This window comes from Blautia sp. HCP3S3_C12, from assembly GCF_052064155.1.
Lineage (GTDB): Bacteria > Bacillota > Clostridia > Lachnospirales > Lachnospiraceae > Blautia_A.
On record NZ_JBQHWC010000012.1, the window covers coordinates 1 to 107,710 of the forward strand.

At 42.5% G+C, this 107,710-nt stretch carries 90 protein-coding genes, 1 tRNA gene, 1 other RNA gene, 4 pseudogenes and 2 other annotated features; of the genes and pseudogenes, 85 read left to right on the forward strand and 11 right to left on the reverse strand.

The annotated features are described in order from the left end of the window. Nucleotides 1-367, reverse strand: a 367-nt coding sequence (locus ACTNDS_RS10340) for a transposase (protein WP_441035527.1), incomplete at its 3' end; no start/stop codon positions are given. A gap of 480 nt (nucleotides 368-847) precedes the next feature. Here ACTNDS_RS10340 and ACTNDS_RS10345 point away from each other — a divergent pair. The 4 genes from ACTNDS_RS10345 (at nucleotide 848) to ACTNDS_RS10360 (ending at nucleotide 2,730) form a co-directional block, all read left to right on the forward strand. Further along, nucleotides 848-1,069: a hypothetical protein gene (locus ACTNDS_RS10345; protein ID WP_303242499.1), complete on the forward strand. Its 222-nt coding sequence runs from the start codon at nucleotides 848-850 to the stop codon at nucleotides 1,067-1,069. Nucleotides 1,070-1,206: 137 nt separating this feature from the next. Continuing rightward, complete coding sequence (locus tag ACTNDS_RS10350) at nucleotides 1,207-1,632, forward strand: hypothetical protein (protein WP_441035529.1); 426 nt, start codon at nucleotides 1,207-1,209, stop codon at nucleotides 1,630-1,632. A gap of 566 nt (nucleotides 1,633-2,198) precedes the next feature. Continuing rightward, complete coding sequence (locus ACTNDS_RS10355; protein ID WP_441035531.1) at nucleotides 2,199-2,471, forward strand: type II toxin-antitoxin system RelB/DinJ family antitoxin; 273 nt, start codon at nucleotides 2,199-2,201, stop codon at nucleotides 2,469-2,471. Then, on the forward strand, nucleotides 2,464-2,730 hold the full coding sequence (locus ACTNDS_RS10360; protein ID WP_441035533.1) for a Txe/YoeB family addiction module toxin: 267 nt from the start codon (nucleotides 2,464-2,466) through the stop codon (nucleotides 2,728-2,730). The genes ACTNDS_RS10355 and ACTNDS_RS10360 overlap by 8 nt, the downstream gene beginning before the upstream one ends. A 316-nt stretch (nucleotides 2,731-3,046) precedes the next feature. On the opposite strand, the gene ACTNDS_RS10365 is transcribed toward ACTNDS_RS10360, so the two are convergent. After that, a complete protein-coding gene (locus ACTNDS_RS10365; protein WP_186994288.1) occupies nucleotides 3,047-3,712 on the reverse strand; it encodes an energy-coupled thiamine transporter ThiT in 666 nt (221 codons plus the stop codon). A gap of 763 nt (nucleotides 3,713-4,475) precedes the next feature. On the opposite strand from ACTNDS_RS10365, the gene ACTNDS_RS10370 reads away from it, so the two are divergent. From ACTNDS_RS10370 to ACTNDS_RS10405, 8 genes and pseudogenes are all read left to right on the forward strand, one after another. Beyond that, nucleotides 4,476-4,934: a hypothetical protein gene (locus ACTNDS_RS10370; RefSeq protein WP_441035535.1), complete on the forward strand. Its 459-nt coding sequence runs from the start codon at nucleotides 4,476-4,478 to the stop codon at nucleotides 4,932-4,934. A gap of 45 nt (nucleotides 4,935-4,979) precedes the next feature. After that, a pseudogene (locus ACTNDS_RS10375) lies at nucleotides 4,980-5,372 on the forward strand (RNA-guided endonuclease InsQ/TnpB family protein); the annotation flags it as partial. Between the two features lie 183 nt (nucleotides 5,373-5,555). Further along, nucleotides 5,556-5,882: a nucleotidyltransferase family protein gene (locus tag ACTNDS_RS10380; RefSeq protein ID WP_441035661.1), complete on the forward strand. Its 327-nt coding sequence runs from the start codon at nucleotides 5,556-5,558 to the stop codon at nucleotides 5,880-5,882. Continuing rightward, nucleotides 5,869-6,267 (forward strand): HI0074 family nucleotidyltransferase substrate-binding subunit, encoded by a 399-nt coding sequence (locus ACTNDS_RS10385; RefSeq protein ID WP_441035537.1) that lies wholly within the window; start codon nucleotides 5,869-5,871, stop codon nucleotides 6,265-6,267. Before ACTNDS_RS10380 ends, ACTNDS_RS10385 begins: the two co-directional genes overlap by 14 nt. Before the next feature lie 97 nt (nucleotides 6,268-6,364). Continuing rightward, a complete protein-coding gene (locus tag ACTNDS_RS10390) occupies nucleotides 6,365-6,943 on the forward strand; it encodes a TetR/AcrR family transcriptional regulator (protein ID WP_441035539.1) in 579 nt (192 codons plus the stop codon). A 205-nt stretch (nucleotides 6,944-7,148) separates the two neighbouring features. After that, on the forward strand, nucleotides 7,149-8,294 hold the full coding sequence (gene fucO / locus ACTNDS_RS10395) for a lactaldehyde reductase (RefSeq protein WP_441035541.1): 1,146 nt from the start codon (nucleotides 7,149-7,151) through the stop codon (nucleotides 8,292-8,294). A gap of 272 nt (nucleotides 8,295-8,566) precedes the next feature. Beyond that, complete coding sequence (locus tag ACTNDS_RS10400) at nucleotides 8,567-8,788, forward strand: hypothetical protein (protein ID WP_441035543.1); 222 nt, start codon at nucleotides 8,567-8,569, stop codon at nucleotides 8,786-8,788. Between the two features lie 137 nt (nucleotides 8,789-8,925). After that, entirely contained in the window at nucleotides 8,926-9,384 is a 459-nt protein-coding gene (locus tag ACTNDS_RS10405) for a hypothetical protein (RefSeq protein WP_441035545.1), read from the forward strand. Nucleotides 9,385-9,500: 116 nt separating this feature from the next. Here the strand turns inward: ACTNDS_RS10405 and ACTNDS_RS10410 are convergent, their stop codons facing one another. Continuing rightward, nucleotides 9,501-11,171 (reverse strand): flavodoxin family protein, encoded by a 1,671-nt coding sequence (locus ACTNDS_RS10410; protein WP_441035547.1) that lies wholly within the window; start codon nucleotides 11,169-11,171, stop codon nucleotides 9,501-9,503. A gap of 416 nt (nucleotides 11,172-11,587) precedes the next feature. Here ACTNDS_RS10410 and ACTNDS_RS10415 point away from each other — a divergent pair. The 7 genes and pseudogenes from ACTNDS_RS10415 to ACTNDS_RS10445 all read left to right on the forward strand — a co-directional run. Continuing rightward, nucleotides 11,588-12,008 (forward strand): annotated as a pseudogene (locus ACTNDS_RS10415) (MATE family efflux transporter); the annotation flags it as partial. A gap of 181 nt (nucleotides 12,009-12,189) precedes the next feature. After that, complete coding sequence (locus ACTNDS_RS10420; RefSeq protein ID WP_441035549.1) at nucleotides 12,190-12,432, forward strand: type II toxin-antitoxin system Phd/YefM family antitoxin; 243 nt, start codon at nucleotides 12,190-12,192, stop codon at nucleotides 12,430-12,432. Beyond that, on the forward strand, nucleotides 12,429-12,809 hold the full coding sequence (locus ACTNDS_RS10425) for a type II toxin-antitoxin system death-on-curing family toxin (protein WP_441035551.1): 381 nt from the start codon (nucleotides 12,429-12,431) through the stop codon (nucleotides 12,807-12,809). The genes ACTNDS_RS10420 and ACTNDS_RS10425 overlap by 4 nt, the downstream gene beginning before the upstream one ends. Nucleotides 12,810-12,872: 63 nt before the next feature. Beyond that, entirely contained in the window at nucleotides 12,873-12,995 is a 123-nt protein-coding gene (locus tag ACTNDS_RS10430) for a hypothetical protein (protein ID WP_441035553.1), read from the forward strand. 299 nt (nucleotides 12,996-13,294) lie between these two features. Further along, the gene (locus ACTNDS_RS10435) at nucleotides 13,295-14,308 is read left to right on the forward strand and encodes a hypothetical protein (protein WP_441035555.1); all 1,014 of its coding nucleotides are present in this window, start codon (nucleotides 13,295-13,297) and stop codon (nucleotides 14,306-14,308) included. A 196-nt stretch (nucleotides 14,309-14,504) separates the two neighbouring features. Further along, nucleotides 14,505-15,560: a hypothetical protein gene (locus tag ACTNDS_RS10440; protein ID WP_441035557.1), complete on the forward strand. Its 1,056-nt coding sequence runs from the start codon at nucleotides 14,505-14,507 to the stop codon at nucleotides 15,558-15,560. Nucleotides 15,561-15,714: 154 nt separating this feature from the next. Further along, nucleotides 15,715-17,139, forward strand: coding sequence for a GGDEF domain-containing protein (locus tag ACTNDS_RS10445; protein ID WP_441035559.1), 1,425 nt, complete (start codon nucleotides 15,715-15,717; stop codon nucleotides 17,137-17,139). Between the two features lie 29 nt (nucleotides 17,140-17,168). On the opposite strand, the gene ACTNDS_RS10450 is transcribed toward ACTNDS_RS10445, so the two are convergent. Further along, nucleotides 17,169-17,675, reverse strand: a complete 507-nt coding sequence (locus ACTNDS_RS10450) for a hypothetical protein (RefSeq protein ID WP_441035561.1) — start codon at nucleotides 17,673-17,675, stop codon at nucleotides 17,169-17,171. Between the two features lie 244 nt (nucleotides 17,676-17,919). On the opposite strand from ACTNDS_RS10450, the gene ACTNDS_RS10455 reads away from it, so the two are divergent. From ACTNDS_RS10455 to ACTNDS_RS10470, 4 genes are all read left to right on the forward strand, one after another. Further along, nucleotides 17,920-19,071 carry an AI-2E family transporter gene (locus ACTNDS_RS10455; protein ID WP_441035563.1) on the forward strand — a complete coding sequence of 384 codons (1,152 nt, stop codon included), beginning with the start codon at nucleotides 17,920-17,922 and terminating at the stop codon, nucleotides 19,069-19,071. Between the two features lie 30 nt (nucleotides 19,072-19,101). Then, entirely contained in the window at nucleotides 19,102-25,833 is a 6,732-nt protein-coding gene (locus ACTNDS_RS10460) for a DUF5057 domain-containing protein (RefSeq protein ID WP_441035565.1), read from the forward strand. Between the two features lie 214 nt (nucleotides 25,834-26,047). After that, nucleotides 26,048-27,226 (forward strand): transglutaminase domain-containing protein, encoded by a 1,179-nt coding sequence (locus tag ACTNDS_RS10465; RefSeq protein WP_441035568.1) that lies wholly within the window; start codon nucleotides 26,048-26,050, stop codon nucleotides 27,224-27,226. 83 nt (nucleotides 27,227-27,309) lie between these two features. Then, entirely contained in the window at nucleotides 27,310-28,044 is a 735-nt protein-coding gene (locus tag ACTNDS_RS10470) for a TM7S3/TM198-like domain-containing protein (RefSeq protein ID WP_441035571.1), read from the forward strand. Here the strand turns inward: ACTNDS_RS10470 and ACTNDS_RS10475 are convergent. Continuing rightward, nucleotides 28,023-28,106, reverse strand: a pseudogene (locus ACTNDS_RS10475) (hypothetical protein); the annotation flags it as partial. The gene ACTNDS_RS10470 and the pseudogene ACTNDS_RS10475 overlap by 22 nt on opposite strands. 19 nt (nucleotides 28,107-28,125) lie before the next feature. Here ACTNDS_RS10475 and ACTNDS_RS10480 point away from each other — a divergent pair. Further along, nucleotides 28,126-31,167: a putative bifunctional diguanylate cyclase/phosphodiesterase gene (locus tag ACTNDS_RS10480; protein ID WP_441035573.1), complete on the forward strand. Its 3,042-nt coding sequence runs from the start codon at nucleotides 28,126-28,128 to the stop codon at nucleotides 31,165-31,167. 78 nt (nucleotides 31,168-31,245) lie between these two features. Further along, on the forward strand, nucleotides 31,246-31,734 hold the full coding sequence (gene ybaK / locus ACTNDS_RS10485) for a Cys-tRNA(Pro) deacylase (RefSeq protein WP_441035575.1): 489 nt from the start codon (nucleotides 31,246-31,248) through the stop codon (nucleotides 31,732-31,734). A gap of 132 nt (nucleotides 31,735-31,866) precedes the next feature. On the opposite strand, the gene ACTNDS_RS10490 is transcribed toward ybaK, so the two are convergent. After that, nucleotides 31,867-33,507, reverse strand: a complete 1,641-nt coding sequence (locus ACTNDS_RS10490; protein ID WP_019161885.1) for an ABC-F family ATP-binding cassette domain-containing protein — start codon at nucleotides 33,505-33,507, stop codon at nucleotides 31,867-31,869. Between the two features lie 222 nt (nucleotides 33,508-33,729). On the opposite strand from ACTNDS_RS10490, the gene ACTNDS_RS10495 reads away from it, so the two are divergent. The 14 genes from ACTNDS_RS10495 to ACTNDS_RS10560 all read left to right on the forward strand — a co-directional run bounded on the left by ACTNDS_RS10495 (nucleotide 33,730) and on the right by ACTNDS_RS10560 (nucleotide 49,187). Then, nucleotides 33,730-34,137, forward strand: a complete 408-nt coding sequence (locus ACTNDS_RS10495; RefSeq protein ID WP_173742428.1) for an RrF2 family transcriptional regulator — start codon at nucleotides 33,730-33,732, stop codon at nucleotides 34,135-34,137. A 200-nt stretch (nucleotides 34,138-34,337) separates the two neighbouring features. Continuing rightward, nucleotides 34,338-37,874 (forward strand): pyruvate:ferredoxin (flavodoxin) oxidoreductase, encoded by a 3,537-nt coding sequence (nifJ, locus tag ACTNDS_RS10500; RefSeq protein WP_441035578.1) that lies wholly within the window; start codon nucleotides 34,338-34,340, stop codon nucleotides 37,872-37,874. 264 nt (nucleotides 37,875-38,138) lie between these two features. Then, a complete protein-coding gene (locus ACTNDS_RS10505; protein WP_441035580.1) occupies nucleotides 38,139-40,889 on the forward strand; it encodes a YfhO family protein in 2,751 nt (916 codons plus the stop codon). Between the two features lie 60 nt (nucleotides 40,890-40,949). Beyond that, nucleotides 40,950-41,897 carry a glycosyltransferase family 2 protein gene (locus ACTNDS_RS10510; RefSeq protein WP_441035582.1) on the forward strand — a complete coding sequence of 316 codons (948 nt, stop codon included), beginning with the start codon at nucleotides 40,950-40,952 and terminating at the stop codon, nucleotides 41,895-41,897. Next, nucleotides 41,898-42,326 (forward strand): GtrA family protein, encoded by a 429-nt coding sequence (locus ACTNDS_RS10515; RefSeq protein ID WP_173742424.1) that lies wholly within the window; start codon nucleotides 41,898-41,900, stop codon nucleotides 42,324-42,326. A gap of 4 nt (nucleotides 42,327-42,330) precedes the next feature. Further along, nucleotides 42,331-43,395: a nicotinate-nucleotide--dimethylbenzimidazole phosphoribosyltransferase gene (cobT, locus tag ACTNDS_RS10520; protein WP_441035585.1), complete on the forward strand. Its 1,065-nt coding sequence runs from the start codon at nucleotides 42,331-42,333 to the stop codon at nucleotides 43,393-43,395. After that, nucleotides 43,395-43,925 (forward strand): bifunctional adenosylcobinamide kinase/adenosylcobinamide-phosphate guanylyltransferase, encoded by a 531-nt coding sequence (locus ACTNDS_RS10525; RefSeq protein WP_441035587.1) that lies wholly within the window; start codon nucleotides 43,395-43,397, stop codon nucleotides 43,923-43,925. The genes cobT and ACTNDS_RS10525 overlap by 1 nt, the downstream gene beginning before the upstream one ends. Nucleotides 43,926-43,946: 21 nt before the next feature. Then, nucleotides 43,947-44,720, forward strand: a complete 774-nt coding sequence (cobS, locus tag ACTNDS_RS10530) for an adenosylcobinamide-GDP ribazoletransferase (protein ID WP_173742421.1) — start codon at nucleotides 43,947-43,949, stop codon at nucleotides 44,718-44,720. Between the two features lie 23 nt (nucleotides 44,721-44,743). Beyond that, complete coding sequence (locus ACTNDS_RS10535; protein ID WP_441035589.1) at nucleotides 44,744-45,124, forward strand: bifunctional adenosylcobinamide kinase/adenosylcobinamide-phosphate guanylyltransferase; 381 nt, start codon at nucleotides 44,744-44,746, stop codon at nucleotides 45,122-45,124. Continuing rightward, a complete protein-coding gene (locus tag ACTNDS_RS10540) occupies nucleotides 45,117-45,716 on the forward strand; it encodes a histidine phosphatase family protein (RefSeq protein ID WP_173742419.1) in 600 nt (199 codons plus the stop codon). Before ACTNDS_RS10535 ends, ACTNDS_RS10540 begins: the two co-directional genes overlap by 8 nt. 1 nt (nucleotide 45,717) lies before the next feature. After that, nucleotides 45,718-46,521 (forward strand): selenium-dependent molybdenum cofactor biosynthesis protein YqeB, encoded by an 804-nt coding sequence (gene yqeB / locus ACTNDS_RS10545; protein ID WP_441035591.1) that lies wholly within the window; start codon nucleotides 45,718-45,720, stop codon nucleotides 46,519-46,521. After that, entirely contained in the window at nucleotides 46,511-47,281 is a 771-nt protein-coding gene (gene yqeC / locus ACTNDS_RS10550; protein WP_441035594.1) for a selenium cofactor biosynthesis protein YqeC, read from the forward strand. Before yqeB ends, yqeC begins: the two co-directional genes overlap by 11 nt. Further along, nucleotides 47,278-47,865 (forward strand): nucleotidyltransferase family protein, encoded by a 588-nt coding sequence (locus ACTNDS_RS10555; RefSeq protein ID WP_441035596.1) that lies wholly within the window; start codon nucleotides 47,278-47,280, stop codon nucleotides 47,863-47,865. The genes yqeC and ACTNDS_RS10555 overlap by 4 nt, the downstream gene beginning before the upstream one ends. Before the next feature lie 77 nt (nucleotides 47,866-47,942). Continuing rightward, nucleotides 47,943-49,187: a DUF1015 domain-containing protein gene (locus tag ACTNDS_RS10560; RefSeq protein ID WP_441035598.1), complete on the forward strand. Its 1,245-nt coding sequence runs from the start codon at nucleotides 47,943-47,945 to the stop codon at nucleotides 49,185-49,187. Nucleotides 49,188-49,303: 116 nt separating this feature from the next. Here the strand turns inward: ACTNDS_RS10560 and ACTNDS_RS10565 are convergent. Next, nucleotides 49,304-49,377 (reverse strand) — tRNA-Pro (locus tag ACTNDS_RS10565). A 146-nt stretch (nucleotides 49,378-49,523) separates the two neighbouring features. Next, nucleotides 49,524-49,782: a binding site (T-box leader), on the forward strand. 90 nt (nucleotides 49,783-49,872) lie between these two features. On the opposite strand from ACTNDS_RS10565, the gene ACTNDS_RS10570 reads away from it, so the two are divergent. From ACTNDS_RS10570 to pgeF, 23 genes and pseudogenes are all read left to right on the forward strand, one after another. Beyond that, the gene (locus ACTNDS_RS10570; protein ID WP_303242467.1) at nucleotides 49,873-51,528 is read left to right on the forward strand and encodes a 2-isopropylmalate synthase; all 1,656 of its coding nucleotides are present in this window, start codon (nucleotides 49,873-49,875) and stop codon (nucleotides 51,526-51,528) included. A gap of 262 nt (nucleotides 51,529-51,790) precedes the next feature. Further along, a pseudogene (pflB, locus tag ACTNDS_RS10575) lies at nucleotides 51,791-54,050 on the forward strand (formate C-acetyltransferase). A 5-nt stretch (nucleotides 54,051-54,055) separates the two neighbouring features. Beyond that, complete coding sequence (gene pflA, locus ACTNDS_RS10580; protein WP_173742413.1) at nucleotides 54,056-54,781, forward strand: pyruvate formate-lyase-activating protein; 726 nt, start codon at nucleotides 54,056-54,058, stop codon at nucleotides 54,779-54,781. A gap of 234 nt (nucleotides 54,782-55,015) precedes the next feature. Next, a complete protein-coding gene (locus tag ACTNDS_RS10585; RefSeq protein ID WP_161278743.1) occupies nucleotides 55,016-55,660 on the forward strand; it encodes an IS607 family transposase in 645 nt (214 codons plus the stop codon). Continuing rightward, the gene (locus ACTNDS_RS10590) at nucleotides 55,623-56,786 is read left to right on the forward strand and encodes an RNA-guided endonuclease InsQ/TnpB family protein (RefSeq protein ID WP_441035601.1); all 1,164 of its coding nucleotides are present in this window, start codon (nucleotides 55,623-55,625) and stop codon (nucleotides 56,784-56,786) included. The genes ACTNDS_RS10585 and ACTNDS_RS10590 overlap by 38 nt, the downstream gene beginning before the upstream one ends. A gap of 177 nt (nucleotides 56,787-56,963) precedes the next feature. Further along, a complete protein-coding gene (locus tag ACTNDS_RS10595; RefSeq protein ID WP_441035603.1) occupies nucleotides 56,964-59,414 on the forward strand; it encodes a methyltransferase domain-containing protein in 2,451 nt (816 codons plus the stop codon). A gap of 303 nt (nucleotides 59,415-59,717) precedes the next feature. Beyond that, nucleotides 59,718-60,626 carry a cell wall hydrolase gene (locus tag ACTNDS_RS10600; RefSeq protein ID WP_441035604.1) on the forward strand — a complete coding sequence of 303 codons (909 nt, stop codon included), beginning with the start codon at nucleotides 59,718-59,720 and terminating at the stop codon, nucleotides 60,624-60,626. Between the two features lie 182 nt (nucleotides 60,627-60,808). Next, nucleotides 60,809-62,299 (forward strand): threonine synthase, encoded by a 1,491-nt coding sequence (thrC, locus tag ACTNDS_RS10605; protein ID WP_173742410.1) that lies wholly within the window; start codon nucleotides 60,809-60,811, stop codon nucleotides 62,297-62,299. Between the two features lie 55 nt (nucleotides 62,300-62,354). Further along, nucleotides 62,355-62,536: non-coding RNA, 6S RNA (ssrS, locus tag ACTNDS_RS10610), on the forward strand. Nucleotides 62,537-62,633: 97 nt separating this feature from the next. Continuing rightward, nucleotides 62,634-63,695: an aldose epimerase family protein gene (locus ACTNDS_RS10615; RefSeq protein ID WP_441035607.1), complete on the forward strand. Its 1,062-nt coding sequence runs from the start codon at nucleotides 62,634-62,636 to the stop codon at nucleotides 63,693-63,695. Nucleotides 63,696-63,761: 66 nt separating this feature from the next. Continuing rightward, nucleotides 63,762-64,703 (forward strand): YihY/virulence factor BrkB family protein, encoded by a 942-nt coding sequence (locus tag ACTNDS_RS10620; protein WP_303242461.1) that lies wholly within the window; start codon nucleotides 63,762-63,764, stop codon nucleotides 64,701-64,703. A gap of 42 nt (nucleotides 64,704-64,745) precedes the next feature. Beyond that, nucleotides 64,746-64,998: a binding site (T-box leader), on the forward strand. A gap of 91 nt (nucleotides 64,999-65,089) precedes the next feature. Beyond that, nucleotides 65,090-66,109 carry a phenylalanine--tRNA ligase subunit alpha gene (gene pheS / locus ACTNDS_RS10625; protein ID WP_441035663.1) on the forward strand — a complete coding sequence of 340 codons (1,020 nt, stop codon included), beginning with the start codon at nucleotides 65,090-65,092 and terminating at the stop codon, nucleotides 66,107-66,109. 99 nt (nucleotides 66,110-66,208) lie between these two features. Further along, complete coding sequence (gene pheT, locus ACTNDS_RS10630; RefSeq protein ID WP_441035611.1) at nucleotides 66,209-68,626, forward strand: phenylalanine--tRNA ligase subunit beta; 2,418 nt, start codon at nucleotides 66,209-66,211, stop codon at nucleotides 68,624-68,626. Then, entirely contained in the window at nucleotides 68,626-69,234 is a 609-nt protein-coding gene (locus ACTNDS_RS10635) for a histidine phosphatase family protein (protein WP_433844494.1), read from the forward strand. Before pheT ends, ACTNDS_RS10635 begins: the two co-directional genes overlap by 1 nt. A gap of 208 nt (nucleotides 69,235-69,442) precedes the next feature. After that, nucleotides 69,443-71,095, forward strand: coding sequence for a MotA/TolQ/ExbB proton channel family protein (locus tag ACTNDS_RS10640; protein ID WP_441035613.1), 1,653 nt, complete (start codon nucleotides 69,443-69,445; stop codon nucleotides 71,093-71,095). Between the two features lie 15 nt (nucleotides 71,096-71,110). Then, a complete protein-coding gene (locus tag ACTNDS_RS10645; RefSeq protein WP_441035614.1) occupies nucleotides 71,111-72,103 on the forward strand; it encodes an OmpA family protein in 993 nt (330 codons plus the stop codon). Between the two features lie 22 nt (nucleotides 72,104-72,125). Next, nucleotides 72,126-73,001 (forward strand): methionyl aminopeptidase, encoded by an 876-nt coding sequence (locus ACTNDS_RS10650; protein WP_019161855.1) that lies wholly within the window; start codon nucleotides 72,126-72,128, stop codon nucleotides 72,999-73,001. 334 nt (nucleotides 73,002-73,335) lie between these two features. After that, nucleotides 73,336-73,683: a 50S ribosomal protein L19 gene (rplS, locus tag ACTNDS_RS10655; protein ID WP_019161854.1), complete on the forward strand. Its 348-nt coding sequence runs from the start codon at nucleotides 73,336-73,338 to the stop codon at nucleotides 73,681-73,683. A 132-nt stretch (nucleotides 73,684-73,815) separates the two neighbouring features. Further along, a complete protein-coding gene (lepB, locus tag ACTNDS_RS10660; RefSeq protein ID WP_441035616.1) occupies nucleotides 73,816-74,418 on the forward strand; it encodes a signal peptidase I in 603 nt (200 codons plus the stop codon). A 7-nt stretch (nucleotides 74,419-74,425) separates the two neighbouring features. Continuing rightward, nucleotides 74,426-75,283, forward strand: coding sequence for a ribosome biogenesis GTPase YlqF (ylqF, locus tag ACTNDS_RS10665; RefSeq protein ID WP_019161852.1), 858 nt, complete (start codon nucleotides 74,426-74,428; stop codon nucleotides 75,281-75,283). After that, on the forward strand, nucleotides 75,267-76,022 hold the full coding sequence (locus ACTNDS_RS10670) for a ribonuclease HII (RefSeq protein WP_441035618.1): 756 nt from the start codon (nucleotides 75,267-75,269) through the stop codon (nucleotides 76,020-76,022). The genes ylqF and ACTNDS_RS10670 overlap by 17 nt, the downstream gene beginning before the upstream one ends. A 49-nt stretch (nucleotides 76,023-76,071) precedes the next feature. Then, entirely contained in the window at nucleotides 76,072-76,428 is a 357-nt protein-coding gene (locus tag ACTNDS_RS10675; RefSeq protein WP_441035620.1) for a YraN family protein, read from the forward strand. Between the two features lie 50 nt (nucleotides 76,429-76,478). Then, nucleotides 76,479-77,342, forward strand: coding sequence for a peptidoglycan editing factor PgeF (gene pgeF / locus ACTNDS_RS10680; RefSeq protein ID WP_441035622.1), 864 nt, complete (start codon nucleotides 76,479-76,481; stop codon nucleotides 77,340-77,342). A 43-nt stretch (nucleotides 77,343-77,385) separates the two neighbouring features. On the opposite strand, the gene ACTNDS_RS10685 is transcribed toward pgeF, so the two are convergent. Next, complete coding sequence (locus tag ACTNDS_RS10685; protein WP_441035624.1) at nucleotides 77,386-78,555, reverse strand: ribose-phosphate pyrophosphokinase; 1,170 nt, start codon at nucleotides 78,553-78,555, stop codon at nucleotides 77,386-77,388. Between the two features lie 176 nt (nucleotides 78,556-78,731). Here ACTNDS_RS10685 and ACTNDS_RS10690 point away from each other — a divergent pair, with 176 nt between their 5' ends. Genes ACTNDS_RS10690 through ACTNDS_RS10705 form a run of 4 tightly spaced genes read left to right on the forward strand, consistent with a single transcriptional unit; the run spans nucleotide 78,732 to nucleotide 83,112 of the window. Continuing rightward, complete coding sequence (locus ACTNDS_RS10690; RefSeq protein WP_303242451.1) at nucleotides 78,732-80,114, forward strand: DUF512 domain-containing protein; 1,383 nt, start codon at nucleotides 78,732-78,734, stop codon at nucleotides 80,112-80,114. After that, the gene (der, locus tag ACTNDS_RS10695; RefSeq protein WP_441035627.1) at nucleotides 80,077-81,402 is read left to right on the forward strand and encodes a ribosome biogenesis GTPase Der; all 1,326 of its coding nucleotides are present in this window, start codon (nucleotides 80,077-80,079) and stop codon (nucleotides 81,400-81,402) included. Before ACTNDS_RS10690 ends, der begins: the two co-directional genes overlap by 38 nt. Nucleotides 81,403-81,404: 2 nt before the next feature. Next, complete coding sequence (gene plsY, locus ACTNDS_RS10700; RefSeq protein ID WP_441035630.1) at nucleotides 81,405-82,055, forward strand: glycerol-3-phosphate 1-O-acyltransferase PlsY; 651 nt, start codon at nucleotides 81,405-81,407, stop codon at nucleotides 82,053-82,055. Nucleotides 82,056-82,089: 34 nt separating this feature from the next. Further along, nucleotides 82,090-83,112 carry an NAD(P)H-dependent glycerol-3-phosphate dehydrogenase gene (locus ACTNDS_RS10705; RefSeq protein ID WP_441035633.1) on the forward strand — a complete coding sequence of 341 codons (1,023 nt, stop codon included), beginning with the start codon at nucleotides 82,090-82,092 and terminating at the stop codon, nucleotides 83,110-83,112. Between the two features lie 73 nt (nucleotides 83,113-83,185). Here the strand turns inward: ACTNDS_RS10705 and ACTNDS_RS10710 are convergent, their stop codons facing one another. After that, nucleotides 83,186-84,013 (reverse strand): aldo/keto reductase, encoded by an 828-nt coding sequence (locus ACTNDS_RS10710; RefSeq protein ID WP_279589607.1) that lies wholly within the window; start codon nucleotides 84,011-84,013, stop codon nucleotides 83,186-83,188. 337 nt (nucleotides 84,014-84,350) lie between these two features. Between ACTNDS_RS10710 and ACTNDS_RS10715 the strand changes: the two genes are divergently transcribed. The 14 genes from ACTNDS_RS10715 to ACTNDS_RS10780 all read left to right on the forward strand — a co-directional run bounded on the left by ACTNDS_RS10715 (nucleotide 84,351) and on the right by ACTNDS_RS10780 (nucleotide 99,726). Further along, entirely contained in the window at nucleotides 84,351-84,746 is a 396-nt protein-coding gene (locus tag ACTNDS_RS10715; RefSeq protein WP_019161842.1) for a hypothetical protein, read from the forward strand. Between the two features lie 13 nt (nucleotides 84,747-84,759). Further along, entirely contained in the window at nucleotides 84,760-84,942 is a 183-nt protein-coding gene (locus ACTNDS_RS10720; RefSeq protein ID WP_019161841.1) for a CooT family nickel-binding protein, read from the forward strand. 117 nt (nucleotides 84,943-85,059) lie between these two features. Then, nucleotides 85,060-85,830, forward strand: a complete 771-nt coding sequence (locus ACTNDS_RS10725; RefSeq protein WP_441035638.1) for a nucleotide-binding protein — start codon at nucleotides 85,060-85,062, stop codon at nucleotides 85,828-85,830. A gap of 176 nt (nucleotides 85,831-86,006) precedes the next feature. Next, nucleotides 86,007-87,899, forward strand: coding sequence for an anaerobic carbon-monoxide dehydrogenase catalytic subunit (gene cooS, locus ACTNDS_RS10730; RefSeq protein ID WP_441035640.1), 1,893 nt, complete (start codon nucleotides 86,007-86,009; stop codon nucleotides 87,897-87,899). A 44-nt stretch (nucleotides 87,900-87,943) separates the two neighbouring features. Continuing rightward, nucleotides 87,944-88,708: a nucleotide-binding protein gene (locus ACTNDS_RS10735; protein WP_441035642.1), complete on the forward strand. Its 765-nt coding sequence runs from the start codon at nucleotides 87,944-87,946 to the stop codon at nucleotides 88,706-88,708. Nucleotides 88,709-88,734: 26 nt separating this feature from the next. Continuing rightward, complete coding sequence (gene acsB / locus ACTNDS_RS10740) at nucleotides 88,735-90,861, forward strand: acetyl-CoA decarbonylase/synthase complex subunit alpha/beta (RefSeq protein ID WP_441035644.1); 2,127 nt, start codon at nucleotides 88,735-88,737, stop codon at nucleotides 90,859-90,861. Nucleotides 90,862-91,269: 408 nt separating this feature from the next. Beyond that, entirely contained in the window at nucleotides 91,270-92,214 is a 945-nt protein-coding gene (acsD, locus tag ACTNDS_RS10745) for an acetyl-CoA decarbonylase/synthase complex subunit delta (RefSeq protein WP_303242445.1), read from the forward strand. Nucleotides 92,215-92,236: 22 nt separating this feature from the next. Beyond that, nucleotides 92,237-93,595, forward strand: a complete 1,359-nt coding sequence (gene acsC / locus ACTNDS_RS10750) for an acetyl-CoA decarbonylase/synthase complex subunit gamma (RefSeq protein WP_441035646.1) — start codon at nucleotides 92,237-92,239, stop codon at nucleotides 93,593-93,595. 100 nt (nucleotides 93,596-93,695) lie between these two features. Then, entirely contained in the window at nucleotides 93,696-94,481 is a 786-nt protein-coding gene (acsE, locus tag ACTNDS_RS10755; protein WP_118331018.1) for a carbon monoxide dehydrogenase/acetyl-CoA synthase methytransferase subunit, read from the forward strand. Nucleotides 94,482-94,599: 118 nt separating this feature from the next. Further along, a complete protein-coding gene (gene acsV / locus ACTNDS_RS10760) occupies nucleotides 94,600-96,540 on the forward strand; it encodes a corrinoid activation/regeneration protein AcsV (RefSeq protein ID WP_441035649.1) in 1,941 nt (646 codons plus the stop codon). Nucleotides 96,541-96,701: 161 nt separating this feature from the next. Beyond that, nucleotides 96,702-97,367 carry a DUF3786 domain-containing protein gene (locus ACTNDS_RS10765; protein WP_441035651.1) on the forward strand — a complete coding sequence of 222 codons (666 nt, stop codon included), beginning with the start codon at nucleotides 96,702-96,704 and terminating at the stop codon, nucleotides 97,365-97,367. Nucleotides 97,368-97,443: 76 nt separating this feature from the next. Continuing rightward, nucleotides 97,444-98,073, forward strand: a complete 630-nt coding sequence (locus ACTNDS_RS10770) for a cyclodeaminase/cyclohydrolase family protein (RefSeq protein ID WP_019161830.1) — start codon at nucleotides 97,444-97,446, stop codon at nucleotides 98,071-98,073. A 41-nt stretch (nucleotides 98,074-98,114) separates the two neighbouring features. Beyond that, nucleotides 98,115-98,969 (forward strand): bifunctional 5,10-methylenetetrahydrofolate dehydrogenase/5,10-methenyltetrahydrofolate cyclohydrolase, encoded by an 855-nt coding sequence (locus ACTNDS_RS10775; RefSeq protein ID WP_008703871.1) that lies wholly within the window; start codon nucleotides 98,115-98,117, stop codon nucleotides 98,967-98,969. 1 nt (nucleotide 98,970) lies between these two features. After that, on the forward strand, nucleotides 98,971-99,726 hold the full coding sequence (locus tag ACTNDS_RS10780; protein WP_433844482.1) for a glucosaminidase domain-containing protein: 756 nt from the start codon (nucleotides 98,971-98,973) through the stop codon (nucleotides 99,724-99,726). A 139-nt stretch (nucleotides 99,727-99,865) separates the two neighbouring features. On the opposite strand, the gene ACTNDS_RS10785 is transcribed toward ACTNDS_RS10780, so the two are convergent. After that, nucleotides 99,866-100,453, reverse strand: a complete 588-nt coding sequence (locus tag ACTNDS_RS10785) for an AAA family ATPase (protein WP_186994234.1) — start codon at nucleotides 100,451-100,453, stop codon at nucleotides 99,866-99,868. 206 nt (nucleotides 100,454-100,659) lie between these two features. Here ACTNDS_RS10785 and ACTNDS_RS10790 point away from each other — a divergent pair, with 206 nt between their 5' ends. The 5 genes from ACTNDS_RS10790 to ACTNDS_RS10810 all read left to right on the forward strand — a co-directional run bounded on the left by ACTNDS_RS10790 (nucleotide 100,660) and on the right by ACTNDS_RS10810 (nucleotide 107,236). Then, complete coding sequence (locus ACTNDS_RS10790) at nucleotides 100,660-101,355, forward strand: DNA alkylation repair protein (protein ID WP_303243577.1); 696 nt, start codon at nucleotides 100,660-100,662, stop codon at nucleotides 101,353-101,355. Between the two features lie 13 nt (nucleotides 101,356-101,368). Beyond that, on the forward strand, nucleotides 101,369-102,046 hold the full coding sequence (gene thiE, locus ACTNDS_RS10795; RefSeq protein WP_173742385.1) for a thiamine phosphate synthase: 678 nt from the start codon (nucleotides 101,369-101,371) through the stop codon (nucleotides 102,044-102,046). Nucleotides 102,047-102,063: 17 nt separating this feature from the next. Then, entirely contained in the window at nucleotides 102,064-102,864 is an 801-nt protein-coding gene (thiD, locus tag ACTNDS_RS10800; protein ID WP_441035655.1) for a bifunctional hydroxymethylpyrimidine kinase/phosphomethylpyrimidine kinase, read from the forward strand. A gap of 211 nt (nucleotides 102,865-103,075) precedes the next feature. After that, complete coding sequence (gene rhaD / locus ACTNDS_RS10805; protein ID WP_173742383.1) at nucleotides 103,076-103,909, forward strand: rhamnulose-1-phosphate aldolase; 834 nt, start codon at nucleotides 103,076-103,078, stop codon at nucleotides 103,907-103,909. 840 nt (nucleotides 103,910-104,749) lie between these two features. Continuing rightward, nucleotides 104,750-107,236 carry a leucine-rich repeat protein gene (locus ACTNDS_RS10810; protein ID WP_441035657.1) on the forward strand — a complete coding sequence of 829 codons (2,487 nt, stop codon included), beginning with the start codon at nucleotides 104,750-104,752 and terminating at the stop codon, nucleotides 107,234-107,236. 25 nt (nucleotides 107,237-107,261) lie between these two features. Here ACTNDS_RS10810 and ACTNDS_RS10815 read toward each other — a convergent pair whose 3' ends face one another. Next, entirely contained in the window at nucleotides 107,262-107,435 is a 174-nt protein-coding gene (locus ACTNDS_RS10815; protein WP_441035659.1) for a hypothetical protein, read from the reverse strand. Between the last annotated feature and the right edge of the window lie 275 nt (nucleotides 107,436-107,710).

Consider the following 107,710-nt stretch of genomic DNA (forward strand, 5'->3'; position numbering starts at 1 on the left):
GGCGGTTGAATTCATAAAAAATCTCTTTCAGGCTGTCTATGTTGTTTTTCCTGAAATCTGCAATGGTGCGAAAATCCGGTTCTACACCGCCGATCATCCATTTCACTTCAAGATTTACTTTACAGCTTTCAGCCAGTTTCCGTGAAGAACGGATACCTTTCCTGCTTCCGTAAATATATATCTTATAAAGGCTCTTAGGATCGTAAGATGGACGGCCTTCTGCTGCCACAGGTTTTACACCGTATTTCCCTATATCAAGATGGTTCACAAACGCATCAATTATCCTTGCAATACTTTCTTTATCTACAAATGCGTCCCATGAACAGCACATCAGCTGGTCACGGTCAAAACCTGAAACATATGGCATCTCAATTCACCTCAGAACAATTTTTCTCTGGTTTCATTATACTATATCTGAAACATAGATGCACGATTTCTGTGTACTTTATTCAGTTTTCAATGTGCAATTTTAATTTATATTGAACGCTCACAAGAGCATATCAATCTTTTTCTCATCAGATTAGATTATCCGAGTTTTCGGACAGTCTCCCCTGTCGGGAAAATAAAGAAACGAAATTTGTTTTAAAAGTTTTCTAAAGAAAGTATAAAAATCTAACTGAGCCACAGACTGGACCCACTCAGCCTGTGGCTTCCTACATTCTCTGGTTGACATGCCAGTCATCATTTGCTACACTGAAATTACATATCTGGGAAAGTTCTAAGGCCGTTCGGTCAATCTGATTCCACATATGAAACTGAAATAAATATGGTGGAAACAGTACAACCGCACATATAAATTCTGTAGAAACGATGCTGTTTCCTCCATCATAAGGAAAGGAGCATGCAGATGCAGAATGAAAGAAAAAAACTGGAAGAGTTGAACCTGCTGGATGATTTTCTCTTCAATGCCATGATGACATATCCTGAAATGGGAGAGAAGTTTACACGAAAGATCCTGAAACTTTTGTTTAATAAGGAATTTCGAAATCTGAAAGTGATTGCACAGAAATCCTATGGGGGATTGAATACGGATTTCCGCAGAGGATCCGCTTTTATCATGCCATCATAGACAGCCGCAGTCTGAAATCAGGAGAGGATTTTGGAAAGTTAAAGAGAGTATACGTGATTTTTATCTGTAATTACGATCCTTTTGGTTACGATAGAGTGAAATACACAATACGAAACATGTGTGTAGAAGAACCGGAAATGCCATACGATGATGGTGCTCAGACAACTATCTTGTACACCAAAGGAACAAAAGACGATAATATTTCCGAAGAACTTCGACAATTCCTAAACTACATGGAGAACACAACCCAGACAAATGCAGTAAACGATACACTAAAAGATATCCAAAAAATGGTGGATATCGTAAAAAGAGACGGGGAGGTGTCACTGAGTTATATGAAAGGTTTTGAGAGAGATACTATGATGTACGAAAAAGGTCAAGAAGCTGAACGTCAAAATACAGAAAGGGAACGACAAAGAGCAGATTCTGCTGAAAAAGCAAGAGATGAAGCTGAGAATGCGCGGATTAGTGCTGAGGAAGAAAAAGCGAAAGCACAAAAAGAAGCAGCAGAGGCATTAAAACGGGTTGAAGAATTAGAAAAAGAGTTAGAACGGACAAAATGAAATGAGAGAAGAGGGACTGGGAATGCCCTGGCGGGGTCGCACCCCCTGTCGGGAAAATAAAGAAACGAAATTTGTTTTAAAAGTTTTCTAAAGAAAGTATAAAAATCTAACTGAGTCACAGACTGGAACGTTTTTTCTGGTTATAATACACCCATTATTTTTGAGTTGACTTTTTGGCACATTGCGCATATACTAACAGTAGCTAAGGAATGTGGTGAGATTCCGTGAAGCAAAGCAAAAGCCCTCAGAGTGCCAGCTCTGAGGGCTTTCTTGCTCGTTGCGGTGAGCTATTCCGTTTAGACTGTTGCTGTCTATCGTCTGCTGTCCAGCCATTTGCATATGTAGTAGCTAACTACGCCTGCTATAACAGAGACAAGAAATGTGGTGAGAATTTCTTCCATGGAATCCACCTCCTTTCTGCTGGAGGTTTGACAGCTTGTTATACTAAAGCCCCCAATACTGTGAATATGGGGAGACTTTTTGAATATATTTTATATTATATGATTGCAAATATATTTTATTTGCAGTAAAATATATTAAAAATAGAATAGAAAAGGAGTGATATCATGACCACCATTAGTTTACGTATGGACGATCAAATGAAAAAAGAGCTTGATGAGATGTGTGAAGCAATGGGAATGAATATTTCTACTTTCTACATGATTTATACTAAAAAAGCTCTGAGAGATCGTAGAATACCATTTGACATTGAAGCTCCGGCAGATCCATTTTATTCCGAACAGAATATGACACAGCTTCACAAATCTGTACAGCAGATAAAGGAAGGGAAAATCGTAACAAAAACAATGGAAGAGTTGGAGGCAATGGCAGGTGAGTAATATTTCATTTTCAGAAGATGCTTGGGAAGATTATCTTTACTGGCAACTTCAAGATAAAAAAACACTAAAGAAGATTAATGAATTGTTAAAAGAAATACAACGAACACCATTCTCAGGAAAAGGTGAACCAGAAAAACTTCGTGGTGATTTAAATGGAAAATGGAGTAGACGAATTAACCTTAAAGACCGTTTAGTTTACGAAATAACAGATGAAACAATTATTGTAATCCAATGTAAAGGGCATTACAGTGATAAATAAGGGCTGCACCAGCTGTGAAGAGGCTTGCTAAGACGGCCAGTCGGGGTTGCACCCCTTGTCGAGAGAATATTACATTCCAATACAGGGGAAGCCTGGCGGGGTCGCATCCTCTGTCGGGAAAATAAAGAAACGAAATTTGTTTTGAAAGTTTTCTAAAGAAAGTATAAAATCCAACTAAGTCACAGACTGGCACCACCCAGCCTGTGGCTTTTTTGCAGTAAAAGACCGATCAGGGGCGCCTCCCGTTGGGAAAGTGTCCGGATGATCTAATGCCGGATTCAGGCAACAATACATCCTCGTTGCCAGGCAAAACAATCTACTGCAATGCGGTCCGCTTTATCTGTGTCAGTGCCTTCGACACTGCAGGTATTGAAATGATGATCACCGTGATAATGCCCTCTGCCAGCAGATAGCTGTAATTGTATAAGATCGGATATACGGCTGTCAACGATTTCGGGAAATTGTCCGGCATATAGCTCATCCAATAAAGATAACCGCCCAGAGAATGAAAAGCTCCTCTGGCAATTACAGCTATTATGTATCCTTTCAGAAGTCCATGACTCTGTTTTGCAAATAATCCTGCCAGTCCAAGTGCTGCAAATGCAAGTATGTAATCACAGCATACCTGAAAAAATGAAAGTATATAAGGCTCCTGAATAAACTGCAGGATTCCGTAAGCAAACCCAGCCATAATACCTGTTCCGACTCCATACCAGTTTGCGATCAGAACAATAAAAAGCATACTGCAAAGAGTGACACTTCCTCCCCACGGCAGTTTGAAGATTTTCAGATAAGACGTAATAAAAGCAAGTGCAATAGCTACGGCACAGAATACCAGTTGTCTTGTGGTAAGCTTTTTCTTGTCTGAATTCTTCCCTGCAAAATAAATCGCCAGGAAAAACAAAATGATTCCGGCAATAATTGTAATTACATATCCGGCAGTTGTAAGTCCGCCATCAGCAGTTACCATAAAACCAAACATAAAATGACCTCCCTCTTTTTATTAAGTTTGTGTAATTGATTTTATCTGTTGTTCAGATACTAATTTATTATAAAGATTTTTTCATTTTTCGTCAATTGTTCCTGTTCTCATCTCAGCACGGGGAACCGGGACCCTGGCGGGGTCGCACCCTCTGTCGGGAAAATAAAGAAACGAAATTTGTTTTAAAAGTTTTCTAAAGAAAGTGTAAAAATCTAACTGAGTCACAGACTGGTTCACCCAGCCTGTGGCTTTTTCATATTCTAAGGTTGACATCCCATCTGCCATTTGCTACACTGAAATTACATATCTGGGAAAGTTCTAAGGCCGTTCGGTCAATCTGATTCCACATATGAAACTGAAATAAATATGGTGGAAACAGTACAACGGCACATATAAATTCTGTAGAAACGATGCTGTTTCCTCCATCATAAGGAAAGGAGCATGCAAATGCAGAATGAAAGAAAAAACTGGAAGAGTTAAACCTGCTGGATGATTTTCTCTTTAATGCCATGATGACATATCCTGAAATGGGAGAGAAGTTTACACGAAAGATTCTGAAACTTCTGTTTAACAAGGAGTTTCGAAATCTGAAAGTGATTGCACAGAAATCCTATGGGGGATTGAATACGGATTTCCGCAGAGGATCCGCTTTTATCATGCCATCATAGACAGCCGCAGTCTGAAATCAGGAGAGGATTTTGGAAAGTTAAAGAGAGTATACGTAATCTTTATCTGTAATTACGATCCTTTTGGTTACGACAGAGTGAAATATACAATACGAAATATGTGCGTAGAAGAACCGGAAATGCCATATGATGATGGTGCACAGACAACCGTACTGTATACTAAGGGAACAAAAGGTGATGACATATCCGAAGAACTCCGGCAGTTCCTAAACTATATGGAGAACACAACCCAGACAAACGCAGTAAATGATACACTGAAAGATATCCAGAAAATGGTGGATATCGTGAAGCGGGACGGGGAGGTGTCATTGAGTTATATGAAGGGATTTGAGAGAGATACGATCATGTATGAAAAAGGTCAGGCAGCTGAACGAAAAAATACAGAAAGAGAACGTCAGAGAGCGGATTCTGCTGAAAAAGCAAGGGATGAAGCCGAAAAAGAAAAAATGAAAGCACAAAAAGAAACCACAGAAGCACTTAAAAGAGTAGCTGAACTGGAGAAACTTCTGCAATGTAAACCGACTGAGACTAAATAGAATTTCTCCAAAAGGACCACATTGGGGTCGCACCCCCTGTCGGGATTAAAACGAAATCACAGATTAACAAATATCCGTAAAAACTATTTGAATCAGACCATATCTGAGATCATAAATCGAAAACCAAGATTTATATGTATTGAAGATCTGAATGTCAGCGGAATGATGAAAAACAGACATTTATCCAAAGCAGTCCAGGAACAGGGATTTTTTTGGTTTAGAAAACAGCTCGAATACAAATGCAGCGATAAAGGGATTCAGCTTATTGTGGCTGATCGGTTTTATCCATCATCAAAGCTTTGCAGCTGTTGTGGAAATATCAAAAAAGCTTTGAAGTTATCTGACAGAGTTTATAGATGTGAGTGTGGGAATATGATTGACAGAGACTTCCAGGCATCTATAAATCTCAAGACTTATGGAGAACAATTTGCAAGCTGACACTGAAACGTTAATGCAAATATGTACGGATACGTTAGTCCGGAATTTACGCCTATGGAGAGTACAAGAACTTGTGAGTAGATTGATATTTATATCATCAAAAGCATACTCGTTGAAGTAGGAATGGAATATAGAAGTTTATAACTTTTTATAAGTTTTTAGTAACGGAGAGGAGTTGTGATGATGGAATTATCTGAAGAAAAGATTTGTGCAAGATGTGAAGATTGCAATCTTCCAGAGAGGGTTTTTCGTGAAATTACTATGTTTGCAAAAAAACATTCTATCCAAAAAGTGATTCTCTTTGGTTCCCGGTCCAGAGGAACGCAGAGAGAGAGAAGCGATATAGATATAGCAGTATATGGTGGGGATTTTGATTCTTTTTATTGGGATATCAAAGAAAATGTACATTCATTGCTGAGATTTGATATTGTTGAGGCAGATGGAGATATTTCGGAAGAGTTAAGGGAAGAAATTGTGAAGGATGGTGTGGTGATTTATGAAAAAGCTTGATAATTTTTCAAATTGTCTGTCCATACTGAAGAACGCAGATTTTGTGCTGGCGGATTCTAACGATATTTACAGAACAGGCGTGATTGGGCAGTTTAACCTGACTTTTGAGTTAGCATGGAAAGCCCTGCAGGAGGTTTTGAGATTGCATGGCGTTCAGGGGGCGGAGACAGGTTCACCCAGAGAAATATTGCAGGTGGGATATCAGTGTGGTTTTGTAAATGATTCAGCAGTATGGCTTCTTATGTTAAAAAAGCGCAATACTTCTGTACACATTTACAATGAAACTCAGGTTGATGAAATGATACTCCTTATACGCGACAGCTTTATTCCGGCATTTATGAAACTGGAAGAGATTCTGCGATGTAAAATTGCTGAGATCCAATAACATAAGGTCACAGACTGGAACCCACCCAGCCTGTGGCTTTTTTTCGGAATGTCTGTTATAATACAGGAAAGTAAAATTACCTGTGAAAGGAAAATCTATGGAACTGACAGCAGAAAATGTTAAAGGGGAAAAAACAAAATATCGTCTTGCGCAGTCGATGAAAGAGTGTATGAAGACAACAACCGTAGACAACATTACGGTAAAACAGATTACAGAAAACTGTGGCCTTACCAGGCAGACTTTTTACCGAAATTTCATGGATAAATTTGACCTGATTAACTGGTATTTTGATAAACTCCTGGCAAAATCCTTTGAGCATATGGGAATGGGAAAAACAGTTTATGATGCACTGGTAAAGAAGTTTACCTATATTCAAGAAGAGCATATTTTCTTTGCAGCAGCCTTTAATTATGACAGCCAGAACAGTCTGCGCCAGCATGATTTTGAACTGATCCTGGCTTTCTATGAAAATCTCATCCATGAGAAAACAGGAAAAATTCCGGATGAGACCATACATTGTATTCTGGAAATGTACTGCCAGAGTTCTATTTATATGACTGTAAAATGGGTGCAGGGAGAGTTGAAATGTGAACCGGAGGGACTGGCGAAAATTTTAGTTGATGGAATGCCTGGGAAACTCTCTCAGCTGTTTGAAGAACTGGAGATATTGTCATAAACATAACAGATTAGTGCACAATTTTACCTGATTATTTTCGTATTTATTGCACAAAGTTAGTGAGAAAGTTACATTTGAGCGAAAGTGTAACTTTCTTTTTTAAATTTACATTGTTAGAATAATAACAAAGATGAGCGTTGCGGAAACTTATCTGTAAAGAATTTTAACCGAACAATGTAAAATACTGAAAGGAATGGAAAACATTATGGCAAACAGAATTAACTTAAATCAGACATCTTATCACGGAGCAGGAGCAATCGAGGAAATCGCAAACGAAGCAAAAGCACATGGCTTTAAGAAAGCTTTCGTTTGCTCTGACCCTGACCTTGTAAAATTCCATGTAACAAGCAAAGTTACAGATATTCTTGAGAAAAACGGACTTGCATATGAACTGTATTCAGATATTAAACCGAACCCGACAATCGAGAACGTACAGCACGGTGTTCAGGCATTCAAGGATTCAGGTGCAGATTATCTAATCGCAATCGGCGGTGGTTCTTCCATGGATACCTCCAAAGCAATCGGTATCATCATTGCAAATCCTGAATTTGAAGATGTAAGAAGTCTGGAAGGAACAGCTCCTACCAAGAAACCTTGCGTACCGATCATTGCAGTTCCCACAACAGCAGGTACAGCAGCAGAGGTAACCATCAACTACGTTATCACTGATGTAGAAAGAAAACGTAAATTCGTATGTGTTGACCCACATGATATGCCGATCATTGCAATCATTGATTCTGAAATGATGTCCTCCATGCCAAAAGGACTGACAGCTTCCACAGGTATGGATGCCCTGACTCATGCAATCGAAGGATATACAACAAAAGCTGCATGGGAAATGACAGATATGTTCCATTTAAAGGCAATTGAGCTGATTTCCAAATCTCTCCGCGGTGCTGTTGAAAACACAAAAGAAGGCCGTGAAGGAATGGCTCTTGGCCAGTACATTGCAGGTATGGGATTCTCTAACGTAGGTCTTGGAATCGCTCATTCCATGGCTCATACACTTGGTGCTGTTTATGACACACCACACGGTGTTGCCTGCGCAATGATGCTTCCGATCGTTATGGAATACAATCAGGAATGCACAGGGGAGAAATATCGTGAGATCGCCAGAGCAATGGGTGTCAAAGGTGTAGATGAAATGTCTCAGGATGAGTACAGAAAAGCAGCAATCGAGGCTGTTAAGAAGCTTTCTGTTGATGTAGGAATCCCGACTAAACTGGAAGCAATCAAAGAAGAAGATCTTCAGTTCCTGGCAGAATCCGCACACGCAGATGCATGCGCACCAGGAAATCCAAAAGATGCAAGCGTAGAAGATCTGAAAGATCTGTTCCGCAAGATTATGTAATGAATCACTTTTGCAAAATAAAAAAGCAAAAAGCAGCTATTAAGGCCACAGACTGGAACCCACCCAGCCTGTGGCTTTCTTCATTCCGTGGTTGACACGCCGGCCATCATTTGCTACACTAAAATCACATATCTGGGAAAGTTCTAAGGCTGTTCGGTCAATCTGATTCCACATATGAAACTGAAATAAATATGGTGGAAACAGTACAACGGCACATATAAATTCTGTAGAAACGATGCTGTTTCCTCCATCATAGGGAAAGGAGCATGCAGATGCAGAATGAAAGAAAAAAACTGGAAGAGTTAAACCTGCTGGATGATTTTCTCTTCAATGCCATGATGACATATCCTGAAATGGGAGAGAAGTTTACACGAAAGATCCTGAAACTATTGTTTAACAGGGACTTTCAAAATCTGAAAGTGATCGCACAGAAATCCTATGGGGGATTGAATACGCATTTCCGCAGAGGATCCGCTTTTATCATGCCATCATAGACAGCCGCAGTCTGAAATCAGGAGAGGATTTTGGAAAGTTAAAGAGAGTATACGTAATCTTTATTTGTAATTACGATCCTTTTGGTTACGACAGAGTGAAATATACAATACGAAATATGTGTGTGGAAGAACCGGAAATGCCATACGATGATGGTGCTCAGACAACCGTATTGTATACTAAGGGTACAAAGGGTGATGACATATCCGAAGAGCTCCGGCAGTTTTTAAAGTATATGGAGAATACAACCCAGACAAATGCCGTAAATGATACACTGAAGGATATCCAGAAAATGGTGGATATCGTGAAGCGGGACGGGGAGGTGTCGTTAAGCTATATGAAGGGATTTGAGAGAGATACAATCATGTATGAAAAAGGTCAGGCAGCTGAACGCAAAAATACAGAAAGAGAACGCCAGAGAGCAGATTCTGCTGAAAAAGCAAGGGATGAAGCTGAAAATGTAAGGGACGAAGCTGAAAAAGCAAGGATGATTGCTGAAGAAGAAAAAATAAAAGCCCAGAAAGAGACGGCAGAAGCACTTAAAAGAGTTGCTGAACTGGAAGCGCTTCTGCAATGTAAACCGACTGAGACTAAATAAAATTTCTCTAATAAAGTCATAGACTGGAGCCTACCCAGCCTGTGACTTTCTGTTAGATTGTACTTTCATTATATATAGTCAAACTGAATCATCTTTCTGATTGACTGCAACAGCGATTATGTTATATAAGAGTTTTCTTCTTTTCTCTTGCCTCTTGCCATCTTTGCGGGATACCATTTTTCGAACCATATTGTAAAAAATCCCATCAAGATTGGAATTAAATTGTTTACAATGATAAGCAGATTTCCAAACCCGGCTCCTCTAAGCAGAAAGGTCCAGACTGCTGTCAGTACATATAACAATCCCCATGCCGCTGCAAGAATATAATTTGTCTTCATGAAGAGAGGGTTTTGATGTGCACTTTCACCACCATAATTGTATTTTACATAGGCAGCGCATAAAGGTTCTTTTGTCAGGCATGAAAGCAGCCAGAACAATCCAAACACAAGATATCCTATATTTGTAGGAATATCTCCATTCCCGGTTACATTTGCTGCTGCGGAAAGTACAGCAACGGCTATCATAGAGAGTTGATCCCAGATCTCAAATTCATGATTTCTCATAATAAACGGTATGGCTGCCACTACGACAAGAGCTATCAAAGCCCCCACTTTAGGAGTGATAGAAACAGCAGTCCAAAAGGCAATCCATGGTATAAGCATTGTCATCATAGAAGGATTTTTCTTCTCAATCATGTTTGGGGATTTTTTCTCAGGATTTTTAACCGCAGATGTGTTTCCAAAGAATTTATCCCAATTGATCATTAAGGAGAAATCGCCGGATACCGTATACATCTGTTTTCCCAATGCTTCTGCGCCACCAATTTCTCCACGAGAAATAGCTGACCATACAGAAAAAGGTGTATCGATGCGAGTAGTTGGAGAAAGGCTTCCATCTGTAAAAATTTGGCTTCCAGTCTGGTTAAGTCGAATCTGATACGTATGATCCAAATCGGTAAAATGTATCTCAAGTACGCGTTCTTTTCCGTCATAGGCATCTTTATTGTAAAGGGCAGCCATTTGCCGGGTAAATACAAGATCCTCAGGTTCTTTCTCGCCGGTCGTTTTGTTAATACCCCAGCTGGCATCTGCCATTTTTTCAAATACATCCCTGGGATATAAAAGTGTATGGAGCACAGCATCTGTTTCTTTCGATATTGCTCCTGCCATTGCATATTCAGTGCCTGCACATTTTACTGCAGCAAGATATTCATTTGTTCTCACTGACAATTCCTTTACACGAAACAATTCTCCCTGACCGCAAAAAATGGTCGTATAATTTCCCTTGCCAAGGAAATGGTCAAACATCCGCAATACACTGTCATAATTTTCGTCGGCAGAATAAAATCCACAGGTAGAGATTAATACATGTCTCTTGCCTTCCATATCATATCTGGCATCATGACTGCCGCTTCCGTATCCGTCCTGCCTTGAACTCATAAAAGGAAGACTCATAGGAAGCTGACGATCGATCAAATTCTTTAACATACCGGGAACATTAAAATAGTACAGTGGAAAAGACCATAAAATTAGATCAGCACGAATCAGTTTTTTAATGACTGTTTGCATATCATCATTTATACAGCATCTCCCGGGTGTTTTCTGCCAGCATGCAAAGCATCCCTTACACGCACCTATATTCATTGAAGCTATATGCAGTTCATCAACAGATAACTCTTCTTTATTACTCGTACATCCGTTTTCTAATCCCTTAATAAAGCTGTATGCAAGCTTTAATGAATTACTTCTTTTGCCTTTTGGGCTTCCGTTGATCAGAAGTATCTTCATCTCTATGCCCTCCATTCCTTTATTCCTGATAATGAAAGTGTACCCTTTCATATGTGGATTGTCAACAAAACCAGAGGGGGTATGAAATAAAGAAAAAATATTAGTTACTGTTCACTGGTAATATCCCGCGAGGTGTTTTTTGCGAACGAAGGTCACAGAAAACCCGAGACATACCGCGCGACTTTATGCGATTAGCATGAAGTCTGTGCATCACGAAGCGTGTTGCTGTGAACAGTAACAAATATTATTATTGTACTGTATGATGAGTAAGTGGTATAATAATACATATTTATATTGCTGGAAAATAGCACGGTTTGCACATTGGGGTCGTGCACATTGGGGTCACAGACTGGAACCCACCCAGCCTGTGGCTTTTTACAGTAAAATGGATAAAAGCCTTGACAGCAGGAAATAAAATTTCTTTCCTGAATCAGATATTGGCTGTTTTCTCCGGAAGCTATGTAGTGGTTCTGGGAATCTATTATAAGCTTCAGACTTTTTTATATCTGCTTTACAGCATCAGAGACATTGATGGGAATGTTTACTGAGAACCCGGAAACTATAAGACTTGGCACTGCTGCATTGCAGGTTATCAGTATTGGATTCATCCCATCTGCCATCTCTGTTACAGCTTCAGGTGCATTAGAAGGACTGGGCAAAGGTACTCAGTCCCTGGTGATTTCACTGTTAAGATATATTATCGTGATTCTTCCGGTAGCTTATCTGCTGTGCTATTTTGCCGGGGCAGGTGCTGTGTGGAATGCGTTCTGGATCTGTGAATATATAACAGCAGTAGCAGTAGGTGTCGGGATAAAGAACAGCTTCGTGATGAATTGAGAGAATATGCCAATATGCTGGTAGAAATTGAGGGCCGTTTTGAACAGTATAATGAAACAGATCGTCAACAGGACAGACGGAAAATTTTAATAAAATAGGTTGTATTCTAGCTAGAATAAGAGTATTCTATAGATAGAAGCTTTAGATAAAATCATATAATGTTTAGAAAGAGGTGTAGATTATGACAATAGATACAAATACAATGGTATCAATTACAGAAGCTAACCAGAATTTTTCAAAGGTCACAAGAGTTGTTGATAAACATGGAACAGCAGTAATCCTAAAGAACAATGTTCCCAGATATCTTGTAATTGATTTTAGTAAAGCAGAAGCACAGAAAATAGCAGATGTAGAAGATGTGGCAACAATTTCGGAACGATTAATAAAACAGAATATGGAAGCATATAAGGAGCTGGCTAAATGATAATTCTCAGCAAAGAACAAGTACTAATGATGCATAGACAGCTAATATCTGTGACTGGTGGAAGTGATGGAATTAGAGATGAAGGAATGCTGGATTCTGCATTGCTGAATCCTTTTCAGTCATTTGGAGGAGAAGAACTTTATCCAAGTATTCAGGCTAAGGCGGCACAATTATGCTTTGGATTAGTGAAAAATCATGCAATGATTGACGGAAACAAGAGATTAGGTGCGCATGTAATGCTTGTATTTTTGATGCTGAATGGATATGAGCTAATTTATATTCAGGAAGAATTGGTTGATATTATTTTAGAATTGGCAGCAGGTAAGAAGAATGTGGATGATATTTTACAATGGATTATCTTACATCAGAAAGAATGATGAAATATTCCGGATGAGACCATACATTGTATTCTGGAAATGTACTGCCAGAGTTCTATTTATATGACTATAAAATGGGTGCTGGGAGAGTTGGAATGTGCACCGGAGGGACTGGCAAAAATTTTAGTTGAGGGGATGCCTGGGAAACTCTCTCAGTTGTTTGAAAAACTGGAAATATTGTCATAAACATAACAGATTAGTGCACAATTTTATCTGATTATTTTCGTATTTATTGCACAAACTTAGTGAGAAAGTTACATTTGAGCGAAAGTGTAACTTTCTTTTTAAATTTACATTGTTAGAATAATAACAAAGATGAGCGCTGCGGAATGAATCACTTTTGCTTTTTTATTTGGGTTGCTGTGACCTTTTGTTCGTGATAAAGTATATTTATATTTAAGCGAATCAAGTAAGTCCTCACTTCCATTGTGAAAAGCAATAAGCAGTGGGCGGTAACTTGCTTGTATCAAAAGGAGGACAAACTAATGAAAAAGAAAAAATTCAGAAAAAAAGGTCTGTTCGCACTTTTACTCCTGTGCCTTTTCATCATGTCTGCCAGTGTGACAGTATCTGCTGCCACCAATCTGCTGACCTCTGTAAAACAGGCAAAAGAAGGAACCTGGAAGAGGGATACCCAAGGACGCAAATATGTCTATACTGACGGCCGCCATCCAAAATCCCGCTGGTTAAAAGTAAAAGGCAAATGCTACAGCTTTGACGCCCATGGCTATGTAGAAACAGGCTGGAAAGACTACAAAGGCGAAAGATATTATCTTTCCGAAGTGAAGGGAAAAGAAGGTCAGCTTCTCACAGGCTTACAGAAGGTCAAAGGTAAAACCTACTACCTTTCCAAAACCAGTGGACAGCTATTGCACGGCTGGCAGATGATTAATGGAAAACGTTACTACTTCGGAAAGAAAACCGGAGCTATGAGTAAGAAGAAATGGATTGGAAGCCGCTATGTATCTGCTGACGGCTCTGTCACCAAGGTAAAACAGACTTCGAAATCCCGCCTGATCATCCTGGGGGACTGTCGTGTAGCTTCTATGCGTGACTGCAGAATCGGAAATGCTATTTATATCGGAAAAGTATCCATGGGATACAACTGGCTCAGATCCACTGCCGGACCAATGCTGGAATCTTATCTGGCCTCTTACCCGGAATCAACGGTTGTATTTGGCTTCGGACTGAACGATTATCTGTATCAGCAGGCAAACTATCTGACATATTATCGTTCCTTTATTGCCAGCCATCCCAGGGCAAATATTTATCTTATGTCCATCAATCCGGTAATCGGTGTGGGTGCTTACAACGTAAGTAATGCTACGATCCGTCCCTTTAATGATGCGCTGAGAAATAATTTCCCGGATAATTATCTGGACTGCTTTAGCCATTTACAGAAAGTAGGCTATTATGCTGCTGACGGACAACACTATAATACGGCTACTTACCGCAAGATCTATGATTATATTGTAAAAGCTACCGGCTGGGTTTCATAATCCCCAAAGGGGCTGTCTGAATAGGCAGCCTTTTTTTGTTCCTCAGTAAAAATATCTTTAAGTAAAGTAGATACTTTACTTTATATTTTATAATATTCATGTTATAATGGTTTTGTAAAGTCATTACTTTCATTTTTGTTAAATATTTCGAAATATTAAGTATAATATATAAATTTAATTAAAGGAGGTTTTTACTATGGAAATTGGAGGTTTTTTCCCCTATCAACCTGTTGGCTCTGAGCCAAACAACTATGTGGAGCATACCTGCCCTGATCCCGGGGACACCGCTCATCTAATGTCCGGCCGTTGTGCCATTTATTACTGTCTGAGGGATCTGATGTTAACAGATCAAAAGCGTGTGGCATATCTGCCTTCCTATGACTGCGAAACAGTTCTGGGCTGCTTTGTAAAAGCAGGATATGAAATTCATTATTATGATTTTGACAAAAATCTTTCCCCTGTATTTGAGGAAGAGATGATTCCTCAGATCAGTGTTCTCCTTGTCTGTGGATACTATGGCTATCCTACCTATAATGAGGATTTTATCAAAAAATGTAAAGCCAGTGGCGTTTCTGTAATAGTGGATACCACCCATACAGCATTTTCTCCGCTGCCGGCCTGTCCGGATGCTGACTATATTGCCGTCAGTCTCCGAAAATGGATGGGTGTTGCCTCCGGTGGTCTTGCCATCAAGCGAAAGGGCACCTTTGGCGTAAAGCCTATTCCAATCAATAAAGAACAGTTTTCCCTTAGAGATCAGGCTCTTCAATCCCGAGAGACCTACGAGCATACCGGAAATGAGGACTATAATAAAGAAGGCAATGATGTTTTCTGGAAAGCGGAATTTATGCTTCGTGAAATTTTCGATATCCAGGAAGGGGATGAAGCTTCCCTTAAAACGATTCTTCATTATCCATTCCGGGATGCGATCCGTAAACGCCAGGAAAATTACCGTTACCTTCTGGAACACCTGCCGGAACGCTCCGATATCCGACCGGTATTTCCTTATCTCTCAGATGATATCTGTCCTATGTTTTTCCCTTTCTTTGTGGAAAACCGGGACAACCTGATCAGGCATCTGGCAGACAGGCACATTCCGCCTAAGGTTTACTGGCCTGTACCACCTTTTGTAAAGGTTGAAGACTATCCGGGAGCCCAATATATTTATTCCCATATCATGTCTGTCAGCTGTGATGAGCGCTTTAACACAGACGATATGCAGAAAATCGTAGAAGCCTTTGAAAACTATTAAAGATCTTAAAGCATTTTGAGAATATCCGTTTGATAAATCTAATCAGGCCACAGACTGGAAATCACCAGTTTGTGGCTTCTTCATCTTCTCAGGTTGACATCCCATCTGTCGTTTGCTACACTAAAACCACATATCTGACAAAGGAATGGGAAGTATGAAGAAGAAAAAAATTATAATTTTATCTATTATGATAATTGTGGTTGCCTTACTCCTTGAAGCGAGTATTCTGAAATATGTTAATGACAGAAATGCCCAGAGAACCTCAAAGGTGCTTCTTGATCGTGTGATTACTGTGCTTGATAAAAATGATGAGAGCAGGAATGAGCTGATCGAATCGTTAAAGGACGATTATATTGTAAGGGCTAAAGCAGTGTCATATATGATTGATGCCTATCCGGCGGTAGAATATGATGTGGATGAGCTGCAGAAAATAGCAAAATTAATGGCCGTTGATGAGATACATCTGTTTGATGATCAGGGAACTATTTACAGTGGTTCTGCACCCAGGTATTTTGGCTATAATTTTGATTCCGGTGCGCAGATGGAGTATTTTAAGCCCATGCTTAAGAATAAATCGCTGACCATGTGCCAGGATGTTACTCCAAATACTGCAGAGGGAATGAAAATGATGTATGCCATCACCTGGAATGAAGACGGAACCAAGATGATCCAGGTGGGAATTGAGCCAAAGAGACTTCTCAATGAAATAAAGCAGAATAACATTTCCAATGTAGTTGCCGGAATGCCGGTATATAAAGGCATTGAAATTATAGTTGCAGATGGGGATAGACAGATAATAGAAGGAGCTACGGACAGTAGCAAATTAGGAAAAAAACTGGAAGATGTGGGGATATCATCGGATTATGTCAGTGATGACGATGCGACTGTAATACAGATCAGAATGGATGGAAAGCGCTGCAGATGCATGGTGCGCCAGAATGATAACTATATTGTTATTGTAACTGTAGAGGATTCGTTTTACCAGCAGGGCGGCATGATTGCTATTTTTATAGTAGGCGCATATTTGGTACTGGCATCCTGCTGTATAACCTATATGTTTTCCAAAGTGATGAAAGAAAGACTGGAAAAAGAAAAACTGATATACACCTCAAATACGGATGAGCTTACCAGATGTTTAAACAGGCATGCATATGAAAATGATATGAAAAAGCTTAATCTTAGTGAGGAATGGGTATACATTTCTGTAGATCTGAACGGATTAAAACGGGCAAATGATTCTTATGGCCATATGGCAGGAGATGAGCTTATATGCGCAGCGGCAGATTGCATGAGAGACAGCTTTCATGAGTATGGAAAGGTATACAGAATCGGTGGAGATGAATTTGCAGTGATCATTACAGAGAATCCAAGCCAGGTGGAAGCGCTGATACATAACTTCGATTCCAATGTGGCAAACTGGCATGGAAAGTTTGTTGATTCAATGACTGTGTCATACGGATGGGTTTTCAGCACAGAGAGAAACTGGGATAGTGCATATGAAATTTCAAAAGCTGCAGATGCAAGAATGTATCAGAGTAAGGAACGCTACTATACGGAAAGCGGTGCAGACAGAAGATAGGCAGAGAACAAAAAAGTCACAGACTGGTGTCAAAACCGGTCTGTGGCTTTTGTAGTTGCGTTGCTATTTGGGAGTGTGTCTTTGTATTTTGGATAGTCTTCGGTAATTACTTTTTCGTATGCATCGTAGGCGGCTTCTAAAGAGTCGTATTTTTTATCGTCAGAAAGATATTTAGCATAATTACGTCCCTGTAGTTCTCTTGGGGCAATTACTACATAGTTTGAGTTGGTTGTCCTTTTTGTGGTTATTGTTTCGGAAATATAAAATTTTCCATCATTAGTGCTGATTATAACCGGGATTTTTTGACCTTCACCAATTGTAGTGGTACTTATTCCCTCCAGAGTGACTTCGGCCACTATTTCATCATATGCTGCACGAACATTTGTCAGATCCACAGACTCACGGCTTCGCTCTACATATTTCGTATAAGCCGGTGCCAGGATTCCGATGAGAACTGCCAGAACCGAATATCCGATTGACCAATATTTCCGAAAAAATTCCTTGTAACGCCTGACAAACCGTGTTAATATAAGCAAAAGCATATTTTCTTATTTCTTCAAATCCAATCCTTTATTTTCTATACAGATTCAAGATCTGTTCTTTCGGAAAAGTCATGCTTTTATTTTCATTATTCATTTTAAGCAGGAGTTTTCTAAAAGACAGAAGCTCCTGTACTTTTTTTATAAGGAAGTTATGGGAGGCTGTATGAGAACTCAGAGAGGGTATGAATCATAAGAAAGAAAAACATATCATTGCGTAATAGAAAGGGAAAAACATAAAATGCAGTTAGACAAGGAAAACATGAAAAAAATACGTTATCTCATTGCCTTTGCCATACTTTTGTATCTGGGTGTCCAGCATCTGGATATTGTGATCGGCACAGCTAAGGTACTTCTGGGCTTCCTCTTTCCGTTTATTCTGGGATGCGGAATCGCCTTTATCCTGAATGTGCCTATGAAATTTATTGAAAAGCATCTCTTTGGCAAGGCTGTAAAGCAGCAGAAAAAGGCAGCCATGAAGCTTGCCAGACCGGTAAGTCTGGTGCTTTCCATCTGTTTCCTGGTCTGTGTGCTTATCATTGTTATGCTGGTGGTAGTGCCGGAGCTGGGTGCAACTCTGGTGAGTGTTGCCAAAAAGATAGAGGAAAATATACCGGTGATCCAGAAGTGGATCGATACTACATTTGAAAATAATCCGGAGATCATAAAGTGGACCCAGTCTCTGGACATTGAGCCGGGAAAGATTATTAATTCTATGCTTGGAGTACTGAAAAGCGGTGTCGATAATTTTGTTTCCTCTACAGTATCCATTACTATAGGACTGCTGAGCACAGCTATGAATATATCCATTGGCTTTGTGTTTGCCTGCTATGTACTTCTTTCCAAGGAAAAGCTCCTTTGTCAGGTGAAAAAGGCCCTGTATGCTCTTTTACCGGAAAAGCCTGTGCGCTACCTGGCACATGTATGGAATCTGTCCAATCGGATTTTCTCCAGCTTTATTACAGGACAGTGTATTGAGGCTGTGATCCTGGGAAGCATGTTTTTTGTTTCTATGTCCATTCTCCGGTTCCCTTATGCCATGCTGGTGGGAGTGCTGATCGGTTTCACAGCCCTGATCCCATTGTTTGGAGGAATTATCGGATGCTGGATTTCCTTTTTTCTGATCCTTATGGTAAGCCCCATGCAGGCGGTGCTGTTCCTGGGACTTTTCCTGATCCTTCAGCAGATTGAGGGAAATCTGATCTATCCTCATGTGGTGGGAGGCTCTGTGGGACTTCCGTCCATATGGGTGCTGGTGGCTGTTACCCTGGGCGGCAGCCTGATGGGACTTGTGGGTATGCTGATCTTTATCCCGACAGTGTCCGTGATCTATACCCTTTTCAGGGAGTGGGTGTATGCCCGCCTGGACAAGAAGCATATGGTAACCTTATAACGTTTACATCAAGAAGTGGAGAATATACAGATGAAGATCAGGCATAAAAAATTAATTGCCTCCGGCATCGCCCTGTCCCTGGCCGGAGTCCTGGGAGCAGGTGCATTGCTGCAGACAAGTGTCTCCGTCCAGGCTTCCTATGCCATGATGCCCGGAATCGAGCAGATTGTAAAGGATACCTCTGAGGAAAAGCCATTTAAGATCCTGGAGATTGTGGACAATACAAATGAGGCGGAGATCGGCTACTATGTGTCAGGACAGGAACCCTATGTGAAATTGTATGAATATAAATATACGGACAGTGATGATCAGGAAAAGACTATGCACTTTCAATCACTGGAAGAGGGATTGTCCAAGCTTCCCAAACAGGAACTTCGCAAAGAATTTGCCATGAATGTGAAATTAGATAAAGATGGCAATATAGATACAAATAACAGTACCGGAATCAGGCAGATTCAAGATGTGTGTTATCAAGATGGTTCAAGTGCAGGAGAATCGAAAGATTATCCTCTTTCCTATAGTACCTATCAGGAGAAATATTTCCTTACCCAGGAAGAAAAGGATTCAAACGCATGGAAAGAAATCAAACAATTTATAAATCCAGCCACTAATGAACCTACAACATATACATATACAATAAAGGGAAACTATCAGGAAAATCCAGCCGGCACCGGTGATTATACTAAGAAAGAACAGCAGTATTATCCGATTCGTGAAAAGGCAAATGACACAGATACAGGAGATGCAGATAATCTAAATGCCAAGTACAGAGAAAATATTCAGAATTTTTACTATGCTGACAGTGACGGGGCAAATGCACCTTATTTTCTGGAATTTTCCGAAGTAGAGAATACTACTGTAAATAATGCACTGAATGAACCTTCAGGCCAGGGAAAGGAAACAATTCTTTCGGAATATAATTATGAAAATGGCAGATATGGATATTATGAAAATGTTTACAGTGACCTGACTACTGAAATTGCAAATAATATTTTCAACAAGAATTATACCTTCCCAGGCGAAAATCCTGCCAGCCCAGATGGAAAAAAGCTTCTTATTCAGGATAATACATCTGCTGCAAATGCTTTCTCGGCAGGTAGTGATGAATTTACATTCTTAGATGAAGGAAATGGGACAGAGCAAAGCAGTGTAGAAGACAATACAACCGGACAAAACCAGCCGGATGTTGCTGAGAGTGAACCTGAGATAGATTCAGGAGCAGCAGACGCGGGATTTTCCGATGGTGAATTTTCTTCTGGAGAATTAAATGCAGGAGAAAGTGATTTAGATTCAACTGATAGTAATAATCAGAACGGTAATGAGACTTCAAATCCGGAAGAGGAAACTGTCACAGATAATGAAGCAACAAAGCAGACAGACAATAATGGCGCAAATAGTATAAAAACACCTTTGATTACATATGCTCCATCATCAGGTGAAAACACTGGTTCTGATACAACGATAGACAAAACAAATACATCAGAAGATCCTCTGGTATATTATGGTATTACCATAGATCAGTACCCGTTTTATCAATACAAATTAATCAGTGATCTGAATACGATTAAAGCTAAGGCAATTAATGTTGATGAAAATCAAGGTCCTTCTTTTAATCTTGAGCAACAGCTTAGTGCGAATCCGATTTCAATAAACAATGGAACTCAATACTGTAATATCACCATTCAGGATGGACAGTACTGGTTCTGGTTATGGAACCAAGATGAAAATGTCAACAATGCTGTTAAATACCCAATATCTATTGTAACCCAGCGTCAGCCGGTAGCATACAGTGATATCCGCCAGCTTCCGGAGAATTTGGGATATAATTACTATTATAAGGTAGATAGAGTATATTTCTGCTGTAAAAAGGATGAAACTGTGGCAGTAGAAGGCCCCCATGCCTATAAATATTATGGCTGGTATTCACCTTCCTATGCTGATGAAAGTAATCCGTATATTCCTGTTAAAGACGGAGAAACACCAACTCATTATATTTCCGATGCCGAATATGAATTAACTCCGGGAACGGGAAATTATGATTTTATACCTGATGATAATGCCACAGAACAGAACGTAGAAGTAGATCATCTGTATTATCAGGGGGGATATACAAACCATGACTGGTTTAAACAGTATGTGTTCCATCTGGAACCGGGTGAAGCGGGAAGTGATGAGCGGAAACAGTTTGATGCCTTTAAAATCGAGGTAACTACCATAACGGCAGATGAGTTTAATGAGGAATATGGAAGTGCTGAGAAAACGGCATCCGCGACATTCGGTGACAGTGAAGTTACGGAAACAACTAATGATGGCGATAGCACTGATTCCGATCTTTCATCAGCAGATGATAGTGTAATCTCAGATGATACACAGGCAGGCAACTCTCAGACCGATGATATCCAGTCAGATGATGTGCAGACAGACAACACCTCTGATAGTCAGAATACCGGCACTCAAGACACAAACGAAGCCCCGACAGAAGATCAGACAGCAGCTCAGAATGAAGGAGATACTTCAGAAGTAGAGCCAATGGTCAGTGAAGCGGGTGTGGAACTGGTGTCTATTGAGAAAGAAATCAGTGATAGTAACAATTCAGATGTCGAATCTGAGTCTGACAATTCAGTTACTGCAGATTTTCAGGATGGATCAGACACAGAAGAACAAAATGCAACAGCCCCGGCAGCAACAGATACCAGTTTGCTTGAGGAAGATAATGCTCAGATATCATCTGATGGATCCGATGAAGAAGAATTTACTGATACAGCAGAGGAACAGACTGTATTTTCAGCCGGAGATACAGACACAGCAGAAACACTCAGCCCATTAGCGGAATATGGACTTATCTATGTGAACGGAAATATCAATACGGTTGGATTTCAGAAAATATATAACAGTGCAAAAATCGACAAAAGTATCCCTTGTATAATCAATGCTGGTAAATTGGTAAAGCCTGGTGAAAGATCGAATTTAAAACAGGCAGTGATAAATGTAGAAAAAACCAATGATACTGATGGACACTATGTAAATACCTGCGTATATTTCTTTAAGAACACCTTAAATGGACAATCGGAGAATTTAATAAATACTTCTTTTCACCAGAAGCTTAATTTGACGGATGGTGGTATCACAGATGGCAGTAATCCGTTAGAAGGATTTGAGGAGATTTCAAATTATATTAAGCTTGAAAATAAATACCGAGGTATTGGCGAAACAGAAAATAATGATTTGAATGAGAATCTGGAAGAGGAAAATACCGAGAAGCTTCTTAGTGAAGATATTTCGCAGGCTCGTGCCATTGAGTATATTATTAACTATAAATATAAAAGAAAAATAAATACTAAAACAAATATAAAGGTATTGGAAATAGAGCCTTTTGCTTGTAGTGCCCAGATTGATCAATCTAAGGTTTTGGATTGGTTAGATGGAAATCTGATTGAAAATGTTACTGCGTGTTGTTGGCATAACGGTGAAGAACCAAAGAAAGCAAAGGATAATGATAAAAACACGAAATGGCACAGCGCATATAAATCTGGCAATAGTGATTTTGGAAAATGTCATTTTCGTGATACGGTTACAGATAATTCCTCTATACAAGAGAAAATGCAACATGCAGAAACTGAGGGGGAAAGTAAACATTGGATAGAGTTTTCATTAAAAACTGCAACAGATATTACCGGGTTTAAATATCAGAGCAGACAAGATGGTAATACCAATGGGACTTTAGTAGAGTATTCAGCTTGTCTGACAAATGAGAGTGGCACCCAAATTACAATCACTGGTTCTGCTGGTGATGTGAGCAATAAAAATCTTCGAGTAATTAATTTCAACAAACCAGTACCAGGTGTGAAAAAAATCAGACTTACATTTGTTGCAACACAAGATAAGAAGTATGCTTCATGTGCTGAGTTTGAGGTGATCGAAGCTGAGGACTCTAATAAAAAAGATTCAAGAAAAGTTACCGTAGATACTATGACAGCTGCGGAGTTTGTTGGTCATATTGATGACATTGCGTCAGAATATGATTTGATTTATATCGGTGATGGAAAGAATGGAAATCCTGATAATGCTCATGGAAATACACTTCTTACCGGACCGAATGGTAAATTATATTCTCATGTTGGAGATATAGTCTCGATTGAAAGTGGATTAAGTGAGAATGAAAATAACAGTAAATTATCTAAGCTTCTTGGACAGCTTGATAATGAATATGATCAGAGCTGGCCGGGAGATACCAATTATAAAAAACGTTTTGCACCCGTTTCTACTTATCGTGAGAATGGCGCAGGATATTTGCGCGGTTCGGGAAACGATATGACCAGACAGGAATGTGAAGAATTAGTTAACTTTGTAAAAAGTGGTTATCCTGTTGTGCTGGGTAATGCACTTGTAAATGATCAAGGTAAGGTTAATGAGAACAAAGTAGATGCTTCTTCCTATTATTATGAATTTATAGAAAAAGCATTGGATTATCCAAATGTAATTACGCGTTCCGAAGCGGCTCAAGAAGGCAAACTCAATTCCTTTTATGTTGATTTGGCAAAACCGGTTATCAAATTTGCTGAGAATGGTGGAAGACCGCCAGAACCAACGAGACTTAATGAAACTGTGCAAAGTGGTCAGGGTGCTATACAGAATCAGAAATTAGAATATACTTTCACAATTGAGAATGATTCGGATTCAGCGCCTGCTACAAGTACATATGATTGTAAACTGTATTTTGACTTGAATTTTGATGGCAACCTGTCTGAAAAGGAAGTGCAGGACAAGTATATGTCGATTACTGATTCAAAAGGAAAAGTACTTTCACAAGTTGCCTACGGAACAGATGATCTCAGATATCAGTTAAAAATTGGAGAACAGTATACAGTAACAAGAAAAATCCCGGCAGATTATTATAAGCTGATCACGTGGAAACTGGTAATTACAAATAACGATAACACGTATATCCATACATCTGAGACAGGGTATTCCAAACAGGATCTTCCGAATGGAACGAAGAAACAGGAAATAAAAGTACTACAGATAATGCCGGATAACGGGGGTAAATGGAATTTAGAGCAGGATGCAAAAAAGATTATAAAGCAGGATGCAAAAGAGATTAAAGGAGTATTAAACGAAGCTCTTAGTCAAATACAGGATTTTGAAATTGAAATTAAAAGTGATACAGTAAGCCAATATGTTCGAAAAAATGGATGTAATACAAAGGAAGACTATCTTAATTATCTAAAAAATTATCAGATTCTTATTATTGGGTTTGATGATGTATATCCTGATATTTCGAATGATAAGGGACAGGTTGATGCAATACGTGAATATATTAAATCAGGACGAAGCGTAATTTTTTCACATGACACAACTTCTTATCTCAGTTATTCGTATGGAACAGTAAAAGGACAGAATAGTCCTGTCGGTACAAGAGTTTCGGATGTTGATCCTAAAATTGCAAAAACTACAGAAAATCCAAATGATTTTTATTCAGTTTTCTATGATCCATTTTTGAGTGCTCAGAATGGTGCAGGGAATTATGTACCTAACTGGCGCTATAATCCCTCATGGGGAATTTCGCTAAACAATGTTTTGCGTTCGATTGTAGGCATGGACCGTTATGGAATTACTCTGACAGATAAAACAATTTCGGATAATTTATCAATATCAACATTGCTGAAACGAGGAGGGGAATTGAAGTCTTCTGTCATTGATTTTCGTACATTATTGAAAAATGCAGGTGATATTGCATATATAAATGGAGATGAAAATAGAGCATCCAGTTATGCACAGACGCAGGCTTTTACCAATGCATTGCTTAGAAAAAAAAATCAGGGCGGAGAGGCAAAAACCACTACGGCAACAAAACTAAATGATGGAGCAATTACTCAATATCCCTATCGGATTGGAGCAAAACAAGATGGAACGGTGTCTGATAGTATAACTATTGCCGAGACACATGGTCAGTATTATCAGCTGGCACTGGAAAAAGATATAGATATTAATGGAAACAGTGACGGGAAAACAGATATTGTTGTGTGGTATTGTCTGTCTGGAAACAATGGAGATGTTTATTCTGCATCTCCCAATGATGCAAGAAATTGTTACTATTATTACAGTAATGGAAATGTTATCTATACTGGAACTGGTCATAGCAGTTTAAAAGAAAATACGGATAAAGATGAAATATATTTATTTGTTAATAGTATTGTTGCGGCGGCAAATGTTACAGCTGTAAATCCCTATGTTGATTTTGTAAAAGAATTAAATCCTTCAGCACAGACAGAGAAAACCAGATATTATGCTACAGACCAGGCAGAATGGACAACTGGTAATGTAAATGTAGTGGATAATAATATGGATTTCTACATTAATATAAAGGATTATAATATGGTCAGTGCCAGTTTAAGTGAAGAAGATCAAAAAAAAGAAGATATGATAGTTAACTTCTATATTGGAGAATCTGAGAATAATAAATCTCCTGTAAACTCTAATATAAACGAAGCAGGTGGAATGACTCCATATGGGGATGGGAAAAGTAATATACATTGTTCAAATGATGGATTTCACCTGGGAAGAACATCTAATAATGCATATAAGATAAAGCTTACGAATATGGAGAACTTCTTAAAATCTTCTTCTGGAAATGGATATACGCAGAATTGTAAGTTATTTGTAGAAGTGACCAGCAAGGTTACATTGTATGGTGAGGTGAAGACAAATACTTCGATTGCTTCTATCAACCTAAAACAACGCCAACTCTTTGATCTGGATTGATAAAAAATGGCTGTAAAGTTTATATAATAAAATTGTAAACTTTACGATACAATGGTTTCATGGATCATAATAGCAATGATACTGTGAAACCATTTGTTGATTTCACCAAAAATCAGCTCCAGGTTCCATAGATAATTTCGAATAAAGATATTTTATTGTAAATTTATGGATTCTGTGTTAAGCTTTAGGAAAGCTGTGAGAAGGGATAAACGAAATGAAGAAACGTCATTTTCCGGTGTTTCGTCTGTTTCTGGCGGTAATTGTGGCGGTTTTTGCCGTCGGTGCTGTAATGACCTGGGAGAGGGCCGTGCGTGATCCTGTGGAGGTGCGTACGCTGAAGAAGCAGGAGGTGGAGACCACAGATCAGGGACACCAGGAATATTATTTTAATCTGCTGGACGATGATGAGAAGCGGGGCTATCGTGAGATCCTGAAGGGGGTCCGGGCCCATGAGGAGAATTTCTACCTGTCTCTGGGCGGAGATGACCAGATCGACAGAGTTTATCACGCAGTGCTGAAAGATCATCCGGAGATTTTCTGGATACATAACAGGGAAAAGGTATTCAAGACCACTTACGATGGCAGGGATTACTGCAGATTTTCCCCGGGCTATACTTATACAGAGGAGCAGTGCCGGGAGATCGCCCAGGCAATGGAGGCTGCTTATCAGGAAATGGCTGCCCAGATCCCGGAGGGGGCGGATGACTACCAGAAGGTAATGACAGCTTATACTTATATTATTGATCATACAGCTTATGAGATTTCAGATGATGACCAGAGCATTGCCGGAGTTTTCTGGAAGAAAAAGGCAGTGTGTGCCGGTTATGCAGGTGCAGTCCAGTATCTGCTGGAGCGTCTGGATATCCCCTGTATCTATGTGGAGGGGGATGCAGCAGGCAGCACCCAGGGACATGCCTGGAATATTGTAGAGCTGGACGGTCAGTACTATTATGTGGATGCCACCAATGGAGACCAGCCGGAATTTCTGGAAGGGGATGCGGTTTCACTGGCTGAGCACAAGACTACGATTTATGATTATCTCTGTCCTTTTCCCCAGGAATATGAGAAGAATTATACACCATCGGAGGAATTTCAGGTTCCGGCCTGTACAGCCTGGGACAAAAATTTCTATGTGATGAACGGTGCCTGCTTTGACAGCTATGACAGAGAATCTGTATATGCTTTGTGCAGGCTCAGGATAGACAACAATGCAGCTGTGGTCAGATTTAAGTTCAGCAATGCAGATGCCTATGAAGCAGCTTATGAGGATCTGATCACAGAGGAGAAGATACAGGAGATTGCCAGGTATTATATGACAGTGCATGGTCTGCAGGAGATTTCTTATCATTACGGTGTCATAGACGGAATGTATACCATGTATTATATGTTCTGACAGATGTTTTGAGAAAGCCCGGGACATGCAGATCAAAAGTTTATTGGCAGTTTCCGGAGATGACTGAAAAGGAGTGACAGAATATGAGTTATTTTACAGATATTTTCGGCAATATGCCCCAGCTTGGCGAAAGGCTGACGGGTTCTGATATGTTTACACAGTTTTATACCATAATTTTCGGAGTACTTCTGGTACTGGGTATTCTGAACTGTGTGTTTGGCTACCGCCTGATCAGGTTCTGGATGATGGTGGGAGGCTTCTTTGTGGGAGCTGTACTGGCCTTTATCTGTGTCAGGTCTATGGACATTCAGGATAAGACTGTCTGGGGAGCGGCAGTTTTGGTAACAGGAATCATATTTGCAGTCATTGCATTTTTGATTTATAAAGCAGGTGTATTCCTGCTGGCAGCCGGTATTGGCTGGGCACTGAGTATTTATTTTATTCATCCTACCAGCTCGGCAGCGTTTTTTGCCTGTATTCTCATCGGGATCGCGCTTGGCACCCTGGCAGTGAAGTACTGCAGGGAGGTGCTGATCGTTGCCACAAGCCTGATCGGTGGTCTGATCGCAGGGGTCTCTCTGGGCAGGTTGGGAGGTCTGTCTGAGTTTCCATATGGGATCGGACTCAGTGCAGGCTTTGCTCTTCTGGGAATGTTGATCCAGTTTGCTATCAATAAACCTCATAGCGAGGATGAGGACGCAGAACCGGAGAACAGTGTAGAGCCGGAATACCCGGAAGAAACCGGAGAACCTGTAGAAGATAAAGTAGAAAAAGCGTACAGCCAGAGACGCAAAAGAAAAAGTACGAGTGACAGATAGTCACAGCCCACTATCGTAGAGATGAGTTTTGAAGAAGGAGGATGCGGATTATTGGGGGGCATAATCCGTACGTTATTTTAGATGACAAATGCAAACGACAGGAAACAGATACAGGATTATTATAAAATGCTGTTGTTCCTGAATGAGTCTACAAGTGATTTTTTCTTTCTGTGGGATATCAGGGAGAAGAAATTTCATTTTGCACGGGAACTGAACATTGCCCGTGAGAGCACTGGAGATGATGTTTGTACATATACCATGGATGATCTGCAGGCTGTGGCTTATCCCGATGACTGCAAGATGATCCTGCGCCAGCTGGGAAATGTTGCAGATGGCAATGAAGAGACTATGGATTTTGATTTCCGCTATCTGGACAGCTATGGCAAAAAGAATTGGATCAATGCCAGAGGTAAGGTGCTGAAGAACCATAAGCATCAGCCCTTTGTAGTGATGGGCTGTCTGTCCAGGCGTGTCCTGGCCGAAAAGGTTGACATGCTTACCGGACTGCTGAATTACAATAAAATGCTGGATAATCTGAACAGCAAGATTGCCCGGGGACACCGTGGACATCTGATAGTTTTGGGGATTGACGGATTCAGGGATGTGAATCAGCGGATGGGTCGTGAGTATGGTAATCATGTTCTGATCCGGAGTGCGGAGATTCTGGAAGGCCTGAAGGGTGAGAAAAACACAGTTTACAGACTGGACGGGGATCATTTTGCAGTGGATCTTGTGGGCTACAACAAGAAGGATGCAGAGGATTTCTATGCTCTGGTGAAGGAGAAAACAGCGGCGCTGTGCAGCTTTTCAGCAGGAATTGTCAGCTATCCTTTTGAAAAGGAAAAAGATGCAAATATATTGATCAGCTATGCGGAAAATGCTCTGGGTCGTGCCAAAGAGACTGGCAGGAACCGTATGGAGTATTTTTCTTCGGAGGATTATAACAAGACCTTGTCCAGGATTGAGCTTCAGCAGGAGATGAAGGAGAGCATCCGAAACAATTTTGAGGGCTTTGAGCTTTATTATCAGCCCCAGGTAACCTCCAATGAATATAAGCTTCACGGTGCGGAGGCATTGTTGCGCTATCGTTCCAGAAAGTTTGGATTTATGTCTCCGGTTGTGTTTATCCCCATTCTGGAGAAGAGCGGCATGATCGTTCCTGTAGGGAAGTGGGTAATGCAGCAGGCATTTGCCCAGTGTGCCAGATGGAGGAAACTGCAGGAGGATTTCAGCATCAGTATCAATGCTTCCTATGTGCAGCTGAGAGAGGCTTCTATTGTAAATGATGTGGTGGAAGCTGCCAGAGAGGCAGGGCTTCCGGGCAGAAATATTACAGTGGAAGTTACGGAGAGCATGCAGCTGCAGGATTATAATTATTTTAATAATATATTCTCTAATTGGCGTAATAAGGAAATTCATGTTTCTATTGATGATTTTGGAACCGGCTATTCTTCCCTGAGCTATCTCAAGGGTCTGGAGGTGGATGAGGTCAAGATTGACCGCTGCTTTATCCGCCAGATCCAGAAGAGCGCTTATAATTACCGGCTTCTCAGCAATATGCTGGAGCTGACCCACAGTGCCCGGATCCGGGTCTGCTGTGAAGGTGTAGAGGACGAGGAGGAGCTTCATTGTCTGGATACGCTCTTTCCGGAACTGATCCAGGGCTTCCTTTTTGGCAGACCTATGCCCGCACAGGAGTTTGAATATACCTGTCTGGTTCCCAACGATGCTTATATGCAGCTGATCCGACGCCTGACAGAGTATAATGAAAAGGAAAGACTGCATAAAGAGTGTACAGGCCAGACTGCAATTTCAGAACAGTTTGAGTACCGCAAAATCCTGGATCAGCTGGAGGAAATTGTGTATCTGGTGGATACGGAAAGTCAGGAAATATATTTCATGAATTCTGCAGCAAAGAAGCTGACCGGCGTTTATAATTATTTTGGAAGTAAATACAGTCAGATATTTGCAGGAGATGTAAGGGAAATTTCAGGCAACAGTATGGAAAAAGAGGAAAACGGCAGTTATCTGACCGAGAAAATGCTGTATGAGAAATACGGCCGTCTCCTCCGTGTGCGTGAAAGGGCGATGACTTATAACGGCAGACCGGCAGTTATGGTAGTTGCCTGGCCTGTAGAAGGGGAAAGCCGGCAGCAGGACCGCAGAGTGAGGGATGAGCTGTACGGCCTGAACCAGACTTTGGAGCTTTATGAGCTGGCTTTCAGAAAGAAACACCAGCCGGAACTGATCCAGGAAATTCTGGATTTTACGGGACATTATTATCAGAGCAGCCGGGTTTGTCTGTTTTTATATGATTCCAGAATGGATATCTGGCAGGATGTTTATTCTTATCTTGAAAAGGGTGTAATGGACAAAAAGCGTTTTCTTAAGCTGACAGCAGGGGATAGTATGCGTCCCTGGGCGAAGCTTCTGGAGGAAAAGCATGCTGTGTTTATCAGAAGTGCAGAGGAACTGAAGGAAAAGGATCAGATCCTCTGGAATGGATTTATGCTTCAGGATATTTATAATTGTATGCTCTGCAGTATCTGTGATCAGAATCATAAGGTTGTAGGGCTGGTCTCTGTGGATAATGCAGATTACTGCCGGGATGATCTGTTTCTGCTGAAAAAAGCAGGAAGGCTTTTGGAGAATGTTTTATTCTGCCAGAATGAAAAAACAGATATGACAGAGAGACTTCACAGGTATGTAGAGAAAACGCTGGATCATAATATTCTTTCCGCTACCCTTATAGGCTTGTGGAGCATCAAGATCAATAAGGATTCCGGCCAGGTTGTTATGCTGGCAGATGACAATATGCACCTCCTTATTGAGGCAGACAAGGATGCATCACCTGTACAGTGCTACAGGAACTGGTTTGAGAATATTCATCCGGATTATATCCATTATATTCATAATGTAATGGATACGATTATTACCACAGGCCAAACTGTGGAGGCTTCCTATCCATGGAGGCATTCGGAGAGAGGCTGGGTAAATGTACGATGTGTGGGAGTTAAAACCTCTGAGACAGATAGGATTATTACCATTGAGGGGTATCATCGTCTGATCGATGACTTGCAGCAGATGAAGGCTGTGCCGGATTCCGGGTACACAACTCAATAAGACAGGGAAGCACCGGATGCGTTTTGCCATATAGGTAAGCGGCAGAGCACGTATGACAACAGAAAGGAATGACAGAGAATGGCAAAGGAAGCTAAGACAAATGCAATGAGAATGCTGGACAGACAGAAGGTGAGGTATGAGACCTTTACTTATGAATGTGATGAATTTATAGATGGACTTCACAGTGCAGATAAGATTGGGGCACCTTATGACCAGTCTTTTAAAACCCTGGTGATGGAGGGCAAAAGCGGCGGTTATTTTGTGTTCGTAGTCCCCATTGAGAAAGAAGTGGACAGAAAGGCTGCTGCCAGAGCTGTAGGTGAGAAGACAGTGGACATGATCCATGTAAAGGACATCACCAAGATTACAGGCTATGTAAGAGGAGGCTGCAGCCCTCTGGGAATGAAGAAGCCATATCCTGTGGTATTTGATGCATCAGCAGGTAATTTCAGTGAGATTTATGTCAGCGGCGGCCGGATCGGACTTACCCTGAAGGTGCCTCTGGAGGATCTTCTGAAGGTTACAGGAGGAAAACTGGCAAATATTACCATGAAGCAGGAGGACTGAGTGCCGGAGGCTGACAGCAGAGCGGGTTTCTGACGGAAACGGTGAAAACAGAAGATATATATAATATAAGAAAAGGTTCGCAGAAGAGCTCATAACTCCGGTGCGAACCTTTTTTTGTGATGTTAGTTATCTTTAGTTATCGGAAGCATCTTCCTCATTGATTTCGAATACGTGACGTTTCTTAGCCATCTCATCACTTGCCAGATATTCATCGTAGGTTGTGATCTTGTCGATCATGGTTCCGTTTGGAAGGATCTCCATAATACGGTTGGCTGTGGTCTGTACAAACTGGTGGTCATGGGAGGTGAAAAGGATCACGCCCGGGAATTTGATCAGTCCGTTGTTCAGTGCGGTAATGCTCTCCATATCCAGATGGTTGGTTGGCTCATCCAGAATCAGGATGTTAGCACCGGAGATCATCATTTTGGAGAGGAGGCAGCGAACCTTCTCGCCACCGGAAAGTACGCGGACACGTTTCACGCCGTCCTCGCCCGGGAAAAGCATACGTCCCAGGAAGCCTCGTACATAGGTGGCATCCTTGATTTCGGAGTACTGAGTCAGCCAGTCTGTGATAGTCAGGTCGTTATCAAACTCTGCAGTGTTGTCTTTGGGGAAATAAGCCTGTGTTGTGGTTACACCCCATTTATAATTACCTTCATCCGGTTCCATTTCGCCGGTAATGATCTTGAAGAAGGTTGTGATAGCCTGTTCGTTGGCACCTACAAAAGCAACCTTATCCTCACGGCCCAGTGTGAAGGAGATATTGTCCAGAACCTTTACTCCGTCGATGGTTTTGGAAAGTCCCTCTACCATAAGTACTTCGTTACCGATCTCGCGGTTTGGACGGAAGTCGATATATGGATACTTACGGCTGGACGGACGCATATCATCCAGCTGGATTTTCTCCAGGGCACGCTTACGGGAGGTAGCCTGTTTGGATTTGGAAGCGTTGGCGCTGAAACGGGAGATGAACTCCTGGAGCTCCTTGATCTTTTCTTCCTTTTTCTTGTTGGCTTCCTTCATCTGTTTTACCAGTAGCTGGCTGGACTCAAACCAGAAGTCATAGTTACCTGCATAGAGCTGGATCTTGCCATAGTCAATGTCAGCGGTATGGGTACAGACTTTATTCAGGAAATAGCGGTCATGGGAAACTACGATGACTGTATTGTCAAAGTTGATCAGGAATTCCTCAAGCCATTCAATAGCAGGCAGATCCAGGTGGTTGGTAGGCTCATCCAGAAGCAGGATATCCGGGTTACCGAAAAGTGCCTGGGCAAGAAGTACCTTTACCTTCTGGCTTCCTGTCAGGTCAGCCATCTGTGAATAATGAAATTCTGTCTCAATACCAAGACCATTCAGGAGAGTAGCTGCATCGGATTCTGCTTCCCATCCGTTCATCTCTGCGAATTCGCCTTCCAGCTCACTGGCACGGATACCGTCCTCGTCTGTAAAGTCTTCTTTTGCATAGATGGCATCCTTTTCCTTCATGATCTCATAAAGTCTCTGGTTACCCATGATAACGGTGTCCAGTACTGTATAAGAATCATATTTGAAGTGGTCCTGCTGCAGGAAGGAGAGACGCTGTCCCGGTGTGATTACGATATCACCTTTGGTAGGCTCCAGCTGTCCGGAGAGGATTTTAAGGAAAGTAGATTTACCTGCTCCGTTGGCTCCGATGAGACCGTAGCAGTTTCCTTCTGTAAATTTGATATTTACGTCTTCAAAAAGGGCTTTCTTGCCCACACGTAAAGTAATATTGTTTGCTGAAATCATAGTTTACCTCTTTTTCATGAAATACTGTGATTGTGTTCTTTTATATAATAAAAATGCCTGCACCTGTTTTACCAGCACAGCCGCTTACCATTTTACATTAAAATAGGAAATTTGCAACAGTTTTTTGATTTTTTGTTTTCTTTTATTTACAAAAAAAATCTGCATTGGTATAATAAGGTTTGAAAATAATGAAATGCTGTGAGCAGAGAGGATATATAAGGAATGTTTATTACCAGAGAATGTGATTATGCAGTACGTGTGATCCGTGCACTGCAGGGGGAGAGCAGGCTCAGTGTGCCTGAGATCTGTGAGAAGGAAGCAATTACAGCCCCCTTTGCTTATAAAATACTTAAGAAATTACAGAAAGCGAAGATTGTGAAAGGCTACCGCGGTGTTCATGGAGGCTATTCCCTGGACAGAGGTGCAGATGAACTGACCTTATATGATGTATATGAGGCCATAGATCCGGGAATGTTTATTATTGAATGCCTGGATCCTCAGTTTGGCTGCGTGCGTGACGGACAGGACGGAATTCCCTGTCTGGTGCACAGAGAGCTGGCAGACATCCAGTCTCAGCTGTTTGCCATGCTTAAGAGAAAAACCTTACTGCAGATTCTGGAGGAGGCGTAAGCCTCTTCTTTTTTTGTTTTATGGGATAGTGTTGTGTGAACAGTAACACAATTGTATCTCATAAGATACAAAAACTTCCAAAACCAATTGCACATTTCGTAAAGATTATGTTATAATTTACTGTGAAATTTAGGGCATAAATTATATTGCCTTAAAAATAATACAATTTTCATCATACCTTTAAGGAGGAAAAACAAACTATGGCAAGAAAGATGAAAACCATGGATGGTAACCATGCAGCTGCTCATGCTTCATATGCATACTCAGATGTAGCCGCTATTTACCCGATCACTCCTTCATCTGTTATGGCGGAAGCAACAGATGAATGGGCAACCCAGGGAAGAAAGAACATTTTCGGACAGGAAGTTCAGGTAACTGAAATGCAGTCTGAGGCTGGTGCAGCAGGTGCTGTACACGGATCTCTGGCAGCAGGTGCTTTAACAACAACTTATACAGCATCTCAGGGTCTGTTACTTATGATCCCGAACCTTTACAAAATCGCTGGTGAGCAGTTACCTGCAGTATTCAACGTATCTGCACGTGCACTTGCTTCCCACGCACTTTCAATCTTCGGTGATCACTCCGACGTTATGGCCTGTCGTCAGACCGGATGTGCAATGCTCTGCGAATCTTCTGTACAGGAAGTTATGGACTTAACACCTGTTGCTCACCTTGCAGCAATCAAAGGTAAAGTTCCGTTCATCAACTTCTTCGATGGATTCCGTACATCTCACGAGATCCAGAAGATCGAGACATGGGATTATGAAGATCTGAAGGATATGGCAGATATGGATGCAATCGCTGCATTCCGTAACCATGCTCTTAATCCAAATCACCCATGTCAGAGAGGTTCTGCTCAGAACCCTGACATCTTCTTCCAGGCAAGAGAAGCATGTAACCCATACTACGATGCTCTTCCGGCAGTAGTACAGGAATACATGGACAAAGTTAACGCTAAGATCGGTACAGATTACAAATTATTCAACTACTACGGAGCTGCTGATGCAGATCACGTAATCGTTGCTATGGGATCTGTAAACGATACAATCGAAGAAACAATCGACTACCTTGCAGCAGCAGGAAAGAAAGTCGGTGTTGTTAAAGTTCGTCTTTACAGACCATTCTGTGCACAGGCACTTATCGATGCAATTCCGGATTCTGTAAAACAGATCACAGTTCTTGACAGAACTAAAGAGCCAGGTGCACTTGGCGAGCCTTTGTACCTTGACGTTGTAGCAGCATTAAAAGGCAGCAAATTCGACGGTGTAAAAGTATTCTCCGGACGTTATGGTTTAGGTTCCAAGGATACTACACCTGCACAGATCGTAGCTGTTTATGAAAACACTGCTAAAGAGAAATTCACAATCGGTATCGTTGATGATGTTACTAACCTTTCCCTTGAGACAGGTGCTCCGATCGTAACAACTCCTGAAGGAACAACAAACTGTAAATTCTGGGGCCTGGGAGCTGATGGTACTGTAGGTGCCAACAAGAACTCCATCAAGATCATCGGTGATAACACAGACATGTACGCACAGGCTTACTTTGATTATGACTCCAAGAAGTCCGGTGGTGTTACAATGTCCCACTTACGTTTCGGTAAAAAACCGATCAAATCCACATACCTGATCCACAAAGCAAACTTCGTAGCATGCCACAATCCATCCTACGTAAACAAATACAACATGGTTCAGGAACTTGTTGATGGCGGTACATTCCTTCTTAACTGTGCATGGGATATGGAAGGTCTTGAGAAACATTTACCAGGACAGGTTAAAGCATTTATCGCTAACCACAATATCAAATTCTACACAATCGACGGTGTTAAGATCGGTATTGAAACTGGCATGGGACCAACACGTATCAACACAATCCTTCAGTCTGCATTCTTCAAACTTACAGGAATCATTCCTGAAGAGCAGGCAATCGACCTTATGAAAGCTGCTGCTAAGGCAACATACGGACGTAAGGGTGATGATGTGGTACAGAAGAACTGGGCAGCTATTGACGCCGGTGCTAAACAGGTTGTTGAGATCCAGGTTCCGGAAAGCTGGAAAGATGCTGAGGACGAAGGTCTTCATATGACTCATGCAACAGAAGGACGTCAGGACGTTGTTGATTTTGTTAACAATATTCAGGCTAAAGTTAATGCTCAGGAAGGTAACTCCTTACCTGTATCTGCATTCAAAGATTATGTAGACGGTACTACACCATCAGGTGCAGCTGCATATGAGAAACGTGGTATCGCTGTAAACGTTCCAGTATGGAACCCAGAGAACTGTATCCAGTGTAACAGATGTTCTTATGTCTGCCCACATGCAGTTATCCGTCCGGTAGCTCTTACAGAAGAAGAAGCTGCTAACGCTCCAGAAGGAATGAAGACATTACCTCTGACAGGTATGAAAGAATACAAATTCACAATGTCCGTATCCGCACTTGACTGTACAGGATGTGGTTCTTGTGTAAACGTTTGCCCAGGTAAGAAAGGTGCGAAAGCACTTGCTATGGAAAACCTTGAAGCATGCGCAGACGAGCAGAAATACTTTGACTACACAGTGAAACTGCCGGTTAAAGAAGATGTTATCGCTAAATTTAAAGAAGCAACTGTTAAAGGCAGCCAGTTCAAACAGCCTCTGCTTGAGTTCTCAGGAGCTTGTGCAGGATGTGGTGAAACACCATACGCTAAACTGATCACTCAGCTGTTCGGTGACAGAATGTATATCGCAAACGCAACAGGATGCTCCTCTATCTGGGGTAACTCCTCACCATCTACACCATACACAGTAAACGCTAAAGGACAGGGTCCTGCATGGTCTAACTCTCTGTTCGAAGATAACGCTGAGTTTGGTTATGGTATGCTTCTTGCTCAGAGAGCTATCCGTGATGGTTTAAAAGCAAAAGTTGAAGACGTTGTTGCTAACGGAACAAACGAAGACGTTAAAGCAGCTGGTCAGGAATGGCTGGATACATTCTCTGTAGGTGCTACAAACGGCGCTGCTACAGACAAACTTGTTGCAGCTCTTGAAGCTTGCGGATGTGACAAAGCGAAAGAAATCCTTGCTCAGAAAGACTTCCTGGCTAAGAAATCCCAGTGGATCTTCGGTGGTGACGGATGGGCTTACGATATCGGATTCGGTGGTGTTGACCATGTTCTCGCAAGTGGACGTGACATCAACGTTATGGTATTCGATACAGAGGTTTACTCTAACACAGGCGGACAGTCTTCTAAGTCTACACCAACAGGTGCTATCGCTCAGTTCGCTGCAGGCGGTAAAGAGACTAAGAAGAAAGATATGGCATCCATCGCTATGAGCTATGGTTATGTATATGTTGCTCAGATTTCCATGGGTGCTGACTTCAACCAGACTGTAAAAGCTATTGCAGAGGCTGAGGCTTATCCGGGACCATCTCTGATCATCGCTTATGCTCCATGTATCAACCATGGTATTAAGAAAGGTATGTCAAAAGCTCAGACAGAGGAAGAATTAGCAGTTAAGGTTGGATACTGGCACAACTTCAGATTCAATCCTGCAGCAGAAGGAAACAAGTTCTCACTTGATTCTAAAGCTCCGAGCATGGAAGATTATCAGGCATTCCTTGACGGTGAGGTTCGTTACAACTCTCTGAAACGTCAGAATCCTGAGAAGGCTGCAAGACTGTTTGCTAAGAATGAGGCTGAGGCTAAGGCTAGATTTGAATATCTGCAGAAGCTGATCGCTCTTCACAGCGCTGAATAATCTTTCCGCTTTTTGAACGATTGATAAACAATAATATAAAATAAATAGATAGAGCTATTTATAGTGTCCAGACGATATATGGGCCGCGGTACTTTTGTATCGCGGCTCTTTTTTGCTTATTTTTGTCTGCCTGTTGACGACAATTTGACAACTGCTGTATATTTGTCTATAATCAGTAACGGTTTTATTATGATTTTGGTTTATAGCTGTAAAGTTACAGATGATTATAATTGATACAGAGAAAATAAAATTAGAGGAGCTGTTATGAGAAGGTTTGTCACGAAGGACAGTAAGAAGGATTTTTATATTTTATATACCCTTGCTTTTGCGCTGATTTCCGGGTTTATTTTTTATCAGTTTTCCCACAATGGGAAATCTCTGGTGTGGAGTCATGACGGGATTCCTCAGCATCTGAATTCCCTGGCCTATTATGGCAGGTATCTGAGGGAAATCCTGCACAGGATTTTTATAGAGCATAAGCTGTCTGTCCCTATGTGGGATATGAATATCGGTTATGGCTCGGATATTCTTACTACTTTACATTATTATGTGATCGGCGATCCGCTGATCCTGCTGTCTGTGTTTGTACCTGCGGATAAGACGGAGATTCTGTATGAGGTGCTGATCTTTCTGAGAATTTATCTGGCCGGGATTTCCTTCAGTATTTACTGCTTTTATCATAAGAACCCAAAGCAGGCGACGTTTATGGGGACTTTGATCTATATATTTGCAGGATGGACCATTTATGCAGCCATGAAGCACCCTTACTTTTCCAATCCTATGATTTATCTGCCCCTGGTGCTGATGGGGATTGATAAGATTTATAAAAGGGAGAAGCCATGGCTGTTTATCTGGGCGACTGCTGTTTCAGCTATGTCGAATTTCTATTTCTTTTATATGATCTGTATTTTTATGTTTATTTATGCGGCTTTCCGGTATTTTGGGATTTTCAGTGAGAGAAGTGTGAAGGATGTTCTGGGATGGCTGGTGAAGTTTATCGGGTATTATGCGGTGGCTTTGATGATTGCGGCGGTTATTTTTCTGCCGGTGATCATGACGCTTTTTGGTACGGACAGGTTTCAGGCTGAGAATTATGTGCCTCTTTTATATGATAAGATTTATTATGAGAAGTATCTGGGCGATCTGATCGGGGAGAATATGATCCAGTGGGGGGTTGCCGGGTATTCTGCTGTTGCTATGGCAGGTGTGTTTGTGCTTTTTTCCAGAAAGAAGAAGTACCTGGATCTGAAATTGGGATTTGGGTTGTTGAATCTGTTCTTGCTGGTGCCTTTCGCAGGGCATGCGCTCAATGGTTTCTCTTATGTGTCCAACAGGTGGATCTGGGCTTATGGGATGATGATTGCGTATATTTTCGTGAAGGCATATCCTGAGCTGTTTACTCTGACTGTGAGGGAAAAGAAGAAGATTTTTGTCATGACGGTGGCGTACTGTGTGCTGGCTTTATTTGCGCAGTCAGCCCGGACGCAGAGAAATATGGCAGCAGTGATCGTCTTGGTCCTGGCTGTGTTTACAGTTACCTCCTTTGGCAATATTTTCCTTCAGGGAAAATATATGTGCGGCATGCTTTCTGGACTTTTGGTGGTCAGTATTTTACTGAACGTATCCTATCAGTATTCCTATGAAAAGGATTATCTGTCTGAGTTTGCAGAAGCAGAGGATGTAATAGACAAGCTGGAATCTAATACAGATAAGGCAGTATTGAATACCGGAGACCAAGGGGTGTACAGATACGATCAGTATGGTGCTCTTCCTTATGATAATACGTCCATGTATATGGGTACCAACAGTACAGCCTATTATTTCAGCCTGGCTAACGGAAGTATCAGTCAGTTTTTTAATGAAATGTATCTGAATACGCCCTGGGAGCAGCATTATGAGAATCTGGACAGCAGGACGATCCTTGACCGTCTGGCTGCAGTGAAATATTTTGTGATCAGCGGCAATAATTACAAATATCTGCCCTATGGATATAACCGGGAAAAAGGTTCAGCAGGTAAGGGAAACAAAGAATGCAGGGCATATACAGGAGACAGCACACTGCCTCTGGGGTATACCTATGACAGTTACATTCCCAGGTCTGAATATGAAAAAATGGACGTTGTGAAAAAGCAGCAGGTTCTTCTGGACGGAGTTGTGCTGGAGGATAGTTCCCTGCCAAAAGCTTCTACTTATTTTGACGATGAATCTATGGATTACAGAATAGAACCGGGAGAGGGATGTACGGTATCTGACGGCAAAATTTATGTAACCCGTGAGGGTGCCAGCCTGAAGCTGGTCTTTAACGGACTGGCGGAATGTGAGACTTATCTTATTGCAGATGACCTGGATTATGACAGCCTTTCTCCCAGACAGCTGATCGGCAAAAAACAGTGGAACAGCCTGTCTGATTATGAGAAAAATAAAGTCTGGAATAAGGACAGTATGTGGCGTTACTGGAAAGAGACAAAGGAGGCGGCAATGTCAGTGGCCTCCGGTGATGTACAGAAAAGTATTAAGATTTTTACGGATAAATACAATGCATACAGTGGACGCCATAATTTCCTGTGCAATCTGGGATATTCCAGAATCTGCAGAAAGGTGATCACACTTACCTTTGAAAATACAGGCGTTTATACTTATGATAAGCTTCGTGTTGTATGCCAGCCTGTACAGGGAATCCAGGAAAAGACACAGGAGCTTGAGGCAGAAGCTCTTCAGAATATAAATCAGGAAGAGAACCAGATTACTGGAGAGATTACGGTTTCAGGCAAAAGGGCATTGGTTCTGGCAATTCCTTACAGCAAAGGCTTTACTGCTTATGTGGACGGGGAAAAGACAGAGCTTAAGAAGGCCAATACCATGTATATGGCAGTGGAACTGGAAGAGGGACATCATACAATACAGCTTATTTATTGCACTCCCTACATAAAAACCGGAGCAGTACTTACTCTGGCGGGGCTCCTTTTATATTTTATATTGGTATATAGAAGCCGCAGAAAGAAAACCTGTAGGTAAGAATAGACAGCTAACAGATTTGGTGTATAATAATTTTTGAAAGACAGACGAGGAGATAAGATGAAAAGATTATCAGTAGTACTTCCGGCATATAATGAGGAACTGATGGTGGGAAAGACCTGCCGGGTATTGAGGGAGGTTCTCACAGAGGCAGAGATCCCTTACGAGCTGGTGGTAGTAAATGACGGTTCTGCAGATGGTACCTGGGCGGAGATTGAAAAGGCAGGGAAAAAGGATCCAAATGTAACAGGAGTTCATTTCTCCAGGAACTTTGGCAAAGAGGCAGCTGTTTTTGCAGGACTGGCCCAGGCCTCCGGTGATGTGATCGCTGTGATGGACTGTGATTTACAGCATCCCCCGGCAACGCTGGTACAAATGTACCGCCTGTGGCAGGATGGATATGAAGTGATCGAGGGCGTCAAATCAGACAGAGGAAAAGAGGGCGCTGTCCACAAAAAGTGTGCAGAATTTTTCTATGGCATTATGACTAAGGCAACAAAGGTGAATATGAAGGATGCCTCGGATTTTAAGATGATGGACCGAAAGGCGGTGGACAGCATTTTGTCTATGCCTGAGAGAAATATGTTTTTCAGGGCTACCTCCTCCTGGGTAGGATTTAAGACTACCAGTGTCAGGTTTGAAGTACAGGAGAGAGAGGCAGGAGTCTCCAAATGGTCTCCCTGGTCTTTGGTGAAATATGCATTTACCAATATTGTGGCATTTACTACAGTTCCCCTGCAGTTTGTCACAGTAAGCGGACTGATCTGCTTTCTGTGTTCCCTGGCTTTGATGATCTATTCTCTGATTCAATATTTTGGAGGACGGGCAGTAGAGGGATATACCACCCTGCTTCTGGTGCTTTTGCTTATAGGAAGTGCTATCATGATCAGTCTTGGAATCATCGGATACTATATTGCCAAGATTTATGAGGAAGTGAAGCATCGTCCCCGCTATATTGTGTCAAAGATCATCCACGGAAGTGAAGAAGATTTGGAGCGTAGAAAATAAATGAAACAGCTGATAAAAAAATTATATGCAAGCTCTGTGGTGCGCTATGTGTTTTTTGGCGGATGCACCACACTGGTAAATCTGATCAGTTTTTATGTTTTGAGAAAGCTAAGGGTTGGGCTGAACATTGCCAATGTGATTTCCATTATACTGGCCATCCTTTTTGCCTATGTGGTAAATTCCAGGTTTGTTTTCCAGGATAAATGCCAAACTCTGGCAGACCACATCCGGCCCTTCTGCAAGTTTATCAGTGCCCGTCTTATGACCATGGTCATCGAGGTAGGAGGCGTCTGGCTGCTGGTGGCAAAGCTGGGAATGAATGATATGGTGGGCAAATTTGCCACACAGTTTATTGTTCTGATCCTGAATTATGTGTTCAGCAAATTCTTTGTTTTTACCACAGGAAAAAAGAATTCTAAGGAGAATTAAGGATATGAAAAGATATAGTACACTGGAGGAAACGCTTGCAGCGATCACACCTCTTGATAAGAAGGCAATGGAGACTGCCCAGAAGCGCTGGGACAGTATTGCAAAACCCCTCCATTCTCTGGGAAAGCTGGAGACACTTCTCATCCAGATCGCAGGAATTACAGGAAATCCGGATATTGATTTTTCCAGAAGGGCACTGGTTGCCATGTGTGCGGATAATGGAGTTGTGGAAGAGGGAGTGACCCAGACAGGCCAGGAGGTTACGGCGATTGTGGCTGAAAATTTTCTTAAGGGTGATACCAGTGTCTGTGCCATGTGCAGGCAGTGTAATGTTCTGGTTTATCCTGTGGATACAGGAATGGTGACAGATACAAAGGTCCGTACAGACCTGAAGGTTATGAAGGGAACCCATAATATGACCAAGGGTCCGGCTATGACCAGAGAGGAAGCAATCCGGGGGATCATGGCCGGTGTAACGGCAGCGACAGAACTGAAAGCTGAGGGATATCAGATCCTGGCTACCGGTGAAATGGGAATCGGAAATACCACTACCAGCAGTGCTGTGGCTTCTGTGCTCCTGGATCAGCCTGTAGAAACCATGACAGGCAGAGGGGCAGGTCTTACCAGTGAAGGTCTGAACCGAAAGGTAGCCGCCATTAAAAAAGCCATTGAGCTGAACCGCCCGGATCCTGCAGATCCTGTGGATGTACTGGCCAAGGTAGGTGGACTGGATATTGCAGGAATGGCAGGTGTGTTCCTGGGTGGTGCTGCCCTTCATATGCCGGTGCTGATGGATGGATTTATTTCCTGTGTGGCAGCTCTGATTGCTATGAAGCTTTGCCCTACAGCAGAAGATTATATTCTGGCTTCCCATGTATCAAAGGAGCCGGCTGCTCATCTGATTCTGGAGCATATGGGAAAGGAAGCAATCCTCCACGCAGATATGTGCCTGGGAGAGGGAACCGGTGCAGTAACCCTGTTCCCGGTATTGGATATGGCTGCAGCAGTTTATCACTCAATGAGTACCTTTGAGGATATTCATGTGGAGCAGTATGAGGAGTTAAAATAATGTTGATTCTTGTTACAGGGGGCAGCGGCAGTGGGAAGTCTGCCTTTGCAGAAGACCGCGTCCTTTCTCTGGGGGAGGCAAAGCGGATCTATATTGCTACCATGCACCCTTTTGACCAGGAGAGCTTTAAAAGGATTGAACGCCATCGGAAAATGCGGGCAGGCAAGGGCTTTGATACAATAGAATGCTATACAGGGCTGAAGGATGTACCGATTTCCGGGGACAGTGTGGTATTGCTGGAATGTATGTCCAACCTTACGGCAAATGAAATGTTTGAGGAAAATGGTGCTCATCAGAATACGGTAGAAGAGATTCTGGCTGGTGTACAGAAGCTGAAGGAGAGGGTCAGGCATATGGTGATCGTGACCAATGAGATTTTTTCAGATGGGGTTACATTTGATGAAGAGATGAATACTTATCTGAGATATCTGGGTGAGATCAATCAGGCTGTGGCAAAAATGGCAGATGAGGCAGTAGAAGTGGTATACGGGATTCCGATATACCTGAAGAAGACGGATAATAATAAATAATAATTGAGGAGTTTTTTATATATGAAATCCCTGTGGAATAATTTTAAGGTGGCATTTGCCATGTTTTCCAAAATTCCCATGCCCAGAGCTGACTGGACAAAGGAAAATATGAAATATATGTTTTGTTTCTTCCCTTTTATCGGTACTGTAATCGGTATATTGACAATGGCGGTGGCCTGGCTGGGACTGCGGTTTGGATATGAACCGGGATTTGTAACTGTAGTGCTGGTGCTGATACCGGTACTGGTGACCGGTGGGATCCATGTAGATGGACTTCTGGATACCTCTGATGCCCTCAGCTCCTGGCAGGAACGGAGCCGGAGACTGGAGATCCTGAAGGACTCTCATGCAGGGGCTTTTGCAGTGATCACTGCAGCCGTGTATTTTCTTACCTGGCTGGGTGCTTTCAGTCAGCTCTATGGAAGGGGAAATCTTCATGCCATAGGAATCCTCAGTCTTGGATTTATGGTTTCCAGGTGTCTGTCAGGAATTGGTGTGATCACCTTTCCCAAGGCAAAGGCAGATGGCACAGTAGCGCAGTTTTCCAGAAATTCTTCGGATGTGGTATCCAGAAATGTATTGATCTTTTATCTGGTACTTCTTCTGGCAGGGATGATGTGGATCCACCCTGTATGGGGACTGGCAGCCTTTGTGGCAGCTTTGCTGGTATTCTGGTATTATCATCATATGGCAATGAAATATTTCGGAGGAACTACAGGAGATCTGTCAGGCTTTTTCCTTTGCCTTTGTGAGGTGGGAATGGCTGTGGTACTGGCTGTGATTTCTAATTTCTAAAGAGGACGTGGGGTATATAGAGTATGGAAATGATTATAGGTGGTGTATATCAGGGAAAAACAGAATATGCCAAAAAAGAATATCCGGATTTGATCTGGGAAGAGGGCAGCAGTCTGTCCAGAGAGGAATTGTTTGCTGCAGAAGGCGTCCTGAATTTTCATGAGTTTATCCGCAGAGAGATAAAAGCAGGCAGGGAAGTGTCTGATCTGGCAGAAGTCCTGATCCGTGAAAATCCGAAGGTGGTTCTGGTTTCTCAGGAGGTAGGATATGGAGTCGTTCCCATAGATGCCTTTGACAGAAAATACAGAGAAGCAGTAGGCCGGGTCTGTACCAGGCTGGCTGCCTACAGCCACAAGGTTACGCGGGTGGCCTGCGGGATTGGAATGGTGATTAAGAATGATTAAATTATGGCTGATCCGTCATGGAATGACAGAGGGAAATAAGAAAGCCAGATATATTGGTGTAACAGATGAACCTCTTTGTCCGGAGGGAATAGAGGTTCTCCGCAAAATGGATTATCCAGGGCCGGACGCCGTTTACGTCAGCCCTCTGAAACGCTGTGTGCAGACTGCGGCGATTCTTTTTCCGGGAGAGCCGGTACATATTATTGAAGAGCTGTCCGAATGCGATTTCGGGGAATTTGAGAATAAAAATTATAAGGAACTGGACGGAAATGCTGATTATCAGGCATGGGTGGACAGTAAGGGAATGCTGCCCTTTCCCGGAGGGGAGAGCAGAGAGGAAGCCAAAAGGAGAAATCTGACAGGCTTTGATAAGGCTGTTACCAGATGTATCCGCAGGGGAATTTCTCAGGCCGCGCTGGTGATTCATGGCGGTACTATCATGAATATTATGGAGGAATATGCTCAGATTCCCAGATCCTTTTATGAGTGGCATGTGAAAAATGGCGGCGGATATGAGGTAGAACTGGACGAGAATCTGTGGCAGAAGAACAGAAAAGAACTGATACTGAAATCATCGGTTATGGAGGGGTAATATGGATTTTCTGGCAGTAAGAGGTGGGGGTGACCTTGCCAGCGGTACAATTCACAGGCTTTTTGCCAGCGGATACAGAGTTCTGGTGCTGGAATGTGACAGACCTACGGCAATCCGGAGAGAGGTGGCTTTCTGCGAGGCAGTGTATGACGGAGCTTCTGCTGTAGAAGGTGTGACAGCCAGAAGGGTGGATTCCTTCCGAGAATGCCAGGAGATCTGGAGTGCAGGGGAAATCCCTCTTATGGTCGACCCCCAGGGAAAAATCCTCAGGGAATACAGACCTGCAGCTCTGATCGATGGTATCCTTGCAAAACAGAATCTGGGAACGGACAGATCCATGGCTGACCTTACCATTGCCCTGGGACCGGGATTTTCTGCAGGAGAGGATGTAGACTATGTGGTAGAAACCATGCGCGGCCATAATCTTGGCAGGATCATCCGGGAAGGAAGTGCCCTGCCAAATACCGGGATTCCGGGAGTGATCGCAGGTTATGGAAAGGAAAGAGTGATCCATGCTCCTGCAGGGGGAGTGATCTGCTGTCAGTCCCGGATTGCAGATATTGTGGAAAAGGATCAGATCCTGGGATGGATCGGAGAGGTACCTGTAAAAGCCAGCCTTACCGGAGTGTTGAGAGGAATCATTCGGGATGGTGCCAGGATTTCGGAAGGAATGAAGATCGCAGATATTGATCCCCGTAAGGAGCAGAAGAAAAACTGCTATACCATTTCCGACAAGGCAAGGTGTATTGCCGGCAGTGTGCTGGAAATCCTGTTGTCAGAGGGAGTGCTTCCTTATGGAAAATAAAGAGCTTCAGGGTGGACTCCTGGATTTACTTAGGATTGATCTAAGAGACCATTCTGTGATTGCTGTGGTTGGCGGAGGCGGCAAGACCAGTCTGATCCATTGTCTGGGAGAGGAACTGGTGACAGCCGGGAAAAAGGTTATGATCACCACCACCACACACATGGCATATGAACCGGACAGCCCCTTTGTCAGGGTAGGCAAAGGAGGTGAAGCTTTGGATCCAAAGGTGCAGAGTAAATGCCGGGAGCTTCTGGCGAACCATCATTATGTAATCGCAGCGGATTATGAGTCTGAAACCGGAAAATATTCTGCCATATCGGAAGCTGCCATAAGGCAGCTGGCTCGTTTTTGTGATGTGATACTTGTTGAGGCAGACGGTTCCAAACACAGACCTGTTAAGATTCCTGCAGAATGGGAACCTGTGATCCCGGAATGTGCAGATCTGGTAATCGGTGTCATTGGTCTGGATTGTCTGGGAAAAAGTATAGAACAGTGTGCTTTCCGCCAGGAACTGACTGCAGGTTTTTTGGGAAAATCTGAGACAGATGAGATTACAGAAGAGGACATTGTAAGAATAGGGTCTTCTGCTGAGGGTCTGAAGAAAAATGTGGGAAACAGGGAGTACCGGGTGTATCTGAATAAAACTGACACTCTGAAGTCTGGCAGGAACCCGGAAAATCTCCTGAGAAAATTCAGGGAACAAAAGATGATTGCTTCAGCTGGAAGCCTGAGAAGCTTTGGAGGGACAGTGCAGATATGAAGATCGGGATCATTATGCTGGCGGCTGGAAACAGCCGCCGTTTCGGCTCTAATAAGCTGCTGTATGAAATTCAGGGAAAGCCTATGTTCTGCTATATTCTGGATACTTTATATGATGTGCAGAAAAACTGGGAACAGCTGCCCGGGGAAACGGAATCCTGTCTGGAAGTCTCTGTAGTGACCCAATATGATTTTGTTGCTGAACAGGCAGAAAAATATGGATTTAGAGTTTATAATAACCCGGCTCCTGAAAGGGGAATTTCTTCCTCGGTAAGAATCGGTCTGGAGGCAAATCAGGAGGCAGATGCAGCTCTGTTTTGTGTGGCAGATCAGCCCTGGCTGTCCGGACGGACTATAGGCGGGCTTATTCATGCCTGTATAAGAGGAGAAAAAGGGATTGTCTGTGTTTCTGACGGAACTCATATGGGCAATCCCTGTATTTTCAGGAAAAAATATTTTGGAGAGCTTGGACTGCTGAACGGTGACAAAGGCGGAAAAAAGGTTGTATTGTCCCATTCGGATGATGTGGAAATATATCAGGTGGCAGCAGACCAGGAATTACTGGATATTGATTATAAAGTATGATAAAATAACGGGCAAAGAGAAAACTTTCTGAGAATGAATCAGAGATTCAGGAAAGTACAAGAGAGGAGTTAGGTATTATGGCAGTATTTCGATCATTTAAGGCCCTTCGCCCTGCAGCTGACAAAGCCAGGGCAGTGGCAGCCCTGCCATACGATGTGGTAAACAGAGAAGAAGCCAGGGCAATCGGGGAGAAAAATCCCCTTTCTTTTCTCCATGTGGACAGACCGGAGATGGATCTGGAGCCATCCATTGATCTGTATGATGAAAGGGTTTATGCAAAAGCCAGAGAGAATCTGGACAACCTGGAGAAGGAAGGGATTCTGATCCAGGATGAGAATCCCTGCTATTATATTTATGAGCAGGTGAGAAAAGGCAGAACCCAGACAGGAATTGTAGGCTGCAGTTCTATTGACGATTACATGAACGGAGTGGTCAAAAAGCATGAGCTGACCAGAGAGGACAAGGAACAGGACAGAATCCACCACGTAGACAGCTGCAATGCCAACACAGGTCCTATTTTTCTGGCCTGCAGATATCCCCAGTCTCTGCTGGAGCTTATGGAAGACTGGAAAAAGAGCCATCCGGCTGCCTGTGATTTCACAGAAGAGGATGAGATCACCCACAGAGTATGGGTAATTGATGATGCAGAGATGATCGGGAAAATCCATGAGGAATTTGCAGGGATTGATTCTCTGTACATTGCGGACGGACATCACAGAGCTGCATCAGCAGTGAAGGTTGGACTGAAGAGAAGAGAACAGAATCCCGGATATACAGGAGAAGAGGAATTTAATTATTTCCTGTCAGTAGTATTTCCTTATGACCAGCTTTGTATCCTTCCTTACAACAGAGTTGTCCATGACCTGAATGGAGTGACAGTTAAGGCTTTTCTGGCAGCCCTGAAATTTAATTTTGAATTAATGCTTATGCCGGGATTTCCATGTAAGCCTGTGGAAAAGCACTGTATGGGTATGTATGTGGATGGCCAGTGGTATCATCTGAAAGCATGGCCGGATGTATATGAGGGTAAGGATGTAGTGACCCAGCTGGATGTCTCCATACTTCAGGACAAAGTACTGAATCCGGTTTTGGGCATTCAGGATCCGCGCACAGACCAGCGTATTTCCTTTGTAGGCGGAAGCCACAAGGCTGTAGAGCTGGCACAGATGGCAGATAAGACCGGAGGTGTTGCCTTTGTCATGTATCCAACCTCCATGGAGGATCTGATGAAGATTGCAGACGAGAGCAGACTTATGCCCCCAAAAAGCACCTGGTTCGAGCCAAAACTTCGCAGCGGATTGTTTATACATAAGTTATATTGATTTCCTGATTGGCATATACCAGAATATCAGTAAGAAAAGAAATAATAATACGTCTGATAAGGACAAAAGAAAAAGAGCTTCCAGGTTTTGGAAACTCTTTTTCTTACTGTCTTTAGTCGGGGCAACAGGATTTGAACCTGCGACCTCACGGCCCCCAGCCGTGCGCGCTACCAAGCTACGCCATACCCCGCAACATTTGCTATTGTAACAAAAGTATAAACAAATTGCAAGTGCTTTTTTTAATTTGAGCAAAATTTTGGCAAATTCAGGTAAATTCAGGAAGAGGTCTTGACAAAAACTCTTTTTGATGTTAACGTATTACTCAGCAAAAATAAGCGAAATGCATAGATGAGGAATAGTACACAGTAACCTGAGCCCAGAGAGCTGCTGGCCGGTGAGAAGCAGCGGATGGAAATTGTGGAACTCGCCTTTGAGCAGCTGCCTGAAATCTTTATACAGGAGAGTAGGCGCAGACGGTGTCCACCGTTAAAGGGAGAGGATATAAGGATCTCAGATTCTGTATCCGGTGAGTGATGACGTAGTTCATAAATAAAGAGTGGTACCGCGTAAGAATTTGATGTCTTCCGTCTCTTGCAGATCATGCAGGGCGGGAGGCTTTTTTAGTTCCTGCGAAACAGACCGCGTAGCTATTTTTAAGTACATAAGAAAGTGGAGGATAAAGAAAATGATGAAAGCAAGCAAGTATCAGAGACAGTATTTTATGCCCCCGGTGAAATCCATGAAATGGGCAGAGAAGGAATATGTGGAGAAAGCTCCTATCTGGTGTTCCGTTGATCTGCGTGATGGTAACCAGGCACTGGTCATTCCCATGAGCCTGGAACAGAAAATAGAGTTTTTTAAGCTTCTTGTGAAAATTGGTTTTAAAGAGATCGAGGTTGGTTTTCCGGCAGCCTCTGAGACAGAATATGAATTTCTGCGTACTCTGATCGAGCAGAATCTCATTCCTGAGGATGTGACCATCCAGGTATTGACCCAGGCCAGAGAGCATATTATCCGTAAAACCTTCGAGGCAGTCAAAGGTGCTCCGAAAGCAATCGTACATGTGTACAATTCCACCTCTGTTGCCCAGAGAGAACAGGTATTTAAGAAAACAAAGGAAGAGATTTTAAAGATTGCAGTGGACGGCGCTGCACTTCTGAAAAAGCTGGCAGATGAAACAGAAGGCAATTTCCAGTTTGAATACAGCCCGGAGAGCTTTACCGGAACAGAGCCGGAATATGCACTGGAGGTATGTAACGCAGTTCTGGATGTATGGCAGCCTACAGCAGATAATAAATGTATTATCAACCTGCCTGTTACAGTAGAGCATTCCATGCCCCATGTATATGCCAGCCAGGTGGAATATATGTGTGATAATCTGAAATATCGTGAAAACGTGATCGTATCTCTCCATCCGCACAATGACAGAGGATGTGGCGTAGCAGATTCTGAGATGGGACTGCTGGCAGGCGCAGACAGGATCGAGGGAACTTTATTTGGAAACGGTGAGCGTACCGGTAACGTGGATATTGTAACACTTGGCATGAATATGTATTCCCAGGGAGTGGATCCTAAGCTTGATTTCTCTGACATGCCTCATATCTGCGAAGTATATGAGGAGTGCACCGGCATGAAGGTTACAGAGAGAAGCCCGTACAGTGGTGCCCTGGTATTTGCAGCATTTTCAGGTTCCCATCAGGATGCCATTGCCAAAGGTATGCACTGGAGAGATGACAAAGATCCGGATCACTGGAATGTACCGTATCTGCCGATTGATCCTACAGATGTAGGCAGAAACTACGATGCAGATGTAATCCGTATTAACAGCCAGTCCGGAAAGGGCGGTGTTGGTTATATTCTGGAGACCAAATATGGCCTGAACCTTCCTCCGAAAATGCGTGAGGCCATGGGCTATGCCACCAAGGCAGTATCTGATCATAAGCACAAAGAGCTTCATCCTGATGAGATCTTTGGTCTGTTTAAGTCAACCTTTGAGAATGTGGTTGAGCCATACAGTATCAATGAGGTACATTTCCAGCAGAAGGATGGAGGAATTACCACACAGGTAACCTCAACCTTCCAGGGTGAGACCATTGTTACAGAAGCCTGCGGAAACGGACGTCTGGACGCAGTAAGCAATGCCCTGAAGAAAGCCTATGATCTGGAGTATTCTCTGGAAACCTATCAGGAGCATGCGCTGGAGCGCAGTTCCAGTTCCAAGGCTATCGCCTATGTGGGAATTAAGAAACCGGACGGAACCCTGGCATGGGGAGCAGGAGTGGACCCTGATATCATCCGTGCATCCATTGACGCCCTGGTAACTGCTATCAACAATCGCTAAGGAGTTGCTTCACTGCGGAGCAATTTGCGGATATCACAATAATAGAAAAGTTAAAAAACAGGAATGACTGTACAGATAAAAGTACAGTCATTTCTGCTTTTTGCAGTAAATTGTATAAAAATAAAATCATAGGCCAAATCAATTGACATAAGATCAGAATGTCACGTATACTATCGGCGTGGATAACACAAAACAAAATAAATCTTATTATCTTACTTGACGTGAGAATTGCGCGGAAATATTAAAAGAAAGAGGTAAGATGATGAGAAACTTTGAACAGTGGAATGGCTTTAAGGGCAATCGTTGGAAGGAGAAAATTGATGTTCGTAACTTTATCAGTATGAACTATACTCCATATGAAGGAGATGCTTCCTTCCTTGAAGAGCCTACAGAAGCTACCAATAAGCTCTGGGATAAGCTGCAGGCACTTCAGAAAGAGGAGCGTGCAAAGGGCGGTGTCCTGGATATGGAGACAGAAGTTGTTACTTCTCTGACTGCTTACGGACCTGGATATATTGATGAGGAGACAAAGGATCTGGAGAAGGTTGTTGGTCTTCAGACAGACAAACCTCTGAAACGTGCTTTTATGCCATACGGCGGAATTAAAATGGCAGAACAGGCATGCGAAACCTATGGCTATCACGTAAGTGACAAGATCAAAGATGTTTTCTATAACTATGAATTCAAGACTCACAATCAGGGAGTATTTGATATCTACACACCAGAGATGAAGCTTGCACGTCATAACAAGATCCTGACAGGTCTTCCGGATACTTACGGACGTGGACGTATTGTAGGCGATTACAGACGTGTGGCTCTGTATGGAATCGATGCTCTGATCGAAGGCAAGGAAAAAGATTTTGCAGCCTGCGACCGTCAGGGTATGAGACGCTATGATTTCCAGCTTCGTGAAGAAATTGCAGACCAGATCCGTGCACTGAAGGGTATGAAGGTTATGGCAGAAGCTTACGGCTATGATATTTCCCAGCCTGCAAAGGATGCAAGAGAAGCTTTCCAGTGGCTGTATTTCGGATATCTGGCAGCAATCAAAACTCAGAACGGTGCAGCAATGAGTGTTGGACGTATTTCTACCTTCCTTGATATCTATATTGAGAGAGATCTGGAGAACGGTACACTTACTGAAAAAGAAGCTCAGGAGCTTGTAGACCATATGGTAATGAAATTCCGTATGGTTAAATTTGCACGTATCCCATCTTACAACCAGTTATTCTCCGGTGACCCTGTATGGGCAACTCTGGAAGTAGCAGGTATGGGACAGGACGGACGTACTATGGTAACAAAGAATGACTTCCGTTTCCTGCATACACTGGAGGATATGGGGCCTGCTCCGGAACCAAACCTTACTGTACTTTATTCCTCAAGACTGCCTGAGAACTTCAAGAAATATGCAGCTGATATTTCTGTCCTTACAAGCTCTATCCAGTATGAAAATGATGATGTTATGCGCCCTGTATGGGGAGATGACTACAGCATCTGCTGCTGTGTATCTGCCACTGAGACCGGTAAAGAAATGCAGTTCTTCGGTGCTCGTGCAAACCTTGCAAAATGCCTTCTTTATGCGATCAACGGTGGTGTGGATGAGAAGACCAAACAGCAGGTTGGACCAAACTATCAGCCTATTACTTCCGAATACCTTGACTATGACGAAGTAGTTGCAAAATATGATAAGATGATGGACTGGCTGGCTGGCTCATCTGTATGTTGGAACACTGAATATGATCCATTACATGCATGATAAATATTATTATGAGGCAGCAGAGATGGCTCTGATCGATACAAAGGTTGACCGTTCCTTTGCAACCGGTATTGCAGGCTTCTCTCATGTGGTTGATTCCCTTTCTGCTATCAAATATGCAAAGGTAAAAGCGATCCGTGATGAAGACGGAATCACCACAGACTTCCAGGTAGAGGGTGACTTCCCACGCTATGGTAATGATGATGACAGAGCAGATGAGATTGCTACTACTCTGCTTTCTACCTTCCTTGAGAAGCTGAAACACATTCATACCTATCGTGATTCCAAACCAACCACCTCTATCCTTACCATTACTTCTAACGTTGTTTATGGTAAAGCTACAGGTTCTCTTCCGGATGGAAGAAAAGCAGGAGAGCCTCTGGCACCTGGCGCAAACCCATCCTACGGTGCAGAGCAGAATGGCCTTCTGGCATCCCTGAACTCTGTTGCAAAGCTTGACTATGAGGATGCACTGGACGGAATCTCCAATACTCAGACTATCAATCCTGATGCACTGGGACATACTGAGGAAGAGCGTGCAGAGAATCTTGTACACGTACTGGACGGATATTTTGACCAGGGTGCACATCACCTCAATGTAAACGTATTTGGAAAAGAAAAGCTTATCGATGCTATGGAACATCCGGAAAAAGAAGAGTATGCAAACTTCACGATCCGTGTTTCCGGTTATGCAGTTAAGTTTATTGACCTGACCAGAGAACAGCAGCTTGACGTAATCGCAAGAACCTGCCACGACAGGATGTAAAATTTATGGAAGGATATGTACATTCCCTGGAAAGTTTTGGTTCTGTGGACGGCCCTGGAGTACGGTATGTGATCTTTCTCAGCGGCTGTGCCATGCGCTGTCAGTTTTGCCATAATCCGGATACCTGGAATATGAAAGAGGGACAGGTCACTACAGCAGATGAACTGCTGAATAAGGCACTGCGTTACAAAGGCTATTGGGGAAACAAAGGCGGGATCACAGTCAGCGGAGGAGAACCACTGCTGCAGATGGATTTTCTCACAGAGCTTTTCCGTAAAGCGAAGCAGGCAGGAATCCATACAACTCTGGATACCAGTGCCAATCCCTACACAGAAAAGGAGCCCTGGCATACCAAATGGCTGGAGCTGATGAAATATACAGATCTGGTGCTTCTGGACATCAAGCAGATCGATGAAAAGGAACACATAAAGCTTACAGGACATACCAACCGGAATATCCTTGCCATGGCACAGGAATTATCTGATATGGGGAAACCTGTATGGATCAGACATGTGCTTGTGCCGGGCGGAAGCGACAAGGATGAATATCTCCACAGACTGGCAGATTTTATCCATACACTTAAAAATGTAGAGCGTGTGGAGGTACTTCCTTATCACACTCTCGGAACGTTTAAGTGGGAAAAACTGGGAATTCCGTATCCCCTTGAAGGTGTAAAACCGCCCACACAGGAAAGAATCGATAATGCCCGCAAAATTTTAGGGGCAATATAAAGCATAATAATGCAAAAGGCTGTCTTCGGACAGCCTTTTTTGTCCCCCCGGGGGGCTTGTTGAGGAGGATTGTATTTGTTAGAATATTATGTTGTGGGAATTTTGACACATATCAGCCTGACATCATTACAAACGGAGGTTATTAGCAGTTAAATATAAATTATAAAATTATATAAGCACATGTTGAGTTTTATAAGATATTAGAGTAGAATATCATTGAAAGGAGTTGATGCTTTGAGTAAATATTATTCTATACATGAATTTTCAAAAATTATAGGCGTATCTGCCCAGACATTACGAAATTGGGATGCCAATGGAAAACTTCATCCGCATCATACTACAGTAAGTGGCTATAGATATTATTCTGATGAGCAACTCAACCAGGTAATAAATGTAAAGCCTAAAAACCGCATTACAATTGGATATTGTCGTGTTTCTAGTCATAAACAAAAAGATGATCTGGAACGACAGATTGATAATGTTAAAACATATCTTCTGGCAAAAGGACAGCCGTTTGAGATAATAAGTGATATCGGTTCCGGAATTAATTATAAGAAAAAAGGGCTCCAGGAATTGATCAGGCGAATATCTCAAAATCAGGTTGAAAAGGTTGTTGTTTTGTATAAAGATCGGTTACTGCGATTTGGTTTTGAGTTGATAGAATATATCGCTTCACTTTATAATTGTGAGATTGAGATTATTGATAATACCGAAAAGTCCGAACAGCAGGAACTTGTTGAAGATCTGGTTCAGATAATCACTGTATTCAGTTGCAAATTACAAGGAAAACGAGCAAACAAAGCTAAGAAACTTATCCGGGAATTGATACAGGAGGAAGCAGATGGTAAAAGCCATAAAAGTAATGTTGATACCAAATAACGTGCAGAAAACTAAGTTGTTTCAGTACGCCGGTGCTTCAAGGTTTGCCTATAACTGGGCTTTGGCAAGGGAAATAGAAAACTATGAAAAAGGCGGAAAATTCCTTTCAGATGCAGAACTCAGAAAAGAATTTACAAAGCTTAGACATTCTGATGGATATGCATGGTTATTGAGTATTTCAAATAATGTAACCAAACAGGCGATCAAAGATGCCTGTACTGCGTATAAGAACTTTTTTAAGGGTTTGCAGAAATTCCCGAGATTCAAGTCAAAAAAGAGATCAATGCCAAAGTTCTATCAGGACAACGTTAAGATACGCTTCAGTAATACACACGTTAAATTTGAAGGATTTTCCTCCAGCAGGAAAACCAACAAACAAACAATGAATTGGGTAAGACTTGCAGAACATGGACGAATTCCGACAAATGCTAAATATATGAATCCGCGAATATCCTTTGACGGATTGAACTGGTGGATCAGTGTATGTGTAGAATTTCCTGACTGTAGGGAAATACTTAATGATGACGGAGTCGGTATAGACTTGGGAATCAAAGAACTGGCTGTCTGCTCTGATGGGACTAAGTATAAGAACATCAATAAGAGTCAGAAAATAAAGAAATTAGAAAAACAGAAACGCAGATTACAGCGTAGTATCTCTCGTTCTTACGAGAAAAATAAAAAAGGAGAAAGTTACTGTAAAACAAATAATGTAATCAAAAAGGAAAAACTTTTATTAAAACGAGATCACAGATTAACAAATATCCGTAAAAACTATTTGAATCAGACCATATCTGAGATCATAAATCGAAAACCAAGATTTATATGTATTGAAGATCTGAATGTCAGCGGAATGATGAAAAACAGACATTTATCCAAAGCAGTCCAGGAACAGGGATTTTTTTGGTTTAGAAAACAGCTTGAATATAAGTGCAGCGATAAAGGGATTCAGCTTATTGTGGCTGATCGGTTTTATCCATCATCAAAGCTTTGCAGCTGTTGTGGAAACATCAAAAAAGATCTGAAGTTATCTGACAGAGTTTATAGATGTGCGTGTGGGAATATGATTGACAGAGATTTCCAGGCATCTATAAATCTCAAGACTTATGGAGAAAAATTTGCAGGCTGACACGGAAACGTTAATGCAAATATGTACGGATACGTTAGTCCGGAATTTACGCCTATGGAGAGTACAAGAACTTGTGAGTAGATAGATATTTATATCATCAAAAGCATACTCGTTGAAGTAGGAATGAAACATAGAAGTTTATAACTTTTTATAAGTTTTCAGTAACGGATACAGAAATTGGATAAGCTGCTGTCAGAAATTGAAAGCTACTGGAGTACCCGTGCAGAGGGATACTCTGAGGTGAATCATAAAGAATTAAATGGAATACAGAAGGAAGCGTGGCTGAAAACCCTGAAAAGACAGTTTCCTGAGAAAAAGAAAGAAGAGCTGAAAATCCTGGATATCGGTACAGGTCCGGGATTCTTTCCCGTAATTCTTGCAGAGGCGGGATACAAGGTTACAGCTGTAGACTATACACAGGAAATGCTGGACACTGCAAAAAAGAATGCAGGTAAGCTCTGCGAAAAGATTGTTTTTCATAAAATGGATGCTCAGAGTCTGGAGTTTGAAGATAATACCTTTGATGTGGTTATTTCCAGAAATCTTACCTGGAATTTGAAGGATCCAAAAGGTGCATACAGGGAGTGGCACCGGGTATTAAAACCCGGTGGAAAGCTTCTGAATTTTGATGCAAACTGGTATGGCTATCTCTATGACGAGGAGAAGCGTCGGTCCTATGAAGAGGACAGAAAGCTTGTAGAGAATGAAAATCTGGACGATCATTATCTCTGTACGGATATTGACAGAATGGAGAAAATTGCCCTGCAAATGCCTCTGTCTGCCATTGAACGGCCTGTCTGGGACAGAAATATTTTAAAAGAAATGGGATTTGAATCCGTTTCCATAGATCTGAATATCTGGGAGAGAGTATGGAGCCAGGAAGAGAAGCTGAATTATCATTCAACTCCTATGTTTATGATCTGCGCAGAAAAACAACAGGAAGATTTGGAGAAAGCAAAGGACCCTCTTTGGACAGAACCTGGAACAAAGAAGAGCGGTTTTCTGAGGCTGGCAGGCGGAGAGTTTGCCCTTCCCTATACAGTGATCTGCGGCAGTAATCCCGGAAAAACAGTTCTGATCACTGCCTCTGTCCATGCCGGAGAGTATGTGGGAATCCAGGCAGCAATAGAGCTTGCGGATCAGCTGAAGCCAGAGAAAATGAATGGAAGGGTGATCCTTGTAAAAACTGTCTGCAGAAAGGAATTTGAAGAACGAAGCGGCAGTATCTGTCCGGAGGATGACAAAAATCTTAACCGTGTTTTTCCGGGAAATCCGGAAGGGACCCGTATGGACCGTCTGGCTTATGCAGTTGTAGAAAAGCTGCAGAGTGTGGCGGATTATTACATAGATCTGCACAGCGGAGATTCCTTTGAAGAGCTGACCCCTTATATTTATTATGCAGGAAAGTCTGTGCAGCAGGTAAGGGAAATATCTCAGAAAATGGCACAGCAGGCAGATGTTCCTTATATGGTCAAATCTAATGTGGGCGCAGGAGGAGCTTATAATTATGCGGCTTCCTGTGGGATTCCCAGTGTTCTGATCGAACGGGGACAGATGGGCGGCTGGACTGCAGAGGAAGTGAAATCTACAGGAAAGGATGTGCAGAATATTCTTTGTTTCCTGGGAGTCTATCAGGGACTGAGAAGCTACAGTACCTATTATCCTATGGAAATTGAAAATGTACGGTATCAGTCTGCAACTGTGTCCGGTCTGTGGTATCCTGCCAAAAAGCCGGGAGATCTGGTGAAAACCGGGGAATATCTGGGCTGTACCAAAGATTATGAAGGAAAGATCCTGGAGAAAAGCTATTCCGATCTGAACGGCGTGATCCTTTATCAGATCGGAAGCCTTCAGGTGATCAAGGATGGGCCTATGATCACTTATGGATCCTTTAGCAGGGAAGAGGACAGCCGCAAGGAGAAAATTACGGCTTACTGGACCAAACGCAGTGACAGCTTTAAGGAACAGAGAAGGGCTGAGCTTCACAGCGATATGGCAGATAAATGGATGAGAGAGATCCTTAAGTATCTGCCGGAAGGGAAACTCAGAATCCTGGATGTGGGATGCGGTGCCGGATTTTTTACCATTCTTCTGTCTAAACTGGGACATGAGGTCACAGGAATAGATCTGACTCCTGATATGATCCGCCATTCCCGGGAGCTGGCTGAGGAGGAAAAGGTTTCCTGTACCTTTAAGATTATGGATGGGGAGAAACTGGACTTTAAAAGTGGTAGTTTTGATGTGGTTATTTCCAGAAATCTCACATGGACTTTACCGGATGCAGCAGGTGCATACAGGGAATGGATCCGGGTATTGAGACCGGGTGGAATCCTTCTCAATGCAGATGCCAATTATGGCGCTGATAATTTTACGGATACCTCGGGACTTCCTGCCAATCATGCCCATCATGCAGTGGGAGATGCCATGATGCAGGAATGTGAGGAAATCAAGCGTCAGCTGCCTATCAGCTCTTATATCCGGCCGGCCTGGGATCTGGAGACTCTGGGAAGGCTTGAAATGGAAAAATTCTCCATTGATCTTGGAATCAGCAGCAGGATTTATCAGAAGAAAGATGAATTTTATAATCCTACTCCTATGTTTCTGGTGTGCGGGGAAAAACGCAGTTAAACTGCCGGAAAAAGTTACGAAAATATTTCGAATATTTTATAAGGAATTCTGTAAAAAGGATTCCTTTTTTTTCGAACAAAGTATGGAAAATCTTGAAAAAACGCGAAAAATCAAGGGCAATTAAGATTGACTGTACAGATGTAGGGGCGCTATAATCATTTGTGTAAAGGCCACAAATATTACAGAAATGTAAAAAAAGCTTGACAAAAATGCCTTTATTAAATATAATTTTCTTATAAATTACAAAAATGTTACAACCATATGTTGCGCTTTGGAATTAAGAAAAAAGAGGAATGAAAAGGTATGAAAGTTCAAAAAAGACAAGGTCAGCCCGGACGATCAGTGACAAGAAGAAAATCCGGAGATCCTGCTAAAAGCTTTATACTGGTTACGGCGTGTACCTGCGCTGCAGTTGTTCTGGCCGCCGGCGGAAGAATTGGAGATAACAGTAAGAAACAGGTATATGCAGCTTCCGGGAATGAAAATGAGACTTTTTCCTCCCAGTCAGTTGAATCGGGATCAGACATACTTCCTACAGGGATCGCAGGCGTAATGTCCGGGGTAAACAGTACAGTTACCAGACAGAAGTCTGTAGAGCGGATTGGTACTTCCTGTGAGCAGGTTATGGTAGGACAGCGTGTAAAGAAAATTGATGACAGTGTGGCAGAGTTTGATGTGAGTGCTTCTATGGAGAGCAAGATCAATGCTCTTAATGAGAAATATATCAGTTCTGCTCAGAAATCCGCAATTATGTCCGATGAGGATTACGATACACTGCTCCGTATTGTGGAGGCAGAAGCGGGAACTGAGGACATCAAGGGACGGGTGCTTGTGGCAAATGTGATCATGAATCGTGTGCAGAATGAAGAATTTCCTGATAATGTTACAGAAGTAGTGTGGGAATCCACAAATGGTGTTCCGCAGTTTTCTCCTACCTATGATGGCAGGATCAATGAGGTTGAGGTTACGGATGATACCAGAGAAGCAGTGCGTGAGGCACTGGAGGGTAAGGATTATTCTGAAGGTGCACTTTTCTTTATTCAGAAATCCGAGGCAGAATCCCACAATGTTACCTGGTTTGAAAAGGATCTGAAAAAGCTTTTCAAATATGGCGTACATGAATTTTATACATATCCGGATGAAGGGGACAAGTCCAAGCTTGTTGATCAGGCGGGAGCTTCCAATATTGTCCAGATGGCAAAAACAAACTGATGATATAAAAGACAGACTTTCCGTTGAGAGAGCTGTCTTTCTTTTTTTCTGTGAAAAATTACTATCTGTACAGAAATGGATGGCATATAAATGAGATATAATTTAGGATGGTATTTTGTTAAAGCATATGCTATAATGGGTTCAATTGACAAACGAAAAACTTTGGAAAGGCAGGATATACAATGCAGGTATTATACAAAAGCACACGAGGAAAAGAAGAGGCTGTAACAGCTTCCATGGCTATTTTAAAGGGACTTTCTGAGGATGGCGGTTTATTTGTGCCTACAGAGATTCCGAAGCTGGATGTCCCTATGGATAAGCTGGCACAGATGAGTTATCAGGAGACCGCATATGAGGTAATGAAGCGTTTCCTCACAGATTTCACAGAAGAGGAATTGAAAAACTGCATCAGCAGAGCCTATGACGATAAATTTGATACAAAGACAATTGCACCACTTCATGAGGCAGACGGAGTATATTTCCTGGAGCTGTATCATGGAGCTACCATTGCATTCAAGGATATGGCTTTATCAATTCTTCCACATCTTATGACTACAGCAGCAAAGAAAAATAATGTAAAAAATGAGATCGTGATCCTCACTGCAACATCAGGGGATACAGGAAAGGCTGCCATGGCAGGCTTTGCAGATGTACCGGGCACAAAGATCATTGTCTTTTATCCGAAGAACGGTGTAAGCCCTATTCAGGAGAAGCAAATGGTTACCCAGAAGGGAAATAATACCTACGTAGTGGGAATTACCGGCAATTTTGATGATGCTCAGACTGCTGTAAAGAAAATGTTTAATGACCAGAAGCTGGAAGCAGAGCTTGATCAGGCAGGTTATCAGTTCTCTTCGGCAAACTCTATCAATATCGGACGTCTGGTTCCGCAGATCGTATATTATGTATATGCATATGCATCCCTGGTCCGCCAGGGAAAGATCAAGGATGGACAGGAGATCAATATCACAGTTCCTACAGGAAACTTTGGAAATATCCTTGCTGCATATTATGCAAAGCAGATGGGTCTTCCTGTACATAAGCTGATCTGTGCATCCAATGACAATAAAGTACTGTATGATTTCTTCCGTACAGGTACCTATGACAGAAAACGTGACTTTATCCTGACAACCTCTCCTTCCATGGATATCCTGATCTCCAGCAATCTGGAGCGTCTTATTTACCGTATTGCAGGTGCAGACGCAAAGAAATGTGCTGAGCTGATGCAGGCATTATCTGCAGGCGGAGAGTACACGATCACAGAGGAAATGAAATCCCAGCTGGGAGATTTCTACGGAAATTTCTGCACAGAAGAGGAAACAGCTGCAACCATCGCCGGAGTTTTTAAAAACAGTCATTATGTGATTGATACCCATACTGCAGTTGCTGCCGGTGTATATGACAAATATGTAAAGGAAACAGGAGATAAGCTTCCGGCAGTGATCGCTTCCACAGCCAGCCCTTATAAATTTACCAGAAGTGTTATGGATGCTCTTGGAGTTGATACAGAGGGCAAGGATGATTTTGCCCTGGCTGATGAACTTTGTATCCTGTCCGGTGTGAAGGTTCCCCAGGCAGTTGAGACCATCCGTACAGCTCCTGTTCTTCATGACAAAGTGGTGGATGCTCCTGATATGCCAAAGGCTGTAAAGGAAATTCTTGGAATCTTATAATTTGTGCATTTTATGTTGAAAAAAACTATATACTAGAGTATAATAAAACCATCTAAATATCCTGAAATGTTCGAGGCCCCTTCTTTTTTTGAACCTACATCGACTTTAACGGGAATCCAACATTGTACCATGGATGTCAGGCCGTCATTATGCAGCGGAAGACAGAAATGTTATTGAGGATACCCACCTAGCTACGGCTAGGCGTCAATGGGAAGGGAACGACATTTCGGGAGTTTCAAGAAAAGACAGAGCCGTGACCGGGCTCTTTTTTTCAGTAAAAAAGCAAATGAAAAGGCTTTTCGTGATTATATAGTATAATGGGAGGTTACAGGCAATGAGTGTAAACGAGAGAAAATTTGGTGTATTGCCCACAGGAGAAACAGTTAAGATCTATCATCTGGAGAATGGATCCGGAGCATTTGTGGAAGTAACAGAGTTTGGGGCTCTTTTGGTGAAGCTGTGCGTGCCGGACAGAGAAGGAAAACTGACAGATGTAGTTCTGGGATATGATGATCTGGAATCTTATGAGGTGAACGGATGCTTTTTCGGAGCAGTGATCGGCAGAAGTGGCAACCGTATTGCCGGTGCAAGATTTATGCTTGGAGACAGAGAGGTAAGACTTGCACAGAATGAAAATGACAATAATCTTCACAGCGGTCCGGATGGGTTTGAGAAGAAGCTGTGGAAAGTGACTGAGATTTCCCAGGATAAAAACAGCATTGTATTTAACCGTATCAGCCCTGACGGAGAAAATGGTTTTCCAGGAGAATTTGATGTTTCTGTAAAGTATGAATTTACAGAAGAAAATGAATTGAAAATCCATTATCAGGGCGTATGTGATGAACCTACAGTAGGAAATATGACCAACCATTCTTATTTTAATCTCAGTGGAGAGGGAAGCGGTTCAGCCATGGATCAGTATCTGACCATTCATGCAAATTACTATACACCTGTAGCTGACAGCCATTCCATTCCTACGGGAGAATACGCACCGGTGGAAGGTACTCCTATGGATTTCCGAACTTCCAGACAGATGGGAGAGAGGATTAATGCAGATTTTGAACAGCTGAAATTTACCGGCGGATATGACCATAATTATGTAACCGACAATTATTCCAAGGGCAATCGCAGACTCATTGCCACTGCATACAGCAAGGAAACCGGAATTGCTATGGATGTAACTTCTGACTGTCCTTGTGTGCAGTTCTATGCAGCTAATTTTGTAGAGAACGAAAAGGGTAAAAACGGACATGTTTACAATCAGAGAGATGCCTTCTGTCTGGAAACACAGGTAGAGCCAAATGCTGTAAATGTAGAGGATTTCCATTCTCCTGTTCTTGCAGCCGGAGAGCATTACAACTCTGAAACTTCTTACAGGTTTTACATAAAAGAATAATAAGAAGTGATTTGCCGGTAAACGGCAAGAAGGATCTCCCTGAATATAAATAGAATGGAGATATATATGAAGAAGGAGAAAGAGAAGAAATCAGTGGTTTCACTTCTGCTTGGATTTATGGATCGTGTGTCAGGGGATCACGTAGGAGCATATGCCACACAGGCTGCCTATTTTTTGATTCTTTCCTTTATTCCCTGTATCCTTTTTCTGACAACACTGGTCAGATATACACCGATTACTTATAATATGGTGCGTGATGCCATTGTTGCATTTGTTCCTGAGAATATCCAGAGCTTTGTTCTTGGAATCGTAGTGGATGTTTATAAGAGAAGTACGGCCATTGTACCTATTTCTGCCCTTGTAGCACTGTGGTCTGCGGGAAAAGGTATGCAGTCCCTGATCAATGGACTGAACACCATTTATCATGTAAAGGAAACCCGTAACTGGCTGATTACCAGGATTTATGCGGTTTTTTATACCTTTTCACTGGTGGTGGCACTGATCATCTGTCTGCTTATGCTTGTGCTTGGTAACCGGATCCAGGAGCTTGCGGCCATGTATGTTCCTTTTGTGGGAAAGGTTCTGGGCAGGATATTAGGTGCCAGGACAGAGCTGGTTTTTGCAGTGCTTTTTCTGGTATTTCTTTTGCTTTATAAGGTGCTTCCGAACCGGAAGGCAACTCTGAAAAGTCAGGTTCCCGGAGCTCTGATCATTGCGGTGGCCTGGTCTATATTTTCCTATGGATTTTCCCTTTATTTTGAAATTTTTCCGGGATTTTCCAATATGTACGGAAATCTGACCACGATTATCATGGTAATGATCTGGTTGTATTTCTGCATGAACCTGTTTTTGTACGGAGCAGAGATCAATGCATATTTTGAAAAGGATTTCCGTAAGGCCCATCGGTCTGTTAAAGGAATGATCGATCATGAGAGAGAGCGGAGACAGCAGGCAAAAGAGGCGGCAGATGAGAAAGCATCAACTGAGAAAGTAGAAAATGACTCTTGACATATTTTTCGGACTGTGGCATAGTAAATACTGTTAATAAATGAAAAGGCACAGAAGGTGTTTTTAGGGATTTATTTTCCATCAGAGAGTGGAGGTCATCGGCTGAAAGCTTCCACAGGTTCAGATATTTCCTGAATTTCCCACCGGAGCTGCATTCCTGAATGTTCTGTTAGGATTGATGATGTGATCAGATATGATTGTTTAGTAGGGAATGACGTTGCTGCGCGTTAAGCAGACCGAGAGCCTGTGTAAAACAGGAAACAGGGTGGTACCGCGGATATGCTCCGTCCCTCATATGAGGGATGGGGCTTTTTTGTATTTACGGATCTGCGACCCTTAATCAGGAAATTACGAATATTTTTATAAAGGAGAAAAGAATCATGGATATGAAAGAAAAACTTCAGGAACTGGCTGAAGCTGCCAAAAAACGGATTGATGAATCCGAGGGCCTGGATAAGTTAAACGAGGTACGTGTTGCATACCTTGGCAAAAAAGGAGAATTGACTGCTATTTTAAAAAGCATGAAGGATGTTGCTCCGGAGGAACGCCCAAAAGTTGGACAGCTGGTAAATGAGACCAGAACAAAGATAGAAGCTCTCCTGGATGAGTCAAAGGCAAAGCTGGAGGAAGCTGTCCGTGAGGAAAAAATGAAACAGGAAGTTATTGACGTAACACTTCCTGCAAAGAAAGCGAAAATCGGACATCGTCATCCCAATACCATCGCACTGGAAGAGGTTGAGCGTATTTTCGTAGGTATGGGCTATGAGGTTGTTGAAGGTCCGGAAGTTGAATATGCTGATTATAACTTTACAAAGCTTAACATTCCGGAAAACCATCCGGCACGTGACGAACAGGATACTTTCTTTATCACAGATTCCATCCTGCTTCGTTCCCAGACCTCCCCGGTACAGGCACGTACTATGGAAAAAGGCAAGCTTCCTATCCGTATGATCGCACCGGGACGTGTGTTCCGTTCTGATGAAGTAGATGCTACACATTCTCCGTCCTTCCATCAGATCGAAGGTTTGGTTATTGATAAGAATATTACATTTGCGGATCTGAAGGGAACTCTTCAGGAATTTGCCCAGGAGCTCTTCGGACCTGAGACAAAAACCAAATTCAGGCCCCATCATTTCCCATTCACTGAGCCAAGTGCTGAGGTAGACGTATCCTGCTTCAAGTGTGGCGGTAAAGGCTGCCGTTTCTGTAAAGGCTCCGGATGGATTGAAATCCTCGGCTGTGGTATGGTACATCCAAATGTATTAAGCATGTGCGAAATTGATCCTGAGGAATATACAGGCTTTGCCTTCGGTGTAGGCCTGGAGCGAATTGCTCTTCTTAAATACGAAATCGACGACATGCGCCTGCTCTACGAAAACGACATTCGCTTCATAAAACAGTTTTAGTGAGCGAAGCGAACGGCTTCCACGACAAGCGTCGTGGAAACTCCTTAAGTATGAGCGAAGCGAACGGCTATTATTATATAGGAAAGAGGATTAGGAAAAATGAATACTTCATTATCTTGGATTAAAATGTATGTGCCGGATCTTGATGTGACAGCACAGGAATATACAGATGCCATGACCCTGACAGGTACAAAGGTAGAGGGCTTTGAGAAGCTGGATGCAGACCTGGACAAAATCGTCATTGGACAGATTAAAAAAATTGAAAAACATCCGGATGCAGATAAGCTGATCATCTGCCAGGTAGATGTAGGAACAGAGACAGTTCAGATCGTAACCGGTGCACCCAATGTAAAAGAAGGAGATAAGGTTCCCGTTGTTCTGGACGGCGGACGGGTAGCAGGCGGACATGACGGCAAGAAAACTCCGGGAGGAGTCCAGATCAAAAAGGGCAAGCTCCGCGGTGTGGATTCTTATGGTATGATGTGTTCTATTGAAGAACTGGGAAGTACCAGAGAGATGTACCCGGATGCACCGGAGTACGGAATTTATATTTTCCCGGAGGATGCAGTAGTAGGAGAAAGTGCGGTAAAGGCACTTGGACTGGATGATGTTGTCTTTGAATATGAGATCACATCTAACCGTGTGGACTGCTATGGAGTTCTTGGAATTGCCAGAGAGGCAGCGGCTACCTTTGATAAAAAATTCTGTCCTCCTGTTGTAGATTGTAAGGGCAATGAAGAAAAGGCATCTGATTATGTAAAGGTTACAGTGAAGAATCCGGAGCTTTGCCCACGTTACTGTGCAAGAGTTGTAAAAAATGTAAAGATCGGACCGTCCCCAAAATGGATGCAGAGATGTCTGGCTTCCAACGGAATCCGCCCTATCAATAATCTGGTTGATATCACCAATTATGTTATGGAAGAATTTGGCCAGCCAATGCATGCCTATGATCTGGATACTATTGAAGGCAGAGAGATCGTTGTACGCTGTGCAGAAAAAGATGAAAAATTTGTTACCCTGGATGGTCAGGAACGTACCATGGATGATCAGGTGTTAATGATCTGTGACGGCAAAAAGCCTGTAGGAATTGCCGGAATCATGGGCGGAGAGAATTCTATGATCACAGATCAGGTGAAAACAGTTCTCTTTGAGGCTGCTTGCTTTGACGGCACTAATATCCGTCTTTCTTCCAAGAGGATTGGCCTCCGTACAGATGCTTCCGGTAAATTTGAGAAGGGTCTGGATCCAAACAATGCACAGGCTGCCATTGACAGAGCCTGCCAGCTCATGGAGGAACTGGGTGCAGGAGAGGTTGTCGGCGGAATGGTGGATGTCTGCAATAAAGTCAGCGAGCCGTCCAGAGTACCTTTTAAACCGGAGAAGATCAATGTACTTCTGGGAACCAGCCTTACTCCGGAAGAAATGCTTGGATTCCTGGCAAAGGTTGAGCTTACCTATGATGAGAAGACCAATGAGATCGTAGCACCTACCTTCCGTCAGGATATTCACTATGTAGCTGACGTAGCGGAAGAGATTGCCAGATTCTTCGGATATGACAAAATTCCTACCACATTGCCAAATGGAGAAGCTACAACAGGTAAACTGCCATTTAAGCTTCGTATTGAAGCTGTTGCAAGAGATATCGCAGAATACTGTGGTTTTTCTGAAGGCATGACTTATTCCTTTGAAAGCCCAAAGGTATTTGATAAATTAAGACTTCCGGCTGACAGTGAACTCCGCAGGGGAATTGTGATCAGCAATCCACTGGGTGAGGACTATAGTGTTATGAGAACAACTACCTTAAATGGTATGCTTAGTTCTCTGGCAACAAACTATAACAGAAGAAATAAAGATGTACGTCTCTATGAACTGGGAAATGTATATCGTCCAAAGGCATTGCCTCTTACTGAGCTTCCGGAGGAAAGAATGCATTTTACCCTGGGAATGTATGGAAACGGTGACTTCTTTGACATGAAGGGTGTCTGCGAGGAATTCTTTGAAAAGGTAGGTATGCGTGAAAGAGTGGATTATGATCCTGACAGCAAAAAATCCTATCTCCATCCGGGCAGACAGGCAAATATGATTTATGGTGGTAAGGTTGTAGGTTATCTGGGAGAGGTTCATCCGCTGGTTGCAGATGCTTATGGAATCGGCGACAAGGCCTATGTGGCAGTGATCGACATCCTTACAGTTCTGGAATTTGCAAGCTTTAATCACAAATATACAGGAATTGCCAAATATCCTGCTGTAACCCGTGACTTAAGTATGGTTGTTCCGAAGGCTGTACTGGCAGGCCAGATCGAGCATGTACTGACACAGAGAGGCGGTAAGATCCTGGAAAGCTTCCAGCTCTTCGATATTTATGAAGGTAATCAGATCAAAGAAGGATATAAATCCATGGCATATTCTCTGGTATTCCGTCATCATGACAAAACTCTGGAGGAGAGCGAGATCACAGCAGCAATGAAGAAAATCCTGAATGGACTGACAGATCTTGGAATCGAGCTGAGAAGCTAATGCTGATTTATGTATTAAGACACGGAATTACCCGGTGGAACAAATTAAAGAAGGTGCAGGGGGATGTAGATATTCCCCTGGCACCGGAAGGAATTGAACTGGCAAAACGTACCGGGGAGGCATTGAAGGATGTTCCCTTTGATGTCTGTTTTACCAGTCCTCTGACCAGAGCCAGAGAAACCGCACATTATGTGCTGGGAGACAGAAAAATCCCTGTAATTCCTGATAAGAGAATTCAGGAGATTGATTTTGGTATTCTGGAGGGAACACAGTTTAAGGATGCCGGAGGAAATATTATCAGTCCGGATATGGATATTTTTTTTAATAAGCCGCTGGCTTTTGAGAGGCCGGAAAACGGTGAGAATATTGCTGATATCCTGAAGCGTACCCGGGATTTCTGGATGGAAAAAACAACAGATCCGGCGTTACAGGACAAAACCATTCTGGTTTCCTCCCATGGCTGTGCTGTGAGAGCCCTGCTTCAGAATGTTTATCAGGATGAGGCACATTTCTGGCATGGCTGTGTACCGCCCAATTGCAGTATTAATCTTGTGGAAGTAAAGGACGGCAAAGCCTGCCTTCTGGAAGAAGATAAGGTATACGCATAAACAGAAAATTTACAGAGGGATTTTGGGTGAAAAAGAAGTTCTGGGCAGGTGCTGTCCAGGACTTTTTTGCGCAGTCTTACTTGTTCTTGATATGATGTTGTGATATGATGATTACAGATTTTTCATGCCGGTTGTGTATGATAAATGTAACTGTGTATATGCGGAACAGTTACTGGTAAAAAATACTGAGGATTACAGGAGGTGTACCATGAGTAAAAAGATTTTAAATCTGCTGGCATTTTTGGCGGTGCTGGCAGGATGCATTGCAATGACAGTTTTTACAGGTAAGGGTTCTGTCAGTACCATGATCTATAACTTTGCGTTTCTGGCAATCATGACAGTGCTTTATCTGGCCGGAATGTTGGGCGGAATGTTCAGGGTTGAAGGGATCGGACAGGCCCTTCACAGAGGAGAAGAGGAACTGACAGGCATTTTCAAAACGCCCGGCAAGGTAAAAAATGAAAGCCTTGTCTACCTGAAAGGAATTTTTGATCACAAATATCTGGACGGAAGACTGGATGACTTTGTGGATGGAATGAATCAGGCAAAAGAAGGGATCGGTGAGATTGAGGACTATATCAATGAGGATGATATTGATCTTCATGTACATAAGCGTATTCTGGAAATGATCCCGGATATTTTTACAAGTTTGGGTATTCTGGGAACCTTTATCGGTCTGGTATGGGGACTTAAGAACTTTGAACCCTCCAGCTACGAGACAATGACCAATTCTGTGTCTTCACTGGTGGCAGGTATTAAGGTTGCCTTCCTGACCTCTATCTATGGAATTGCTTTTGCTATTATTTATACCTCAGGGATGAAGAGTGTTTTCTCTGATATGAATGAGAAGCTTCAGGCATTTCTGGAGAAATTCCATATTTATGTCCTGCCTACAGCTGAGAATGAATCCAGAAATCTTATGGTTGCCAGTCAGAAGCTTCAGGTAAAGGCTATGAAACAGATGGCAGAGCAGCTTTCTGCAGAAATGGCACAGAGCTTTGAAAAGGCCATTAATCCTACTTTCCAGAAGATGAATGAATCCCTGGATGTGCTGACAGAATCTGTAACCAGCTGCCAGCAGGATGTGATGCAGGAAATCCTCCGTTCCTTCCTGCGGGAGATGAACGGCTCCTTTAAGCTGCAGTTTAAGGATTTTAACGATGCTCTGGCACAATTAAAGAAAGCTCAGAAGGAAAATACAGACTATACCACCAGTCTGTATCATACTATGAGCGATCAGCTGAATTCTTCCTATGAGAAACAGAGTGAGACTATGAAAGACATGGTCAATGAGCTTGGAAATGCCCAGGGACGTTATATTTCTACTGCCTCCAGGATTGCCCAGGAGAACCAGGAGATTCAGAAAATGCAGCAGCAGGATTATCAGAGAGTGGCAGAATATCTCAAAGAGGCTGAGAAAACCTCTGCTAAATTCTGGGTAGCCTGCAACCAGACCATGCAGAGATATGTGGAGACAGCTTCCCAGGGAATGGAAAAGGTTTCTGCTGCCAGTCAGACAGGTACAGATGTGCTCAATGCAAACCGGCAGGTAATGGAAGAGCTGAAAAAAAGACTGGCAGATTTTGCGTCCTGCCAGGATAAGACTTTACAGACCATGGAAGAGGTGCGCAGACTTCTGACTGATATTTCAGTTACAAAGGAAAATGGTAATATTTCTCTTACAGGAGGACAGCAGAACCTGAACGCTTCCAGAATGGCTGACAGGCAGTCTGTGGATCGGTTATATGCTCTTATGAAGGAGCAGGGAGAAAAACAGGAAGCTCTCCTGGAAGAAATCAACAGAAACCTGGGGGAACTTTCCAAAACTCCTCAGAAAGGGAAATTCGGTTTATTCAGATAAGAAAAGGAGAAGACTATGCGCAAAAAAAAGAAATCAGAGGAAGGCGGATTTAATGTCTGGCGTTCCTATTCTGATATGATGGCCGGTGTATTGCTCCTTTTCGTCCTGATTATGTGCGTCACTCTTTTTCAGGCACAGAAAAGCTATAATGAGAGCATCAAGGAAAGAGATGACAAAATTGCCCTACAGGAGCAGTATACTGCGGAAATCCTTGCTCAGCAGAATGAGCTGGATGAAAAAGACAGCAAGCTAAGTTCTCAGGATGAACAGCTGGATAAACAGAAAAAGCAGCTGGAAGAGCTTGCGGCCAAGCTGAAAAAGCAGCAGGCTACTTTGAAGAAACAAAAAAGCGCCCTGGATGAAAAGACCACCCTTCTGTCCGAACAGCAGCAGAAGATTGATAATATTATTGGTGTAAAAGCAGACGTTATCGAAGCTTTACAGAAAGAATTTGAAAAAAACAATGTTAGTGTAAATATTGATTCCCAGACAGGAGCTCTGACTTTAAATGCCAGCGTACTGTTTGACTATGACCAGGCAGAGCTGACAGACGAAGGTAAGGCAGAGCTTTCCAATATTCTTCCCATTTACTGTAAAGTTCTTTTGCAGGATGAGTACAAGAAATATCTGGCAGAGATTATTATTGACGGCTATACAGATACAGACGGTGACTATACCTATAACCTGGAGCTGTCCCAGAGACGTTCCCTGGCAGTGGCAGAGTACCTTACTGAGATCCGTGAGAATTTCCTGAATGAGAATCAGATTTCAGATCTTCAGACCTATCTGACTGTAAACGGACATTCCAGTGCAAATCCCGTTCTGGATGCCCAGGGAAATGTAAATAAGGATGCGTCCAGACGAGTGGAGGTAAAATTCCGCTTAAAAGATGAAGAGATGATCGATGAACTGAATCAGATCATGTCTTCAGATGAAAGTAATACAACAGATGAGGGCAATACAACAAAAGAAGAAACATCTAAAGACAAGAAATCCGCGGATGAATAGAAACTAAGGAGCGTTAAAATATATGTCTGTAAAAATCGGCAGAAATGATCCGTGCTGGTGCGGAAGCGGGAAAAAATACAAGAAATGCCATGAGGCGTTTGATGAGAAAATGGAGGCAATGAAGCGGGAGGGGTATGCAGTGATCGACCACAGCCTGATCAAAACCCCTGAGCAGATTGAAAAGATTAAAGAGAGCTGTAAGATCAACATTGCTGTACTTGATTATGTTGAGGAGCATATCCGTCCCGGAATTTCTACGGCGGAGATTAACAGATGGGTTCATGAGGAGACTGTCCGCCATGGAGGAATCCCGGCACCCCTTGATTACGAAGGCTTCCCCAAAAGCGTGTGTACCTCTGTTGATGATGTAGTGTGCCACGGAATTCCCAATGAGGAGGAGATCCTTAAAGAGGGGGATATTATCAATGTGGATGTGTCCACAATCTATAACGGATATTATTCTGATTCCTCCAGAATGTTCTGCATTGGCAAGGTAAGCCCTGAAAAGGAAAAGCTGGTAAAGGTGACAAAGGAATGCGTGGAGATCGGTATCTCCATGGTAAAGCCATGGACTCCTATCGGAAATATGGGCAGCGCAGTACATAAGCATGCAGTAGAAAATGGTTTTTCTGTGGTACGGGAGATTGGTGGCCATGGAGTAGGTGTGGAGTTCCATGAGGATCCATGGGTAAGCTATGTATCAGAAGAAAATACCGGCGTTCTCATGGTGCCGGGTATGATGTTTACAATCGAACCTATGGTTAATATGGGAAGCGATGAGATCTGGACAGATGAGCTGGATGAATGGACGGTGCGTACAGAGGATGGACTTCCCTCCGCACAGTGGGAGGTTACTGTTCTGGTCACAGAAACCGGTTGCGAAGTGATCTGCTGGTAAAAGGAAGTTAGGGGCAAAAAATATTTTGCCCCTAACTTGATATCCACGAATTGCTCCGCTGCGAAGCAGCTCCCGCAATTCTCAAACATTCGAAATCCGCTGATTTACTGCGTAAATCGCTACTTTCTCATGTTTGGCGGGCCCCAAATTCAAAAGTCTTATCGTGCAAGCACGAACGACTTTTTGAATTTTTGGCCCTGGTTATCAAAAAATTGCAAAAAAGGCTTGCAAACTGCATTGCCCTATAGTATAATCACAAATGTTGTGAAAAAAGATGGTCCTCTGTTACAAAAATTGTATTAAGAACATCCATATAAGAATAGGAGAAAATAAAATGAACGAAATTATCAAAAACATTGAAGCTGCTCAGCTGAAGGCTGAAGTACCGGAATTCAAAACTGGTGATACTGTAAGAGTACACGCGCTGATCAAAGAGGGTAACCGTGAGCGTGTTCAGATTTTTGAAGGAACAGTTCTTAAGAAACAGGGCGGAAGCAACAGAGCTACTTTCACTGTAAGAAAGAATTCTAACGGTGTAGGCGTTGAAAAAACATGGCCACTGCATTCCCCACATGTTGTTAAAGTAGAAGTTATCCGTCGTGGTAAAGTACGTCGTGCGAAACTGAACTACTTAAGAGACCGTGTAGGTAAAGCTGCTAAGGTTAAAGAGCTTGTTAAATAATTTCATGAATTAATTTGAAAGAAGGGACAATAACTTGTGTATTGTCCCTCTTTTTCGATGCTGAACATATATGCCCCTCTGAGAGTGGCATCGTTGTGAATGCAAGGGAACGGTCAGGAGATTTCAATAAATATGAAGAATTGGAAAAAAGAATCCAGATTTAAGGATAAGGCAGAGGATAAGCTGGAGGTCAGGCTGGAAAATGCCAAAACCCGCAGGATTGTTACATGGATATTTGAGATTCTGGTAACTTTGTTTTTTGCCATTGTAGTGGGAATCATGATGTTTCAGTCTGTGACCATGCAGGAAAGTGCCATGGAACCAACTCTGTCTGTAGGAGAACGTTTTTTAGTTAATAAAGGGATTTATAAAATATCTTCTCCCCAAAGAGGTGATATTATTGTTTTTAAAACCAATGGAAGTGACGATGCAGCTCTTCATATCAGCCGTGTGATCGGGCTTCCCGGCGAGACAGTACATATTTCAGGAGGAAAAATCCTGATCAATGGTGCTGTCTATGAAAATGACGGTGATTTTCCTGAGATCAGCAATGGGGGACTTGCTTCCAGTGCGGTTTCGCTGGAAAGCGGTGAATATTTTGTGCTGGGTGACAACAGGAATAACAGTGAAGACAGCCGGTATGCTGATATCGGAAATGTAAAGAAAAAATATATTGTGGGAAAGTTATGGTTTACCATTTCTCCCAGAAGTAAAATTGGATTTTTGAAAGGTTAGGTAAGTTATGAACGTACAGTGGTATCCTGGTCATATGACCAAAGCTAAAAGGCAGATGCAGGAAGATATCAAGCTGATCGATCTGATCATTGAGCTGGTTGATGCCCGTGTGCCTCTTTCCAGCAGAAACCCGGATATTGATGAACTTGGAAAAAACAAAGCCCGACTGATTTTGCTGAATAAAGCGGATCTGGCAGATGAAAGGCAGAATGAGGCCTGGAAGGCTTATTTTCAGAGCAAAGGCTTTTTTGTGGTAAAGATAGACTCCAGAAAGGGTTCCGGCATGAAGGCAATTCAGAACGTGATCCTGGAGGCGTGTAAAGAGAAAACAGAGAGAGACCGGAGACGCGGGATTAAAAACCGTCCGATCCGTGCCATGGTGGTAGGAATTCCAAATGTAGGCAAATCTACCTTTATTAATACTTTTGCAGGAAAAGCCTGTGCAAAAACGGGAAACAAACCAGGAGTTACCAAAGGAAAACAGTGGATCCGCCTGAATAAGGGGGTGGAGCTTCTGGATACTCCGGGAATTCTTTGGCCAAAATTTGAAGACCAGCAGGTGGGAATGCGCCTTGCCTGTGTGGGTTCTATCAAGGATGATATTTTGAATATGGAGGAACTTTCCCTTTGGCTGATCGATCATCTGAGAGAAAACTATCAGGGAACTCTCACAGAAAGATATCAGATCACAGAGCAGGGAACTTCTGTGGAAGTCCTGGAGCAGATTGCAAAAGCCAGAGGATGCCTGAAAAAGCAGGAAGAACTGGATTATGCAAAAGCAGCACTTCTTCTGTTTGACGATTTCCGTTCCGGTAAGCTGGGACGGATTACCTTGGAGTGGGTGAAAAATGAAAACGATCAGTGAAATAAAGTTTGAGTTTGCTGCGGCAGATATCAGCGAATATCCATCTTTATACCAAAGGTATGAAGAGGATTCCAGAAGCGGCGTAAAAAAACTGATAGAGCAGTGCCATAAAAAAGAGGCAGCCTTGGAAGCTGAGAAACAGCGGACAGAAGCCATGAAGTATTATGAGCATAAATATGAGCATCTGGGCTGGCTTTGCGGGATTGATGAAGTGGGCAGAGGACCTCTGGCAGGTCCGGTGGTGGCTGCTGCGGTGATCCTGCCCACAGATAGTCAGATTCTCTATCTGAATGATTCCAAAAAACTTACAGCAGCCAAAAGAGAGGAGCTGTATGAGGTGATCATGAGGGAGGCTGTTGCAGTAGGCCTTGGAATGGCTGATCCGGAAAGGATTGACCAGATCAACATCCTTCAGGCAACCTATGAAGCTATGCGGGAAGCTGTGGGAAAGCTTTCGGTAATGCCTCAGCTGTTGCTGAATGATGCCGTTACGATTCCGGAGATTCAGATTCCCCAGGTGCCGATTATTAAAGGGGATGCAAAAAGTGTGTCTATCGCTGCGGCCAGCATTGTGGCCAAGGTGACCAGGGACCGGATGATGGAAGAATATGATAAAACTTTTCCGGAGTATGGATTTGCATCCAACAAAGGCTATGGGGCGCAGATACACATTGAGGCTCTGAAAAAATATGGTCCCTGTCCCATCCACAGAAGAACCTTTATTACTCATTTTGTATAATATTGCCTGATACAAAAGATACCTACAAAAAAGAGACCAGGAGTTTTACATGCAGAATAAGAGAAGGACAGGTGGCTGCTATGAGGCAGCAGCCGCTGCTTATCTGGAGAAGCAGGGACTTGTGATCCTGCGCAAGAATTATCGCTGCAGATCAGGTGAAATTGATCTGATCGCCAGGGATGGCAGGTATCTTGTGTTTATAGAGGTAAAATATAGGAATACCGCAGTTTCGGGAAGCGCACTGACTGCTGTGACTCCTGCCAAACAGCGGGTGATCAGCAGGGTGGCAGAGTACTTTCTTACAGCGGAATATCATAACGTGGATTTGCTCTGCCGTTTTGATGTGATAGGAATTGACGGAAACCAGTTTACCTGGATCAAAAATGCTTTTGACTGCTGGAGTTGAAGGAAATACTGTCGGTTTCCGGCTGTGGCGGGAATTTAGGAGAAAAACAGATGGATAAAATGGTTGAAATAAAATGGCATGATAAAAATGCACAGAAAATGACGGTACATGATAAGAATGGTGTAGTATATCTGACCTATCCGGCTCTTGATTCTCAGGAGGAAATCATTCATGGATTCAGTACCAGATTGGGAGGGGTAAGCCAGGGAATTTACACCTCCATGAATTTAAGCTTTACCCGGGGAGATGAGGAAAAGGCAGTCAGAGAAAATTATGACAGACTGGCTGCTGCCATAGGCTTTTGCGCAGAAGATGTTGTAACTTCCGATCAGACCCATACAGCCAATGTGCGAAAGGTTACAGCTGAAGACAGAGGAAAGGGAATTACCGGACCCAGAGATTATACAGATGTGGACGGTATGATCACAGATGTGCCGGGATTGATACTGGCCACCTTTTATGCAGACTGTGTTCCCTTATATTTTGTGGATCCCAAACGGAGAGTAGTAGGGCTTTCCCATTCCGGATGGAGAGGAACTGTCCAGAAAATCGGAAATGTGACAATCAGGAAAATGACAGAGGAGTATGGATGCGATCCCGGGGATATCCTGGCGGCAGTGGGGCCTTCCATCTGTCAGGAGTGTTATGAGGTAAGTGAAGATGTAATCGAACATGTGAAGGATGCTTTTGACAGAAAATACTGGGATATATTGTTCTATGGAAAGACAGATGGGAAATACCAGTTAAATCTCTGGGAGGCTAATCGTATTGTCTTTCTGGAGTCCGGGATTCAGCCGGCGCATATATCCATGCCGAATCTTTGTACCTGCTGCAATCCGGAACTGCTTTTTTCCCACAGAGCCTCTCATGGAAAAAGAGGAAATCTGGGAGCCTTTTTGGGGCTGAAGAAATAAAAGTAACGGCAGTAAACCGTAAAAATGTTTGCTGCCGTTATTTTTATTTTGCGTTTATTTTTTCCATAAGAGACATGATTTTCTCATTGCTGGAACGTACTTTTTCTACAGATACATCATGATTGATGATATCCATAATACTTGCCAGATATTTACTCATATTTGCTTCAATGTAGTAAGGCCTATCCAGAAGTTCCGGAATACGGTAATTCAGGTTGGTGGTGATCACACGGTCCATCCAGCCTTTTTCGTAATATTCATCGAATTTTGCAAGTCCGTCAGTAAAAAGGCCGTAGGTGGTGCACACAAAAACACGTTTTGCATGGCGCTCTTTTAACTGTTTGGCCACATCCAGCATACTTCCGCCGGAAGAAATCATATCATCGATGACTACCACATCCTTGCCCTCAACAGAGTCACCAAGGAATTCGTGAGCAACAATAGGGTTCTTGCCGTTAACAATAACGGAGTAATCTCTTCTCTTGTAGAACATACCCATATCCACACCCAGGATATTTGAAAAATATACGGCACGGGACATAGCGCCCTCATCCGGGCTGATGATCATCAAATGATCATTGTCTACCTTCAGATCCGGCACGCCTTTGATCAGAGCCTTCAGAAACTGATAGGTAGGGAAGAAATTATCAAATCCATTCAAAGGGATGGAGTTCTGTACACGGGGATCGTGGGCATCAAAGGTGATGAAGTTGGATACACCCATGTCGCTTAATTCCTTCAGTGCAAGCGCACAATCCAGAGATTCTCTCTTGGTACGTCTGTGCTGGCGTCCCTCATAGAGAAATGGCATAATAACATTAATACGGTGTGCTTTACCTGTGGCTGCAGAGATGATTCTCTTCAGGTCCTGGAAATGATTATCCGGTGACATATGATTCTCATGGCCACATACAGTATAGGTTTCACTGTAATTGGTAACATCCACCATAATAAAAAGGTCGGTACCACGAACGGATTCCTTAATATAGCCTTTGCCCTCGCCGGTTCCGAAACGTGGGCATTCACATTCAACCATGAAAGATTCCTCGCTGTAGCCCTGGGGAATAATACTGAGCTGTTTTTTTGCAATCAGTTCCTTACGGAATTTCACCAGTTTTCTGTCTACCTCCTGGGCAAGCTCCGGGCAGCCAAGGGCAGCAATACGAATAGGAGCTACAGGCATGGATTTTTCCAATAATTCTATGTTTGGCATAATATTCCTCCTAAGTAGTTTGAAAAAATATTTGATTCCAATATAGTTTATAACATTTGACCTAAATCCAGTCAAGGAATTTATTGATTTTTTCTTATAAAATTGTTATGCTAAGGTAGCGGTATAATCGTATATATCATTTTTGATATTTATGAAGTAGTATTGGAGTAATATTAATGAAAAAAAATATGCATGTGATTTCCAGAGTGCTGCCCGGAAGTATCGGGGAGGAACTGGAACTGGAACCAGGGGATGTACTGGTATCCATTAACGGCCAGCCGGTGGAGGATGTTTTTGATTATAGATATCTGATGAATGATGAGGTAGTAGAGCTTCTGATCCGCAAAAAAAACGGTGAGGAATGGGAGCTTGAGGTTGAGAAGGATTATGAGGATGATCTGGGAGTAGAATTTGAAAACAGTCTTATGGATGATTATCGCTCCTGTTCCAACCATTGTATTTTCTGCTTTATCGATCAGATGCCGCCCAATATGCGGGAAACTTTATATTTCAAGGATGATGATTCCAGACTTTCTTTTTTGCAGGGGAATTATGTGACCCTTACTAATATGAGCGAATATGACCTGGATCGTATTATAAAGTTTCATCTTTCCCCTATCAATGTGTCTTTTCAGACCATGAACCCGGAGCTGAGATGTAAGATGCTCCACAATCGTTTTGCCGGAGATGCACTGAAAAAGGTAGACAAGCTGTACCAGGGCGGTGTGATCATGAATGGACAGATCGTGTTGTGCAAGGGGGTCAATGACAGGGATGAACTGGAATACAGCCTGGAGAAGCTTTCTGAATATGCACCGGTTCTTCAGAGCGTATCGGTAGTGCCTGTGGGACTTTCAAAATACAGGGATGGCCTTTATCCGCTGGAGCCCTTTGACAGAGAAGATGCAGAGTACCTGATCGAACAGGTGGAGCGTTGGCAGAAGATCATGATGGAGCGCCATGGAATCCATTTTATCCACGCTTCAGATGAGTGGTATATCCTGGCAGGGAAAAAACTTCCTGAGGAGACCCGCTATGACGGATATCTGCAGTTGGAAAACGGTGTGGGTATGATGCGTCTCCTGGAAACGGAAGTGAAGGAAAGACTGGCCGGACTGGAGGGGGATAACAGAGAGTTTACAGCTTCTGTGGCAACAGGAAAGCTTGCGGCTCCCTTTATTCAACAATATATGAAACTGATACAGGAAAAATTTCCTAATATAAAAGTAAATGTTTACACTATCAGAAATGATTTTTTTGGTGAAAGAATTACAGTTTCCGGGTTGATCACCGGTGCAGATCTGAGAGAACAGCTGAAGGACAGAGAACTGGGAGAGAAAATCCTGATCCCCTGTAATATGCTCAGAAGCGGCGAGGATGTTTTTCTGGATGACCTGACAGTGGATGACATAAGGGAAGCCTTGGGAACAGAGCTGGTGGTAGTAGATGAACCGGGAGCAGATCTTGTGGATTGCGTGATCAATCCCCCCGACCATAAAAAAATAAAAAGGAGACAAATATATGAGCAAACCAGTAGTAGCAATAGTGGGAAGGCCTAATGTAGGTAAATCCACCCTGTTTAATGCACTGGCAGGTGAGAAGATTTCCATTGTAAAGGATACACCGGGTGTAACCAGAGACAGGATTTATGCAGATGTAACCTGGCTGGACAAAACCTTTACCATGATCGATACAGGTGGTATTGAGCCGGACAGCAGTGACATTATCCTCTCCCAGATGAGGGAGCAGGCACAGATTGCCATTGATACAGCAGATGTAATTATTTTTATTACAGATGTGCACCAGGGACTGGTGGATTCAGATGCCAAGGTAGCGGATATGCTCCGCAGAAGCGGAAAGCCTGTAGTCCTTGTGGTAAATAAGGTAGACAGTGTACAGAAATTTATGATGGATGTATACGAGTTTTATAATCTGGGAATCGGAGAGCCCATCCCTATCTCTGCAGCAAACCGTATGGGCCTGGGTGATATGCTGGATGAAGTAATCAAGGATTTCCCGGAGGATGCGGATACAGAGCAGGATGAGGATATTCCGAAAATTGCCATTGTGGGAAAACCAAATGTAGGAAAATCATCGCTGGTGAACAAGCTGTTGGGCGAGGACAGGGTAATTGTTTCAGATATTGCCGGTACTACCAGAGATGCGGTAGATACCAGAGTGAAGTGGCAGGGAAAGGATTATATCTTTATTGATACTGCCGGACTTCGCCGTAAGGGTAAGGTAAAAGAGGAGATTGAACGTTACAGTGTGATCCGTACAGTTACTGCAGTGGAGCGGGCAGATGTGGTCATTGTTATGATCGATGCTTCTGAGGGAGTTACCGAGCAGGATGCCAAAATCGCCGGAATTGCCCATGAGCGGGGCAAGGGTGTGATCATTGCAGTAAACAAGTGGGATGCTATTGAGAAAAATGACAAGACCATTTATAAACATACCAACCGTATCCGGGAGGTTCTGGCATACATGCCTTATGCAGAGCTTGTATTTATTTCTGCAAAAACAGGGCTCAGGATTTCCAGAATGTTTGAGACCATTGATGCGGTTATTGAAAATCAGACCCTGCGTATTCAGACCGGTGTTCTCAATGAGATTCTTTCTGAGGCAGTGGCTATGCAGCAGCCGCCTTCAGACAAGGGCAAACGTCTGAAGATCTACTACATGACCCAGGTGGCTGTCAAACCGCCTACCTTTGTGATTTTTGTCAATGACAAAGAACTGATGCATTTTTCATATACAAGATATCTGGAGAATAAAATCCGTGACGCTTTTGGTTTTGCAGGAACATCGCTGAAATTTATTGTCCGCGAACGGGGTGAAAAGGAATAGTTATGGAACGTATAATCTGTTTACTGATTGGATATGCGTGCGGACTTTTTCAAACAGCATATATTATGGGAAAAATCTATCATACAGATATCCGCAAGCAGGGAAGCGGTAATCTGGGATCTACCAATGTAATGCGTACCCTGGGCAAAAAGGCGGGAGCCCTGAATCTGCTTTGTGACTGTCTGAAATGTGTGGTTGCGATCCTTATTGTCCGGGCACTGTTCGAGGACAGATATGCTGATATTCTGCCTCTGTTGAGCCTGTATGCAGCAGCCGGATGTATCCTGGGGCATAATTTTCCCTTTTACCTTAATTTTAAAGGAGGAAAAGGAATTGCAGCCTCTGTAGGTTTGCTGGCTGCCTTTGACTGGCGGCTTCTGCTGATTTGTGCCGTTGTGTTTTTTGCATTGTTTTTTGCCACACATTATGTTTCTCTCTGCTCTATCAGTGCTTATGTGACTGCCTTTATTTTGATGGTAGTATTCGGGCAGAGAGGAGATTATCACATGGATCAGAGCCACATGCTGGAGCTTTATGTGGTAATGGCGTTTTTGACAGTTCTGGCGCTTTTCCGTCATAAAAAGAATATCCAACGGCTTCTGGACGGAACAGAAAGTCAGATTTATCTGGGAAAAAAGAAAAAGAATCAATAATTCCTGAGTAAGGGAAGGAAAAAGAGGTGTATTTATGGCTAGGATCAGTGTATTAGGTGCGGGAAGCTGGGGAACAGCACTGGCGTTACTTCTTCATAATAATGGGCATGAGGTAATTTTATGGTCTGCCCTGGGAGAGGAAATTGATGTTCTGAGAGAAAAGCGGGAGAATGTAAGCAAACTTCCGGGAGTAAAGATACCAGAGGCAATTGATATTACCACAGATCTGGAACGGAGTCTGCGAGATGCAGATGTAGCGGTTCTTGCAGTTCCCTCTCCTTATATCCGGAGCACCTGTAAACGGATGGCTCCTTATATGAAAAAGGGCCAGAGAATTGTAAATGTTGCAAAGGGTGTGGAAGAGAAAACACTGATGACTCTCAGCGAGATCATTGAACAGGAGCTTCCCGGTGCAGAGGTATCTGTGCTTTCCGGGCCCAGCCATGCGGAGGAAGTGGGCAAAGGACTTCCTACTACCTGTGTGGTAAGTTCTCGCAGAAGAGAGACAGCTGAATATCTCCAGGGTATTTTCATGAGTCCGGTCTTCCGTGTATATACAACACCGGATATGCTTGGGGTAGAGCTTGGAGCAGCCTTGAAAAATGTAATTGCCCTTGCTGCAGGTACTGCAGACGGACTTGGATATGGAGATAACACGAAGGCAGCCCTGATCACAAGAGGGATTGCAGAGATTGCAAGACTTGGAGTAAAAATGGGCGCCAGAATGGAGACCTTCTATGGTCTGTCCGGAATCGGTGATTTGATTGTTACCTGTGCAAGTGTTCACAGCCGTAACCGCAAAGCCGGGTATCTGATGGGAAAGGGATATTCTATGGAAGCGGCCATGGCTGAGGTACAGATGATCGTAGAGGGTGTTTATTCCGCAAAAGCCGGTAAAGAACTGGCAGAGAAATATGAAGTGGAAATGCCTATTATTGCAGAGGTGAACAAAGTACTGTTTGAAGGAAAATCCGCATCTGAGGCAGTGATCGATCTGATGGTCCGCGATAAAAAGGTTGAGACTCCTATGCTTCCCTGGAATAATGAAACAGAATAACTAAAAAGAGTTTAAAAAGAGTTCCTGAAATCCAAAACAGATTTCAAGAACTTTTTTAATAGAATTGTTCAGATTAAAAGATTACATCTCTAAGGTCTTCCGGGATATGGGAGCTGTGAAAATCCTGGTTGAGAGTGTCAAGAATATCCATATCTTCCTGTTCAATAGTAAAATCAAAAATCTGGCTGTTACTTTGGATCCTGTCAGGGTGACTGGATTTGGGGATAACAGAGATACCTTTCTGTACAGCCCAGCGAAGTCCGATCTGCGCAGGAGTTCTGCCGTACTTGGTACCCAATACACACATGACATCGTTATCCAGATAAGCTCCTCTTGCAAGGGGAGCATATGCCTGAATCTGAATGCCTCTGCTCTGGCAGTAATCAATCAGCTCTTTGGGATAGCATAAGGGGTGACATTCAATCTGGTTTACTGCAGGAACAACATTGGAAATTTTTGCCAGCTCCTCCAGGTGACGGATCTCAAAATTGCTGACGCCGATGGAAAGTGCCCTGCCGGACTGCTGAATTTTCTCCAGCTCTTTCCAGGTACTCAGGTAACAGCCCGGAACCGGCCAGTGTATCAGATAAAGATCAACATAATCCAACTTCAGCCGCTCCAGACTTCTGTCAAAGGCTCCCTGGATATCTCCGATGCGCTGGGCAGTATTCCAGACCTTGGTGGTTACAAAAAGCTCTCCTCTGGAAACTCCGCATCTGGCAATGCCGCGGCCTACATTTTCTTCGTTTTTGTATGCCGAAGCAGTATCAATCAATCGATAACCGCTTTCTACTGCAGAAATAATCGAATTTTCTGCTTCGTTTTCTCCTGTTGCCTTATATACGCCAAGCCCTAATAAAGGCATTTCTCTGTTGGTATTCAGAAAAACTGTATTTTCCAAAATGATTCCTCCAATTCTTCTATATACTTAACACAATAATCTGATTAATTATACCATATACTTATAGAATATGTACATTGTTTTTATGATATTTTCATGTTTTACATTGTTAACAAGATAACATATTGGTTAAAGCGTTAACACACTTTGTAAAATAGACCATATATAGGCATTGAATTCAGAATTTTTTAGTAATTATTTACGTCAAATACCTTGCTAAAACTACCGGAAAGATGTATAATGACATTAAATTGATAATTTATTGTCATGAAGACTGCCCTGAAGTGCCCGTAAATAGAGGAACAGGAGAGTTTTCAGTATAGAAAGGGGCATTTATATGCATTTAATCAAAGATGAGAATGGTAATCTTGTCCAGCATGGACACGGACATACCCATGAGCATACTCATGCAGATGGAACTACCCATACTCATGAGCATTCACATGGAGAGGGACATGACCATGGACATACACATACAGATCATGGCTGTGAGACAGGACATTGCGGAAGCTGTCAGGAGGGAGACTGCAAGAATGAAACGCTTGCACTGCTGACTTACATGCTTCAGCATAATGAGCATCATGCTCAGGAACTGGATCAGATGGCTGATAATCTGGCAAAAATGGGAATGGACGCTGCATGTAAGACAATCAAGGAAGCAGTGTCTGATTTCCAGAAAGGCAATATGCGTCTTGGACTTGCTCTGACACTTGTTAAAGATGAGATGAAATAGGAGGCGACAGCACATGTGTTTGGCAACAGTATTTAAGGAAAGCGATGATTCTGTTATTTTCAAAAACGTAGCAAGAATCGATGTGGATGGAAACAAACTGATTCTCCGTGATATTATGGGGGATGAGAGAGTTGTAGAGGGAAGCATCCTTATGGTTGATCTTGCAAACAGTATTGTAAAGCTGAAATGTGACTAGGCTTTTGAGAACAGTATAGAATCTGATAAACTGCGTAGCAGTTATTCGGTTATGTGCAAGTAGCGAAGCGGATGATTTTATCCGCTTGAAAGAAAAATTTAGGAGGCACCTGGTTTTATGGCACATGTTATTGCCGTCGCAGGAAAAGGCGGCGTAGGAAAAACAACATTATGCGGAATGCTGATCCAATATCTGTGTGAAATGGGTAAGGGACCGATTCTGGCAGTGGACGCTGATGCAAATTCAAATCTGAATGAGGTTCTGGGAGTAGAGGTTGAAACTACTTTAGGCGATGTACGTGAGGAAATCGCTCGTGCAGAACTTGCAAAGGAAAGTCCGATCCCAAAGGGAATGTCTAAGGCAGATTATGCGGAGATGCGTTTCGAGGATGCCCTGGTGGAGGATGATGATTTTGATCTTCTGGTAATGGGCAGGACTCAGGGAAAGGGTTGCTATTGCTATGTAAATGGCCTTTTACAGACCCAGCTGGCCAAATATCAGAATAATTATCCTTACTTTGTAGTAGATAATGAGGCGGGAATGGAACATATCAGTAGAGGTGTCCTTCCCAGCATGCAGACAGCAATCCTTGTCAGCGACTGTTCACGGAGAGGTGTACAGGCAGTTGGCAGAATTGCAGAACTGATCAAAGAATGTGATATGCATCCGGAGACTGTAGGATTGATCATCAACAGAGCTCCCAAGGGAGAACTGAATGAGGGAATCAAAGAGGAAATCCAGAAACAGGGACTTACACTCCTTGGAGTAGTTCCTCAGGATGAAGCAGTATATGAATATGACTGTGAAGGCCGTCCTACAAGCAGGCTTCCGGAAGATAATCCTGTGAAGAAGGCACTGAGAGCCATAGTTGACAAACTGGATTTATAGGAAATATGTTCCTGACTGTACATTTCCGCACAGTCAGGGGCTGTCAGCGTATTACTGCTTTGAGTTTTTTTATGTTAAAATAACCCATGGGTAGGGATGGGTTCTTGCCAATGGGATTATTAAAAATATATTAAGTGCATATAAAATGCACAAACCAGAATTAAAGGAGGTCTATAATGAGTGAATTCAAATTAACTACAGTGGAAGAGTTTGAAGAGGCTACTGCCAGACTTTTGGAGACAGGTGCAAAGGTTGGAGCTGACGCATGGCAGCTTCGTGTAAAAAACCAGACTCCACATTGTAAATTCGGTGAGCAGGGTGTCTGCTGTCGTATCTGTGCTATGGGACCATGTCGTATTACCCCTAAAGCACCAAGAGGTATCTGTGGATGTGACGTCCATGGTATCGTAGGAAGAAACTTCCTGAAATTTACAGCAGGTGGTGCAGCTACTCACTCTGATCACGGTCGTGAAATCTGCCACACATTATATTGTGCAAAAGACGGCGGAAACTATCAGGTAAAAGATCCTGAGAAACTGATCCGTATCGCAAAAGAATGGGGCGTAGAGACAGAAGGAAAAGATATCTATGATCTGGCTCATGAAATGGCTGAGACAGGATTGATGGAATATGGTAAACCATTTGGATATCAGAGATTCCTTGACAGAATGCCTGCAGGACAGAAAGAGAAACTGATTGAAAATGAAATTGCACCACGTGCTATCGACCGTGAAGTTTCCACTTCTTTACATATGGCTCATATGGGATGCTCTTCTCTTCCGGAAGCTCTTGTAAAACAGTCTATCCGCTGCGGTCTTGCCGATGGATGGGGCGGTTCCATGATGGGAACAGAGTTCTCTGACGTATTATTCGGAACTCCGAAGCCAATTGACACTGAAGCTAACCTTGGTGTAATGGTTGAAGAGAATGTAAACATCGTTGTACACGGACATGATCCGAGTCTTTCCGAGATGATCTGTGAATATGCAGACAGCAAAGAAATGATCGATTATGCAAAATCTGTAGGAGCAAAAGGAATCACTGTTTCCGGTGTATGCTGTACTTCAAACGAAGTAGCTATGCGTCGCGGTGTTCCGATGGCCGGTAACTTCCTGCAGCAGGAGAATGTAGTACTGACAGGTGCCTGCGAAGCGATCGTAGTAGATGTTCAGTGTATCTTCCCTGCATTAGGACCTTTAAGCAAATGCTTCCATACTAAATTTATCACAACTTCTCCGATCGCTCAGATGCCTGATGCTGAATTTATCAGATTCAATGCTGAGACAGCAGGAGAGAATGCAAAAGCAATCGTCAAGATGGCTATTGACAACTTCAAGAACAGAAAACCTGAACTTGTACATATCCCACAGCTGAAACAGAAAGCTACAGTTGGTTATTCCGTAGAAGCAATCGTTAAGGTTCTTGACGGTGTTACAAACTCTCAGGTTGATGAGACAGGAACAACAAAACCATTACTTGAGTGCATTACTTCTGGTGTTATCCGTGGTGCTGTTGCTATGGTTGGATGTAACAATCCTAAGATCCGTCCTGACTATGCACATATCGAGCTGATGAAGAAATGTATCGCCAATGATATCATTGTCATTGCTTCCGGATGTTCAGCACAGGCAGCTGCAAAAGCAGGTCTTATGGACAAATCTGCAAAAGATCTCTGCGGTGCAGGTCTGAAACGTGTCTGTGAACTGGCTGATATCCCACCGGTACTCCACATGGGATCATGCGTAGATATTTCCCGTATGATGATCCTTGCTGCTGAGCTTGCAAAAGATGCAGGTCTTCAGATTAATCAGCTTCCTGTAGTTGGATGTGCTCCTGAGTGGATGTCTGAAAAAGCTGTATCCATCGGTAACTATGTAGTAGGTACCGGTATTGATACATTCCTTGGTGTTGATCCATATGTTTCCGGTTCTTCAGAAATGGGAGAGCTTCTTACAGAGGGAACAAGAAAATGGACAGGAGCTGCTTATACAGTAGAAACAGATATTGAGAAATTAGTTGATCTGATGATCGAAAGAATCGAAGAGAAGAGAACAGCATTAGGAATCTAATCTGCTGTGATCTTAAAAATGTAATAAAAGGTGGATGACGTAAAATGAAAATAGCGGTTACAGGAAAAGGCGGCGTAGGCAAAACTACTTTTGCAGCAACGCTGGCCAGGTTGTATGCAGCAGAGGGAAGACCGGTACTTGCAGCAGATGTGGATCCGGATGCGAATCTTGGTCTTGCATTAGGCTTTGATGAAGAAACACTGGATTCTATTGTACCAATTTCCAAAATGCGTAAGCTTGTGGAAGAACGTACAGGTGCCACTGCGGGAAATCAGTTCTATCATCTGAATCCGAAGGTAGACGATATCCCGGAGAAATATGGTAAGGTCTGCAATGGCGTGCGTCTCCTTGTCCTGGGAACTGTCGAGACAGGCGGCGGCGGATGTGTATGTCCGGAGCATGTAATGCTGAAACGTATTATTAATAATCTGGTACTGAGAAGAGAAGATGTGGTAATTCTTGATATGGAAGCCGGCCTGGAACATCTCGGCAGAGGAACCACAGAAGGAATGGACGCATTTATCGTAGTGATCGAACCGGGTGCAAGAAGTGTTCAGACATACAAGAATGTAAAACGTCTGGCAAAGGATCTGGGAGTAGCTCAGGTAAAGGTTGTTGCAAACAAAGTACGCAACGAGGATGACGAAAACTTTATCAGAGAACGGATTCCACAGGAAGATCTTTTAGGAATGATCCATTACAACACAGAAGTAATTGATGCAGACAGACAGGGCAAGTCCCCTTATGACTTCAGCAAAACAGTTACTGATGAGATCATTAAGATAAAAGAAAAGATAGATCGTCAATAATCTCATATATTTAGGAGGTAAACAAAGTGACTTTATTTGAAAGTGTTTTTGCGGGAAATGACGCGGTTTATGGACTTACAGAAGGTGCCATCAACCAGGCAATTGAAAAATACGGCGCTGACAAAGCAGTCAGCTTCCCTGATACAGCATATTCCTTACCATGCTACTATGCAGTAACAGGAACAAAGGTTGGAACTCTTGCAGAGTTAAAAGATGCTCTTGCAGTAGTAAAAACTCTTATGACAAGAGAAAAAAGAACAAATGACGTATTTATGTCAGGTGTTGCTACAGCTCTCTGCGCAGAATTTATCGAAGTTCTGAAATATATCGACGGAGCAGTTCCTTATGAAGCTCCTTGCTACGGACATCTTGCAGATGCAGTGATCCGTGAACTTGGTGTACCGCTTGTAACAGGCGATATCCCTGGTGTAGCAGTTATCCTTGGAAAAGCTCCTTCCGCTCAGGAAGCAGCAGACCTTGTTAAATCCTATCAGTCTCAGGGTATCCTGATCACTCTGGTTGGTGACGTTATTGACCAGTTAGAGGAAGTTGGATACAAGACAGGTGCTAACGTACGTGTTATCCCGCTTGGAAAAGACGTTACAGCAGTTATCCATGTAGTATCTGTAGCACTTCGTGCAGCTCTTATCTTCGGTAACGTAAAACCAGGTGATGCTGCAACTCTGATGGATTACACAATGAAACGTGTACCTGCATTTGTTAATGCATTTGCACCGTTAAATGATGTGATCGTAGCTTGTGGTGCAGGCGCTATCGCTCTTGGATTCCCGGTTATCACAAACCAGGAAGATGTTGCAAGAGTACCGAAGAGCCTGATCTGCCAGAAAGACATCTCCAAATGGAATGCAACTTCTCTGGAAGCACGTGACATCAAGATCAAAATTACAAACATCGATATCCCGGTTGCTTTCGCATCTGCATTCGAAGGTGAGATCATCCGTCGTAAAGACATGCAGGTTGAATTTGACGGTTCCCGTGTAGACTGTGCAGAGCTTGTACATACATGCGAATCAAGCGAAGTAGAAGACCACAAGATCACTGTTGTTGGTCCGGAAGTAGACGACATGGAACTTGGCAGCAAGAACAGCATTGCATATGTTGTTAAAGTTGCAGGTAAAAACATGCAGCCTGACTTTGAACCGGTTATCGAGCGTAAGTTCCATAACTATATCAACTGTATCGAAGGTGTATACCACACAGGACAGAGAGATATGCAGAGAATCCGTATCAGCAAAGATGCATTTGCTGCAGGCTTCAAGATCAAACATATCGGTGAAGTTCTCTATACACAGGTTAAGAACGAATTTGACGCAGTTGTTGATAAATGTGAAGTTACTATTTATACAGATCCTGCTGAGTGTACAAGAATCCGTCATGAGGTTGCTATCCCGATCTTCGAGAAACGTGATGACCGTCTGAATACTCTGACAGACGAATCTGTAGATGTATATTACAGCTGTATCCTCTGCCAGGCATTCTCCCCGTCTCACGTATGTGTTGTTACACCTGAGAGACTTGGACTTTGCGGTGCCGTTTCATGGCTGGATGCAAAAGCTACCAACGAGCTGGATCCAAACGGACCTTGCCAGGTAATTACAAAAGAAAGACCTATTGATGAGAACCTTGGTTCTTATGAAGACGTAGATGAAGCTGTTAAGAAATTCTCCCAGGGTGCATTAGAGCACGTTACACTGTACTCTATCATGCAGGATCCTATGACATCATGCGGATGCTTCGAGTGTATCTGCGGTATCGAGCCATTCTCCAATGGTGTTGTTATCGCTAACCGTGAGTATGCAGGCATGACACCTCTTGGAATGACATTCTCAGAAATGGCATCCATGACAGGTGGTGGTGTTCAGACACCTGGTTTCATGGGACATGGTAAACATTTCATCAGCTCCAAGAAGTTCATGAAGGCAGAAGGCGGTATTGAACGTATCGTATGGATGCCAAAAGAATTGAAAGAGTTTGTTGCTGAGCGTCTTAACAACACAGCAAAAGAACTCTACGGAATTGAAAACTTTACAGATATGATCGGTGATGAGACAATTGCAACTGATCCAGAAACACTGGTTGGTTTCCTTACAGAGAAAGGACATCCGGCATTAGGTCTTGATCCGATGATGTAAAGCATGGTGGTTTTCCCGGAGGTATTATGTGAGTCATGCGGAGGCTTATTGAAAGCCTCCGGGTTTAAACGCTAAACAGCGTATATATAAAAACCATAGTATATTATGTTCAAAGACGGACAATATTGTGATCGTGTGAAAGTACAGCACTTATATTTCGTAAAGATAAGGTATGGATGTAATATATGCTGCCCGGTAATATGTGCGGAGTGTATGGCCGGTCAGCGATAAATGTATGATCAGTTGCTATATTCATAGATACAGTATAAAGATTGTCGCATTTTTAACAAAACATAACATCCTGCTCTTGTCAATAAGTATGATAATGTTGTATACTACATTCGACAGAATGTGTAAGTCTGCGAAAAGATACATACACACAGTAATTTTTTTAAGGAGGCCAAAAAAATGCCGTTTAATCAGAAACTTCAGAAATTCAATGCAAAGATTAATACAGTCACCATTGGCAGCGGAGATAAGACTGTAACAATCGGCGGAGACTCTACTTATCCATTTTATTCTTTTGATGCACCATCAGAAAACGCACCTAAGATCGGTGTGGAAATTTCTGATATGGGTCTTGAGAATGTTGTATCCGAAGGTATCAAAGCATACTATGACGGAGCTTCCACAATTGGAGAAATGGCTAAAAAAGCAGCAGCTATGGAAGGTGCTGATTTTGTAGCGCTTATCCTTGAAGGCGGAGATCCGAACGGTGTAAACAAATCTGTTGATGAACTTATTGCAGTTGTAAAAGACGTTGCAGATTCCATTGATACACCATTAGTAGTAGAAGGATGCAAGAACGTAGAAAAAGACGCTGAACTTCTTCCAAAAGTAGCTGAAGCTCTTCAGGGAAGAAATGTATTGATCCTTTCTGAAAAAGAAGAAAACTATAAAGCAATCGGTGCTGCAGCAGGACTTGCTTACGATCAGATCGTAGGTGCAGAATCTGCCGTAGATATCAACCTTGCTAAACAGCTTAACGTTGTAACTACTCAGTTAGGCGTTAACGCACAGAAGATCGTTATGAATATCGGCAGTGCTGCTGCCGGATATGGATATGAGTACGTTGTATCTACAATGGACCGTATCAAAGGTGCAGCTTTATCTCAGAATGATAACATGCTGCAGATGCCTATCATTACACCGGTATCCGCTGAGACATGGGGCGTAAAAGAAGCTACAGCTTCTGAAGCTGACATGCCTGAATGGGGACCGGAAGAAGAGCGTGGAATCGATATGGAAGTTATGACAGCTGCTGCTGACCTTGCAGCCGGATCTGATGCAGTCATCTTAAGACATCCTGAAGCTGTTGCAACTATTTCCAGAATGATCAAAGCACTTGCGTAATTGAATAGGAGGAACAAATAAAATGGCACTGAATGGTATTCAGATCTTTAAATTAACACCAAAGAAAAACTGTAAGGAATGCGGATGCCCAACATGTATGGCTTTCTCTATGAAAGTTGCTCAGGGCGCTATGAAAATCGAACAATGTCCGCATATGTCTGAGGAAGCTTTAGCATCTCTTTCCGAGGCAACTGCTCCGCCAATGAAGACAATCAAAATTGGTACTGGTGCAGAAGAGCACACTCTGGGTGGAGAAACAGTATTATTCAGACATGAAAAAACATTTGTAAGCAAGCCAAGATATGCAGTAGCTCTGTGCACAGATATGGATGATGCTGCAGTAGAGGCAAAGCTTGCAGAAATCCCGAAGGTAGATTATGACCGTATCGGTGAAAGAATGTACGCTGAACTTGTATATGTAAACTGTGGCGAAGGCGCAGATGCAGCTAAATATACTGCACTTGTAGAAAAAGCAGCAGGTCTTGGAAGAACTTTAGTTCTTGGATGTAAAGATCCTGAAATCGCAAAAGCAGCTCTTGCAGTATGTAAAGACAGCAAACCGGTCTTAAACGGTGCTGATGCTTCCAACTATGAAGCAATGAACGCAGTTGCTACAGAAGCAGGTGTTGTTCTCGGTGTATCCGGTAAAGACTTAAATGAATTATATGATACAACAGCAGCTCTTGAAAAACTTGGAAACAAGAACCTTGTTCTTGATACAACAGGTGCTGACATCAAAGAAACCTTTGCAAACACTGTACAGGTTCGTCGTGCAGCTCTGAAAGATCAGGACAGAACATTTGGTTATCCATCTATCGTAAACCTTGTTAAGATTGCAAAAGGTGACCTTCACTTACAGGCAGCTTTAGCATCTATGTTTACAATGAAATATGGTTCTATCATCGTTATGGAGCAGATGACATATGCAGAAGCTCTTCCGTTATATGGTCTGCGTCAGAACGTTTATACTGACCCACAGAAGCCAATGAAAGTTGAGCCAGGCATCTATCCATTAAATGGTGCTGATGAGAATTCTGTAGTAGTTACTACTGTAGACTTTGCTCTTACATATTTCGTTGTATCCGGCGAGCTGGAGCGTTCCGGTGTTCCGCTTAACCTGGTAATCAATGATGCAGGCGGACTTTCCGTACTGACATCCTGGGCAGCTGGTAAATTCTCCGGCAACAGCATTTCCGCTTACATCAAAGAAAATGTTGAGCCTAAGGTAAAATCCAGAAAGCTTATTATCCCAGGTAAGGTAGCAGTTCTTAAGGGTGACCTTGAAGCAAAACTTCCTGGATGGGAAATCATCGTTGGACCAAGAGAAGCTGTACAGCTTGTTAAATTCTTAAAGGATATGCAGGCAGACGGTCAGATCTAATCGGTGTGAGATGCCGGACCGGTCATGGAACCGGTCTGGCATTTAATAAGAAGCATACAGGTTATATCCTGTGTAAATAAATAAAAAGGAGAACACGGTTATGGCAAAATTTGTAACAATCGGAGAAAGACTTTCCACTACTGCACCTGCAGTAAACAAAGCATTTACAGAAAGAGATCCAGAGCCGATCATCAAAAGAGCAAAACAGCAGCTTGACGCTGGTGCTACTTACCTTGATGTAAACATCGGACCTGCTGAGAACGACGGAGAAGATCTGATGAAATGGGCAGTACAGCTCCTTCAGTCAGAGTTTGACAATGTTCCGCTTGCACTGGATACAACAAACAAGAAAGCTATTGAAGCTGGTATCTCTGTATATAACAGAGCAAAAGGAAAACCGATCGTTAACTCTGCTGATGCTGGTGACAGAATCACAAATATCGACCTTGCAGCAGCAAACGATGCCATCTGTATCGCACTTTGCTCTTCCGGTATGGTAGCAGCAGACAATGATGAACGTATGATGCACTGCCAGAACATGCTTGAAAGAGGTATGTCTCTTGGTATGGAAGCTGAAGATCTCTGGTTTGACCCGTTATTCCTGGTTGTAAAGGGAATGCAGGACAAACAGATGGAAGTTCTTGAAGCAATCAAAATGTTCTCTGAAATGGGACTGAACTCCACAGGTGGTCTTTCTAACAACAGTAACGGTATGCCAAAACATATCCGTCCGATCATGGACTCTGCTCTTGTAGCAATGGCTATGATGAACGGTCTTACATCTGCGATCGTTAACCCTAACGACCTTCGTCTGATGGAAACTATTAAATCCTGTGATGTATTCAAAGGCAATACACTGTATGCAGATTCCTATCTGGAAATCTAATCAGTATTATCCGAAAAGCGTATTTAATTGAATACATAATTATGGGGGCTGAAGGCTTCGGTCTTCAGCCCTTGTTTTATTACAGGCTATTAACGACTATGAGAAAGGTGGTTGCCGAATGTTTAAGGTAACATTTTCATTCGAAAATGGCAGTGTGGTAGAATCGTTTGCCAATGCGGGGGATAATTTACTTGAGGTAGCTCGTGGAGCCAATGTGGCCATCGATGCACCCTGTTCCGGAAACGGAGCCTGTGGAAAATGCCGTGTCCAGTTAAAGAGCGGAGAACTGGAAAGCAAAAAGACATTACATATTTCTGATGAGGAATATCAGGAAGGATGGCGCCTTGCCTGCTGCAGTAAAATCAGTGCTGATGTAGATGTGCTGGTACCTGATATTGCATCTGCCTATAAGAGCAGAATGAAAGTAGCTGATTTAAGCTCTAAAGAGGAAATAGCCATTTTTGAAAATGCCAAAAGAGATGTAGAACTTGCAGGCATCGAATTGAAAAACAGTCTGGAGGTTGTGGATGTCACAATGGATCCTCCGTCTCTGGATGACACAATGCCGGATAACGAGAGACTTACAAGAGCACTGCGGAAGTATCTGAATATCAGCAGAGTCAGAATCCCTTATGCAGTTCTGAAAAAGCTTCCGGATGTATTGAGAGAGAGTAATTTTTCAGTAAAATGTGTGATCCGCGCTACTTCTGACGATATGTTTGTGTATGATATCTTCGGTAAAGACGAAGATGTAGTAATCGGTGGTCTGGCAATTGATATTGGTACAACAACTGTTTCCGCTGTACTGATCAATATGGAAAACGGTGAAATTCTGGCAAAGAGTTCTGCCGGAAACGGGCAGATTCGTTTTGGTGCAGACGTTATTAACCGAATTGTAGAATCACAGAAACCGGGCGGCCAGCAAAAGCTGCAGGATGCTGTGATCAAAGAAACCATCAATCCGATGATCAACGAGATGTGCAAAAGTGCCAAATTCCCTAAAAACCGCATATACAGAATGTGCGTGGCATCTAATACAACTATGAATCATCTGTTTGCAGGAATTAATTCTGATCCATTACGTACAGAACCATATATCCCTGCATTCTTTAAGACCAATTCTCTCTTTGCTTCTGATGTGGGAATTGATATTAATAAAGACGCTCATATTATTATGGCGCCGAATATCGGAAGCTATGTAGGCGGCGATATTACAGCCGGAACCCTGGTCAGCCAGATCTGGAACAGGCCGGAGTTTTCACTGTTTATCGACCTTGGTACAAACGGAGAGCTTGTATTTGGAAACTCAGACTTTATGATGAGCTGTGCATGTTCTGCAGGTCCTGCCTTTGAAGGTGGTGACATTAGCTGTGGTATGCGTGCCACAGATGGAGCCATCGAAGCATGTACCATTGACAAAGAGACTATGGAGCCCACCTACAAGATCGTAGGTGATCCGGGAACCAAACCTGTAGGTTTATGCGGATCCGGTATCATCGATGTGATCAGTGAACTTTATATCTGCGGAATCATCAACCCCAAGGGTAAATTTATCCGTGAAGGAAAGAGAATCAAACATGACAAATACGGAATGGGCAGCTATGTCCTGGCATTTGAGGAAGAGGCAGGTTCTGTAAAAGATGTTGAGATCACAGAAGTTGATATTGATAACTTCATCCGTGCCAAAGGTGCCATCTTCTCAGCAATCCGTACAATGCTTACTTCTCTGGATTTCGATGTGAGCATGATCGATGATGTGTATGTTGCAGGCGGTATCGGAAGCGGTATCAACATGCAGAATGCAGTCAACATCGGTATGTTCCCGGATATCCCCATTGAGAAATTCCACTACATTGGTAACTCCTCTCTGACAGGTGCCTATCTGATGCTTCTGTCAACACCGGCAGAGAAGAAGACTTATGAACTTGCTTCCAATATGACATATATGGAACTTTCTACAGTGCCGATCTATATGGATGAATTTGTTGGTGCATGTTTCATTCCTCATACAGATACAGGTATGTTCCCAACTGTAATGGAAGAGATCCAGAACCGCTGATGATTCTGATAAACTGCGGAGCAGTTATTCGGTTATGAGCAAGTAGCGAAGCGGATTGCGAATATCCGCTTGACTATGAGAAATTATGAATATCTAGAGAAATAAAAATAACAGGACAGATCTTTAGATTCCTTTGATCTGCCCTGCTTATGGAGATTTATATGGCATTTAGCTTAAATGACTTAAATTATGAAAAAGACAGTAAGGAAAGAATGCCATGGGAGCATTATACTCAGGAGTTTGCAGCTGCAGATCCGAAGGAAATTGCTTCCAGACTGTCTATTCCTTACGATGAAGAAACAAAAAAACTTACTTTAACTTTTCTTGGAACACAGTATCAGATTACATGGCCGGATTTTGAAGTAACACATACTCCGGATGATAAGGGCTTTTATCCCCTGGAGAACATGATCTATGCCAGAATCCTGACTATCCGTTTTCTTTTAAACGGTGTGAAATCTGAGAGCTCCGGAAAATTTAAGACATACCGTGAGATGCCATGGGGAGAAGTATATTTAAGACAGTTTGACGGCAGATGCATCAAACGTCTGGCATTTTCCTATGGAAATCGTCTGGGAGATTTCAAGGCGATCATGGAGCATATCAAAGCTGTTTCAGTGAAACATGGAGATATTGCCTATGAAGTAGAAATTTTCCCGGATTATAAAATACAGATGATCCTCTGGGAAGGGGATGAGGAATTTCCACCTTCTTCACAGATCCTTTTTTCAGATAATTTCCCTGTATCCTTCCAGGCTGAGGATATGGCGGTAATGGGAGATGTGATCATCGGTTCTCTCAAGGCTTATCTGGGTGTATTAAAATAAGCTGTGGTATCAGCATTATGATACAGGAGAACAAGAATTTTTAAAGCCAAAATTTATATGAAACAGGAGAAAAAAGATGGGATTTTCAACAAGTACATGTACAGAATTCGTTGAAGTATTAGCTTCCAAAGCTCCGGTTCCGGGCGGCGGCGGTGCATCTGCACTGGTTGGTGCTGTAGGAACAGCTCTTGGCAATATGGTAGGAAGCCTTACTGTAGGAAAAAAGAAATATGCGGATGTTGAAGAAGAAATGTACGAATTAAAAGCAAAATGTGATCAGCTTCAGAAGGATTTCCTTCGTCTGATCGAACGTGATGCTGAAGTATTCGAACCATTATCCAAAGCATATGGAATGCCAAAAGAGACAGAGGAAGAAAAAGCTGAGAAAGCAAGAGTCATGGAGATCGTATTAAAAGATGCCTGCTCCGTTCCTATGGAAATCATGGAGAAATGCTGTGAAGCAATCGAGCTGATCGTAGAATTCGGCGCAAAGGGCTCCAAGCTTGCTATCAGTGATGCCGGTGTTGGTGCAGCTTTCTGTAAGGCAGCATTACAGGGTGCCAGCCTGAACGTATACATCAACACAAAATCCATGGCTGACAGAGAGTATGCAGAAGAATTAAACAGAAAAGCAGATGCCATGCTTGAAAAATATACAAAGATCGCAGATGACACATTTAACAGCGTACTTGGCAGACTGAAATAATAGTTTTTGAAAAATGAGTGCAATTTGGGAGGAAATAATCAATGGCTAAGCAGTTATTAGGTAAAGAAGTAACAGCAGCATTAAACGAGAAAATCAAAGCAAACGTAGCAGAGCTTCAGGGAAAAGGAGTAAATCCTACCCTCTGCATCATCCGTGTTGGTGAAAACCCAAGCGATATCTCCTATGAAAGAGGAGCAACAAAACGCTGCGAAACTTTAGGCGTTGCATGTGAGAAAATCTTACTTCCGGAAGATGTTTCCCAGGAAGAACTTCTTGCAACAATCGATAAAGTAAACAAAGATGACAGCATTCACGGCGTATTATTATTCCGTCCGCTTCCAAAACATCTGGATCAGGCAGTGATCGAGAATGCACTTGCTCCTGAAAAAGACGTTGACTGTATGACAGACCTTTCCATGTCCGGTGTATTCACAGGCAAGAAGATTGGTTTCCCGCCATGTACACCACAGGCTTGTATGGAAATCCTTGACCACTACGGAATTGACTGCACAGGCAAAAAGGCAGTAGTGATCGGAAGAAGCCTTGTTGTTGGTAAACCTGCAGCAATGATGCTGGTTAAGAAAAACGCAACTGTTACAATCTGCCATACAAGAACTGTAGATATGCCGTCTGTAGCACGTGAAGCAGATATCATTATTGTAGCAGCAGGCCGTGCAGGTGTTGTTGGTGCTGAATATGTAAAAGAAGGCCAGACAATTATCGATGTAGGTATTAACGTAAATGCAGAAGGCAAACTCTGTGGTGATGTTGACTACGCAGCAGTAGAGCCTATTGTAGATGCTATTACACCTGTACCTGGCGGTGTTGGAAGTGTTACAACTTCTGTACTGGTTGGTCATGTAGTAGAAGCTGCAATGAGAAAGGTAAACGCATAAGATGAAAAAAGTGCCGGGAAAATATTTCTGGCTGCTTATGACAATGACAGGTGCCCTGATGTTCGGGGCACCTGCTTTCGTAAGTGCCGGGCAGGATCAGACACTATCGGATAACAGTCAGGAACCGGATCATTCAGGGGAAGGACAGATATCAAAGCCTGAATATCTGGAGGAATCCTCAGATACAGTGATTTCCAATGAGGATCCCACAGATAACACCTATGGGTATTATACGATTATGGGTGGAACCACTGTAACAGCAGATGCCATGTGTTCTCTGTATAATGAGCAGGGTATTCCTTATCCTGAGGAGGCACTGGGGGCAGGTGGGGCACCGGATATTGAGACTTTCTGTAATATTATCATTGAGGAAGCCAATGCTGAAAATGTCCGTGGAGAGGTGGTATTCGCACAATCCATGTTGGAAACCGGATGGCTGTCTTATGGTGGCGATTCTGAGATTACCCAGTTTAATTTTGCAGGACTGGGAACAACCGGAAACGGAGTGAAGGGAAATTCTTTCCCTGATGTCCGTACAGGACTGCGGGCACAGGTACAGCATCTGAAGGCTTATGCATCCTCCGAAGCTTTGAATCAGGAATGCGTAGATGAGCGCTTTGACTATGTAACCAGAGAAACTGCTCCTTATGTGGAGTGGCTGGGTATCCAGGAAAATCCCTATGGCGGCGGCTGGGCAGCAGGAAAAGATTATGGCAGTAAATTAAGAAAAATACTGTCTTCTGTAAGTGAAATGTGATAAACATAATGCTATGATAAATAAAAACAACAGAAGAATGATTATAAGTATAAAAACAGGCAGAAGGAATTTCCGGTAAGGAAATTCCTTCTGCCTGTTTTATTTTGGCTATGGAATGTAAAATGCTGTCAGCTGTCATTTACAGACCAAGCTTGATCATTTTTACAATAGTATCCTGATCAAATTTACTGCTGTCAATGGAAAGATGATACTGGGACAGATCTGTCCATTTTCTGTCAGTAAAATATTCATAGTAGGTGCGACGTTCCTTGTCTACTTTCTTGACCAGCTTCTGAACACTTTTTTCTTCACGGCCTGTACGTTCTATTACGGTCTGGACACGGTAATCATAAGGAGCATAAATAAATACACTGAGACAATTATCCTGCAGGATATGATTGGCACATCTGCCTACAATGACACAATCCTCCTTCTGGGCTGCCTCCAGGATGATCTTACGCTGCAGATCAAAGAGTACATCATTCATGGGAACAAAATGAAATTCACTGTCCAGCTGCAGTTCATGGTCAATAGGAAAACGCCATTGGCTGCCTCTTTTTTCATCTACCTTTTCAAGCAGGTCATGGGGGATATTTTCCTTTTTTGCAGCAATATCGATCAGCTCTCTATCATAAAAAGCAAATCCCAGCTCATCTGCTAAAGCCCTGCCGATCAGTCGTCCGTTACTGCCAAGCATTCTGTTGATGGTAATCACACGTTTACTCATAGTCAAACCCTCCTTTGTGAAGTTTTTTGCATGTGAATATTATAACACTATTATCTGAAAATTTCCAGTATAATATATAAATATCAAATAATTGTTTCGGAATATTTGTATATAATACACAAAAAATGGGACTGGCTATTTTTATGACAGTAAGGTATAATGTATCAAGTAATATGAAATAAATGTTTGTGAAGGCAGGAATAAATATGAATGACAGTATGATTACCAGTGGATTATTTGAATTACAGGATGAGGGCTATCGGGTATTCCAGGCAAAATTAATGCCCAATATTTCCTGTGACAGAATCATCGGCGTACGCACCCCAGATCTGCGAAGTTATGCCAAAAAAATATTTCAAATGCCGGAAGCAAAAGAATTTATACAAAAACTGCCTCATGATTATTATGAAGAAAACAACCTTCATGGTGCTTTGTTGTCTTTGCTTTATCCTGAAGATATAGAGACTTTTTTGGCAGAGTTGGAGCGTTTTTTGCCCTATGTAGATAACTGGGCAACCTGTGATATGCTGTCCCCTAAAATCTTCAGAAAACATTTGCCTTATATATATGAAAGGATAAAAAAATGGCTTCAAAGTGATCATGAATATACCGTCCGATTTGGAATCGTGACTTTACTTGGCTTCTATCTGGATGATGCATTTGACCCGGAAATGCTTTCACTTGTTGCAAACACAGAGTCTGAAAAATTTTATGTGAAAATGGCAGTTGCATGGTATTTCAGCATTGCGTTGGTGAAGCAGTATGAGGTAACGCTTCCTTACATACAAAAGCAGATCCTGGAGCCATGGACCCATAATAAAGCAATCCAGAAAGCACTGGAGAGCAGGAGGATTTCGCCTGAAAAAAAAGAGTATCTGAGAAATTTGAAAATAAAATTATAAGGAGATCATTATTTTGGAAAGAAAAACAAACGCAGACAGAAAAAATCTGCAGCTATATGCTATTACAGACAGCCACTGGTTAAATGGACGCACCCTGTATTCCGTAGTAAAAGAAAGTCTGGAAGGCGGTGTAACCTTTTTACAGCTTCGGGAAAAAGAACTGGATGAAGAACATTTTCTGGAAGAAGCCAGAGAACTGCAGAAGCTTTGCAGGGAATATCAGGTTCCCTTTGTAATAAATGATAATGTGGATATTGCTGCTGCCATCAACGCAGATGGTGTTCACGTGGGACAGAGCGATATGGAGGCAGGTGATGTACGGGCCAAGCTGGGGCCGGATAAAATTATCGGGGTTACAGCCAAGACAGTAGAGCAGGCAGTTCTTGCCCAGGAGCGAGGCGCCGATTACCTGGGAGTAGGAGCTGTATTTCACACAGATTCCAAGGCGGATGCCAAGGAAATATCTTTTGATACATTGAAGGATATCTGCAGGGCAGTTTCCATTCCGGTTATTGCCATTGGCGGCATCACTGAGGAAAATGTAAGAGAACTGGCAGGAAGCGGCATCTGCGGAATTGCAGTGATCAGTGCTATTTATGCCCAGAGTGATATAAAGAAGGCAGCAGAAAGCCTGAAAAATGAAACCTGCAGGATGCTTGCAGCAGAGATAACAGAAGAGAAGAATAATTAAAGGCAGGAAAGATGAAAATGAGAAAAACAGCTTTAACAATTGCAGGAAGTGATTCCAGCGGAGGTGCCGGTATCCAGGCAGATATTAAGACCATGATGGCAAACGGTGTCTATGCCATGAGTGCGATCACTGCACTGACAGCTCAGAATACCACAGGTGTATCCGCTATTTTCAATGCAACACCGGAGTTTCTGGCACAGGAGCTGGACAGTGTGTTTACAGATATCTTTCCTGATGCAGTGAAAATCGGAATGGTATCAGATCGTGAACTGATTTCTGTAATAGCCCGGAAGCTGAAAGAGTATCAGGCCCGGAATATTGTAGTAGACCCTGTTATGGTAGCAACCAGCGGTGCAAGACTGATCAGTGAGGATGCGGTTGATACTCTGAAACAGGAGCTATTTCCCCTGGCAGCTGTTCTGACTCCTAATATCCCGGAGGCAGAAGTGCTTACCGGCATGAAAATCTGTACTGGGGAAGATATGATTGAAGCAGCCAGGCAGATTGCACAGCAGTATCAGTGTGCTGTTTTATGTAAAGGTGGGCATCAGCTAAATGATGCCAATGATCTGCTGTACTTTAAAGACGGCTATCGTTGGTTTGAGGGAAAACGTATTGATAATCCCAATACACATGGAACCGGATGTACCCTTTCCTCCGCTATTGCAGCTAATCTGGCTAAGGGTTATGATCTGCCAACCTCTGTAGAACGGGCAAAGGACTACATTTCAGGTGCTCTGTCTGCCATGCTGGATCTGGGTGCCGGAAGCGGACCTATGGATCATGGCTTTGCAATTACAGGTAAATACGTACAGTGATGAATTTCCGTGATAAATGTGGAATCATGAGGTATTTTTAAAATAAACGCTTTACAAACCACATAAAACCATATATAATAAGCTTGTAAGCAAGAAAAAACAATTTATACTTAATAAAACCAAATAAACCCACATTTGAACAACGGTATAAAACAACAGCATCAAAACAAGTAAATTATTATATGATGGATGAAGAGCGGAGGAAAGGATCATGAAAATTTTGGATTCAAAATTTGTACGGGGATTTATCAAAATGGCAAACGATGGCTACCTGCAAGGCTGGCATGAGAGAAATGGTGGTAATCTGAGCTATCGTCTGAAACCTGAGGAAGTTGAGATGATTCGTCCCCGTCTGAATGAGAACGGAGAATGGAAACCTATTGGAACAGAAGTACCGGGACTGGCAGGAGAGTTTTTCCTGGTAACGGGAAGTGGTAAATATTTCCGAAATATTATTGAGGATCCGGAGGTATGCCTGGCTATTATTGAACTGGATGATAAGGGTGTTAATTACAGAGTACGCTGGGGACTGGTAGAAGGCGGCAGACCTACCAGTGAGTTACCTACCCATCTGATGAATCATGAGGTAAAAAAGAAACTGACAAATGGCAAGCATCGTGTTATTTATCATGCCCATACAACGAATACCATTGCCCTGACTTTTGTGCTGCCTCTGGATGATAAAGTATTTACCAGAGAACTATGGGAATCTGCCACAGAGTGTCCGGTAGTATTTCCGGATGGTGTTGGTGTAGTAGGATGGATGGTTCCGGGCGGACGGGAGATTGCAGTAAAAACGGCTGAGTTAATGAAGAAATATGATGTTGTTATCTGGGCACATCATGGAATGTTCTGTTCCGGCGAGGATTTTGACCTTACCTTCGGTCTGCTTCATACAGTAGAGAAATCTGCGGAGATCCTAGTAAAGATCCTGTCCATGTCACCGACAAAGCTCCAGACTATCACACCTGATAATTTCCGTGCACTGGCCAGGGACTTTAAGGTTACATTACCGGAAGAATTTCTGTACGAAAAGAACGTTTAAAATAATAGACAATATCAATCATGGAGAAAACCGATGGCTTTGACTGTTTTTTCAGTCAGGTCATCGGTTTTCTTTCGTCAACTCCTCAACTGTGAGGTTCTTATCTGATTAGTACTGTCCACCCTGAGAACCACTGGACATCTGTCTTTCCTGGGCTTCGATCATCTTTTTCATAATAGTATCAGAACGTCCCTGCCTGAATTTCCCAGTTCATGGAAGATGATTTGATTTTCCGGGAGAAAACTATAATAGTATTTTGATATAATAATCTCTTTCTGATCTTCATTATAGTACAGAAACCCTGAAAATACTAGTACATCGTTTTCGATGTACTAGGTTTAAAAAAGAGACAGAAAAGAGACCAAAAGAGACAAATGGTCTCTTTGGATTTATTCTATAATTCTTCATAAAAATACATTATAGAAATATTTAGAAGTACCTGATAGATCTGGCGAGACAGCGTCTCATAATACTGCATCCGCGGAAGGGCAACCAGATAACCGACTTCCAACGATGGGTCAGCTGCAAGGGCAAGGGAATCAAAGGAAGCCCGCCGGATAAAGGAAGAATTTGTTTTTGGCGAATTTGTCTTACTTCTGATTGAATAATATTAATTAAGCAAAAATAAAATGTTACGAAATAATTATAAAACAATTATAAATAAACAAACACTATATTGACATGATACTCATAAGGTGATATATATATATATAATATCTATATAACACATATGAATTAATAAAGGAGTAGAGGAGGGAAAAGATGTAATCTGTAACTATTTGATATTAAGAGGTGGGTAATTAGAAAATCCCTGAATAATTTTCAGAAAGGAGCAAAAGTATGTTGAGAAAAAAGTGGGAAAGAACCTTTCTTGTAACGGTACTAGCAATGACAATGTCTTTGACACCTGTTTCTGCATTCGGAAGTGAAGCATTTACAGATGGCGGTGAAGTTGGACAGGCAGACGGGAGTGCAGATTTGTTTGTGGAAGAAGATTTGCTGGAGAATGTTTTTGATGACGGAGTAGGAACAGAATCCGTATCGGAAGTGCCGGATATGACTTCAGAGCCTGTTGTTTCAGCGGAAACAGAGTTGTCTTCGAATCAGTTTGTTTACGAAGGAGTAATATACCGCAAAGATACCGGAAGGGATACCTGTGGAATTGTAGGCTACACAGAGGAAGTGCCTGAGGATCTTACGCTGAAAGAGTACGTCAGTGACGGAACGAAAGACTTGTTTGTATACTCTGTAGCAGACAAAGCTTTTCAGAATTGTACGAAATTAAAAAAAGTATCTGTAGAATCAGCCTTCTTTGAGGTGGGAAAAAATATCTTCGATGGCTGTGAGGGGCTTACCGTTGAGTGCTATCGCTACACCTATATTTACAATGACCTTAAGGATAATGAAAAAATAAATCTGGTAGTAAGAGAACGTCCCGTAAATGAAGATGGTGAGGAGGAAGTAGAGGTCGATAATGTTTCGTATTGGGCTGGTTTTTCTGAGTGGCACAGCCCTTATTATCATGCCGAAGGATTAAGGGGAAATGTTTCTGTAGAGAGAGGACTGTATGGTACACCGGTAACTATGTTTGCACAGGCAAGAAAAGATATTGAAAAGGTAGAATTCCCGGATACAATACAGGAAATAGGAAGCTATGATTTGTGTATGTTCCGTTGTTCTATGCTTCGTGAGCTTATTATACCAGATCATATTACTGAGATTGATGGGGAGTTTATAGCAAGTGATTGTAAAAATCTGGAATATGTGCATACAGGGAATGGCTATCGCCGCATAGGACCCAGTGATTACAGTGATTGTCCGAATCTGAAGAAAGTGGAAATAGGAACAGGTGTTGAAGCAATTGATGACGGTGCATTTAAGAATTGTTACAGCTTGAAAGAACTTTATATTCCTTCCAATGTGAAGGAGATATCTGCAACCGCTTTTTGGGGAATTGAAGACAGTATAACGATTATTGGAGAGACGGGTTCTTATGCAGAGGCTTATGCTTCTTCCATGGGAATTAAGTTCAGAAGTAACGGGAAGACAGCAGAAACTTCCGTGCTTAAATTGAATAAACCAGTTGTGGCAGGAAATGTAATCAATGTATCTGTCGCCGGAAAAAATACTGATATTATGAAGTATGAATACAGAGTGGATCAGGTTGCAGAAGGTGAGCCATATGAAGGAGAGGATGTGGAGTTACAGATACCTGGTACTTTGATTGCTACTTGGGAAGAAAGTATACGAACTTTTGAAATGAAGGATGCTGTCGTAGAAATTCCATATCTTTCGGAAGCAGGAGATTATTATATCAGAGTCCGGGGCTTAAAAAAAGATAAAACATGGACAATATGGAGTCCTCCGAAAAAAGCAACGGTTAAAGTAAATACACCTGCGCTGCCGGAAATCACCAACGTTATTGTAAAGGGTTCAACAGTAACGGTGACTTTGAAAAAACTGGATAAACACGCATATGCATACGATTATATACTTGGAATCAAACCGGAAGAAGAATTTCTTTATTATGATGATTATGGTAGGAATGGATTGAAGGTTTCTCAGTTTGTTCCGAGTATAAAAAAATACGAACTGAAAGACAAGAGTACCATAAATGTTACTTTTAAAAATGTAAAGAAGGGTACTTACTATTTGAGTGTGCGGGGATATTCAAAAGATGGAAATAAGAAGTATTACAGTATTCCATCAAAGATTAAAAAGGTAAATGTTTTTCTCCCTGCAATGGTGAGTGGAGTACAGGTGACAGGAAGAACGGATTCATCCATTACCTGTAAATGGATGTCAGAAAAAATTCGTCCGGATGGTTATGTGGTTTATGTGCAGGACAGTAGAACCGGAAAAATTATCAAACGTGTAAACGTTAAGAATTCATTAACTTCTATGACAGTGAAAGGTCTGGCTGCAGGACAGGGTTATAAGATCATTGTTCGTGCTTACAATCGTGTAAACGGAAAGAATTATTATTCGGATTATAGTGAAAGTCAGGTAATCTGCTTTACTGCGCCTGGAACACCGTCTTTGAAAGGAAAGGCTGTTTCCAGCCATAAGGTAAGACTTGACTGGAGTGGCGCTTTTGCAGCATATAAGGATGGGGAATGCAGTTATGTGATTTATTATCGTAATGCAAAAGATAAAGGTTATCAGCGTCTGATGAAGTTTACAGACGGTGAGAAGAACTTCATCACAAAGGCTTTAAAGAAAGATAATACCTATTATTTTAAAATGCGTGGAATCGTCCGTGACGAGAATGGAAATTATGCCACGACGGGAGCTTATTCCAATATAGTTAAGGTGATTGTTAAATAGAGAATGTATTTCAGGCACAGTGTTATCACTGTGCCTGTTGCATTGCGCACCTGGCAGCACACATTTCTAATCGGCGCATGTTCGGAATTCGCCCGGTAGTGGGAAGAATATAGCCGAATGCAAGGGCAACTACACCTTCGTGAATGGTAGGCTGTTCATCAAGTCCTCGTTCTGCAACTTCCTTCTGCATCAGTCTCATGTGATGGCGGCACCAGCGGAGCCTGTCTGATACATTCGGAATATCTTCGTAATGTTGATACTGCTAATTGAACAACTGTGCTTCCAGTAACTTGCGAGGGGCGATCAGTCGGAAACTTAGGATATACATAGGTGCATACCTCACATTGCCGTCCAAAGTGGAACAGAATCGGCGGTAGGATAGCAGTGAATTAAAAACTTTATCCTCACACGACTGAAGTCGCGTGCTTCCAGACGCTTTAGGCGTCAGACTAAATATCGGCGGATACGCCTGTA

Excerpts from the sequence above, each read along its gene's own strand:
- ACTNDS_RS10435 (WP_441035555.1), top strand. The coding sequence starts at position 13,295 with ATGAAAAAGAAAAAATTCAGAAAAAAAGGTCTGTTCGCACTTTTACTC.
- ACTNDS_RS10440 (WP_441035557.1), top strand. The coding sequence starts at position 14,505 with ATGGAAATTGGAGGTTTTTTCCCCTATCAACCTGTTGGCTCTGAGCCA.
- ACTNDS_RS10510 (WP_441035582.1), top strand. The coding sequence starts at position 40,950 with ATGAAAAGATTATCAGTAGTACTTCCGGCATATAATGAGGAACTGATG.
- ACTNDS_RS10515 (WP_173742424.1), top strand. The coding sequence starts at position 41,898 with ATGAAACAGCTGATAAAAAAATTATATGCAAGCTCTGTGGTGCGCTAT.
- ACTNDS_RS10555 (WP_441035596.1), top strand. The coding sequence starts at position 47,278 with ATGAAGATCGGGATCATTATGCTGGCGGCTGGAAACAGCCGCCGTTTC.
- ACTNDS_RS10455 (WP_441035563.1), top strand. The coding sequence starts at position 17,920 with ATGCAGTTAGACAAGGAAAACATGAAAAAAATACGTTATCTCATTGCC.
- ACTNDS_RS10815 (WP_441035659.1), bottom strand. The coding sequence starts at position 107,435 with ATGAGACTGATGCAGAAGGAAGTTGCAGAACGAGGACTTGATGAACAG.
- ACTNDS_RS10705 (WP_441035633.1), top strand. The coding sequence starts at position 82,090 with ATGGCTAGGATCAGTGTATTAGGTGCGGGAAGCTGGGGAACAGCACTG.
- ACTNDS_RS10505 (WP_441035580.1), top strand. The coding sequence starts at position 38,139 with ATGAGAAGGTTTGTCACGAAGGACAGTAAGAAGGATTTTTATATTTTA.
- acsV (WP_441035649.1), top strand. The coding sequence starts at position 94,600 with ATGTTTAAGGTAACATTTTCATTCGAAAATGGCAGTGTGGTAGAATCG.
- ACTNDS_RS10650 (WP_019161855.1), top strand. The coding sequence starts at position 72,126 with ATGTCTGTAAAAATCGGCAGAAATGATCCGTGCTGGTGCGGAAGCGGG.
- ACTNDS_RS10355 (WP_441035531.1), top strand. The coding sequence starts at position 2,199 with ATGACCACCATTAGTTTACGTATGGACGATCAAATGAAAAAAGAGCTT.
- yqeB (WP_441035591.1), top strand. The coding sequence starts at position 45,718 with ATGGATTTTCTGGCAGTAAGAGGTGGGGGTGACCTTGCCAGCGGTACA.
- cobT (WP_441035585.1), top strand. The coding sequence starts at position 42,331 with ATGAAAAGATATAGTACACTGGAGGAAACGCTTGCAGCGATCACACCT.
- ACTNDS_RS10540 (WP_173742419.1), top strand. The coding sequence starts at position 45,117 with ATGATTAAATTATGGCTGATCCGTCATGGAATGACAGAGGGAAATAAG.
- cooS (WP_441035640.1), top strand. The coding sequence starts at position 86,007 with ATGAGTGAATTCAAATTAACTACAGTGGAAGAGTTTGAAGAGGCTACT.
- ACTNDS_RS10620 (WP_303242461.1), top strand. The coding sequence starts at position 63,762 with ATGAAGAAGGAGAAAGAGAAGAAATCAGTGGTTTCACTTCTGCTTGGA.
- ACTNDS_RS10615 (WP_441035607.1), top strand. The coding sequence starts at position 62,634 with ATGAGTGTAAACGAGAGAAAATTTGGTGTATTGCCCACAGGAGAAACA.
- ACTNDS_RS10350 (WP_441035529.1), top strand. The coding sequence starts at position 1,207 with ATGCCATACGATGATGGTGCTCAGACAACTATCTTGTACACCAAAGGA.
- ACTNDS_RS10525 (WP_441035587.1), top strand. The coding sequence starts at position 43,395 with ATGTTGATTCTTGTTACAGGGGGCAGCGGCAGTGGGAAGTCTGCCTTT.
- ACTNDS_RS10570 (WP_303242467.1), top strand. The coding sequence starts at position 49,873 with ATGATGAAAGCAAGCAAGTATCAGAGACAGTATTTTATGCCCCCGGTG.
- acsE (WP_118331018.1), top strand. The coding sequence starts at position 93,696 with ATGGCAAAATTTGTAACAATCGGAGAAAGACTTTCCACTACTGCACCT.
- plsY (WP_441035630.1), top strand. The coding sequence starts at position 81,405 with ATGGAACGTATAATCTGTTTACTGATTGGATATGCGTGCGGACTTTTT.
- ACTNDS_RS10785 (WP_186994234.1), bottom strand. The coding sequence starts at position 100,453 with ATGAGTAAACGTGTGATTACCATCAACAGAATGCTTGGCAGTAACGGA.
- ACTNDS_RS10410 (WP_441035547.1), bottom strand. The coding sequence starts at position 11,171 with ATGAAGATACTTCTGATCAACGGAAGCCCAAAAGGCAAAAGAAGTAAT.
- ACTNDS_RS10385 (WP_441035537.1), top strand. The coding sequence starts at position 5,869 with ATGAAAAAGCTTGATAATTTTTCAAATTGTCTGTCCATACTGAAGAAC.
- yqeC (WP_441035594.1), top strand. The coding sequence starts at position 46,511 with ATGGAAAATAAAGAGCTTCAGGGTGGACTCCTGGATTTACTTAGGATT.
- ACTNDS_RS10810 (WP_441035657.1), top strand. The coding sequence starts at position 104,750 with ATGTTGAGAAAAAAGTGGGAAAGAACCTTTCTTGTAACGGTACTAGCA.
- ACTNDS_RS10420 (WP_441035549.1), top strand. The coding sequence starts at position 12,190 with ATGACAATAGATACAAATACAATGGTATCAATTACAGAAGCTAACCAG.
- acsD (WP_303242445.1), top strand. The coding sequence starts at position 91,270 with ATGCCGTTTAATCAGAAACTTCAGAAATTCAATGCAAAGATTAATACA.
- ACTNDS_RS10590 (WP_441035601.1), top strand. The coding sequence starts at position 55,623 with ATGGTAAAAGCCATAAAAGTAATGTTGATACCAAATAACGTGCAGAAA.
- ACTNDS_RS10345 (WP_303242499.1), top strand. The coding sequence starts at position 848 with ATGCAGAATGAAAGAAAAAAACTGGAAGAGTTGAACCTGCTGGATGAT.
- thiD (WP_441035655.1), top strand. The coding sequence starts at position 102,064 with ATGAGAAAAACAGCTTTAACAATTGCAGGAAGTGATTCCAGCGGAGGT.
- ACTNDS_RS10765 (WP_441035651.1), top strand. The coding sequence starts at position 96,702 with ATGGCATTTAGCTTAAATGACTTAAATTATGAAAAAGACAGTAAGGAA.
- ybaK (WP_441035575.1), top strand. The coding sequence starts at position 31,246 with ATGGCAAAGGAAGCTAAGACAAATGCAATGAGAATGCTGGACAGACAG.
- fucO (WP_441035541.1), top strand. The coding sequence starts at position 7,149 with ATGGCAAACAGAATTAACTTAAATCAGACATCTTATCACGGAGCAGGA.
- ACTNDS_RS10365 (WP_186994288.1), bottom strand. The coding sequence starts at position 3,712 with ATGTTTGGTTTTATGGTAACTGCTGATGGCGGACTTACAACTGCCGGA.
- ACTNDS_RS10725 (WP_441035638.1), top strand. The coding sequence starts at position 85,060 with ATGGCACATGTTATTGCCGTCGCAGGAAAAGGCGGCGTAGGAAAAACA.
- ACTNDS_RS10535 (WP_441035589.1), top strand. The coding sequence starts at position 44,744 with ATGGAAATGATTATAGGTGGTGTATATCAGGGAAAAACAGAATATGCC.
- nifJ (WP_441035578.1), top strand. The coding sequence starts at position 34,338 with ATGGCAAGAAAGATGAAAACCATGGATGGTAACCATGCAGCTGCTCAT.
- ACTNDS_RS10600 (WP_441035604.1), top strand. The coding sequence starts at position 59,718 with ATGAAAGTTCAAAAAAGACAAGGTCAGCCCGGACGATCAGTGACAAGA.
- der (WP_441035627.1), top strand. The coding sequence starts at position 80,077 with ATGAGCAAACCAGTAGTAGCAATAGTGGGAAGGCCTAATGTAGGTAAA.
- ylqF (WP_019161852.1), top strand. The coding sequence starts at position 74,426 with ATGAACGTACAGTGGTATCCTGGTCATATGACCAAAGCTAAAAGGCAG.
- ACTNDS_RS10430 (WP_441035553.1), top strand. The coding sequence starts at position 12,873 with ATGACTATAAAATGGGTGCTGGGAGAGTTGGAATGTGCACCGGAGGGA.
- ACTNDS_RS10640 (WP_441035613.1), top strand. The coding sequence starts at position 69,443 with ATGAGTAAAAAGATTTTAAATCTGCTGGCATTTTTGGCGGTGCTGGCA.
- ACTNDS_RS10380 (WP_441035661.1), top strand. The coding sequence starts at position 5,556 with ATGGAATTATCTGAAGAAAAGATTTGTGCAAGATGTGAAGATTGCAAT.
- ACTNDS_RS10675 (WP_441035620.1), top strand. The coding sequence starts at position 76,072 with ATGCAGAATAAGAGAAGGACAGGTGGCTGCTATGAGGCAGCAGCCGCT.
- ACTNDS_RS10635 (WP_433844494.1), top strand. The coding sequence starts at position 68,626 with ATGCTGATTTATGTATTAAGACACGGAATTACCCGGTGGAACAAATTA.
- ACTNDS_RS10670 (WP_441035618.1), top strand. The coding sequence starts at position 75,267 with ATGAAAACGATCAGTGAAATAAAGTTTGAGTTTGCTGCGGCAGATATC.
- ACTNDS_RS10460 (WP_441035565.1), top strand. The coding sequence starts at position 19,102 with ATGAAGATCAGGCATAAAAAATTAATTGCCTCCGGCATCGCCCTGTCC.
- ACTNDS_RS10425 (WP_441035551.1), top strand. The coding sequence starts at position 12,429 with ATGATAATTCTCAGCAAAGAACAAGTACTAATGATGCATAGACAGCTA.
- ACTNDS_RS10495 (WP_173742428.1), top strand. The coding sequence starts at position 33,730 with ATGTTTATTACCAGAGAATGTGATTATGCAGTACGTGTGATCCGTGCA.
- ACTNDS_RS10780 (WP_433844482.1), top strand. The coding sequence starts at position 98,971 with ATGAAAAAAGTGCCGGGAAAATATTTCTGGCTGCTTATGACAATGACA.
- ACTNDS_RS10720 (WP_019161841.1), top strand. The coding sequence starts at position 84,760 with ATGTGTTTGGCAACAGTATTTAAGGAAAGCGATGATTCTGTTATTTTC.
- thrC (WP_173742410.1), top strand. The coding sequence starts at position 60,809 with ATGCAGGTATTATACAAAAGCACACGAGGAAAAGAAGAGGCTGTAACA.
- ACTNDS_RS10465 (WP_441035568.1), top strand. The coding sequence starts at position 26,048 with ATGAAGAAACGTCATTTTCCGGTGTTTCGTCTGTTTCTGGCGGTAATT.
- ACTNDS_RS10775 (WP_008703871.1), top strand. The coding sequence starts at position 98,115 with ATGGCTAAGCAGTTATTAGGTAAAGAAGTAACAGCAGCATTAAACGAG.
- lepB (WP_441035616.1), top strand. The coding sequence starts at position 73,816 with ATGAAGAATTGGAAAAAAGAATCCAGATTTAAGGATAAGGCAGAGGAT.
- rplS (WP_019161854.1), top strand. The coding sequence starts at position 73,336 with ATGAACGAAATTATCAAAAACATTGAAGCTGCTCAGCTGAAGGCTGAA.
- ACTNDS_RS10445 (WP_441035559.1), top strand. The coding sequence starts at position 15,715 with ATGAAGAAGAAAAAAATTATAATTTTATCTATTATGATAATTGTGGTT.
- cobS (WP_173742421.1), top strand. The coding sequence starts at position 43,947 with ATGAAATCCCTGTGGAATAATTTTAAGGTGGCATTTGCCATGTTTTCC.
- ACTNDS_RS10790 (WP_303243577.1), top strand. The coding sequence starts at position 100,660 with ATGAATGACAGTATGATTACCAGTGGATTATTTGAATTACAGGATGAG.
- ACTNDS_RS10405 (WP_441035545.1), top strand. The coding sequence starts at position 8,926 with ATGCCATACGATGATGGTGCTCAGACAACCGTATTGTATACTAAGGGT.
- pgeF (WP_441035622.1), top strand. The coding sequence starts at position 76,479 with ATGGATAAAATGGTTGAAATAAAATGGCATGATAAAAATGCACAGAAA.
- pheT (WP_441035611.1), top strand. The coding sequence starts at position 66,209 with ATGAATACTTCATTATCTTGGATTAAAATGTATGTGCCGGATCTTGAT.
- ACTNDS_RS10735 (WP_441035642.1), top strand. The coding sequence starts at position 87,944 with ATGAAAATAGCGGTTACAGGAAAAGGCGGCGTAGGCAAAACTACTTTT.
- ACTNDS_RS10480 (WP_441035573.1), top strand. The coding sequence starts at position 28,126 with ATGACAAATGCAAACGACAGGAAACAGATACAGGATTATTATAAAATG.
- ACTNDS_RS10490 (WP_019161885.1), bottom strand. The coding sequence starts at position 33,507 with ATGATTTCAGCAAACAATATTACTTTACGTGTGGGCAAGAAAGCCCTT.
- ACTNDS_RS10685 (WP_441035624.1), bottom strand. The coding sequence starts at position 78,555 with ATGCCAAACATAGAATTATTGGAAAAATCCATGCCTGTAGCTCCTATT.
- rhaD (WP_173742383.1), top strand. The coding sequence starts at position 103,076 with ATGAAAATTTTGGATTCAAAATTTGTACGGGGATTTATCAAAATGGCA.
- ACTNDS_RS10400 (WP_441035543.1), top strand. The coding sequence starts at position 8,567 with ATGCAGAATGAAAGAAAAAAACTGGAAGAGTTAAACCTGCTGGATGAT.
- ACTNDS_RS10560 (WP_441035598.1), top strand. The coding sequence starts at position 47,943 with ATGGCAGTATTTCGATCATTTAAGGCCCTTCGCCCTGCAGCTGACAAA.
- acsC (WP_441035646.1), top strand. The coding sequence starts at position 92,237 with ATGGCACTGAATGGTATTCAGATCTTTAAATTAACACCAAAGAAAAAC.
- ACTNDS_RS10390 (WP_441035539.1), top strand. The coding sequence starts at position 6,365 with ATGGAACTGACAGCAGAAAATGTTAAAGGGGAAAAAACAAAATATCGT.
- ACTNDS_RS10715 (WP_019161842.1), top strand. The coding sequence starts at position 84,351 with ATGCATTTAATCAAAGATGAGAATGGTAATCTTGTCCAGCATGGACAC.
- ACTNDS_RS10470 (WP_441035571.1), top strand. The coding sequence starts at position 27,310 with ATGAGTTATTTTACAGATATTTTCGGCAATATGCCCCAGCTTGGCGAA.
- ACTNDS_RS10690 (WP_303242451.1), top strand. The coding sequence starts at position 78,732 with ATGAAAAAAAATATGCATGTGATTTCCAGAGTGCTGCCCGGAAGTATC.
- pflA (WP_173742413.1), top strand. The coding sequence starts at position 54,056 with ATGGAAGGATATGTACATTCCCTGGAAAGTTTTGGTTCTGTGGACGGC.
- pheS (WP_441035663.1), top strand. The coding sequence starts at position 65,090 with ATGAAAGAAAAACTTCAGGAACTGGCTGAAGCTGCCAAAAAACGGATT.
- ACTNDS_RS10770 (WP_019161830.1), top strand. The coding sequence starts at position 97,444 with ATGGGATTTTCAACAAGTACATGTACAGAATTCGTTGAAGTATTAGCT.
- ACTNDS_RS10645 (WP_441035614.1), top strand. The coding sequence starts at position 71,111 with ATGCGCAAAAAAAAGAAATCAGAGGAAGGCGGATTTAATGTCTGGCGT.